The organism is Demequina sediminis (assembly GCF_039545075.1).
GTDB classification, from domain to species: domain Bacteria; phylum Actinomycetota; class Actinomycetes; order Actinomycetales; family Demequinaceae; genus Demequina; species Demequina sediminis.
In genome coordinates, this window is the sequence record NZ_BAABRR010000005.1 from 56,034 (window position 1) to 169,591 (window position 113,558).

The following is a 113,558-nucleotide window of genomic DNA, read 5'->3' on the forward strand; positions in this document are numbered from 1 at the left end:
GAGGCCACCACGATCCACACCAGCAGCGCCGAGAGCGCCACATACCCGGCACGTCGCGCCCACACGATCGCGGACAGGCGGCGCTGCGCCGCCGCCTGCTCTTTGAGGCGCGTCTGGAGGCGCAGCGTGACGTTGCCCAGCTGCTCGGCCGCGGCACCCGCCCCACGAGCCGTGCCCCGCCTCATCGCGCCCATGAATCGCGAGCCCTCGGTGGCGTTCACGTCTGCGGTCGCGCGTGCGCGCGGACGCCGCGCGGTCGAGACCTGCCAGGCCGCGGCCGGGTCCCGAGGCTCATCCGAGGCGGGGGTGGCGCGCGCGGGAGCGTCCTGCGGACGCTCTCCCGTGACCGCGGTGCCCGAGCGAGGCCGCTCCGGCACCGCCGGAGCGGGGCGCGCCGGCATGGCCGGCCTCGCGGGCACAGCCGGCCGTGGAGGCATCGCCGGGCGCGGCGGCCTGCGCGCCTCAGCCATCCGAGTCCTCGGCGGGCGTGGCGGCGGCCTCGCGGGTCGCGAGGCGCTGAAGGATCCAGTCGGCCGCGAGCGTCACGGTCCCCGAGCCCACGGTGAACACCGTGTCGCCCGGGCGCGCCAGGTCGGCTGCGAGCCGCGCGGCCTCCTCGAGGTCGTCCGCGAGCACCAGGGACGATCCCTCCGGCATGGTCGCGTGCGCCGCGATGGACGCGGACGTCACTCCCTCGATGGGGTCCTCCCGATCGCCGTGGACAGGCGCGAGGACCACGGCGGTGTCGGCGACCGACAGCGCGCGACCGAAACCCTCCGCGTGCATCTGCGTGCGAGTGAACAACGCGGGCTGGAACAGCACGACCATGCGTCCCACTCCCCCGTCGCGCGCCGCGCGCAACAGCGCAGCGACCTCGGTGGGATGGTGCGCGTAGTCGTCGATCACCCGCACCCCCGCCGCCTCGCCCCGCAGCTGGTACCTGCGCCCGGTGCCGGCAAAAGAGGCGAAGGATGCGGCCGCCGCCGCGGGATCCGCACCCATCTCGATCGCGGCGAGCCACGCGGCCGTCGCGTTGAGGCGGTTGTGGTGGCCGGGCGACGAGACCATGAGGGGGACCTCGCGTCCCGCGTGAGTCACGGTGGTGCCCCCCACGAGCGCGTCGGCCTCCAGCCCGGACGATGCCGTGGCATAGGTGAGCACGCGCGTTCCCGCCGCGCGGGCACGGTCCGCGAGTCCGCGCACGACGGGATCGTCGACGCACGCGACCACGGTGCGAGACTGCGCGGCGAAGTCGCCGAACGCGCGATGCAGGTTCTCGACCGTGCCGTGATGGTCGAGGTGGTCGGGCTCGATGTTGAGCAGGATCGCGACCTCGGGCGAGTAGCGCAGGAACGAGCCGTCCGACTCGTCGGCCTCGAGCACTGCGATGCCGGCCGAGCCCGCGTAGCCCCCCGCGACGGCACCCTCGATGCCGAACACGCGGGCACCCACCGCGAAGCCAGCGTCGATGCCGCTCGCGTGCAGGGCGTGAGCGACCATCGCCGAGGTGGTGGTCTTGCCGTGCGATCCGGCAACCGCGACGAGCCGCTGCCCCTCGAGGGCCACCACGAGGGCCTCCGAGCGGTGCCACACGGGGATGCCGAGCTCACGCGCGCGCGCCAACTCGACGTTGGTCTCGCGCACCGCGGTGGACACCACGACCGCGGTGGCGCCGTCGACCAGGCTCGCGTCGTGGCCGATCCGCACGTCCATGCCTGCGTCGCGCAGCGCGAGGAAGTACGCGCTCTCGCGCAGGTCGGTGCCGGTGACGGTGTAGCCGCGCGCGGCGATGAGGCGCGCGACGGCGGACATGCCCGAGCCGCCGACCGCGATGAAGTGAATGCGATCGGTCATGCCGCCGCCTCCGCAAGGGCCGCCTCGATGAGATCCGCGAGGCGGGCCGCGCCGTCCGCGATGCCGATCCCGCTGGCCGCGGTCCGCATCGCGCCTGCCGTGTCGGGGTCGAGCAGCATGGACTCGACCTGCAACGTGAGGATCGCGGGAGTGAGGTCCGCGTCCCGCACGAGCGCGGCGGCGCCCGCCTCGACCGCGGCGGCGGCGTTGAGGGCCTGCTCGCCGTTGCCGTGCGGCAAGGGCACATACAGCGCGGGCAGCCCCAGCGCGCCGATCTCGCACACGGTCGCGGCGCCCGACCTGCAGGCGACCGCCCCCGCGGCGGAGAAGGCCTCCGCCATGTCGTGCGCGTACTCCGCCACGGCGTACATCCCCCGATCCGCGGTCGGCAGCGCCGCGCGTGCGCGGTACGCCTCCTCGGTCTTGCCCCTGCCCGTGAGGTGGATGATGTGCACGCCGTGTCCGACGAGCGTGCCCACCGCCTCGGCGAGCGCGGCGTTGAGGCTCGCCGCCCCGAGCGAACCGCCGAAGGCGAGCAGCACCGGGGCATCCGGCGACCAGCCGCGCGCCTCGCGTGCCGCCGCCGCGGCGGCGGCACGGGACGTGGGGTCGGCGAGCGTGCGCGAGAGGTCCTCGATCTCGCGGCGCAGCGGCAGGCCGGTCACGACCGCGCCGCGCAGCGGGGTGCCGGGGAAGGTCACCGCGACGTGCGACGTGAGCCGCGCGCCGAGCTTGTTGGCGATGCCCGGCTTCGCGTTCGCCTCGTGCACGATGATCGGCAGGCCGCGTCGACGCGCGGCGACGTAGACCGGCGTCGAGACATATCCGCCGAAGCCGACCACGGCATCGGCCCTCACCCGATCGATCGCGGCCTCGGCGTCACGGATCGCGCGACGCAGCCGCGCGGGGAAGCGCAGCGCGGCGACGTCGGGGCGGCGCGGAAACGGAACCTTGTCGATCTCGATGAGGTCGAGTCCCGCGCGCGGGACGAGGTCGGCCTCCAGTCCGTCGGCGGTGCCGACCGCCGCGACCGTGTGGCCGCGTGCGACGAGGGCCGATGCGCACGCGAGGAGCGGGTTGACGTGTCCGGCGGTGCCGCCACCGGCGAGCAGCAGGCTAGCCACGGCGGCGTCCTCGCGACAGGACCGCGAGCGAGCGCCGCACCACCGAGGGGCGGGCAGCGAAGGCCTCGGCGGCGCCGGGCTCGTGGCGGGCGTAGGACATGAGGACGCCGACGGCGACGAGCGACATGATGAGCGACGAACCTCCGGAGGAGACGAGGGGAAGCGGCACGCCGGTCACGGGCGCGAGCTCGAGGACCACCGCGATGTTGATGGTCGCCTGGCCGACGATCCATGCGCCGATCGCGGCGCCCGAGATCTGCACGAAGCGATCCGTGGAGCGCGTGACGATGCGCGTGACGGCGATGAGGATCATCGCGAAGGCGGCCAGCACGAGCAGCGTGCCGATCAGCCCGAACTCCTCGCCGATGATCGCGAAGATGTAGTCGTTGTCGGAGGCGGGCAGCCAGCCCCACTTCTCGCGGCTCATGCCGGGGCCGAGGCCCCACAGGCCGCCCGACGCGAGCGCCCACGTGCCGTGCGTCGACTGCCAGCAGGCCTGGATGTCCTCGCACGACCCGCTCGCCCACTGCATGATGCGGGCGATGCGGGTCTCTCCCGAGTTCAGCAGGACCAGGATGCCGACCCCGGCGAACGCGCCGAAGAGACCGAAGAACCGGGCCGGCACCCCCGCGACCCAGAACGCGACCGCGACGAGCAGCAGCATCACCATCGCGGTGCCCATGTCGCGTCCCGCGAGCACGAGCCCCAGCACGCCCAGCGCGACGATCCCGCCGGGCACCATCACGTACTTGAGGTTGGTGAGCCGGTGCCGGAACATGGACAGCACCACGCCGAGGTAGAGCGCGAGGCCCAGCTTGGCGACCTCGGACGGCTGCAGGCTGAATCCCGCGATGCGGATCCACGCGCGGTTGCCTCCCGACGAGAAGCCGGTGGCGAGCACGAGGATCAACAAACCGATCGAGCCGAACAGGGCGAAGGGCGCGACCCGCTTCCAGAACGTGGGCGACACCCGCGAGCCGACCGCGAGGCCAGCGAGGCCGATCACGAGCGCGATGACCTGCGTGATGAAGTGCGAGTAGGCGTTGCCGGAATCCGTCCGGATCGACGTCACCGATGAGCTCGAGAGGACCACCGCGAGGCCCAGCAGGACCAGGATCGTGGTGCCGGCCACCAGCAGGTAGGAGGTCGCCATCGGGGAACGCCAGGCCGTGACGCTGGTCTCGGGCCGTGCCGCCGTCGCCGTCATGTCACCCCCTAGCGGTCCAATGCCTCCACCGCCCTGGTGAACGCCTCTCCTCGGTCCGCGTAGCTGCGGAACTGATCCATCGATGCGCACGCGGGTGACAGGAGCACCGTGTCTCCCGGCTCCGCGAGCCCCCCGGCGGCCTCGACCGCCCGTTGCATCACATCCTCCCCCGGCGCGATGGACACCACGGGTATCTCGGGCGCGTGTCTCGCGAGCGCATCGGCGAGCGGCGCCTGGTCGACCCCGATCAGCACCGCCGCGCGCACGCGCGGACCGATCGCGGACACGAGCGAGGAGAACTCCTGCCCCTTCGCGAGTCCTCCCGCGATCCACACCACCGAGCGTGGAGCGCGACCGCCGAAGGCCGCCTCGACGGCATGCGCGTTGGTCGCCTTCGAGTCGTCGACGTACGCGACGCCGTCGACGTCACGCACCCATGCGGTGCGGTGGGCATCGAGCCGGAATCCGCGGAGCCCGTCGCGCACGGCCTCGGGCGCCACGCCCACCGCGCGGCACAGCGCCGCGGCGGCGAGCGCATTGAGGGCAAGGTAGGGCGGCACGTCCCCCGCCACGAGGTGGTCGAGGTCCTCGACGTGGGCGAGTTCGATCGCCTCGTGGTGGCGCGAATCGAGGAACGCCCTGTCGCACATCACGCCATCGACGATCCCGAGCTGCGACACCGCGGGCGCTCCGAGCGTCACACCGATCGCGCGGGCGCCGTCGATCACGTCGGCCTCCTCGACCATCGACTCAACCAGGCGATCGGCCGCGGGATACACACACGCGACGCGCACGTGCTGATAGACCTTCGCCTTGTCGGCGCGATAGGCCTCGAGGCTGCCGTGCCAGTCGGTGTGGTCGTCGTCGGCGTTGAGGCAGACGGCCGCGTGCGGCGAGATGGTGTGCGCGAAGTGCAGCTGGAGGCTCGCGATCTCGACGGCGACCAGGTCGCACTCCTCGCGCGCCGCGTGAATGACGGGAATCCCCATGTTGCCGCACACGCGCACGTCGAGCCCGCCTGCCGCGGCGATCGCCCCGACCATCTGGGTCGTGGTGGTCTTGCCGTTGGTGCCCGTCACCATGACCCAGGGGATGCCCGGTCGGCGCACACGCCACGCGAACTCCATCTCGGACCAGATCTCGAGACCGGCGGCCTCGCATGCACGCACCGCCTCGGAGTGCGGCGCGAAGCCGGGAGAGGCCATCACGAGGTCGAAGGCCTCGAGCTCGAGCTCGCTCACGTCCAGGTGGTCGGCCGAACCGTTGGCGTCCACGGTCACCGCCGTGCCACCCAGCTCGCGCGTGACCTCGGCCGCGGCGGTGCCTGCGATCCCTGTCCCGAGCACCAGGACCCGCTTGCCCGCGAGCGTCACAGGGAGGCCACCCACTCCGCGTAGAACAGCCCCACGCCGAGACCGGTGAACATCGCGGCGATGATCCAGAAGCGCGTGACGATCGTGACCTCGCCCCACCCCATGAGCTCGAAGTGATGATGCAGTGGCGCCATCTTGAACAGGCGTTTACCGCCCGAGATCTTGAACCACCCGATCTGCAACACGGAGCTCGCGACGACGAGCACGAACAGCCCACCGACCACGACGCCGAGCACCTCGGTGCGCGACAGGATGGTCATGCCCGCGATCGCGCCGCCGAGCGCGAGCGAACCGGTGTCGCCCATGAAGATGCGCGCAGGCGACGCGTTCCACCACAGGAAGCCCAGGCTCGCGCCCGCGATCGCCGCCGCGAGGATCGACAGGTCCCACGGGTCGCGCACCTCGTAGCAGAGCGAGCCAGCCCCCGGCACTCCGCAGCGCTGGTTCACCTGCCAGATGAGGATCAGCACATACGCGCCAAAGAAGATCACCGCGGTTCCCGAGGCAAGACCATCGAGTCCGTCGGTGAGGTTGACCGCGTTTGACCACGCGGTGATGAGAAAGTTCGACCAGATGACGAAGAGGATGAGCGCGATCGTGGGGCCCCAGATCGCGAGATCCAGCTGAGTGTCGCGCAGGAACGAGATCGCGGTCGAGGCCGGCGTGACTCCCCTGGCATCCTCGAACTGCAGCGCGAGGATGCCGAACGAGACACCCACGATCCCCTGGCCCAGGAACTTCCAGCGCGCGCTCAGTCCCAGCGAGCGCTCGCGCGAGATCTTGATCGCGTCGTCGAGGAATCCCACGACGCCCAGTCCCACCATGAGGTAGACCACCAGCAGGGACGATGCGCTGGGCGCGCGTCCCACGATGAGGTTGCCTCCCAGCCAGCCCACCACCGCGGCGACGATGATGATCACGCCGCCCATGGTCGGGGTACCGCGCTTGACGTGGTGGCTCGCGGGGCCGTCTTGACGGATGAACTGGCCGAACTGGCGCCGCGTCAGATAGCGGATGAAGAGCGGCGTCGCGAGCAGCGACAGGAGGACTCCGAGGCCTCCCGCGAACACGACGCCCTTCATGCGGTTCCTCCCACGAGCTGATCGGCGAGCTCCCACAGGCCGGAGCCGTGCGAGGCCTTGACGAGCACGGTGTCCCCCGGCCGCAGCATGCGATCGAGGAGCTCTCGCGCCTCGCCGATTGTAGCGACGAAGGCCGCCTCGTCACCCCACGAACCCTCCCTCACGGCCGCCACATACGCGGGCCGCGCGCCGTCTCCCACGATGATCGTGTGGTCGATGCGCAGGCGCACGACGTCCGTGCCGATCTCCGAGTGGATGGTCGCCGAGGCGTCTCCCAGCTCGCGGATCTCGCCCAGCACGGCGACAGTGCGGCCGCCGTCGGCGACGAGCTTGAGGGCGCGCAGGGCGGCCCTCACGGATTCGATCGACGCGTTGTACGCGTCGTCGATGATCGTGACGCCGTCGGCGCGCTCCGTGAGCGCCATGCGGTGTGCGGACAGCGGTCGCGCCGCCGCGATCGCCTCCCACGCCGCGGCACCGTCGACTCCACACTCGACGGCCACCGCGAAGGCGGCCAGAGCGTTGGTGACGTGGTGCTCGCCCACGAGCGTGAGGGTGCGCCGCGGGAGGTCGCCGATCGCGAACGAGGCACGGCCACGCTCGGTCGTGAGCCCGACGGCGCGGTGGTCGCCGGTCGACACGCCAAAGGTCACCACGCGCTCGGCCAGTCTCGCCATCCCGGCGACCCTGGCATCGTCCGCGTTGAGGACCGCGACGCCGCCGGGCACGAGCCCGCGCACGATCTCGCTCTTGGCCACCGCGACGTCGTCGGGCGAGGCGTACTCGCCCATGTGGGCGGTGCCCACGGTGAGCGCCACCGCGACGTCGAGAGGGGCGATCGAGGTGAGGTACGCGATGTGGCCGAGACCGCTCGCCCCCATCTCGAGCACGAGGTGGCGGGTCGAGGAGTCGGCACGCAGGACCGTGAGCGGCAGGCCGATCTCGTTGTTGAATGAGCCGACCGGCGCGACCACGTCGGGCAACACCTGTGCCAGCAGGTCCTTCGTCGTGGTCTTGCCATTCGAGCCGGTGATCCCGATGACGGTGAGGTCGCCCTCGGTCCGCAGCAGCGCCAGATACGCCCGCGCGAGTGCGCCGAGCGCCGCCGTGACGTCGCCGACGAGCACGTGGGGGCCGTCGACGGGGCGCGACACGAGGCACAACGAGGCCCCGTTGGCGAGCGCCTGCGGCACGAAGTCGTGGCCGTCGGACCGCTCCCCCACGAAGGCGGCGTACAGCCAGCCTGGACGCACGTCGCGCGAGTCCTTGTCGACGCCCTCGACCAAGGTGTCCACGTCGGCGGCGAGCGTCCCGCCCGCCGCATTCGCGACCCATTGAGCCGTGACCGGCCTCACGCGCCGCGCTCCTCGTGGACGGCGGCGAGGGCCTCGAGGAACGCGCCAGCGTCCGTGTAGGGATAGTGCACGCCGTCGATCTCCTGAGTGGTCTCGTGCCCCTTGCCGGTGGCGATGATGGTGTCGAGCGGACCCGCCATCCGCACCGCGGCCTCGACGGCAGCGGAGCGGGGGCTGATCTCGAACACGTCCGTGCGGCCCTCGCGCGTCGCGTCGACGCCCTCGAGGATGCGCGCGCGGATGTGCTCGGGCGGCTCGGTGCGCGGGTTCTCGTCCGTGACGATCACGACGTCGGCATGCGTCGCCGCCGCGCTGCCCAGACCCGGCCGCTTGGAGTCATCCCGGAGCCCGTCGCAGCCGAACACGATGATGATCCTGCCCGGGGTGACCAGGCGCATCGCGTCGAGCACGCTCGCGATGCCGTCGGGCGTATGCGCGTAGTCCACGACCGTCATGGGAGTGGACTCGTCGCGCGCCGTCACGACCTCGGTGCGTCCCGGCACGGGCCGGGCCGATGCCACGCCAGCGATCGCGTCGGCGAGCGGCACCCCCGTGGCGTGGGCCGCCACGATCGCGCCCGCGGCGTTGGAGACGTTGATGAGGCCGGGCAGGCGCACCTCGGCGTCGTGGCGCGAGCCGTCCGGCGCCACGAGCACGAACGTCATCCCGCCGCGGTCCGCGGGTCGCGCGTCGACTGCGGCCCAGTCCGCGCGCGGAGACCCGGGACGGGTCGCGACCGTCTCCACCGGCACCGTGGACTCCCCCACGAGCCGCTGGCCCCACTCGTCGTCGACGAGCACCACCGCGCGATCCGCGAACTCCGGCGTGAAGATGCGCGCCTTCTCCTCGAAGTACTCCTCCATGGTGTGGTGGAAGTCGAGGTGTTCATACGACAGGTTCGTGAACAGCACGGTGCGGAAGCGCGTTCCGGTCACGCGGTCGAGCGCGATCGCCTGCGAGGACGCCTCGGCCACCGCGGCCGTCACGCCCTCTTCCCTCATGCGCGCGAGGAGGCCCTGCAGCATCGGCGCCTCCGTCGTGGTGCGCGATGCCGGGGTGGCGCTGTCGCCGATCCTCATCTCGACCGTTCCCAGCAGGCCCACCGACGCGTGGGTGGTCCGCAGCGCGCCCTCGACCAGGAAGGACGTGGTGGTCTTGCCATTGGTGCCCGTGATGCCGATCAGCGCGACGTCGCGAGAGGGATCTCCGTAGATCTCCGCTGCCGCCAGCGCGGCGGTGCGCCGCGGGTGCGTCGCGACCAGCACGGGCAACCCGGTCGCGCGCGCCTCGGCGGCGCCCGCACGGTCCGTGAGGATCGCGGCCGCACCGCGCTGCGCGGCCTGGGCCGCGAAGCGGGCGCCGTGCGCGTTCTCGCCCGGCAGCGCGCAGAAGAGGTCGCCGGGCTCGACCGCCCGGGAGTCGACCGTCGCGCCCGTCACCGTGACGTCCGCTCCGTGCAGGTCCGCGCCGGCGCGCGCCTCGATGGCGCTCAGCAGGGCGCCTGCGACGCGGCTGGGGCGCATCGCGAAGTCCGGCATTCTCACTCCCAGGTGGTCGGGTACAGCGTGGGCTCCGTCGTCGACGGAGGCACCCGCAGCGACTGCAACGCAAAGGTTGCCACATCCTTGAACACGGGCGCGGCCGTGGTACCACCCCAGATTTCCGTCTGCGGGTCGTACAGGATGACAGACACGACGATACGCGGGTCGTCGGCCGGGGCGATGCCGATGAACGACGCGACGATCGAGCTCAGCTTGCCGTCGGGACCGGTCGCCTGCGCGGTACCCGTCTTGCCCGCGACGCGGTAGCCGTCGATCTTGGCGAGCACTCCGGTGCCGCCTTCCTGGGTGACGTCCTCGAGCATCGTCATCAGCTGCGTGGCCGTCTTCTCGGAGACCACCCGCTCGGGCTCGTCGACCTCGCGCTCGACGAAGGTGCCGTCGTCCTTGCGGAAGCCCTTCACGACGGTCGGCTGCAGGCGCACCCCGCCGTTCGCGATAGTCGCGAAGACCTGCGTCGCCTGAACCGCGGTCACGGAGACGCCCTGGCCGTAGGTCACGGCCCACTTGGTGCGGCCGTCCCAGTCCTCGGCGTCGTGCAGGATGCCGGGCGACTCGGCGAGCAGCCCCACGTCCGTGCGCTTGCCGAAGCCGAAGGCATCGAGGTACTGCCAGCGCTGCTCCGAGCTGAGCAGCTCGCCCACCTGAACCGTGCCCGTGTTCGAGGACTCGGCGAGCACGCCCGTGAGCGTGAGCTTGAGGTCCTCGTGCTCGTGCGAGTCCTGGAACGTCTGGTCGTTGTCGGTCGTGTACCGATACGGCGCGATGAACTCGCTCGTGGGGGTCGCGACGCCCTCCTCGAGGGCGGCGGCCATCGTGATGACCTTGGCGGTCGAGCCCGGCTCGAAGACGGTCGACACGGACTTCGCGCCGCGATTGGCGGCATCGGTCGCGCCGGGATCATTGGGGTCGACGCTGCCGGAGTCCACGAGCGCCAAGATCTCGCCCGTGGTGGTGTCCTCGACCACGACCGTGGCGTGGCTCGCGCCGGTCTGCGCGAGCGCCTCCTCAACACGGCCCTGCACATAGAACTGGATGTCGCGGTCGAGGGTGAGCACCACGTCGTCACCGGGCACCGCGGCGGTCTCCTCGCGCACCCCGGTGGGAATGAGGTAGCCACCCGACCCGTCCCGCTCGTACGTCATGGTGCCGGGAGTCCCCAGCAGCTGCTCCTCGTACGCGGCCTCGACGCCGGTGAGTCCCCACACTCCGGGCGCGTCCTCCTTGCCTCCCATGAATCCCACGACGTTGCCCGCGAGGTTGCCGTTCGGGTACAGGCGCTTCTCGACCGCCTCCGGCTCGATGCCGGGAATCTTCTCCGCCGCGATGAGGTCCCAGGTCTCGGGGGTGATGTCCTTCGCGAGGTAGACGAACGTGCTGTCGCCGACCATCTTCGCGCCCAGCTCCGCCGCGTCGATTCCCAGGATGGGCGCGAGAATCTCTGCCGCACCCGCGGGGCCCTCCGCGAGCACCACGCCGTCCTCCGTGCGGACGAAGTCAGCGATCTTGACCTGGTTGACGCCCACGTTGTAGCGCTGCACCGAGGTCGCGAGCACCGTCCCGTTGCGATCGACGATGTCCGCGCGCGGCACGCTCACCTCTTGAGTGACGAGCCGCTGCGACAGCGCCTCGGAGGACAGCACCGAGGAGCGGACCCCCTGGATGAGGACCAGGCGTCCGGCGAAGACCAGCAGCACCGCGAGCAACACCAGCGAGATGACGCGCTGACGCAGCCGCGGATCCGCGAGGCGCGGAGCGCGGGGAGTGGCCATGCGGTCTACTTCTTTCCGGTCTCGAGGACGATTCCGTCCGATAGTGACACGAAGCCGAGCGCCGTCGCGGGAGCCATGCCGAGCTCCTCGGCGCGGGCGGCAAGGCTCGCGGGGGCCGCGTTGGTCTCGAGGGTCTCGAGGTACGCCGCGCTCTCCTTGTGGAGGGCGGCGATCTCGATCTTGAGGTCGCGGCGCTCGTACGCGCCCTCGGTCATCGAGGTGTTGAGCAGCAGCACGGCCGACAGCGCGCCGATCACGATCGCGACGCACAGCGTGGCGAAGGGCAGCAGCGACCGGCCACGCTCGGGCGCCTGGACGGCGCGCAGGTGAGTGCGGGTCCCCGTCTCGGGGCGCGCGCTCGGCGCGGTGCGGGGGTGCACGGCGGGACGCGGCTGGCGCAGGGGTGCGGCGCTCACGGGTTCCTCCTGAGTCGCTGAGGCGGGGTGGGACGGAGGCGCTCGACCGCGCGGAGGCGGACGGGCTTGGATCGGGGGTTGCGCTCGGCCTCCTCGGCCGAGGCCTTTTCCGCTCCCCGGGTGAGGAGGCGCAGATAGGGAAGGTCCTCGTCCGGCACGACCGGCAGTCCGGGAGGGGCCTGAGACTCGGCGCCGGCGGCGAAGGCGCGCTTGACGATCCTGTCCTCGAGGGAGTGATACGACATGACGACCACGCGGCCCCCCACCCCGATCCCCTCGATCGCCGCGGGAATCGCTCGCTCGAGCACCTCGAGCTCGCGGTTGACCGCGATCCTGAGGCCCTGGAACGTGCGCTTGGCCGGATTGCCTGCCCCCGGCGTACGCGTCGCGGCGGGAATGCACGCGCGCACCAGATCGACGAGCTGCTCCGAGCGCTCGAACGGCTCGGTCTCGCGACGCCGCACAATCGAACGGGCGATCTTGGAGGCGAAGCGCTCCTCGCCGTAGTCGCGCAGGATGCGCGTGAGCTCGCGCTCGTCGGCGTCTCGCAGGAGGTCGGCCGCCGAGACCGGATCGGCCGGGTTCATCCTCATGTCGAGCGGCGCGTCCTGCGCATACGAGAAGCCGCGCTCGGCATCGTCGATCTGCAGCGAACTCACGCCGAGGTCGAGCAGGATGCCGTGGGCCCGGTCGGCGCCGGCGGCCGCGAGCGCACCCTCGATGTCGTCGTACTCCGCGTGGTGCGCCACGAACCTATCGCCGAACCGTGCGAGCCGCGCCGACGCGAGGGCGATCGCCTGCGGGTCGCGGTCGATTCCGACCACGCGCGCCTCGGGGCAGCGCTCGAGGATCGCCTCGGTGTGACCGCCCATGCCGAGGGTGCCGTCGATCGCGACCGAGCCGGGTGCGGCGAGGGCGGGGGCGAGCAGGTCGACACAGCGCTCCAGCATCACCGGCGTGTGCCGCGATGCGGCGTCGCGTTCCTGGTCCATGTGCCCCTCCCCTCCCGTGAGTGATTGCCCGTCCTGCTCGTGCCTCGTGGTCTCCCTCCGAGTTCCTCTGGCGGGGGGAAGTCCGCCAGAGCGATCCGGGAGGAGGCCACGAGGCACGAGCCCCTACATGTCGTCGAAAATCTCTGCGGCGGTCTCCGCGTAGGCGTCCTCGCCCGCCTCGAGGTAGTCCTCCCACTTCTGGGCGTCCCACACCTCGACCCGGGAACCCATGCCGACCACGGCGACCTCGCGCTCGAGCCCCGCGTAACGGCGCAGGGGCTGCGACAAGAGGATCCGTCCCTGCTTGTCGGGGATGTCGTCGCTCGCGTGCCCCAGGAAGCTGCGCAGGTAGTCGCGCGCGGCCTTGTTCTCGAGCGGGGCCCGGCGCAGCCGGTCGTGGATGTGCGCGAACTCGTCGAGCGGGAAGAGGAACACGCAACGGTCGAGTCCTCGCGTCGCGACGAGTCCCGAGGCGAGCCTGCCGCGGAACTTCGCGGGCAGGATCAGGCGGCCCTTGTCGTCGAGACGCGGCGTGAAGGTGCCGAGGAAGACGCCGGTCGGGCCCAGCCCGAGCGTCGCGGTGTCCGACATCGGCCCTCCCCTCCGGCTCCCGGCCTCTCCCGATGTCCCCACTTTACTCCACTTTGCTCCACAAATCTCGGTTCCGGGGCGAAATGTGGCGCAGATATGGATATATCCCCAGGCAAAGACGCGACGATGCGGTGGAGGGATTTGGCCGATCCCGGAGCGTCATGCGTCAACTAGGCTCGGACCAAGGGAAGAGGGGTACCCATGACGATGACCGTCCCGACCACCGAGGAACTCGCGGAGGTGGCCGACCTCGCCCGGCGCGTGCGCGCTCAGCTCGACACGGTCCTGTCCGGACTCGACGACGCAATCGACGCCACGCTCGCGACGGTGCTCGCGGAGGGCCACCTGCTCCTCGAGGACGTGCCGGGGGTCGGCAAGACCACCCTGGCTCGCGCGTTGGGCAGGGCGGTCGACGCGAGCGTGGGACGCATCCAATTCACGCCCGACCTGCTGCCCTCTGACGTCACGGGCGTGAGCATCTACCGCGCGGACGACCACTCCTTCGAGTTCCGCCCCGGACCCGTGTTCGCGAACATCGTGGTCGCGGACGAGATCAACCGCGCGTCGCCGAAGACCCAGGCCGCGCTACTCGAGTCGATGCAGGAGCGCTCCGTGACCGTCGACGGGGCGACGCGGGCGCTGCCCGCCCCCTTCCTCGTGGTGGCCACGCAGAACCCGGTCGACATGGAGGGCACCTACCCGTTGCCCGAGGCGCAGCGTGACCGCTTCATGACACGCATCGCGGTCGGCTATCCGTCGGGTGCCGACGAGCTCGCGATGCTCGAGTCCCACGACGGGCACGACCCCCTCGGAGACGTGGTGCCCGTCACCAGCGCCGCCGCACTCACCCGCGCGATCTCCGTGGTGCGCCGCGTGTACGCTTCCACCGCAGTAAAGCAGTACATCGTCGCGGTGGTGCGTGGCACCCGCGCCAGCGCCGACCTGCGGCTGGGAGCCTCACCTCGCGCCTCGCTTCAGCTGCTCGCCGCGTGCAAGGCACGCGCCGCGATGCTGGGGCGGGACCACGTCCTGCCCGACGACGTCAAGTCGCTCGCCGTCCCCGTCCTCGCGCACCGGGTCATCCCCGCGGCCCAGGCACGGGCGGCGGGACGCAGCGCCGAGCAGATCGTCGCCGACGTCGTGAGCCAGGTCGCCGTCCCGACGGCACGCGAGCCCGAGCCCCTGCGCCGAGGATGACGGCACGCGGCGAGGTCGACGGCCCCCATCACGGGGCCGAGACCACGGTGTCGCCCCGCGGGATCGGCCTGATCGCCGCCGGCGTGGCCCTCCTCGCTGTCGGGATCGGCTTCGCGTCGGCTCCGCTCGTCCTGATCGGCGCGACTGCCCTCGCCGCCGTCGGGGTGTCCGCGGCGTGGATCGCGCTGCACGCTCTCGCGCTGCGGCGCCGGGTCACCGCGGTGACCCGCGAGGTCGTGCCCGGCACCCTCAGCGCGGGAACGGCGGGCGAGGTGACCGTGAGCGTGGGACTGGGCGGCGGGCTCGCTCGTTCCCTGCGGCTGCGCGAGCAGGCGGCCGCGGAACTCACCGGCGGCGACGCGACGCGCGCCGTGATCTCTCGCCGCCCACGCGCGATCGAGTTGCGCTACGCGCTGTCGCCCGTGCGCCGAGGGCGGTGGCTGCTCGGGCCCGCGCTGGCCCGTTCCGCGGATCCGTTCGGACTCGCGTGGAGCGACCGGGCGCTGGGCGAGGCGCGCCAGGTCACGGTCTGGCCCCGGGTCGTCGACCTTGCCGCGAGCGCGGGAGAGCTCATGGGCTCGGCGGATCGCGCCCATGCGGGCGCCCGCACCCCTGCCGCGGACGACGCCTCGCTGCGCGACTACCGCGACGGTGACGACCTCCGACGGGTCCACTGGGCGTCGTCGGCGCGCCGCGGGACCTTGGTCGTGCGCTCCGAGGAGCAACAGGGGCGCACGACCGCGACGGTCCTCCTGGCGCTGCCACCCTCCCGCGGCGCGCTCGAGTGGGCCATCTCCGCCGCCGCGTCGGTCGCGCTGTCCGTCATCGAGGCGGGCCACCCCGTTCGCCTCATCGCCGGCGCACAGGAGAGCGGCACACTGGACGCCTTTGGCCGCGCCGCCGACGGCGCGCGCGTGCGGCTGCTCGACTCGACCGTGGATCTCCAGGCGCCCGCCAGCACCACCGAGTCGGACCGCCTCCTGGTGGCCGGCGCGGCACGGATTGATCCCGGTCACCGCGACGTGGTCGTCGCGGTGATGGAACCGGCGGGGAGCACGGCCGTCACCGCGCTCGCGCGCCTGGGCGAGGGCGGCCGCGCGTGGGCGATGGTGCGCTCCTCGCTCGCCGCGCGCGCGAGGGCGGAACGCACCGTGGAACAGCTCCGTGCCGCCGGGTGGCACGCGATCCACACTCTCGAGCCCGAGCCGATCGAATCCGCGTGGGCACGCCTGCTCGCGGAGGCCGCCGCATGAACGCGCCGTGGCGCCTCATCGCCACCCCGCTCGTGGCCCTCGCGGTGGCGCTCGGCCTGGGCGGGCTCTCGGGCCTCGTGGTGTTCGGGTCGTGGCTGTCCTCGCTTGCGGCTGTGCTCGGTGCCACGGCCGCGATCGTTGTCATTGCGCGTGCAGCGACCGGGCGGCCGTTCCTGCCCACCGTCGTGGGGCTCGTCTGCGGAGCGTGGCTGCTGATGGTTGCCTTCGTGCCCGGCCCCGAGGGTGGTCGCACCTGGATCCCCACCCCCTCGGCGCTCGAGGGCGTTCGCGCGGTCGCGGCGGAGGCCGTGCGCTACGCGGCCGACACCGTCGCTCCCGCCGAGGTCTCCCCCGCGCTCGCCGCCGCGATCACCGCGGGGGCGCTCGCGCTCTTCCTGCTGGTGGACGCCGTCGCGGTCGGCGCGGGATTCGCCGCATCGGCCGGCTTCCTCCTGGTGGTGCCGTGGCTGCCCGCTCTCACGCTCGAGCGCCGCATCCCCACCCTCGCGCTGCTCGGCGCCCTCGCGGCGTGGCTCGGGGTCGTCGCCCTGTCCCGGCGGATCGACGCGGGACCGTGGCGATCCCGTGACCGCGCGGGCGCGCCCGCGGCACCCGCAGCCGCGGCCGCGGTAGCCGCGACGCTGCTGCTCGCGTCGATCACGGCGCCGCTCGCCGTGGGCGGACCCGGCTGGGGTGCCGCCCCCCGCATTGCGCTCCCCGACTCGCTCGGCGGCGCCTCGCGACTCGACCTCGACATCGACCTGCGCGAGTCACTGAACGGTCGCTCGACGTCCCCCGTGCTCAGCTACACCTCGACGGGAGGGCGCGTGGACGTGCTCCGCGCGTACTCCTTCGACACGTTTGACGGCAACCGATGGGACCGCGAGAGCGGCGGAGAGACCGTGCCCGCGACAGGCGTGCTGTGGCCCGAGCCCTTTGACGGCTGGATCGAGGGCGAGTCGAGCTTCCTCACGATCAGCACCACGGACCTCAGCGAGTCCCGCCTGCCCATCCCCGCGGCGCCGCGGTCGATCACCGCGGCGGCAGGCTGGGTCTACGACCGCTCGACGGACGAGGTGGTGTCGGACTCCCCCTCGGGCACACGCGGACTGCAGTACTCGGTGCGGCAATCGACGGACTTCCACTCCGAGGAGGCCCTGCGCGCCGCCGAGGAACTCATCGCGGCGGGAGGCGACGAGGCGGTCCCTGCCCGCTACAGGGAACTACCGGATGGCATCGACGTCGAAGGACTCCGCACGGTGGCGACGGCCTTGACGGCCAGCGCGACGGACCGCTACGAGTCGGCCCTCGCGCTGCAGGAGTACCTGCGCGGGCCGGGCTTCGTGTACGACACGCAGGTCTCGCCGTCGGGCGACGATGCCGTGACGACGTTCCTCGAGACGCGACGGGGATACTGCGTCCAGTTCGCGACGGCGATGACCGTCATGGCGCGCACGCTCGACATCCCCGCGCGACTCGCGGTCGGCTTCCTGGGAGGAAGCGAGAACGTTCCCGGCGAGTACGTGGTGCGCGGGCGCGACGCGCATGCGTGGCCGGAACTGTACTTCCCCGGCCACGGCTGGGTGCGCTTCGAGCCCACGCCCTCCGTGCAGACGGGAGCGCGACCGCCGTACGCCGAGCCGGCGGAGGCTCCCGAGCCCGTCGTTCCCGACGTGCGCGACACCGCACGGCCCACGACCGCGCCCGAACCGGTCCTGCCGACGACCGCGCCCACGGCCTCCCCCACGCCGACCCCCGCTGACGAGGGCGGATTCCCGTGGCTCGCGGTCGGGACAGGTGCGCTCGTCCTCGCGGCGGTCGCGGTCGGGTGGGCGCGACGACGATCCGGCGCCGGACCCGTCCGGGACGCGGAGGACGCGTGGGCGCTTCTGCGCACGAGACTCGGAGCACGCGCGGGAGACGACGCCCTCACTCCCGCCGAGACCGAGCGCGCGATCCTCGACGGCGGGCCCGAGCTAGGCGCCGAGGCTCGCGAGGCGCTCGGCCTGCTGCGCGTGGCGGTCGAGCGTCAGCGGTACGCGCCACGGGGCGAGAATGGCGCCGATGCCCCGCTGCGCGCGTGGGTCGATGTCGTGTCGACGGCGGCGCGCGAGGCGGAGCGGGCAGCCGGGACGCGAAAGTAGGGCGTTCGCCTCAAGGCCGCTCTGCGCGGCGCCCACCTAGAGGTCGCCCTGCACGATGCCCTCTTAGAGGTCGCCCTGCTCGGCGCCCACCTAGAGGTCGCCCTGCTCCCTGCGCTTGTCGAAGCGCTCCTCGACGCGCGACATGAAGCCCTTGTCGCTCTTGCGTCGATGCGTTCCGGAGCCGGAGGCCTTGGCCGCGGGGGCCGAAGCGGACGGTCGGGGCGCGAGCACGGCCCACATGGCGGCAGCGAGCATCACGGCGAAGCCGGCCACGCCCACGATCATCATCTGGGTGACCGCACCGGTGACGACGATCCCGAGACCCGCCACGACACCGATTCCGGCCCACACGTAGAGTCCGCGCGGGCGAGAGCCACGCGCCATCGCGGAACCGAGCTTAGGGTCAGAGCCGAGGTCCCTCTCCAACTGCTCGAGCACGCGCTGCTCGTATTCCGACAGCGGCATCGCGCCCTCCCTTCGGTGCACCGTGTGGTCCAGTCTATCCGCCACGCGGCGGTCGTACCAGACCAGCGTCTAGGGTGAGGCTCATGCCTCGCCTGCGGACCGACCGCGTCGCTCCCGACGTGCCCCGCGATGTCGACTTCGACATCGCCACTGGCGTGGCGTCACTTCGCGACGATCCTGATGGGACAACGTCTCTGTGGGTCAACGGAGTTCCCAGTTCACCGCTGCACCCCGATCCCGAGTTTCTCGCATTCGAGTACATGCGCCACATGTCGGCCATCGTCGACGCGTGGTCCCCGCCGCCGCGCATGCTCGCTCTTCACGTGGGGGCCGCGGCCTGTACGCTCCCCCGCCACCTCGCGCACCGGTTCCCCGACTCCGGGCACATCGCGGTCGATGTCGATGCGACGCTGCCCGAACTCGTGCGCACCTGGTGGGACCTGCCTCGCGCGCCGCGATTGCGGATCAGGGCGCAGGACGGCCTGGAGGTGTTGGCGTCGCGGCGCGACGAGAGCGTCGACCTCATCATCCGCGATGCCTTCGCCGGAGACTCCACCCCCGCTCACCTCACGGACGCCGCATGGTGGAGGCACGCGGCGCGTGTCCTGAGGCCGGGAGGGCTCGTGCTCGCGAATGTGGGGACGCGTCCCGGCGCGCGGGATGCCGAGGAGGACGCGGCGGCCGCCATAGAGGCCTTCGGTGCGACCCTCGCGGTGGCCGAGCATGCGGTGCTCAAGCGGCGCAGGCGAGGGAACGTGGTGCTCGCCGCGGTGCGCGCGGGCTCACTGGACGAGTCCGCGCTGCGGCGTTACGCCGCATCGGCGCCCCTGCCCACCGGCGTGAGCGGCGACTGGCGGGGCTAGGCGGGCTGGGGCATCGTGCCCTCACCCGCCCGGACATGACGAAGGCCGCCGCCCCTCACGGGACGACGGCCTTGTCACGAGAATCAGAGCGGGCGGACGTTCTCCGCCTGCGGACCCTTCGGACCGGAGGTCACGTCGAACTCGACGCGCTGCGCCTCCTCGAGGGAGCGGTAACCATCCGTCTCGATCGCCGAGTAGTGGACGAAGACGTCGGCGCCGCCGCCGTCCTGGGCGATGAACCCATAGCCCTTCTCAGCGTTGAACCACTTCACAGAACCCTGCGCCATGCCTGTATTTCCTTCACTTCTGCGCCCTGGACGGGAAGGCGGAACACCGTGTCCCACCTCGTCGCCGCAATGCCGCGTTCCCAGCCGTGAAGTCAGGTTCTTGCACACTACGTATCTGCAACCGGGTCCAGTGTGGCAGATTTCAGCCGCTCGTAGGGGGATCGCGCCGTTCTTGAGCAAGGAATTTCTCAAATTCGGCCGCAATCTCGTCTGCGGAGGGCAGTCCGCCCTCGAGCGGAAGGCCCTGTCCGCGCGCGTCGTGGAACGCGTCGTACTGGTTCTCGAGCGCGCTGACCAGCGCCTGGACGTCCTCGCTGTCGGAGAGCTGGCGCTCGATTTCGTCGGTCGCGCGCTCGGCGGCCGCATCGAGCGCGCCGGGGTCCAGATCGAGGCCCGACAGGTCCTCGAGTCCCTCGAGGGCGCGCTGCGCCGCCTGGGGGTACGACGACTGTGCGAGATATTGCGGCACGTGCACGGCCACGTTGACGGCAGGCAGCCCCCACTGGCCAAACCTGTACTCGAGCAGGTTCTGGGCCGATGCCGGGACCGTCACCGTGCCGAACATCGACGGCAGGTCGGGCAACAGGTTCTGGTCCGTGCCGTGGATCGTGGCGGTGAGCTCGCGCGTGTGCGGCACCGCCATCGGGATCCCGTGCGATCCCAGCGTGAGCGACACGCCCAGGCGATCGACGATTCCCCGCACCGCCGCGATGTAGCGCTCCCACAGGATGTCGGGCTCGAAGCCGTGGAGCAGGAGGTACGGCGACTCCGCCGCGTCACGCACCAGGTCGAGCGCGAGGTGGGGCTCGTCATACGACGTCCACTGGTTGACGGAGAACGTCATCTCCGGACGGCGCGAGCGGTAGTCGAGCAGCTGGTCGATGTCGAACGTGGCGACGCGGACCGGCTCGCCCATGTCGAGGAGATGCTGGGCCACCAGGGCGCCCGCGCGCCCCGCATCCACGAATCCGCGCAGGGAGTGCACGAGCACCGCCTGCTCCGGTGCGGCATCGGCCCATGCCTGCACGCCCTCGGGTTCCCAACTGAGCAACGGTCTGTCCATGATTCTCCATCCTTCCATTCGCGCCGCGTCGGCGAGTGGCAATCTCGCCGTCCGCGAAACCCCCCGGGCAACCGGTGCTACCGAGCACCCTTGCGGCGCGCGATAATGGGGGACTGTCCTGTTCCGGTCAACGCAGGGCGGGCGGAGGGTATGCCGATGGCACAGGAGCGGGGACTCACGGCGGAGCGCAGCGGGCTTGCGGCCGAGCAAGAGGTGGTCGACGTGCTCTACGCGCGCGTCGACGCGCTACGCGACGAGGCCAGCGGGCGCCTCGCGGCGATCCGCAGGGAGGGGCCGTCGGGTTCGCCGCAGAACCGGTCCGAGCGCGACGCCTTCGCAACCCTGTACGAGGACCGCATCGCGCAACTCGACGCGGTCGAGGACAGGCTGTGCTTCGGCCGCCTCGACCTACGTGACGGCGAGCGCTTCTACGTGGGGCGCATCGGCCTGTCCGATGCGGAACACGCCCCCCTCCTCACGGACTGGCGCGCCCCTGCCGCCCGCGCGTTCTACTCCGCGACGGCGGCCAATCCGGGCGACGTGGTCAACCGACGCCACCTCACCACCCAAGGGCGGCGCGTGGTCGCGGTCGAGGACGACGTCCTCGACGTCGACGCGCTGCGCGAGATGGGCGCCGATTCCGCTCTCGCGGGCGAGGGCGCACTGCTCGCCGCCCTGGGCGCGCGGCGCACGGGACGCATGGGCGACATCGTCGCGACCATCCAGGCGGAGCAGGATGCCGTCATCCGCGCGCCCATGTCGGGGGCCCTGGTCGTCCAGGGCGGGCCGGGTTCAGGAAAGACGGCCGTGGCGCTCCACCGCGCCGCGTTCCTGCTCTACCACCACCGCGAACAGCTCGAGTCGCGCGGCGTGCTGCTCATCGGGCCGTCGCGCACCTTCCTCCGATACATCGACCACGTGCTGCCCTCGCTGGGCGAGACGGGAGCGGTGTCGACGACCCTCGCGGGGCTCATTCCCGGCGTCGAGGCCTCGGCGATCGAGCCGGACGAGTCGGCCGAGATCAAGGGCCGCACGGTGATGGCGGACGTGATCAAGGCGGCCGTCCGCGAGCGCCAGCGCGTCCCGCGGGCCGATCGCGAGATCCGGATCGACGGCCGCACGGTCGAGATTCGCCGGTCCGACATCAAGGACGCGCAGGCCAAGGCGCGGCGCGATGGTCGTCCCCACAACGAGGCGCGCGCGGTGTTTGCCAAGGAGATGATCTCGCGTCTCACCCGTCAGCTCGTCGAGCAACTCGAGGTCTACTCCGACGAGGACCGTCACGAGCTCGAGCGGGACGTGCGCGACGACAAGAACGTGCGCATCGCGATCAACCTGTGCTGGCTGCCCGTGACCGCAGAGCAGCTGCTGCGCGATCTCTTCTCGAAGCCCCACCTGCTTGACTACGCTGCCGCGCGCCTGTCCCCCGACGAGCGCGACCTGCTGTTGCGGCCGCCTCACGCCCCGTTCACGGAGGCCGACGTGCCGCTACTCGACGAGGCAGCGGAGCTGCTCGGCGAGATGCCCGGCGGGCGCGCCCGCCGCTCGGACGAACCCTCGGCCGAGGAGATCCAGTACGCGAAGGACGTGCTCGACACGTTCGGCGCGCAGAGCATGATCAAGGTCGACGCCGAGACGCTCGCGTCACGCATGAAGGGCGGCACCACGCGCCTCTCCGTCGCCGAGCGCGCGTCCCGCGATCGCACGTGGACCTATGGGCACATCGTGGTGGACGAGGCGCAGGAACTCAGCCCCATGGCGTGGAGGATGCTGCTGCGGCGCTGCCCGACCAGGTCGTTCACGATCGTGGGCGACGTGGCGCAGAACACCTCGGTCGCCGGGACGCGGTGGTGGCCCGAGACGATGGATCCGCTGTTCCAGACGTCGTGGGAACTGCGCGAGCTCACCATCTCCTACCGTATTCCGGCCGCGGTCGCCGATGCCGCACAGTCCTACGCGCGCGCGGCGCGACTGCCGGTGAGCGACCTCAGGGCGGCACGCGAGATCGCCGATGCCACGTGCGCGACCCGTACGGACGATCCCGTCGAGACCGCGGCGGCGGTGGCGCGGCGGCACGCCGCGTCGTTCGCGGGCGCCGAGGGCGGCCTGGTGGCCGTGATCGCCCACGAGCGGCACCTGAGTGCGCTGCGTGCGCGGCTGTCAGGCACCGAGGTCGAGGTGTGCACCGCTCGCGAGTCGAAGGGCCTCGAGTTCGATGTCGCCGTGGTGGTCGAGCCCGCCGAGATCGCGGCCCGCCCGGGCGATCTCTACGTGGCCCTCACGCGCCCGACGAAGCGCCTCGACATCGTGCACGCACGTCCGCTTCCCGAGGGCCTGGTGGTCTAGCGGCCGATTCCTCGCGGACCGCGTCCCGCGGTCACGTCCGCTCGCATCCCCCGGCGCCCGCGAGCGCAAGACCCTCGAGATCGCCCGGGCCCCAGTCCGTGAGCCGCAGGTTGGACTCGTGCATGAGCTCGCTCGTGTCGACCACGTGGGCGAGCCCGACGACGTGGGCGAGCTCGTGTGCCACGACCGCGCGCGCAAGGTCCGTGCCCCCAGGCTCGGACAAGAGCCGCTGCATGTCCTCGTCGTCGAGCACCACCACGCCCGCGCGCAGGAAGCGCGCGTCCCCATAGGCACCGGGCACCGCACTCGATCCCCCGAGGCCCGTGACGGTGCCCGCCAGGTCCGGGTTCTGACCCTCGTTCTGGAAGCCCACGACGATCGGCGCGAAGCGCTCGCCGTACCGCTCCTGGATGGGTGCGCGATCGAAGCTCACCGGCTCGTCGGTGCGTCCCTCGTACGCGAAGGACAGGCCCGTGGCCGCGGACACCTGAGCGACGGCCTCATGGATGAGCGGCTCGAAGCCCTCGGGCATGAGCGAGGGCGAGAGCACATAGGCGAGCGGGCGGCACGGGTCGTAGCGCACCGGCCCACCTCCCTCGCCGCCACTCGGAAACAGAAACGCGTGCTCGCCCGTGGTCGTGGGCGCCACCTGCGGAAGGATCCGTTCCGCGGGCCCGCTCGCCACCGGGATGCGCACCGTCACGCCCTCGGCATCGATCACGTTGCGCGGCGTGCCCCAGTGTTCGACGTCCGACCACGTCACGCCGCGCCACCAGGCGCCCGCGGCAAGCAGCATCGCGGCCACCGCGGCGATCCCGAGGATTCTGGCCAGCGATTTCATGGCGACACTCTGCCATGGCTCCACCGGCACGGACGTCACCCCTGACCGCGCGGGCGGAGTTGGAGAAGAACGGGAAGTGCGAGACGATAGCGCCCGTGCGCGCACTGCTACTAGAGAACCTCGCCCCCCAGGCCACCCAGATCCTCGAGGCCGCCGGCATCGCCGTCGAGAACCACGTCGGAGCCATGGATGAAGACGAGCTGATTGCCGAGCTCCAGGGCGTCCAGCTGCTGGGCATCCGCTCGAAGACTCAGCTCACCGAGCGCGTCATGGCGGCGTGTCCCGACCTCATCGCGGTGGGCGCCTTCTCGATCGGCACCAACCAGATCGACCTCGCCGCCGCCGCGCGGCGCGGCATCGCGGCCTTCAACGCGCCCTTCTCCAACACCCGGTCCGTGGTCGAGATGGCGGTGTCCGAGATGATCTCGCTGACGCGCCGCCTGCCCGACCACAACCGCAACCTGCACAACGGCGTGTGGTCGAAGTCGGCCGCCGGCGCCCACGAGATCCGCGGCCGTACGCTCGGAATCGTCGGCTACGGCAACATCGGCTCGCAGCTGTCCGTGATCGCCGAGGCGCTCGGCATGAACGTGATCTTCTACGACAGCGCGGAGAAGCTCGCGCTCGGCAACGCTACGCGCATGTCCAGCCTCGAGGCGCTGCTCGCGCAGGCGGACATCGTCACCCTGCACGTGGACGGACGGAGCGGCAACTCCGGCTTCTTCGGGCGCGAGCAGTTCGCGGCCATGAAGCAGGGCGCGCTGTTCCTCAACCTTTCGCGTGGCTTCATCGTCGACCTCGAGGCGCTCAAGGCGGGCCTCGAAAACGGCAGCATCGGCGGCGCGGCCGTCGACGTCTTCCCCGACGAGCCCAAGAAGACGGGCGACCCCTTCTCCTCGCCGCTGCAGAACATGCCCAATGTCATCCTCACCCCGCACATCGGCGGATCGACCGAGGAGGCCCAGCGCGACATCGGCATCTTTGTCGCGACCCGCCTGCGCGACTACGTGTTCCACGCGTCGACCTCGCTGAGCGTCAACCTGCCCAACCTGTCCCTCGACCAGGTCCAGGGCTCGCACCGCGTGGCTCACCTTCACGAGAACATCCCCGGCGTGCTGGCCGCGGTCAACCAGGTCTTCGCCGCCCACAATGTCAACATCGACGCGCAGCTGCTGGGCACGCGCGGAGAGCTGGGCTACGTGGTGACGGACGTCGCCGCGGGCATTGACGACGACGCCGTCGCGGCACTGTCGAGCATGCCAGGCACGGTCCGCCTGCGGGTGCTCTCATAGACGTGCCCGACTCCCCCGCCGCGGCATCGTTCGCGGACCTCGGGCTGCCGGGCGCCATGGTGGACGCGCTGCGCCGCCACGGCATCGAGCGTGCGTTTCCGATTCAGGCGGCCACCATCGCCGATGCCCTGGCCGGGCGAGACGTGCTGGGCAAGGCCCGCACGGGATCGGGAAAGACGCTCGGCTTCGGGCTGCCCGCGATCGTCAGGCTCGCGGACGGCGAACGTCCGACGCCCCGACGCCCCCGCGCCGTGGTGCTCGTGCCCACGAGGGAACTGGGCATGCAGGTGTCCGATGCGCTCGAGCCCTACGCGCACGCGATGCACGTGTCCCTCAAGCTCGTGGCCGGCGGGCTGTCGATGTCCAAGCAGGTTCAGGCGCTGGACCGTGGCGTTCACCTGGTGATCGCGACGCCGGGGCGGCTCGCGGACCTCGTGCGCAGAAAACACGCGGATCTCAGTAGGACCGAGCTGGTCATCATCGACGAGGCCGACCACATGGCGGACATGGGCTTCATGGACGAGATCACGCAGATCCTGGCGCGCGTGCCGCGCGGCGGTCAGCGGCTGTTGTTCTCGGCGACGCTCGACGGCGACGTGGACCGCCTCGTGTCGACCTACATGAACGACCCCGTGCTGCACGACGTCACCGGTGGGGAACCCGCGCACGCATCGATGCGCCACGTGGGTCTCAACGTGCCGCCGCACCTCAAGTACCGGATCGCGACGCGCATCGCCGCCCGCGAGGGGCGCACGATCGTCTTCGTGCGTACCAAGCTCGCGACCGAGCGCATCGCGCAGGACATGCGCGCCGAGGGCGTGCTGGCGGTCGCGCTTCACGGCGACCGCTCGCAGGTCGAGCGCAATCATGCGATCGCGGCCTTCCGTGCGGGCGACGTGCCCGTCTTGGTCGCGACCGATGTCGCGGCGCGCGGCATCCACGTCGATCATGTCGACCTGGTCCTCCAGCTGGACCCGCCGACCGATCCCAAGGACTACACGCACCGCTCCGGCCGCACGGCGCGCGCGGGCGACGAGGGCCTCGTGGTCACGCTCGTGCTGCCCCACCAGCGCCGCACGACCGACCGCATGCTCGAACGCGCGGGGGTCGACGTGATGTTCCGCAAGGTGCGCGGAGACGATGCCGAGTCGCTCGCGCTCGTCGACGGCCTCACCGGGGCGCGCGCCCCCTCGGGAGTTCCCGTCGAGGAGCCCCGGCCGCAGCGCACCGAGCGACGAGGGCGCTACGACCGTCCCGGCCGCTCGGGGGGTGCGGGCGGTGCGGGCCGCTCCGGTGGTTCCGGGCGTTCGGGAGGTTCGGGGCGCGGCGGCAGTTCCGGTCGCTCGGGTGGTTCCGGTCGCTCGGGTGGAGCGGGGCGTCCCGCGCGACCCGAGGGTCGAGGCGCTCCGCCCCGTTCGACTCGCGGATGGCGCGACGACGACCGCTAACGCGGCGGGGACCCGACAGGGTTTCTTCCGAACCGCAATGCGCGACTACTCGCCTCGCGCGTCCTCTTCGCGGAGGCGAGCAATCGCGGACTCGAAGTCCTCGAGGGTGTCGAAGGCCTGGTAGACGCTGGCGAAGCGCAGGTACGCGATCTCGTCGAGCTCGCGCAGCGGGGGCAGGATCGCGAGACCGATGTCGAGGGCGTTGATCTCGGCCTGGCCGTTGGCGCGAATCGCCTCCTCGACCTTCTGCGCCAACACCGCGAGGTCATCGTCGCTCACGGGGCGACCCTGGCAGGCCTTCCGCACCCCCGAGACGATCTTGTCCCGGCTAAAGGGCTCGGTCACACCGTTTCGCTTGACCACCGCGAGGCTGGCCGTCTCGACGGTCGTGAAGCGCTTGCCGCATGCCGGGCACTCGCGGCGCCGGCGAATCGACGAGCCATCATCGGCAGTGCGCGAGTCGACCACGCGGGAATCGGCGTTCCTACAGAACGGGCAGTGCATGTGGACACTCTGCCACGAGAGCGCGTGTGTCATGAACCGCCCCCGTCTCTCGCCGTGTCAGCGATGGCACGGACGCCCGGCGAGTGAGGGTCGGGACTCCGGTCAGCCAGCGACGGGCAGGAAGATCTGCTCGCCCGCGTCCACCGCGGTCGAGGACATCGCGTTGAGATGCTGGATCTCGGTCAGCGTGTCGCGGACATCGTGCCCGGCGGGGGTACGGGCCGCGGCGATCGACCACAGGGTCTCCCCCGACCCGACCGTGTAGGAGTCCACCGCCGCCTCGGAGCCGCCCGCTCCACCACCGTGCCCACCCGTGCCGTCGGAGGCGAAGGCCTGCGGGCCGATGACCGCCGCGCCGATCAGGAGCGAAACGACGGCAAGGAAGCGTCCGGTGCGGGCGCGCCTGGCCTTGGCCACCGGGTTCTGCGGTGCGTAGATGCTCATCAGTGCCTCCTTCGTTCGAACGTATGTTCTATCGAACGTATGTTCTAGTTCTAGCAGTCCCGGCCGACACTGGCAAGACTCGCTCGAACATATGTTTGATTTGACGCTCGGCTTGCCCTAACGTCGTGAGACAAGAGGACCACCAGGGTCTGACAGCGACGATCGCGGGAGGCGCTTATGGCACACGACGAGGCGGGCCGACTCGGCTCGACCGCCCCGGAGGGCGCGACGATCCACGAGCTGCGTGACCCCGAGACGGGTCTCACGACCCGCCAGCGCGCGGTGGTCGACTTCATTCGCGCCACGGTTCTCGACCGGGGCTATCCCCCATCGATGCGAGAGATCGGCGAGGCCGTGGGTCTCACGTCGACCTCATCGGTCAAGCACCAGCTCACGGCCCTCGAGGCCAAGGGGGTGCTGAGGCGAGACCCGCATCGTCCCCGCGCGATCGAGGTCGTGCTCCCCGGCGAGCCCGCGGCGACCCCCGAGGCCCTGCCGCAGGACGACGAGGGCTCCGCCATGGCGAGCGCCACGCCGCTCGCGCCGGCGGACGACGACTCGACGCGGGTCCCGCTCGTCGGCCGCATCGCGGCGGGCGGGCCGATCCTCGCGGATCAGGCGGTCGAGGACACGTTCACGCTGCCGCGTCGACTCACCGGTGACGGCGAGCTCTTCATGTTGCAGGTGTCCGGCGACTCGATGATCGATGCGGCGATCTGCGACGGCGACTGGGTCGTGGTGCGCCGCCAGAACGATGCCGAGAACGGCGACATCGTCGCGGCGCTGCTCGACGACGAGGCGACCGTGAAGACCTTCCGCCACCGCGACGGCCGGGTGTGGCTCATGCCGCACAACCCCGCGTACACCCCGATCGACGGCACCCACGCCAGCATCATGGGCAAGGTGGTCTCGGTGCTGAGGCGCGTGTAGTAGCCCGCGACCTCCCGCTAGGACTCGGCGAGCCTGCGCAACGCGCCCAGCGCGGTGTCGCGATCCGTGGTGGGCCACAGGTCGGGCATCGAGCGGCGCAGGAAGCCGCCGTACCCTGCCGTCGCGAGTCGGGGATCCAACACGGCGACCACGCCGCGGTCACTGGTCGAGCGAATGAGCCTGCCCGCGCCCTGAGCGAGGAGCAGCGCCGCGTGCGTGGCCGAGACCGCCATGAAGCCGTTGCCTCCCGCCGCGGCGACGGCCTCGGTGCGCGCCTGCGAGATCGGCTCGTCGGGCCGCGGGAACGGGATGCGGTCGATCACGACCAGGCTCGCGGTGCGACCAGGCACGTCGATGCCCTGCCACAGCGACGTCGATCCGAACAGGCACGTCGCCTCGTCCTCCGCGAAGCGCTTGACCAGGGTCGGGAGTTGGTCGTCGAGCTGATAGAGGATCGGCACGTCGAGGCGCTCGCGCATCGCCTCCGCCGCCGCCTGCGCCGCGCGGTGGGACGAGAACAGCCCCAGGGTGCGGCCGCCCGCGGCCTCGATCAGGGCCGCGAGCTCGTCGAGCGCCTCGGGGCCGATTCCCCCCATGCCCGGCTTGGGAAGGTGACGCGCGACGTACAGGATGCCCTGCCGCGGGTAGTCGAACGGGCTGCCCGCGTCGAGGGTCGCGGGCGAGTCGACGCCGAGGTGGCGCGAGATCGCCGTGAAGTCGCCGCCGAGCGCGAGTGTCGCCGAGGTCATGACGGAGGCCTTCTCGTCGAGCAGCTTGGTCCGAATGAGCCCCGCGACATCGAGCGGCGCCGCGACGATCCTCTCGGCGAGGCGCGAGTCGTAGTCGCCGTCACGCGGGGCGAGCCACACCACGTAGCGACCGTGCTCTCCCTGGAGCTCCCCGCACACGTCCACGACCTCGGACAACGCCGCGCTGGCCACCTTGCCCGCGGCCCCCGCCTGCTCGGCGTGCTTCTGCACCTCGCTCACGCAGCGGCGCGCGGCGGCGCGCACCTCCTCCACGGCCACCGCGAGCGGCTCGGGCAGCCCTTGGCGGAGACGGCCGGCTTCGCAGTCCCCCAGCGCGCCGTCGAGGTGCCGTGCGGCCCGATCCAGGTCCTCGGTCACGACTCCACAGCGGCGCACGGCACGCGCCGCGCGGTCGACGGCAGCCACGGTGAGCTCGTGGGTCGCCGAGGAGGTGATGCGCTGGACGAGCTCGTGAGCCTCGTCGACGATGAGCACCGCATGCTCACCCAGCATGTCGTGACTTGTCGCCTGCACGCCCAGCACGGCGTGGTTGGTGACCACGACGTGCGCGTGGGCCGCCGTGTCCCTCGCGCGCTGAGAGAAGCACTCCGCGACCGCGGGACACTTGGACTCGAGGCACTCGCGTCCGCTCACGGACACCTGCGACCACGCACGGCCACTCACACCGGGCACGAGGTCGTCGCGATCGCCCGTGTCGGTCGTGTCGGCCCACTCGTTGAGGCGCACGACCTCGCGGCCCAGTTCGCTCGTAGGGCCGAGCGGCAGCATGTCATCGTCTGGCTCGGGGTAGCCGCCCCCCATCTTGTGGACGCACAGGTAGTTCGCCCGGCCCTTGAACAGCGCGATGCGCACCGGCTCACCGAGCACGGGCTCGAGCGCGGCGGCGACGAGCGGCAGGTCCTTCGTGAAGATCTGACGCTGCAAGGCCAGGGTCGCCGTCGACACGATCACGCGGCCGCCGGTGCGCACCGCATGAGCCACGGCGGGCACCAGGTAGCCCAGGGACTTGCCCGTTCCCGTGCCCGCCTGAACCAGCGCATGCTCGGACGCGGCCAGGGCATCGGCGACCGCGTGCGCCATCGCGACCTGTCCCTCGCGCGGGTGACCGCCGATCGCCCCCACGGCGCGCGCGAGCAACGCGTCCGTGTCCGCCCCAGACGTCCCCTCGGCATCGGCCACGGTGCCCGAGGCGGTCACAGCGCGTCGGACGGTACCGCGGCGTCCTCAAGACGGGCCGCGAGCCCGGGATCCACGAGCGCCGTGAGATGCGTGCCCTCGGGCACGTGGGCCTGGTCGATCACCTCGCCGTGACGGTGCACCTCACTCACGAGGTCACCGCGCGTGTAGGGCACCACGAGGTCGACCGCCACCGATGGACGCGGCAACTCGCGGCCAATGAGCTCGAGCAGCTCCTCGATGCCCTCGCCCGTGAGCGCCGACACCTCGATCGTGGTCTCGCGCCTGCCGCGCAGCCGCATGAGCGTCTCGGGATCGGCGATGTCCGCCTTGTTGAGCACCAGCACCTCGGCCACCTCGGCGGCGCCCGGCACGTCAGCGAGGACCTCGCGCACCGCGCGAATCTGACCCTCCGGATCGGGATGCGAGGCGTCGACCACGTGCAGCATGAGGTCGGCATGCGCGACCTCCTCGAGCGTCGAGGCGAACGCGGCGACCAGCTGGTGAGGCAGATCGCGCACGAACCCGACCGTGTCGGACACCGTGAACTCGCGCCCGTCTGGCGTCTGCGAGCGACGCACCGTGGGGTCGAGGGTCGCGAACAGCGCGTTCTCGACCAGCACACCCGCGCCGGTGATGCGGTTGAGGATCGAGGACTTGCCCGCGTTCGTGTATCCCACGATCGCGACGTTGGGCAGTCCCAGCCGCTTCTCGCGACGCACGGCGCGCGCGGGTTCCATCGCCTTGATCTCGCGGCGCAACTGCGCCATGCGCGTGTGGATGCGCCGACGATCGAGCTCGATCTTGGTCTCACCCGGTCCGCGCGAACCCATGCCAGCGCCCGCTCCGCCCACCTGGCCGCCGGCCTGGCGCGACATCGACTCGCCCCAGCCGCGCAGTCGCGGCAGGAGGTACTCGAGCTGCGCGAGCTCGACCTGCGCCTTGCCCTCCTTGGACTTGGCGTGCTGAGCGAAAATGTCGAGGATGAGCGCCGTGCGGTCGATCACCTTGACCTTGACCACGTCCTCGAGCGCGCGACGCTGGCTCGGGGCGAGGTCGTCATTGACGATCACGGTGTCCGCGCCCACCGCCGCCACGATGTCGCGCACCTCGTGCGCCTTGCCCTTGCCGATGTAGGTGGCCGGGTCGGGGTGGGGGCGGCGCTGGAGCACGCCGTCGAGCACCTCGGATCCGGCGGTCTCCGCGAGCGCGGCAAGCTCGCGCATCGAGATTTCGGCGTCCTCGGCGGTGCCGTGCGACCACTGGCCCACGAGCACCACGCGCTCGAGGCGCAACTGCCTGTACTCGACCTCGGTGATGTCCTCGAGCTCGGTCGACAGGTTCGCGACGCGGCGTAGGGCCGCGCGCTCCTCGCGATCGAACTGGTCGCCGTCGTAATCCGTCGCGAGCGTGCCGCCCTCTGCCACGGCGGTGCCCGCGCGCGACAAGACCCGGTCGATCACGGCATCGGCGCGGTGATCCTCGAGGTGGTCGCCGTCTTCTCTCACTGATTCACTCATACGTGACCATTGTCGCACCCCCCTGAGACACCGCGGGGCGCCTGGGGACGATGCCGGACCCACGCGGCCGCACGGGGCACCGGCGCCGCGAGCGACAGACACGAAGGGGACACGCGCCCGGCGGTACGCTCGGGGCCGTGAGCGACCACTACTTCAGCGCCCAGCCCGCGTCCGCGGACGAGCGACGACGGGTGACGGTCCGCCTCGCCGGCCTCGACCTCGAGCTTGAGACCGCCGCGGGCACGTTCTCGGCCGGCCACCTCGACCTGGGCACCCAGGTGTTGCTACGCAGCGTGCCCGACCCGACGGGTCACGTGCTCGATCTCGGATGCGGCTGGGGACCGATCGCAATCGAGGCCGCGCTGCGCGGCGCGTCGCGGGTCACGGCCGTCGACGTCAACGAGCGTGCGCTCGACCTCACGCGTCGCAACGCGGACCGCGTACGCGCGGCGCACCGCCTCGCACCGATCGACGCGGTGACCGCGGATCGTGTCGACCCGGACACCCGGTTCGACACGATCTGGTCGAATCCACCGATCCGCATCGGTAAGGACGCGCTCCACGCGCTCCTCGCTACGTGGCTGCCGCGGCTTGCCCCCGGCGGCGTGGCCTATCTCGTGGTACAGCGCAACCTGGGCGCGGACTCGCTCGCGACCTGGATCGCCGCCCAGGGATGGGGAGAGGTCGACCGCGCGGCCAGCGCCAAGGGCTTCAGGGTGGTGCGCGTCACGGCACGCTGACGGCGCCCTGTGCGACCAGCACCGCGGGACCCTCGAGGATCGTCGTCGCCCCCGTGATGCGCACCGTGACCATCCCGCCGGGGACCTCGACGTCCCACACGTCGGGCGCACCCTGACCGGCCCACGTCCTCATCGCGAGCGCGACGGCACAGGCGCCCGTCCCGCAGGACCGGGTCTCGCCCGAGCCGCGCTCGTGCACCCTCATCCTCACCCTGCCGCGGGTCTCCGCGCCAGCATCGTCGAAGCCGAGGGCGACGGCGAACTCGACGTTCGACCCGTGCTCGGGAACGGGATGCACCTGCGGAGCGACCGTGAGGTCGAGCGCCTCAAGCTCCTCGAGCGACCCCAGCGCGACCACATGATGCGGATTGCCCATGTCGACCGAGAGCGCGGGCCGCACGGGGTCCATCCCGCGCGCGGCCACCTCGGAGTCGAAGCCGGCCGACGCGTCGCCCACGCGGTACACGCCCATGCCGACCGCGTAGCGCCCGTCGCCGAGTGCGCGCACCGCGCGCGGTCCACCCCTGGTCGCGAAGTCGAGCCCCTCCGCAAGGTCCACGCCCGCCTCGCTCTCGAGGAAGGCCGCGAACACGCGCGCGCCGTTGCCGCACATCTCCGACGTGGTGCCGTCGGCGTTCCAGTAGTCCATGAACCACATGTCGGGGTCCACGCCCTCGCCCGCGGCCACCGCCCCGGCGCGCACCGCACGTATCACGCCGTCCGCGCCGATCCCTGCGCGCCTATCGCACAGGAAGCGCACGAGCGCGGGCGTGAGGTCGAGGCTTCCCGCGGGGTCGTGGATCAGGACGAAGTCGTTCTCCGTGCCGTGACCCTTGGTGAAGGCGATCATCATGCCCCCAGAGTAGTCAGGGGCCGGCGAGGGCGGCATCGGCCTGCTCCACCACGGCCGATGCCTGGGTCGCCGCGCGCGCGACGTCGCCGCGATCCCGGGGGGCGTCGATCCAGCGCACACGCGGGTCGGGGCGGAACCACTGGTGCTGCTTGCGGGCCAGCCGCCGCGTGTGCTGGGCGATGAGCGCGCGCGTCTGCGCCGCGTCGATCTCGCCGTCGAGGTGACGCAAGGTCTCCGCGTAGCCCACCGCACGCCGTGCCGTCACCCCGTCCCGCAGGCCGGCACGGTCCAGGCGGCGAACCTCGTCGACCAGTCCGCTCTCCCACATCGTCTCCACGCGGTCGTCGATGCGCGGATCGAGGGCGTCGTACGGGAGCTCGAGCGCGATCGTCACGGCCGGAGCGTGGTACTCGTGGCGTGGAAGGACGCTGCGCGTCGATCCCGTCAGCTCGATGATCTCGAGCGCTCGCACCAGCCGCTTGACATTCGCAGCGGGAATCCGCGCGGCCGCCTCGGCGTCGAGCGCGGCGAGCTCGCGGTGAAGGATCCCCGGCCCCTCGGTCTGTGCGCGGAGCTCGAGGCGCGCGCGCAGGTCGGGATCGGTCCCGGGGAACTCGAAGCGGTCCAGCAGCGCGCGCAGGTACAGCCCCGATCCGCCCACGACGATCGCACGACGCCCTCGCTCGTGGATCGCCGCGATATCGGCCCTCGCGCCGTCCTGGAACCGCGCGACCGAGGCGTCCTCGTGGACGTCGATGGTGTCGAGCTGATGATGTGGGATGCCGCGCCTGTCCCCCGGCGCGAGCTTCGCGGTGCCGATGTCCATGCCGCGATAGAACTGCATCGAGTCGGCGTTGACGATCTCCGCGTCGAGGCGTTCCGCGAGGTCGAGGCTCACGGCGGACTTGCCCGTCGCGGTGGCGCCGACGATCGCGATGATCGCCGGGCCGGCGGACGGGCTCACGCGCGCCGCAGCGCGGGCATGCCGAGACCGACGGGGCCCGCCGGGGCGCTCCCGGTGCCGCACGAGTCGCCGCCGTGGTCGTGCTCTCCGCCCTGCGCCGACTCCCACGCGTCTCCCGCGCGGGTGCGGCGCACCGCGTACGGACCGCCCTCGAGCGCCGAATCGGCCAGCAGGTGGTGCGGAGCGCCGTGCGTCACCGCGACCGTGACCATGTCACCCGGGCGCGGCGCCGCCTCGCCCTCCGGCACGGAGAAGTGCACGAGCCTGTTGCCCGGCTCGCGGCCACTCAGGCGCGCGGATCCCTGGTCCTTGCGGCCGGCGGAGTCGAGCACGAGCAGCTCGACCGTGCGTCCCACCATCGCGAGCGAGTCCTCGAGCGTGATCCGCTCCTGCAGCGCGAGGAGGCGCTCGAAGCGCTCCTGGACCACGGCCTTGGGCAGCGGCTCGAGGTCGTAGGCAGGCGTGCCCGGTCGCGGGGAGTACTGGAACGTGAACGCGGACGTGAAGCGGGCGGCCTCGACCACCCGCAGCGTCTCGGCAAAGTCCTCCTCGGTCTCGCCGGGAAAGCCCACGATGATGTCGGTCGTCAGGGCCGCATCGGGCATCGCGGCGCGCACGCGCTCGATGATCCCCAGGAACTTCTCGGAGCGGTAGGAGCGCCGCATCGCGCGCAGGATGCGATCCGAGCCAGACTGCAACGGCATGTGCAGGCTGGGCATCACGGTCGGGGTCTCGGCCATCGCCGCGATGACGTCGTCCGTGAACGCCGCCGGATGCGGCGACGTGAAGCGCACGCGCTCGAGCCCGTCGATCGCCCCGCACGCCCGCAGCAGCTTCGCGAAGGCGCCGCGGTCGCCGAACTCCACACCGTACGAGTTGACGTTCTGGCCCAGCAGGGTGACCTCGACGGTGCCCTGGGACACCAGGGCCTCGACCTCGGCGAGGATCTCGCCCGGGCGTCGGTCCCTCTCCTTGCCCCGCAGGGACGGCACGATGCAGAACGTGCAGGTGTTGTTGCAGCCCACCGAGATCGACACCCAGCCCGACGCGATCGCGTCGCGCCGCGACGGCAGCGTCGACGGGAACACCTTGAGGGACTCCTCGATCTCGACCTGGGCGGCGGCGTTGTGGCGCGCCCGCTCGAGCAACACGGGCAGCACGTCGATGTTGTGGGTGCCGAACACGACATCCACATACGGCGCCCGGGCGACGATGTCCCCACGGTCCTTCTGCGCGAGGCACCCGCCCACGGCGATCTGCATGCCGGGACGCTCGGCCTTGACGGAGGCGAGCTGGCCGAGGTTGCCGTAGAGCTTGTTGGCGGCGTTCTCGCGCACGGCGCACGTGTTGATGACGACGACGTCCGCGACGTCGGCCCCCGCGGGCGCGGCACGATAGCCCGCGCCCTCGAGCAGTCCCGCCATATGCTCCGAGTCGTGGACGTTCATCTGGCATCCCAGCGTCCTGACGAGGTACGTGGGTGCGAGGGTGGTGTCAGTCATGTCTATCCGGCGACGGCGTCCGCGCGAAGCTCGCGAATGACGGTCACCTTGATCTCTCCGGGGAACGTGAAGTCCGTGCTGATGTGCTCGGCAATTGTACGCGCCAACGCGTGCGTGCCCGCGTCGTCGATCTCGTCGGGCTCCACGATCACCCTGACCTCGCGTCCCGCGGCCATGGCAAGCACGCGCGTGACGCCGTGGTGGTTGAGGACGAGTCGCTCAAGGTGCTCCATGCGCGTGACGTACGCGTCGAGGTCCTCGCGCCGTGCGCCCGGTCGCGCCGCGGAGATCGCGTCGGCGACCTGAACGATCACGGCCTCGAGGGATTCCGGCGCGACCTCATCGTGGTGGGCAGCGATCGCGTTGACCACCGCGCCATCCTCGCCGTGTTCCGCGGCGAAGCGTGCCCCCAGCGCGGCATGGGTGCCCGACTGCTCGTGCGTGAACGCCTTGCCGAGGTCATGGAGCAGCGCTCCCCTCCGAGCGACCTCGACATCCGCTCCGAGCACCGCCGCGATGTCCGCCGCCACCTGTGACGTCTCCACGAGGTGGGCGAGCACGTTCTGCCCATACGAGGTCCGCAGCCGCAGGCGACCGAGGACGTCCACGATCTCGGAGGCGACGCCCGACACCCCCGACTCCGACAGCGCGTCGAGCCCAGCCGCCCGGTGACGCTGCGACGCGCCGGCCACCGCGCGCGCGTAGGCCGCCTCGACGCGTTGCGGCTGAATCCGGCCGTCCACGACCAAGGCGGCCAACGTCACCTCGGCGAGCTCGCGGCGCTCGGGATCAAAGCACGACAACTGCACGGCGTTGACCCCCTCCTCGACAATCAGGTTCACGCCGGTGAGGGCCTCGAACGCGCGGATGTTGCGCCCCTCGCGGCCGATGATGCGTCCCTTCATCTCCTCACTCGGGAGGTTGATCCACAGCGTCGAGTGCTCGGCGGACGTCGCAGCCGCCTGTCGCTGCATGGCCTCGACCAGGATCTCGCGCGCACGCGCGTCGGCCGCGGCCTGGGTGCGGCGCTCGATGCGGCGCAGCTCGACCTCGGCGTCGGCCCGTGCCTTCGCGATGAGGGACTCGGCGAGCTCCGCACGCGCCTCTTCGGGAGTGGTGCGCGCGACGGCGGCGAGGGCGCGCTCACGCTCGTCCTCGAGACGTGCCCGGTCCGCAGCAACGCGCCTCTCGTCGCGCACGACGACCGCCGCGCGCTCCTCGAGTCCGCGTGCGTACTGCTGCGCGTGGCGGTGATCAGCCGACAGCTCCTTCTCACGCTGAAGGGTCTGCTCCTCGCGGCGCTTCGCCTCGGCGAGCCGCACCTGGATGTCCTGGCGAATGGACTCTGCCTCGCGACGCGCCGCGGAGCGCTCGGCCTCCGCCTCGCGACGAGCGAAGACGACGAGTAGCAAGGCGATGAGGCTCGCACCGAGCAACAAGAGGATGATCAACGACTGGTCCACCCACTGCTCCTTCGCTCGCCATGGGGGCGACCGTCAGGCCCCACCTGCCTCACTATCGGCATTGCGCAAGTCTTTCACGAGTGCGAAGGCCAAGGAACTGGGGTAGCCCTTGCGACCCAGCATCGCGACGACCCGCCGCGTGCGAACCTCGACCGGATGCTGCGCAAGCTGATCCCACCGCTTGCGCGCGAGCGCGTGCGCGCGCTTCCGCTCGTCGTCGTCGTCGACCTGGCCCAACGCGGTCTCGATGTCGTCATCCTCGAAGCCCTTGCGCGCCAGTTCCTGTCGGATCGCGCGGCGCGCCTGCCCACGCTCCGCGTGGCGGGTGCGCACGATCGTCGAGGCCAGCTCGGTGTCGTCGAGCAGGCCCACCTCGAGGTAGCGCGCGACAATGACGTCGGCGAGATCGGGATCGACGCCGCGCGTGACGAGGCCCTCCCTCAACTGGGCAGCGGAGCGTGCCGAGTGCGTGAGGAGCCTCAGGGCGATCTCGCGTGCGCGCTCGGCGAGTTCCTCAGGACTGGCGACGTCAGGTGCGGCAGCGTCGGGAGTGGACGCTCCGCGCGTCGCGTCCTCCCTCGCGGCCCCGACGGCGCGCGTGCGCGAGCGACGCCCCGGGCTACCGGTGCGCCGCCCGCCGCGAGGCCGCGTGCTGTCAACCATGGACTAGAAGTCGGTCTTGGCCTTCTTGCCCGCCGCGACAGGAGCGCTTGAGGCTGCCTCCGCCTTGGCGGCGGCCTCCGCGGCCTCGGCCGCCTCCGCGATTGCGGCGAGTCCGACGCCCAGCTTGACCTTGACCTTGTGCTCGATCTCGTCGGCCAGCTGCGGGTTGTCCTTGAGGAAGTTGCGGGCGTTCTCCTTGCCCTGACCCAGCTGATCGCCCTCGTACGTGTACCACGCGCCGGACTTCTTCACGAAGCCGTGCTCGACGCCAAGGTCGATGATGCCGCCCTCGCGCGAGATGCCGTGGCCGTACAGGATGTCGAACTCCGCCTGCTTGAACGGCGGGGCCATCTTGTTCTTCACGACCTTGACGCGGGTCCGGTTGCCGACGGGCTCCGTGCCCTCCTTGAGGGTCTCGATGCGGCGCACGTCGAGACGCACCGAGGCGTAGAACTTGAGTGCCTTGCCTCCCGTGGTGGTCTCGGGGCTGCCGAAGAAGACGCCGATCTTCTCGCGCAGCTGGTTGATGAAGATCGCGGTCGTGCCCGTGGTGTTGAGCGCACCCGTGATCTTGCGCAGCGCCTGCGACATGAGGCGCGCCTGGAGGCCCACGTGGCTGTCGCCCATCTCGCCCTCGATCTCCGCCTTGGGTACGAGCGCCGCGACGGAGTCGATGACGAGGATGTCGATGCCTCCCGAGCGCACCAGGATGTCCGCGATCTCGAGCGCCTGCTCACCCGTGTCCGGCTGGGACACGATGAGGTTGTCGATGTCGACGCCCAACTTGCGGGCGTACTCGGGGTCGAGGGCGTGCTCCGCGTCGATGAAGGCCGCGGTGCCGCCCGCCTTCTGCATGTTCGCAACCGCGTGGAGCGCCACGGTGGTCTTACCTGAGGACTCCGGACCGTAGATCTCGACGATGCGCCCGCGCGGCAGTCCGCCGATGCCCAGGGCGATGTCGAGCGCGAGCGAACTGGTCGGGATCGCCTCGACGGGGACGACCGTCTTCTCGCCCATCCGCATCGCGGAACCCTTGCCGAACTGGCGGTCGATCTGTCCGAGTGCCGCCTCGAGTGCCTTGGAACGGTCCGCTGCTTGTGCCATGTCGCTTGCCTTTCGATCGGTGGCATCGCTGCCGTCTGTCCTGAACGACGCTACGCCGACCCTCCGACATCGAGGCCTGGCGAGGCGTGGGCCGGGGATGGCCGCTGCCGCGTGACGTCCTGGGGACCACAGTAATCGAACGCGTGTTCGAACGCGCGCGACACGCCGCGTCGACACGCCGCGTCGACACAGTGCGCCGGCCAGCGGCGGCGCACAGGTCAGCGGCGGGGCACAAGTCAGCGGCGGGGCACAAGTCAGCGCCGGAGTGGAACGTCAGCGCCGGGGAGGCGGGACGTTGCGGCGCGCGTCGCCCCCGTCGCGCTCGGCGAGCGGGACGCTCATCTGTTCGCACCACGCGTGCCACACGTCGCGGGGCGCCCGCCCCGCCTCAAGGGCCTGCACCGGCGTGAGGGAGTCGAGACCGGTCAGAGCAAGCTCGCGCGCGAGCGTGCGCGAATAGGCCTCACCAAAGACCGCGTCGGCCAACCCCCAGAATTCGCTGAGGCGCACGCCTCTAGCGGGTGCGCATCGAGCTCAGCAGCTCGGGAACGGTGTCGGGGATAGACGGCATCACGGGCACCGACTCGAGGGACTCGGCGGCGGCGAAGCGGTCCGACACCTCGCGGAGGATGCTCGACATCGGCATGTCGAGGGCCTCGCAGATCGACGCGAGCAACTCGGAGGATGCTTCCTTCTGTCCGCGCTCGACCTCCGACAGGTAGCCCAGCGACACGCGGGCTCCCGACGAAATATCGCGCAACGTGCGGCCCTGCGTGAGGCGCGCGTCGCGAAGCACTTCGCCGATCTCGTTGCGGAGCACAGGCATGCGGCCTCCCCTCATCATCGTGCGGCCCTTGTCCATGTCTGACACAACGCACCATACCCCACGCTTGTTCCGCGTCTGAGAACTCAAGGTTACGGCTGCGTCACGGAGCCGCGGAGGGCGGCGTCGAGCAGGTCGAGCGCGCCCGCGACGGAGGCGGTGCGCACGGCCGCGCGGTCGCCGTCGATGTCGAGCCGGAGCGTGTGCACGCCCCGCGGCCCCTCGACGGCAATCCACACGCGCCCGGGCGGCGCGCCGTCGTGGGGCTCCGGCCCGGCCGCACCGGTGGTGGCGACCGCGAACGATGCCCCGGTGGCGTCGCGCGCCCCGCGCGCCATGGCCGTGGCGACCTCCGCGGAAACGATGCCTGCCGTCGCGATGAGGTCGGGATCGACACCGAGCAACGCCGCCTTCATGGCCGGCGTGTAGGCGACGATGCCGCCGCGTATGGCCGCCGAGGCTCCCGGCGCCCCGATGAGCGCGGCACACACCGCGCCGCCCGTGAGCGACTCCGCGGTCGCGACCGTCGCGTGCTGCGCGAGCAGCGCGCGCACAATCTCGTCAGGCCGCGGCACGGCCGCCCGCCCGCTCCATGCGTGCCGCGCGCACGATCTTCACCGTGTAGTCGACCCCCGTGACGAGCGCGAGGGCCGTGGCCGCGAGCAGCGCCCACCAGGCGGCGATGTCTACCCAGGCGGGAGTGCCGGGCAAGAGGTACAGCCAGATCGCGAGAAGCTGCAGCGTCGTCTTGGCCTTGCCTCCCCGCGACGCGGCGATCACCGTGTTCCCCGCCACCACGAGACGTCCCACGGTGACCCACAGCTCGCGCACCGCGATGATCACCACGGGCCACCACGGCACGGAGTCGATTGCGACCAGCATTGCGAGTGCGCCCAGCACCAAGGCCTTGTCCGCGATCGGATCGGCGAGCTTGCCGAACGCGCTCACGACGCCCCATCGCCGCGCCAGGTACCCGTCGAGATAGTCGGTGGCCGCGGCCACCATGAACACCGCGACCGCCCACCATCGCAGGGCGCCCTCGTCTCCCCCGTCGGCGGCGAGCAGCACGACGAACACCGGGACGGCGACAAGGCGCGCGACGGTGAGCGCGTTGGGCACGGCGGAGGTCACGCCCTCACCCTAATGCGCGCGGGCGCCCCTGCCGCGCCCGCCGCGGTGCGCCGGCGCGCATCGGCGACGCGCGATACTGGGGACATGCCCACCCGCCCTCCCGGCCACGCCCGTCCCCGCGCGACGACACTCTCCGTCGCCGGCGCCGCGCTCTTGGCGGCGGCGGCAGGGATCGCGCTCGGGGTGGCCGGCGCCGGCCAGCTGTCGACCTCTCAGACGGCCGCCGCCGAGCCCCCTGCGGCATCGTCCCCCGACTCCGCCGCACCCTCACCGGCCGTTACGGCCGAACCGACCGCGAGCCCGTCCCCCACTCCAGCCGAGCCCGAGCCCGTCTCCTTCACCCTGGTGGCGGGAGGCGACGTCCTCACCCACACGCCGGTGAATGCGTCCGCGCGCGTCGATGGGGGCTACGACTACACGGCACTGATGTCCGGGGTGCGCCCGTACATCGAGGGCGCCGACCTCGCGCTGTGCCACCTTGAGGTGCCGATCGCCCCGGAAGGCACCGAACCCTCGGGCTATCCGATCTTCGCCGCCCCCGCCGAGCTTGCGCGCGACCTCAAGGAGGTGGGCTGGGACGGCTGCTCGACCGCCTCCAACCACAGCGTCGACAAGGGACCCTCCGGCGTCGAGTCGACGCTCGACGTGCTCGACGCCAACCGGCTTCAGCACACCGGGACGGCCCGCAGCGCGGACGAGGCCACGCGGACCAGCCTGTACTCCGTGCGCGCGGGCGACCGCACGGTGCGTGTCGCCCATGTCTCGTTCAGCTACGGCACCAACGGCATGCCCGTGACGAATCCGTGGGAGGTCAATCTCTTCGACGCCGAGGCCTCCGACGCGACGCCGATCATCGAGGCGGCGGAGCGGGCGCGCGCCGACGGAGCCGACGTGGTCGTGGCCTCCGTGCACTGCTGTGTCGAGTACCGCACCGAGCCCACCGACGCCCAGCGCGCGCTCGCCGAGCGGATCGCGGAATCCGGTGCCGTCGACCTCTATGTCGGCCACCACGCGCACGTCCCGCAGCCCATCGAGTTGCTCGACGGTGGTCCCGCAGGCGAGGGCATGTGGACCGCATTCGGGCTCGGGAACTTCCTGTCGAACCAGGACTCACGCTGTTGCGTAGCCGAGACATCGAACGGCCTGCTGCTCACGGCCACATTCACGGTGGGGGCCGATGGCCGGGTCGCCGTGGGCGCCGAATGGACCGCGATCACGGTAGACACGGGCGACGGACACAGGATGCACGCCCTCGCGGAGATCGCGGACGGCGCGGGGTCGCTTGGCGCGGCGGAGGTGGCCGACCGACGCGGCCGCGTGGGCGCGGCGGCCGGATCCGCGGCGCCGGAGCGGACGGAACCCGCGACACGGCTCGCGGACCAGATGTACCCACGGCTGGCGATTGCCGCGTCCTGACGGCGGGCGGATCCGCAGCGGGACGTCGCCGCGGGCGTCTCTACGCGAGCGGCTCGTGGGTCGTCATGGCCTCGTCTCGCTCCTGCGGACGCGGGTCGATGAGGCTCTCTCCCACGTGCGGGTGGGTCGCGAGCACGGTGGCCGCGGGCTGCGCGACGCCGAACAGCCATCCCTGCCCGTAGCGCCATCCGCAGCGCGACAGGAACTGTGCCTGGGCCTCGGTCTCGATGCCCTCCGCGATGGTCGCGAGGCCAAGTTCGCGGGCCAGCGCGCCCAGGGCGCGCGACACCTTGGCGCCCGCGGGGTCCTCGGGGATGCCCGCCACGAAGGACATGTCGAGCTTGACTCCGGAGACCGGCAGGTTGCGCAGGTACGACAGGGGCGACACGCCGGTGCCGAAGTCGTCGAGCAGGATCGGCACCCCGGCGTTGCGAAGTTCCGTGAGCTCGTGGCGGATGCGGGTGTTGGGCGCAACCAGCGATGCCTCGGTGAGCTCGACCACGATCCGCTGCGGGCTGAGGTGGTGGCGGCCGATCGCGGACAGCACGCGGTCCGCAAACTCGGAGTCACCCAACTGGTCGGCGGACACGTTGAGCGACACCCACGTGCTGTCGGACGGCCCGCGTTCGAGGAAGGTCGCCGCCTGTTCGACGAGCGCCGCGCCGAGCGTGACGGACAATCCACGATCGTCGATGAGCGGAAGAAAAGCGCCGGGCAGCAGCAGTCCACGCGTGGGGTGCTGCCAGCGCACGAGCGCCTCATAGCCGACGACCGTACGCGTGGCAAGCTCGAGGATCGGCTGATAGTGGAGGACCAAGTCGCCGTTCTCGATCGCGCGGGCGAGCTCCGCGGCGAGCGCCGTCTGGTGATCGGCGGTGGTCCGCATCGAGGGCTCGAAGACCTCGGTGCGGCTCTTGCCAGCGGCCTTCGCGCGGTACATCGCTGCGTCGGCTGCGCTCAACAGCGCGGCTCCCCCTCCGGTCACCGTCTCGTCGTCCGCCATCGCGATGCCGAGAGAGGCCCCGAGCTGCACCTGGTGGCGCTTGACCGCGAGCGGACGTCGCAGCCCGTCGTGGATCGCCGCGGCGATGTCGAAGAGCGCCTTGGAGCAGTCGGGATCCTCGACGGCGATCACGAACTCGTCGCCGCCGATGCGCGCGACGGTGCCGCGGCTGCCCGTCGCCGAGCGAAGGATCCCGGCCACGTGCACGAGCGCCGAGTCTCCCGTCGCGTGGCCGAAGCGATCGTTGAGTCCCTTGAAGCCGTCGAGGTCGACCGCGATCACGCCGACGCGTGACTCGGCGTCGGGCTTGGCGACCAGCGTGGTCAGCACCTCGTGAAGAAGGTTGCGGTTGGCCAGCCCGGTGAGGGGGTCGTGCATCGCGCGGTGCGCAAGCAGCTCGGAATGCATGCGGTCGTCCGTCGTGTCGCGCAACTGGACCACGTAGTGGTCGGGTGCGCCGCCGGCGAATCGCACGAGTCCGACGTCGAGGACGGCCCACACCACGTTGCCGTCGCCGCGCACGTAGCGCTTCTCCAGCGAGAAGTGGTTCTGGTGACCGTCGTAGAGCCGCTGCAACTGATCGCGCTCGGCCTGCAGGTCCTGGGGGTGCGACAGCGAACTGAAGGGCGTGCCGCGCAGCGCCGCGACGGTGGACCCCATCATCTGCGCGAACGCCCGGTTGACCTCGGTGAGTCGCCACTCGAGGTCGACGAGCGCCATGCCGGTCGGCGCATTCTCCATCGCGCGCCGGAACCGCGCGTCCGAACGGCTGAGCGCCTCGGCCGCCTCGCGCAACCCCGTCGTGTCCATGACGGTGATGACGATCATCGCGCCGTCCGGCCCGTCCTCGACCACGCGCGTGCGAACGTGCAGCCAGCGAATGTCCTCGGCCCCGCGCCGGCCGGGAACGCCGATCACGCGCGGACGGCCGTCCTCGGTGCTCGCGAAGGCCTCGGCAGGCAGCAGCGGTCGCAGGTGCGCGTCGACGGCCCTGACGGGCAGCCGCGACAGCGAGACTCCGTAGGCACCGGTGGCGGACACCCCGAGGATCGTGCCCGCGAGGTCGGACATCATCGCCACCTCGCCCGAGGGCTTCGCGATGATCACGCCGTCCCGCGCGGAGGTCATGACCGCCTCGAACTGGCGGCGCAGGTCCCGCTCCTGCGCGAGCGCCTCGTCGCGCTGCGCGCGGATGCGCGCCGACCTCCAGAAGAAGTAGAAGGCGCACAGCGCGAGAAGGACCAGCAACGCGCCCACCCCGGCGACGAACGCCGGCTGCGCGAAGAGGTCTACGAGTCCACCCATTCCCCGTCCTCAGCGTCGTCGTATGCGGTGGAGCCCACCGTAGCGCCCGACTCGCCTCTGAGGACAGCGAGAGTGGACGCAAGCTCGTCTGGTGTGACCAATACGTCACGAGCCTTCGAGCCCTGGGACGGACCGACGATCTCCCTCGTCTCGAGGAGGTCCATGAGCCGTCCCGCCTTCGCGAAGCCCATCTTGAGCTTGCGCTGCAGCATCGAGGTGGACCCGAGCTGGGTCGTGATGACGAGTTCGGCGGCGGCCAACAGGTCATCGAGGTCGTCGCCGATGTCCTCGGCCACCGCGGCCGACGTCGACCCCGCCTGCACCACATCGTCGCGGTACTCGGGGTCGGCCTGCCGCTTGGCGTGCTCGACGGCCGCGTGGATCTCGGTCTCCGACACCCACGAGCCCTGGACGCGCATCGGCTTCGACTCCCCCATGGGAAGAAACAGCGCGTCACCCTGGCCGATCAGCTTCTCCGCTCCCGGCATGTCGAGCACGACGCGGCTGTCGGCGAGCGACGAGGTCGCGAACGCGAGGCGCGACGGCACGTTCGCCTTGATCGTGCCCGTGACGATGTCGACCGAGGGCCGCTGAGTCGCGAGCACGAGGTGAATGCCGGCCGCGCGCGCGAGCTGCGTGATGCGCTGGATGGACTCCTCGACGTCGCGCGGCGCGACCATCATGAGGTCCGCAAGCTCGTCCACGATGACCAGCAGATAGGGATACGTGTGAATCTTGCGCTCGGAGCCAGGCAGCGGCTTGACCTTGCCGGCACGCACGGCCTTGTTGAAGTCGTCGATGTGCTTGTACCCGAACAGCGCGAGGTCGTCATAGCGCATGTCCATCTCCTTCACCACCCACTCGAGGGCCTGCGCGGCCTTCTTGGGGTCGGTGATGATGGGCGTGATGAGGTGCGGGATGCCCTCGTAGATCGTGAGCTCGACGCGCTTGGGATCCACGAGCACCATGCGCACCTCGGCGGGCGTGGCGCGCATAAGCACCGAGGTGATCATCGAGTTGACGAACGAGGACTTTCCGGCTCCCGTGGCACCCGCGACCAGCAGGTGCGGCATCTTGGCGAGGTTGGCCATGACGTAGCCGCCCTCGACGTCCTTGCCGATGCCGATCGCCATCGGGTGGTCGTTGCGGGTCGCGACGGGCGAGCGCAGCACGTCTCCCAGCGCGACCGTCTCGCGGTCCACATTGGGAATCTCGATGCCGATCGCGGACTTGCCGGGAATGGGAGACAGGATGCGCACATCCGCGCTCGCCACGGCGTACGCGATGTTCTTGCTGAGCTGCGTGATCTTCTCGACCTTGACGCCAGAACCCAGCTCGACCTCGTAGCGCGTGACCGTGGGGCCACGCGTGAAGCCCGTGACCTCGGCATCCACCCCGAACTGCTCGAGCACGCTCGTGAGCGCCGCGACCACGCGGTCGTTGGCGGCGGACCGCTCCTTGTGCGGGGCGCCCTTGACCAGGTAGTCGAGCGAGGGGAGGACGTACGGCGTCGAGTTCTCGAGCGTGCCCTGCTCCCCCGCGGGGACGATGCTCGTGGTGGGGGGAGCGTGGCGCTCACCCGTCACCTCGATGAGTTGCGTCGGGGCGTCGGCCAGGGCGTCGGGCGTGAGAGGCACGGGCTCCTCGGCGGCATAGGGCGACAGGGGGGCCGTCGCCTGAGCGGCACGTCCGCCGTCGGGGTCGATGATGTCATCGAAGTCGGTGCGCTCGACGGTCGCGGCGGTCGCGAAGGCCTCGTCCGCCTCGTACGCGTCGAGGCCATCGGGATCGCCGGGCTGCTCGCCGTGAATTGCGCGGTCGAAGAGGCGGCGGGCCCGGCTCTTGCGCGCGCGCGGCTCGGGCGCGCCGGGACGCTCGAGGGTGCGGTGCTCGGGAAGATCCAGCACCTCGGTCTCACCGGTCTCGACGCCGTCGCCGTGACGCACCTTGCGGGCGACCTCAGCGACCCACTCGGCCGCCTCTCGCATCGAGACGCCGGCGACGATCAACACGGACAACAGCGCGAGCAGGACCAGCACGACGACCGCGAGGGGCGCCGTGACGAGCGATGCCAGCGGCGTGCCCACGAGGAAGCCCAGGAGACCACCCGCCTCGCGCACGCCCTCCCATCCCTCGACGGGGCTCGGCTGGCCCTTCGCGATGTGGATGATGCCGTCGACCATGATCGCGAGCATGAGCGCGCCGAGCGTGATCCGGTGGTTGGTGCTCTCCTCCTGAGGCGCGCGCATGAGGCGTACCGCGATGACGAGCAGGACGATCGGCAGCCCGTACGCGAGCACCCCGAAGGTTCCGGCAACCACGGCATGGATCGCGGTGCCCGCCCAGCTCGACAGCTCGAACCACTCGCGCGCGGCGATGAGGATCGCGAGGATCACCAGGACGATCGCGAGGCCGTCGCGACGCACCGCGGGCGGCACGTCACGCGCGCCGTGACCGATCGAGCGCACCGCGGAGCCGAGCGCGGCGGCGCTACCCCTGCCCACCGCGCGCGCGCCGCGCAGGACGGCGGGCGGCTGCTTCTTCACGGGAGCCTTGCCGCGTGCGCCCGACGCGCGCGCGCCTGACGGGCGCGCGGCCTGGGAGGACCGGGGCGCGGGACGGGTCTGTCGCGTCTGAGCCATGGCACATCACGCTAGCGCCAGGGCGGGACCGGGCGAGGTTGCCACCCCGCGCGGCCCCGGCATCGTCCCGCTGCGGGGCGCCAGGCGTCAGGCCTCGACGACCACCGGGATGATCATCGGGCGGCGGCGGAGCTTGGTGCCCACGAACCGTCCCAGGACGCGGCGCGCCACCTGCTGGAGCTGGTGGGTGTCCGTCGAACCGCCCTTCGCCGCGTCCTCGATCGCCCTCTTGATGTCGGGCAGGATCGCGTCGAACACCGAGTCGTCCTCGGCGAGGCCGCGCGCATGCACCTCCGGGCCGCTCACGACGCGGCCGTTGGTCGAGTCGACCACGGCGATGATTGTGACGAAGCCCTCCTCCGCGAGGATGCGGCGGTCCTTGAGCTCGGTGTCGGTGATCTCGCCCACCGACGATCCGTCGACGTAGACGTTGTGCACCTCGACCGCGCCCACGACGGTCGCGACGCCGTCCTTGAGGTCCACGACGGTGCCGTTCTCCGCGAACATCACGCGCTCGTGCGGCACGCCCGTCTTGATCGCGAGATTGCCGTTCGCGAGCAGGTGGCGCACCTCGCCGTGGATCGGCATGACGTTGCGCGGGCGCAGGATGTTGTAGCAGTACAGCAGCTCGCCCGCACTCGCGTGGCCCGAGACGTGCACGCGCGCGCTGCCCTGGTGCACCACGGTCGCGCCCAGGCGCATGAGCCCGTTGATGACGCGGTACACGGCGTTCTCGTTGCCGGGGATGAGGGACGATGCGAGGATCACCAGGTCGCCCTCGCCCACCGTGACCTTGTGGTCGCCGGTGGCCATTCGGCTCAGCGCCGCCATCGGCTCGCCCTGGGATCCGGTCGACATGTAGACCACCTGGTGGCCCGGCATGTCGTCCGCCTTCTTCGGGTCGACGAGGATGCCGTCAGGCACGCGCAGGAAGCCCATGTCCGCGGCGATGCCCATGTTGCGCACCATCGACCGGCCCACGAAGGCCACCTTGCGGCCGTGCGCCTGCGCAGCGTCGATCACCTGCTGGACGCGGTGCACGTGGCTCGCGAAGGACGCCACCACGATGCGGCCCGTCGCCTGCGCGAACTGGCGGTCGAGCACGGGGCCGATCTCCACCTCGGAGGTGGTGAATCCGGGCACCTCGGCATTGGTCGAGTCGACCATGAACAGGTCGACGCCCTCGGCACCCATGCGCGCGAAGGCGCGCAGGTCGGTGATGCGGCCGTCGAGCGGCAGCTGGTCCATCTTGAAGTCGCCGGTGTTGAGCACGGTGCCTGCGGGGGTGCGCACGAAGACCGCGAGGGCATCCGGAATCGAGTGGTTGACGGCGACGAACTCGAGGTCGAATTTCCCGAGCACCTCGCGCTGGCCCTCCTTGACGGCGAGCGTGACGGGCGTGATGCGGTGCTCCTTGAGCTTGGCCTCGATGAAGGCGAGCGTCAGTTGGGAGCCCAGGATCGGGATGTCCCTGCGCATGCGCAGCAGGTACGGAACGGCACCGATGTGGTCCTCGTGGCCGTGCGTGAGGACGATCGCCTCGACATCGTCGAGCCGGTCCTCGATGTACCCGAAGTCGGGAAGGATGAGGTCGACGCCGGGCTGGTGGTCTTCAGGGAAGAGCACGCCACAGTCGATGATGAGCAGCCGTCCGTCGATCTCGAGGACGTGCATGTTGCGCCCCACCTCGCCCAGGCCGCCGAGCGGCACCACGCGCAGCGTGCCGGGTTCGAGGGCGGGAGGGGGAAGCAGGTCGGGGTTGAAGGTCATGTGGTCTCCGTCAGGGGTGAATGCCGGCGGCGGTGAGCCGCGCCACCAGGGCGTCGTGCTCGGGGGCCGTCAGGGGAAGCAGCGGCAGGCGCATCGCGCGGCCGGGGATGACGCCGAGCCAGTGCACGGCGGACTTCGCGTTGGTGGCGCCGGGGCCGTCGAAGATCGCGGCATGGATGGGCAGGAGCGACTCGTGAAGGCGCTCGGCCTCGGCCGTGTCGCCCGCGTCGTGCGCGGCGATCATCGCGGCGATCTGGCGTCCCGCGACGTGGGAGGACACGGACACCACTCCCACCACACCCGCGCGCAGGAAGTCGAGCGTGAGCGGGTCGTCGCCCGAGTACCAGGCCAGGCCGGTGCGCTCGATGCGCGCCTTCGCGGTCTCAACGCCTCCGGTCGCGTCCTTGACCGCCACCACGCGGCCCAGCGCGGCAAGGGCGTCGTACGACTCATCCGAGATCGCCAGCGCGGTGCGACCGGGGATGTCGTAGATCATGACGGGCAGGTCGGTGGCACCCACGATCGCACGGAAGTGCGCCACCACCCCCGCCTGCGAGGGCTTCGAGTAGTACGGCGTCAGAGCGAGGATGCCGTCCGCGCCCGCCTCGGCGCCCTGCTCCGCCATGCGCACGGCGTGGGCGGTGTCGTTGGAGCCGGCGCCCGTGAGGAGCGTGACGTCGGGGCCCACCGCCTCGCGCACCGCACGGAGCAGGTCAACCTTCTCGGGGGCGTGGGTCGTGGGCGCCTCGCCGGTGGTGCCAGACAACACGAGGCCATCGGAGCCGTGAGCCACCAGGAATCGCGCGAGGGACTGTGCGGCCTCGAGGTCGAGCGCCCCGCCCTCGTGCATCGGCGTGACCATCGCGGTCAGCACCGTGCCGAACGGTCGCGAGGAAGATGTCATGGGAGTCAACTTACCGCGCCCACACCCCACACCTCGGTCACGTCGCCTCCGCTACGGCACGCGTTCGCCCCTCGTCGCGACCGTGAGCAGGACCGCACAATCGGACAGCGCCTCGAGACTGTGGCGTTCTCGCGGGATCCGCAGGTAGTCGCCCTGGTCCAGGTCCACCGCGCGGTCCAGCGCGACCACGCGTACCGCACCGCGCAACACGAGCAGCGTGGCCTCCCCCGGGCTCTCGTGATCGCCCAGGCGGTGACCCTGCGCGAGGGCGATCACCGTCTGACGCAGGTCGCTGTCGCGGTCCCCCATGAGCGTCGTGGCGTGACGCCCGCTCGAGGCTCCACGAGCGACCTCGAGTTCTCCGTCGACCAACGCGTCCAGCCTCGTGACGTCCATGCGTACCCCTTTCCCCCGCCCATTCAACGCCCTCGGCTGGATCGGCGCGCGGCGACCGCGGCATCGTCCCTCCCCGCGTACCCTTGAGCGGTGTGAGCGACATCCCCACTCCGTACGAAGATCTGCTGCGCGACGTGCTGGCCACCGGGACGCCCAAGGGCGACCGCACCGGCACAGGAACGTTGTCGGTCTTCGGCCGTCAGATCCGCTTCGACCTCGCCCAAGGCTTCCCGCTCATCACCACCAAGCGCGTGCACGTGCGCTCAATCGTGGGCGAGCTGCTGTGGTTCCTGCGGGGCGAGACCAATGTGCGGTGGCTCCAGGAGCGCGGGATCACGATCTGGGACGAGTGGGCCGACGCGGACGGCGAGCTGGGCCCCGTCTATGGCTACCAGTGGCGTTCGTGGCCGACGCCCGGTGGTGGTCACGTCGACCAGATCTCCGAGGTGATCGAGCAGATCCGCACCAACCCCGACTCGCGTCGGCTGCTGGTGTCCGCGTGGAATCCCGCCGACATCCCTGACATGGCGCTCGCGCCGTGCCACGCGATGTTCCAGTTCTACGTCGCCGACGGCAAGCTCAGCTGCCAGCTCTACCAGCGCAGCGCGGACCTGTTCCTGGGCGTCCCGTTCAACATCGCGTCGTATGCGCTGCTCACCCACATGATCGCGGCGCAGACGGGCCTCGCGGTCGGCGACTTCGTGTGGACCGGCGGCGACTGCCACCTCTACACCAACCACCTCGAGCAGGTGGAGCTGCAGCTGTCGCGCGAGCCGTACCCGTACCCGACGCTGCGGCTCGCCGCGAGGGACTCGGTCTTCGACTACGACATCGACGACGTGTCGTTCGAGGACTATCGCCATCACCCGGGCATCAAGGCTCCGGTCGCGGTCTAGCCGGTGGCTGTCAAGGCAATCTGGGCGCAGGCGCGCGACGCCGCCGGCCGCCCCGTCATCGGTCGCGGCGGGACGATGCCGTGGCACCTTCCCGCCGACCTCGCCCACTTCCGCGAGGCCACCCGCGGCGGCGCGGTGATCATGGGCAGGCGGACGTGGGAGTCCCTGCCGCCGCGCTTCCGTCCGCTGCCGGGCCGCGTCAACGTGGTCGTCACGTCGGGAGAGGCACCGGAGGGCGCCCAGCGGGCGGCGTCCCTTCCCCAGGCCCTCGAGCTGGTGGCCGCGTTGTCCCCCGGGACGGACGCGTGGGTCATCGGGGGCGCTCGGCTGTTCGTGGAGGCGCTCGCGGTGGCGGAGGAGCTCGAGGTCACCGAGATCGACATCGAGGTCGAGGGCGACACGTTCGCACCGGAGGTGACGGCCGGGTCGTGGGCCGCTTCGGCCGGACCGTGGTCGGCGACGGATGACGGGCCGCGCCATCGCTTCGTGACGTACCGACGCCGGCCGTGAGGGCGGGGCCACCTGCCGACTCGGTGGCCCACGGGGAGCGTGCCAGGATGAACCGCATGACCTGGACCGTGCCCGCGCGCATCGAGACCGAGCGCCTGGCCGTGCGCCGCTACGTGCCCGAGGACGCCGCGGCGATGTCGACGGTGATCCCCGCGAACCGCGAGCACCTCGCCCGCTTCCTGCCGTGGGCGGTGGCCGAGCCCGTGAGCACGTCCGAGCGCGCGGCCACCGTGGCGCGCTTCATCGCCGAGCACGAGCAGGGTGCCGACTTCCCCATGGGCATGTTCGACCGCGCGACGGGCGACTACGTGGGCGGCAGCGGCTTTCACACGCGTCGAGGGCCAGGCGTCCTCGAGATCGGGTATTGGATCCGCGCGGACCGTGAGGGTGAGGGGCTCGTCACCGAGGCGGTTGTCGCGCTCACGCGGGTCGCGCTCGCGTATGCGAAGGCCGCGTCGGTGGAGATCCATCACGTGCCCGGTAACGTGCGCTCAGCCGCCGTGCCGCGGCGCGCAGGCTTCACCGCGCGCGGGCTTGCCGCGCCGCTCGGGGACGAGCCCGCCATGGAGCGGTGGACCATCGATGCCGCGGCGCTGCGGCGCGAGCCCCTCGCCTCGGCCCCTCCGCCACTCCTGTTCGACGACGCGGGCACCGCGCTGGCGTGGCCGGCGTGAGTCTCGACACGGCGCGCCAGCACGCGTTGTCGGTGTCGCTTGCGACCGGCGCGTACGGGCTCAGCTTTGGCGCGCTCTCCGTCGCGGCCGGACTCGACGTGTGGCAGACCCTCGCGCTCTCGCTGCTGGTGTTCTCGGGCGGTTCTCAGTTCGCCTTCGTGGGTGTGCTGGGGGCGGGCGGCGGTCCGTGGGCGGCCGTGGCCACCTCGACGTTCGTCGGGATCCGCAACGGCTTCTACGGCGTGGGTCTTGCCCCCGTCCTGAGGCCGATGCGCGGGTGGCGACGCGCGTGGGCGGCGCAGGTGACCATCGACGAGTCGACCGCGGTCGCGCTCGCGCAGCCCCACGACGACCTCGAGGCACGGCGCACGGGCTTCTGGTGGACGGGCGTGGGCGTGTTCCTCGCCTGGAATGCGATCACGGTGGTGGGGGCGCTGCTCGGATCGCGCCTGGGCGACCCCGCCGACTGGGGACTGGACGCCGCCGCGGCCGCGGCCTTCCTCGCCCTCGTGTGGCCGCGTCTCGCGTCGCGCCGCGCGCAGGCGGTCGCGGGCGCGTCCGCGGTGGTCGCCCTCGCATTGACTCCGGTCGCGCCGGCCGGTGTTCCCGTGCTGGCCGCCGCCGCGGTCGCGATCGTCGCCGGGTGGGGGCATCCGCGTCCCGAGGAGGTGCCGGAGTGAGCGCCTACGTGTGGACGTGGATCGCGATCGCCGCCGCGGGCCTCGCGGCATGGGCGACCAAGCTCGCTGGCCATACGGTGCCGGAGGCGTGGCTCGACAATCCCCGCGTGCACAGGGTCGCCGCCTTCGTGACGGTCGCACTCCTGTCCGCGCTCGTGGCGGTGCAGACCTTCGGCTCGGGACGAGGGCTGACCGTCGATGCGCGCGTCGCCGCTCTCGCCGTGGCAGCAGTCCTGCTGTGGAGGCGTGCGCCGTTCATCGTCGTGGTCGCGGTAGCCGCGCTCGTCGCTGCGGGTCTGCGCGCGCTCGGTTGGGGCTGACTCCTACGACACGTGGTTCAGCACGAAGGCCACCAGGAATCCGGTGGCGGCGCTGAGTCCGGTGGCCCAGTGGTCCTCTTCGAATGCCTGGGGAATCATCGCGTTGCACACCATCGCGAGCAGCGCCCCCGCGGCTACGGACACGATGATGGCGAGCATGGCTATCGAGACGCCGGCGAGTGCCCCGGCGCCCACGACACCCGTGACCACGGCGATCGTGGCCACAGCGCCCCACAGCGCGAGGATGCTGCGGGGCGACCGACCCGCGCGGCGCATCGCGACGCTTCCCGCGCGGCCCTCGGAAATGTTGCTCAGCGCGATCGCCACGACGACTGCCCATGGGATGGTGCCGCCGAATTTCACCGATAGGCCGATGGCGACCGCCTCCGGAATTCCATCAAGCAGTGCGCCGACTGCGAAGGCGCCGCCAGCCCCAGGAGCGTCTCCGCCGCGCCGCGACGTGATGTTGCGCGAGGCGCGCTCGCGCCGGGCCCTGCGCGCGGCGACGCGGGCCACCAGTCGGTCTCCCGCCACATAGATGACGGATCCCCCCGCAAACCCGACCACAACCGGTCACACGCCGCCCGCCTCGCTGGCCTCGACCACAGGCTCGAGCGCGAGCGTCGCGAGCATGACGCCCGCACCGAACGCCATGACACTCGCGACGGCGCGTCGAGACACGTCCCAGCTCACCGCAATCACCGCGCCGATGAGCAGCGTCCCGATGCCGAGCCCCGCCGCCACCACCGTGGCGATCGCGTCCATGCATCCACGCTCGTGCTGTACGCCTAGTCTTGACCGCATGATCCACGCCGATGTCTCCGCCCGTCCCGCCGTCCCCGGAGACGAGGAGGCGATCGCGCAGATCCAGTTGGCCTCGTGGCGGGCGAGCCTGGGGGCCGCAATCGAGGATCTGGCCGCGGATCAGATGCGGGCCCAGTGGTCCACGGCGATCGCCCAACCGCCGAGCCGCGAACACCGGGTCTTTGTTGCGTGCGACGGTCCCCACGTCGTCGGCTTCGCTGCACTCACGCCCACGGAGATCCTGGCGCTCGAGGTGGCACCCGATCACCGTAGGGTCGGCCACGGGTCACGGCTGCTCGCCGCGTGCATCGACACGATCCGGGCTCAGGGCCGCAGCGAGGTCAGGGCGTGGACGCTCGAGGCTGACGACGCGCGGCGCACCTTCCTTTCCTCTGCGGGCCTGGCGGAGGGCGGCGTCCGCCGGACCCTCGAGGGGCCCGCGGGTGACCTCGTCGAGGTCATGTACCGCGCTTCCCTCGCTTAGCGCGCACTCCGGAAGAGGTCGGCGGCGTAACGCAGCGCCTTGCGCGCCTGGGCCTTGTCCTTGACCGCCTCGTAGGCGAAGGCGAGGTGGAACCACGCGACCCAGTCCTCGGGCGCAAGGTCGACCTCGCGGCGTGCGAGCTCATAGACATCGGTGGCGGCCTCCTCGGTGAGGCGGCCGCTCGGCGTGCGCTCGCCGTCGTGCAGGGGGAGCCGACCCTCCGCCTCGAGGCGCGTCGCCATCCTCTGCACCACCATCCCCAGGCGCCACTCCGCGATCAGGTACCACACGGCGATCACGGGAAGCACCAGGAAGAGTGCGCCCAGGGCCTTGGCCACGAGGGAATCGTCGCGCAGCAGCACGACCGCGCGCCCGGCGACGAGCGCGACGTAGATGCCGAGCAGCGCCGTCACCGCGGTCGCGGCAAGGAGCGCCGGGCGGCGCATGAGACTCACAGCGACATGTACCCGTCGAGACCCACGGTGAGGCCGGGGTGGCGGGCGACCTCTCGCACGCCCAGCAGGACTCCGGGCATGAAGCTGATGCGGTCGAAGCTGTCCGTGCGGATCGAGAGTTGCTCGCCGGGGTTGCCGAGCAGGATCTCCTCGTGCGCCACGAGTCCGCGGAGGCGGACAGCGTGCACGTGGACTCCGTCGATGACGGCACCGCGCGCACCGTCGGGGTCGTGAGTCGTGGCATCGGGCGAGGGAGCCACCCCCGCCTCCGCTCGCGCGGCGGCGATGGCGCGGGCGGTGTGGAGAGCGGTGCCCGAGGGGGCGTCGACCTTGTCGGGGTGGTGAAGCTCAATCACCTCGACCGATTCGAAGTAGCGGGCGGCAGCAGCGGCGAAGCGCATGGACAGCACCGCGCCCAGCGCGAAGTTGGGCGCGATGAGCACGCCGAGCTCGGGGCGCTCACGAAGATGCTCGTCGACTCGGAGGAGCGCCTCCTGGGTCCATCCTGTGGTGCCGACCACCGCATGGATACCCGCGTCGATCAGCGCGTGGACGTTTGCCTCGGTGACGTCGGGCACGGTGAAGTCGACGGCCACGGTGGCGCCGGCGCGGGCGGCCTCGGCGATGTCGTCACCATGGTCGAGTGCAGCTACGACCTCGAGACCCTCGGCCCCCGACACCGCATTCACGACGTGTGTTCCCATGCGCCCCGCGGCGCCCAGCACTGCGACAGAAATCATGGCCACCAGCCTAGGCGGTGCCACGGTGGCGTTCGCGCGTGTGGGGGTATCTGGGTGGGGGGTGAGGGTGCGCGGGTACGACGCGCGGCGACACGACGTGCGCGAGTACGGCGTGCGCGGGCGGCGTGGGGTGGCGGCGCGTGGTCATGCGGCAAGTACTCACGCGACGCGTGGGGGCCTGGCGTGGTCATGCTGCCTGCGGTGGTGCTTGGGGTGGGTGGATCTCGAGTGCGTGTTTGCCTCCCTGGATGGGGGTGCGGGTGGGGTCGACCGATGCTGGTGGGATGAACCACACTTCGGTGGCCGACGTGCGGACGGTCCAGCCGTCGTCGTGGAGTCGATGGTGGCAGCGGGTACACAGCATGAGTCCGTCGCTCAGGTTGGTTTCGCCGTGGTCGCGGTCCCATTCGTTGACATGGTGCGCGTCGCACCACGCGGCCGGGGCGTGACAGAACGCACATCCCCCATCGCGTTCGATCAGTGCGAGGCGTTGCGCAGGCGTGAAGAACCGCACCGCACGTCCCAAATCCATGGGTAGCGAGTCGCCGCCGCACACCATCGGCAGGATCTGGGCATCCACCGCCATCAGCCTCAACTGCTTCGCGGTCAGGGGTGTCGCCATCGAGTCGCAGTCCCCGACCCCCAGCCCGGTCCGTAGTGCCTCTTCCGACACGCGCACCACCACGGTCGTCGATGCCGCCGTGCCGGGTTGGGTGCAGCGCAGCCCATGCCTGGCCAAGTCCGCCAGGGCGTCAACACGCATCCAACCGGCCTCCCGCGGATCACGCGACGTGTCGCCCGCATCGCGCTTGTGGGCAAAGCCTGCCCGTACCCGAGCATCCAGGAACGCGATCAACGGCGCCGCGCAGACGGGATCGAGGAGCCCGTTGACCGCGACCATGCCGTCCACGGTTTCCTTGAAATGCAGAAAGCGGGCCTCGTGGACGCGTTGTTCACGCTCGAGCGTGTGGTCCACATCCCACGAGGCAAGAACCTGGCGACCGGCGTGACGCAGATCCTCCAGCGACGCCTTCTTCGCCTTCACGACCAGCGCCTGCTCCACCTCGGCGCGTTCACCGTCACGTCCCTCACCGGAGCACTGGGCAATCACCTCACTCACCAGTGCCGCCTTCGCCGCCGACACCTCACCCGCTGCGAACGCGTCAGCCACGACTGGACGATGTGAAGAGCCAGGATCGAGCATCGTCCCGGCAGCGATCAAATCCCTGGCGCTACCCCGCGTACCGCCGGTCGCCGCCGCCACCATCGCCACCGCATTACGAAACCCCTGCCTGCGCGCCAACCCACCCCCCAGCTCAGGAGAAGACCTCCGCGCCACCTCCCCCGCCACCATCGCGACCGGCACCTCCACCACACGAGCCAGACGCGCCACCGTGCCCTGCAGAGACACCACCTCCGCATCCGACAACGCGCCCAACTCCCGCCCCTCAAACACCCGCAACTGCGCGACCACACCAGCCACCACATCGGCCACATCGGCGGCCACGGCAGCGAGGGAAAGTTCCATAAGAACAGTCAACACACAGGGTCAGACAATCACGACAAAAGGGGCACGCCTCCAGGCGAAGAAAAACTAATACCAGGCATCTCGCCCGGTGACCGCCTCAGACTCAGGCCGGCCCGACCCGCACCGACACCCGCTCACGCGTCGCGAGGTCCGCCGCCAGCGCGCGCACCTGATCGGCGGTCACGGCGTGCACCTGCTCGAGCATCTCGGAGATCGACCACAGGTCGCCGAAGACGAGTTCGGCCTTACCCAGCCGCGACATCCGCGAGTACGAGTCCTCGAGCCGCAGCACCATCGATCCGGCGATCTGACCCTTGGCGCGCTCGAGTTCGCCGTCGGTCACGCCCTCCGCCATCCGCTCGAGCTCGCTCGCCATCAGCCGCGAGACCTCGTCGGCCTTCGCCGGCGCGCAAGCCGCGTAGATGCCGAACACCCCCGTCTCCGTGCTCGGCGCCCCGAACGAGTACACCGAGTACGTGAGACCCCGCTTCTCGCGAATCTCCTGAAACAGCCGCGAGGACATGCCGCCTCCCAGGATCGCGTTGTAGACCGCGAGCACGCTACGGCGCTCGTCGGTCGCGGAGAATCCCCGCGTTCCGATCAGCACGTGTGCCTGCTCGAGCTCGGTGCGCGCGATCCTGACCTCGGGCGTGAGCGTCGCTTCGACCCGCGCGTGACGGTCCCTGCGGCCCACCGGCGCCACGCCGTCGGCGAGGTCCCAACCGCCCGCCGCCAGGGCATCGGCCACCCACGCGCACACGGCATCGTGGTCGACTCCCCCGGCGGCCGTCACGATCAGTCCCGCCGGCGTGTAGTGCGTGCGGTAGTGCGCGTCGACCGCGTCGCGGCTCACCGCACGGATGATCTCCGGCGTGCCCCCGATCGGCCGGCCGAGCACGTGTCCGCCCAGCACCGCCTCGGTGAAGCGTTCGTGGATGACGTCGCCGGGGTCGTCCTCGTTCATCGCGAGCTCCTCGAGGATCACCCCGCGCTCCATGTCGAAGTCCGCCTGATCGAGCCGCGCCGAGGTCACCATGTCGAGCACGACGTCGATCGCCATCGGCAGATCCGTGTCGATGACCCTGGCGTAGTAGCAGGTGTACTCCTTGCCGGTGAGCGCGTTCGACTCGCCGCCGACGCGATCGAAGGCCTCCGCGATGTCGAGCGCACTGCGGCGCGCCGTGCCCTTGAAGAGCAGGTGCTCAAGGAAGTGGGTGGATCCGGCGTGCTCGGGGGCCTCGTCGCGCGAGCCCACCCCGATCCAGGCGCCAAAGGTCGCGGACCGCATGCCGGGGATCTGCTCCGTGAGGACGCGCACCCCGCCCGGAAGAACCGAGCGGCGAATGAGCGCACCGTGGTCCTGTTCGATCGAGAGGTCGGCGCCGATCGCGCCCGCGTGCACGAGGGGAAGCATGTGAGGCATGAGGGCGAGCCTAGTCGGGCCGGGCGACAGGACGATGCCGTGGCCGAGCGGGCGTCGCGCCCCGAGACGCCGCAGGGGCGGCCGGGTTGCCCCGGCCGCCCCTGCGGACGTCACTGCTGAGTGAGGATCAGGCCTCGTCGGTCTCGTCCGACTCGACGGACTCGGCGCCCGCCTCCTCGACGACGCCGAGCGACAGCTTGCCGCGCGGGTCGACCTCGGTGATCTCGACCTGGATCTTCTGGCCGATTCCGAGCACGTCCTCGACGTTCTCGACGCGCTTGCCGCCCACGAGCTTGCGGATCTGCGAGATGTGCAGCAGACCGTCCTTGCCGGGCGACAGCGAGACGAACGCGCCGAACGCGACCGTCTTGACCACGGTGCCGACAAAGCGCTCGCCGACCTCGGGGACGTGCGGGTTGGCGATCGCGTTGATCGCCGCGCGCGCGGCCTCCGCCGACGGGCCGTCGACGGCGCCGATGAACACGGTGCCGTCGTCCTCGATCGAGATGTCGGCACCCGTGTCGTCCTGGATCTGGTTGATCATCTTGCCCTTGGGGCCAATGACCTCACCGATCTTGTCGACGGGCACGCGCACCGTGATGATGCGGGGCGCGAACGGGCTCATCTCGTCGGGCTCGGAGATCGCCTGCTCCATCACGGAGAGGATGTGGACGCGGGCGTCGTAGGCCTGCTTGAGCGCGCCGGCCAGGACCGAGGCAGGGATGCCGTCGAGCTTGGTGTCGAGCTGGATCGCGGTCACGAACTCGGAGGTACCGGCGACCTTGAAGTCCATGTCGCCGAAGGCGTCCTCCGCACCGAGGATGTCGGTGAGCGCCGCGTAGCGGGTCTCACCGTCAACGGTGTCGGACACGAGGCCCATCGCGATGCCTGCGACGGGGGCCTTGAGGGGCACGCCGGCGTTGAGCAACGACAGGGTCGAAGCGCACACGGAGCCCATCGACGTCGAGCCGTTCGAGCCGAGCGCCTCGGACACCTGACGGATCGCGTAGGGGAACTCCTCGCGCGACGGCAGCACCGGCACCAGGGCACGCTCGGCGAGCGCACCGTGGCCGATCTCGCGGCGCTTGGGGCTACCCACGCGACCGGTCTCGCCCGTGCTGAACGGCGGGAAGTTGTAGTGGTGCATGTAGCGCTTCTTCGTCTCGGGGTTAAACGAGTCGATCTGCTGCTCCATCTTGAGCATGTTCAGCGTGGTGACACCCATGATCTGGGTCTCGCCGCGCTCGAACAGCGCCGAACCGTGCACGCGGGGCACGACGGCGACCTCGGCCGACAGCGGACGGATGTCCGCGAGGCCACGGCCGTCGATGCGCACGCCGTCCTTGAGGATGCGCTGGCGCACGGCCTTCTTGGTGAGCGAACGCACCGCGGCGCTGATCTCACCCTCGCGGCCGGCGAACTGCGCGTCGAGCTGCTCGTGCGCGGACGCCTTGATCTCGTCCAGGCGCGACTCGCGCTCCTGCTTGTCGGCGATCGTGAGCGCCTCGACGAGCGCGCCCTCGACGGCACCGGCCGTCGCCGCGTAAACGTCGTCCTGGTAGTCGAGGAAGCGCGGGTACTCCCGCACCTCCTTGGCGGCCTTGCCCGCGAGCTCGATCTGCGCCTCGCACAGCGCGCGCAGGAACGGCTTCGCGGCCTCGAGGCCCTCGGCCACGACGGCCTCGGTCGGCGCCTGGGCGCCCTCGGAGATGAGCGCGAACGCGTCATCGGTGGCCTCGGCCTCGACCATCATGATCGCGACGTCGTCACCGGCAATGCGGCCGGCCACGACCATGTCGAAGACCGCGCGGTCCTTCTGCGAGTACTTGGGGAATGCGACCCACTGGCCGTCGATGAGCGCGATGCGCACACCGGCGATGGGGCCGGAGAACGGCAGGCCCGACAGCTGCGTCGACGCCGAGGCGGCGTTGATCGCAAGCGTGTCGTAAGCGTCGTCGGGGTTGATCGACAGGACGGTGATGACCACCTGGACCTCGTTGCGCAGGCCGGACACGAAGGTCGGGCGCAGTGGACGGTCGATCAGGCGGCAGGTGAGGATCGCGTCGGTCGAGGGGCGACCCTCGCGACGGAAGAACGAGCCGGGGATCTTGCCCGCGGCGTACGAGCGCTCCTCGACGTCCACCGTCAGGGGGAAGAAGTCGAAGCCCTCGCGGGGGTGCTTGCCCGCCGTGGTGGCGGACAGCAGCATCGTGTCGTTGTCGAGGTAGGCCGCGACGGTGCCGGCGGCCTGCTGGGCCAGGCGGCCCGTCTCGAAGCGGACGGTACGGGTGCCGAATCGACCGTTGTCGATCGTGGCTTCGGCGAACTGGATTTCAGGACCCTCCATAGGGTGCTCCTTGCGTTCGAGCAGGCCAGGCAAGGATCAGGACCGAGTCCCTCACTGATCGTCAGTCGAAATGCTCAGAATCTCCCCGCCTCGCGGGGGATTCTGCCCATCACCACCGAGGATCAGCGTCCGCTGGCCTGCCAGGTTGTATCGGGTGGCTCCGGGAGACCGGGCCGCAACAATCGTAGCAGTCGGGGCGGACGATGCCCGGGTCGGGACACGCGGGCGGCCTCCGTCGCCCTCGGCCCGGGTACGCGAAAGCCCGGCCGCTGCGACCCTTGCGGGGAGCGGCCGGGCTGACGCCTGGCGGGGCTGCGACTAGCGGCGCAGGCCCAGACGCTCGATGAGCGAGCGGTAGCGCTCGATGTCGACGCGCTGCAGGTAGTTGAGCAGGTTGCGGCGACGACCGACGAGCAGGAGCAGGCCACGACGCGTGTGGTGGTCGTGCTTGTGCTCCTTGAGGTGCTCGGTGAGGTCCTTGATGCGCTGCGTGAGCATCGCGATCTGAACCTCGGGGGAACCGGTGTCGCCCTCGCTGGTTGCGTACTCGGCCATGATGGACTTCTTCACTGCTGCGTCGAGCGCCACTGTGTTCTCTCTTTCGGTCGTTGCGCGGAGCACCCGGGCCTGTTCACCGGGGCACTGGAAACCGCGGCCGTTCTTACGGCGACGGTCAAGCATACCGGACGGGCGCGCTCCCCCGCGACCGGGCGGTCGGCGGCGAGTGAGGGACGATGCCGCGGCTAGGTCTCGCGTCGCGGCGGCTGTTCCTCGCCGGGCCTGCGCACGGGAATCTGCGTCGACGTCACGGGACGGCCGCGGCCGAACAGCGGATCTCCCGCGTGGGCACCCTCATCGCGCGCGGGTCCGCCGATACCCGACTGCGGGATCGGGCCGGTGGGCCCGATCTCGGGGGGCATCAGCCCGCGCCCCTTGCCTCCTTCGCGGAGGCGTCGCTCGACGTAGGTCGCGAGTCGCGACACCGTGAGGTTGATAAGGATGTACACGCTCGCGCCCACGAAAAACAGCGGAATGACGTACGTGTCACCGAAGTAGTCGCGGTTGGTCTTGATGACCCGCAGCAGCTCCGGGTAGGCGACGATGTAGCCGAGCGAGGTGTCCTTGAGCAGCACGACCACCTGGCTCACGAGAGCGGGGAGCATGATGCGGACCGCCTGCGGCAGCTCGATGAGCAGCGTGGTGCGCATGGTCGACAGCCCGATGCTCAGCCCCGCCTCGCGCTGACCGCGAGGCAGGGCGGCGAGCCCCGCGCGCAGCACCTCCGCGACCACGGCGGCGTTGTAGACCACGAGCCCGAACACGACCGACCAGAACACGTCCCAGCCGAACGCGAACTTCGCGAGGGCCATGAGCATCAACACGGGCAGTCCGCGCGCGAGCTCGGTGGTGACGGCCGCGCTGCCCGTGAGGAGGCGCAGCCGCGCACCCCGCCTGAGAATCGCCACCGCGCCGCCGAGTGCGAACGCGAGGGGCGCGGCGACGGCCGCCGCGTGAAGCGTCGCGAGCAGCCCCTTGCCGAGCGAGCCCCACACGTCGCCCGCCGTCTGACCCTTGGGGGGATCCCACAGCACCGCCCAGCGCTCGTCGAAGACCCCGCGCTGGTAGAACGCGTACGCCCCGTACGCGAGGGCCCCGGCGAGCAGCAGCGAGAACACCACGTTGAGAATCCGGTCGAGGCGCTTGGCGCGCGGCCCGGGGGCGTCGTACAGCACCGATCCGCTCATCGCGCGAACGCCACCCTTCGCTCGACCTGTCCCGCGATGAGACCCAGCGGGATCGTGATCACCAGGTACAGCAGCGCGACGCCAAAGAACACGAACAGCGCATCCGTCGGATAGCGCGTCATGAGGCGCAGCTGCACCGCGACCAACTCGGTGAACGCGAAGCCTGCGGCCACCGAGGTGTTCTTGGTGAGCGCGATGAGCACGGAGATCAGCGGCGGAATCGCGGTCCGCCACGCCTGCGGCAGCACCACTTGGGTGAGCGTCTGGCCGAACGTGAGTCCGATGCTGCGCGCGGCCTCAGCCTGACCCAGTCCCACCGAGTTGACTCCCGACCGCAGCGCCTCGCACACGAAGGCGCTGGTGTACAGCGTCAGGGCGACCACCGCGGTGCGGAACCCGAGGTCGAGGACGATGCCCAGGCTGGGGGCGACGAAGACCCAGAAGAAGAACATCAACGTGAGCGGGGTATTGCGCACGATCTCGACGTACACCGTTCCCACGCTGCGCAGCGGGCCCACGGGCGACACGCGCATCGTCGCCAAAATTGTTCCCCACACGAACGAGAGTGCACCGGACGCGGCGGCCAGGGACAGCGTCGCGAGGAAGCCACCCCAGATGAAGCCGAACTCGTCGATGAAGACCTGCATGCTCTCCTCCGCACATGCCGTGCGGCCCCTCGCTCGAGGGACCGCACGGCGATGGCGTTACTCGATCTCGTACCGGTCGACCGTGGGAACCTCCGGCTCGGGCAGGACGGTGCCTGCGGTGGCGTTCCAGGCCTCGAGCCAGCGTCCGTCCTCGAAGATCTCCTCGAGGACGTCGTTGATCCACATGCGGAACTCGGTGTCCTCCCGTGCGAGGCCGATCCCATAGGGCTCCTCGGTGAACGGCTCGCCGACCACCATGAACTCGCCGTCGGACTCCGCGACGTAGCCCGCGAGGATCACGTTGTCCGTGGTGACCACGTCGACCTGCCCGTTGCGCAGCGGCTCGAGGCAGTCGGTGTAGGCGCCAAAGAGCTGCAGGTTGGCGTCCGGGTAGTTGGTGGCGATGTTCTCCGCGGGCGTCGAGCCCTCGACCGAGCACACGTTCTTGCCCGCGAGGTCATCCGGCCCCGTGATGTCGGTCGTGTCGGACATCACCATGAGTGCCTGGCCCGCGTTGTAGTACGGGCCGGCGAAGGACACGAGTTCCTTGCGGTCGTCGTTGATCGTGTAGGTCGCGACCACCAGATCGACGGTGCCGTCCTGAATGAACGGCTCCCGGTTGGCCGAGACGGTCTCGACCCACTCGATCGAGCCCTCGTCGATCCCGAGCTCGGAGGCGAGGATCTTGCCGATCTCGACGTCGAAGCCCTCGGGAGCACCGCTGGGTGCGAGCAGACCGAACAGCGGCTGATCGAACTTGGTGCCGATCGTGATCGACCCGGCGTCAGCGAGCGCCGCCATGGTCGATCCCTCGGCGAACTCGCCCATCTCACCGCCGCCGGCAGTGCCGGACTCCTCCGGCTCTCCCTCGCCCGACGAGCACGCCGCGAGCGCAAGCGCCGCGGCCACTCCGAATGCGGCCGTGGCCGCCCTCCTCCGCATCATCATGTCCTTCTCCTCTCCCCGGCCTTGTGGGCCCTGGCTTCGGTGCGGGTGGTCAGTGCGTGAGGATCTTCGACAGGAAGTCCTTCGCGCGCGCCGACGTGGGCGCGGTGAAGAACGTCTCCGGATCCGCCTCCTCTTGAATCTCGCCGTCCGCCATGAAGACCACGCGGTTGGCCGCGCGGCGGGCAAAGCCCATCTCATGAGTGACGACGATCATGGTCATTCCCTCGTGCGCGAGGTCCGTCATGACGTCGAGGACCTCGTTGATCATCTCGGGGTCCAGCGCACTTGTGGGCTCGTCGAAGAGCATCACCTTGGGCGACATCGCGAGAGAGCGCGCGATCGCGACGCGCTGTTGCTGACCGCCTGACAGTTGAGCGGGAAACTTGTCCGCCTGGTTCGCGACGCCCACGCGCTCGAGGAGCGCCATCGCCTCGGCGCGCGCCTGCGCCTTCGGCGTGCCCTTGACCTTGATCGGCCCCAGCGTGACGTTGTCGAGGATGGTCTTGTGGGCGAAGAGGTTGAAGGCCTGGAAAACCATGCCGACGTCAGCACGCAGATGAGCGAGCGCCTTTCCCTCCTGCGGGAGCGGCCTGCCATCGACCGTGATGGTGCCGGAGTCGATCGTCTCGAGCCTGTTGATCGCGCGACACAGCGTCGACTTCCCCGACCCCGACGGCCCGATCACGACGATCACCTCGCCGCGATCGACCCGCAGGTCGATGTCGCGGAGCACGTGGAGGTCCCCGAAGTGCTTGTTGACCTTCTCCAGCACCACGAGCGCGTCGTTTGCGGCAGGCATCTTTCGACCATAGCCCGCAAATCGGACGCTGTCGCGGTCGTGACCCTTTCGGGACCCAAACTTAATGGCCTGGTAACACTCCGCCGCGGCGCCTCAGTCGCGCAGCCCGAGCCGCTCCCTGGACCAGTCGACGTCCTCGCCAAGCGCGGCAATGAGCGCCTCGAGCGACCCGAAGTCCAGCATGGGCCTGCGCCATTCGACCAGGTCGAGCGCGACCTCGGCGTCGTAGAGATCGAGCCCCGTCGCGTCGATCACGTACGCCTCGATGCGGAGGTCCGTGCCTCCCACCGTGTAGTTCATGCCGAGGCTCACGGCGGCGGGCAGGCGCACGTCCGCGAGGCGTCCGGCGTTCGCATTGCCGCGCGCATCGAGGACCGTGAGCCACGCCGCGTACACGCCGTGGCGAGGAATCATGCCGGCCGTGTGGTCGAGGTTCGCGGTCGGGAAGCCGATCTCCCTGCCGAGCGCATCCCCGTGGATGACGGTGCCGCGCAGCCGGTGCTCGCGCCCGAGCACCTCGGTCGCGGCGGGCAGGTCGCCCTCGTCGAGCAGCTCGCGCACCCACGTCGACGACCACCGGCGTCCCGACTCCGAAAGCGCGCACGCGTCGTCGATGATCTCCACCTCGAAGCCGAGCTCGGCCCCCAGGCCGCGCATCGTCTCGACGTCTCCCGCGTTGCCGCGTCCGAACTTGGTGTCCCGGCCCACCACGACGCTCGTCGCGCGCATGCCTGACACCAGGTAGTCGCGCACGAACTCCTCGGGTGTCTGGCGCGCGAAGTCGAGCGTGTAGCGCACCACCAGGACGCCGTCGAGGCCGGTCGCGGCAAGACGCTCGAGCCGGTCGTCGAGACCCGTGATGAGTTCGGGGGTGTGCGCGGGGTCGTGCACCGCCTTGGGGTGCGGATCGAAGGTCATGGCGAGCGCGACGTGCCCGCGGGCGCGCGCGTCCTCGACCATCGCACCGAGCACCGCCTGGTGACCGCGGTGGACCCCGTCGAAGTTGCCGAGCGTGACGACGGCGGGACCCAGATCGGGGATCTCCGCGAGCGAACGCCACACCTGCATGTCGGTCATTGTGCCGCACCGTCGGGAGCGGACGATGCCGCGGCCGGCTCGAAGACGACCGTGGGCTTCGCGCGCGGCCCCTTGGGTTCGATCACCGCGATCGCGCGCGGCCCGTGCGCGATCGCGACGGTCGGGCCGTCGACGATCGCGTCGATGAACTGCCCGTAACCGAGCGCCCGTGCGTCGTCGTCGGAGACCTCGAGCACCGGCAGGGTCGCGGCGGCGGCCTCGGCAAGGCTCACACGAGGCAGCGTCTCCCCCGCCTCGACCAGCGCGCCCAACTCCTCGAGCGTGCGGGCCCGCGACAGGTCGAGCCCGCCCACGCGCGTGCGGCGCAGGGCCGTGAGGTGTCCCCCGACGCCGAGCCCCGCGCCCAGGTCGCGCGCGAGGGCGCGCACATACGTGCCCGACGACACGTCGACGCGCACGTCGACGTCGACCACCCCTCCCGCGCGACGCACGTCGACCACCTCGAAGCGTGACACCGTCACCGGCCGCTCGGGGAGCTCGACCTCCTCGCCGCCGCGCACGCGCGCGTACGCGCGCTTGCCGTCGATCTTGATCGCGCTCACCGCGCTCGGACGCTGCAGGATGTCGCCGGTGAGGGCCGCGACGCCCCGCGCCAGGGCATCGTCCGTCACCACCGAGGCATCGGCGCGCGAGGTGACCTCGCCCTCCGCGTCATCCGTGACGGTCGCCTCGCCCAGGCGAATGGTCGCGTCGTAGGACTTGTCGTGGCCCACGATGTACGTGAGCAGGCGCGTCGCACGCCCGATCCCCACCACGAGAACCCCCGTGGCCATGGGATCGAGCGTGCCGGCGTGGCCCACCTTGGACGTCTGCGCGAGCCGGCGCACGCGCGCGACCACGTCATGCGACGTCCAGCCCTGAGGCTTGTCGATGACGACGATTCCGGGCGCGGGCTCGGGGCCCCGCCGTCCCACGGCGCTAGACCTGGTCCTCGTCGTCGTGACGGTAGGGATCGGCCTCGCCCGCGTACTGCGCGTTCTCACGCATGCGCATCAGCTCCTGATCCCTCACGTGCGCCTCGTGAAGCGCACGGTCCAGCGACGCCGCCGTCTCAGGAACCGCGTCGAGATGGAACTCGAGCGTCGGGGTGAGACGGATGCCGAGCTGGGACCCCACGAGGGAGCGCAGGCGGCCCTTGGCCGACTGCAGCGCCCTCGCGGTGTCCTCGCGCTCCTCGTCCCCGCCCAGCACCGTGTAGAACACGGATGCCTGCTGGAGGTCGCCCGTCACCCGCACATCGGTGACGGTGATGAACCCCAGCCGGGGATCCTTGATCTCGGTCTCAAGCGCGCGGGCAACGATCTTCTTGATCGTGCCCGCGAGCTTGAGCGCCCGTGCGCTGTCTGCCATTAGGACCTCGGAATCTCGACCGTCTCGAACGTCTCGATGATGTCGCCCACCTGGATGTCGTTGAACTTACCGAGTCCGATACCGCACTCGAAGCCTTCCTTGACCTCCGTGGCGTCGTCCTTGAAACGACGCAGCGTGTCGATGGTCGGCTCACCGATGACGACACCGTTGCGCACCACCTTCGCCTTAGCGTTGCGGCGGATGACACCGGTGCGCACGAGGCAGCCCGCGATGTTGCCGAACTTGGACGAGCGGAAGATCTCCATGATCTCCGCGCCGCCGACCTGGCGCTCCTCGAACTCCGGCTTGAGCATGCCCTTGAGCGAGGACTCGACGTCCTCGAGCACCCGGTAGATGACCGAGTAGAAGCGCATGTCCACGCCCTCGCGGTCGGCGAGTTCCTGGACCCGCTCGGCCGGACGGACGTTGAAGCCCAGGATGATCGCGTTGTCGACCGTCGCGAGGTTGACGTCGTTCTGCGTGACGGCACCCACTCCACGGTGGATGATGCGCAGGTCGACCTCCTTGCCCACGTCGATCTGGAGCAGCGCGTCCTCGAGCGCCTCGACGGCACCGGAGACGTCACCCTTGATGATGAGGTTGAGCGTCTCGACCTTGCCGTCCTCGAGGGCCTGGTTGAAGTCCTCGAGCGAGATGCGCTTGCGACGCTTGGCGAGCTGAGCGGCACGCTCCGCGGCCTCGCGCTTCTCGGCGATCTGACGGGCCGTGCGGTCGTCGTCCGCCACCAGGAAGGTGTCGCCCGCGCGGGGCACGGACGTGAGGCCGATCACCAGGACCGGACGCGCCGGCAGCGCCTCCTTGACCTGGTTGTCGTGCTCGTCGAACATCGCACGCACGCGGCCGTGGGCCGTGCCCGCGACGATCGCGTCGCCCACGCGCAGCGTTCCGGAGTTGACCAGCACGGTCGCCACGGCGCCGCGACCCTTGTCGAGGTGAGCCTCGACGGCCACGCCGCGCGCGTCCTTGTTGGGGTTCGCACGCAGGTCGAGTCCGGCATCGGCGGTGAGCAGGACGGCCTCGAGGAGGTCGTCAATGCCCTTGCCCTGCAGCGCGGAGACGTCGACGAACATCGTGTCGCCTCCGTACTCCTCGGCCACGAGGTTGTACTCGGTGAGCTGCTGGCGGATCTTGGCGGGGTTGGCCCCCTCCTTGTCCACCTTGTTCACCGCGACCACGATCGGCACGTTGGCGGCCTGCGCGTGGTTGAGGGCCTCGATGGTCTGGGGCATCACGCCATCGTCCGCCGCGACCACGAGGATCGCGATGTCGGTGACCTTGGCACCACGGGCACGCATGGCGGTGAACGCCTCGTGACCGGGCGTGTCGATGAACGTGATGGCACGGTCGACGCCCTCGTGGACGTGACGCACCTGGTACGCACCGATGTGCTGGGTGATGCCGCCGGCCTCGCCAGAGATGACGTCCGACTTGCGGATCGCATCGAGCAGGCGGGTCTTTCCGTGGTCGACGTGACCCATGACGGTGACGACCGGCGGGCGGGCCTCGAGCTCCTCATCGGTCTCGGCCGCAAGCTCGGCCTCGATGTCGATGTTGAAGTCCTCGAGCAGCTCGCGGTCCTCCTCCTCGGGGGACACGATCTGGATCTGGTAACCCAGCTCGGCACCCAACGCGGAGAACGTGTCCTCGTCGAGGGACTGCGTCGCGGTCGCCATCTCGCCCAGGTGGAACAGGACGGTGACGAGCGACGCGGGGTTGACGTCGATCTTCTCGGCGAAGTCGCTCAGGGTCGCGCCTCGGCGCAGGCGAATGAGCGTCGAGCCATCACCCCGGGGGATGTTGACGCCGCCGATCGCGGGCGCCTGCTGCTGCTCGTATTCCTGCCGCTTCGCACGCTTGGACTTGCGTCCGCGCACGGGCTTGCCACCCTGGCGACCGAACGCACCCGCGGTGCCTCCACCGCGACCGCGACCACCGGCGGCGGGACGGCTACCGGGAGCGCCGCCGAAGCCTCCGGGGCCACCCGGACGGCCGGGAGCGCCGCCGGGACCGGCCGCGGGGCGCGGGCCGAAGCCCCGACCCGGGGTACCGGACGGGGCACCCGGACGGGCGCCACCAGGGGCGCCGGGACGGCCAGGAGCACCCGCTCCGGCGGCGCCGCCGGGGCGCGGTCCGGGACGGGGAGCCTGGAACGGGTTGTTGCCACCCGGACGCGGGCGCGGACGGGGTCCGGCCGCGCGGTCGCTGAATGGGTTGTTGCCCGCGGGTCGCGGGCGGGGGCGCGGCATGTCGCTGGGCGACGGGGCGCCGGGACGCGCCGCTCCCGGCTTGGCGGCCGAGGAGTCGGCGGCCGATGCCGCGGGAGACTCCTGCGCGGCCGGTGCGGCGTCCGCGGAAGCCGCCGACGCGCTCGAGGCGGGCGCGGGGCGGGGGGTCGAGGCCGGCTTCACCGCGGCGGGCGCGGGTGCCGGCTCGGGGGCGGGCTCCGGCTCCGCGGGGGCGGAGGGGGCCGGCTTGGGGCCGGGCTTGGGCGCGCCGGGGCGCGCGGCAGCCGACTTGGCCGCGGGAGCGGCCGATGCTACGGGGGCCGCGGCGGTCGGTGCCGGGAAGGCCTCCTTGGCCTTGCGGACGACCGGGGCCTCCAGGGTGGAGGACGGACCCTTCACGTACTCGCCAAGCTGGTTCAGCTTGGCGATCAGGTCCTTGCTCGAGACTCCGAGCTCCTTCGCGATCTCATGGACGCGGGGCTTTGCCACTTCTCTCCTGTCTCGGCTCGCCCAAGACAGGGTCGAGCCATCGTTACGGCTGGGTGCTCATCGTGAGGTGCTCATCGGATGGCCATGGGCTTTCATCCCGTCTGATTCGATGGGTGGACGCGATCCACGCTAGCCGACCTTGAGGCCGGTGACATCAAGCTCCGCGACGCGCAGCGCGCGGGCGAAGGCCTTCCGTCTCAGCGCCTGTGCGAGGCACTGCGGGTCGGGGTGCAACCAGGCTCCCCGTCCCGGCAGGCTGCGACGCTCGTCGACGACCGCGTGGCCGTCCACGCACGCCACGCGCACAAGGACCGACCGAGACCCCCGACCCCTGCAGCCGACGCACGTCCGCGTGGGCTCCTGGGGAGCGCTCGCGGGGGCGCCGACGTCACGAGACGGTTCTCTCGGCTGCACCAGTCTAGCGGGTCCCGGTCAACGGCCGGAACCGGCGCGCCCTGGCACGTCCGGCTGCTCGTCCGAGCGGATGTCGATGCGCCACCCCGTCAGGCGTGCCGCGAGGCGGGCATTCTGGCCCTCCTTGCCGATCGCGAGCGACAGGTGGAAGTCGGGAACGACGACGCGAGCGGCGCGTGCCTCCTCGTCCACCACGGTCACCGAGACCACGCGCGACGGCGACAGCGCATTGCCCACGAACGTCGCGGGGTCCTCGTGCCAGTCGATGATGTCGATCTTCTCGCCGCGCAGTTCGCTCATCACGGAACGCACGCGCGAACCCATGGGGCCGATGCACGCACCCTTGGCGTTCACGCCAGGGACGGTCGCGCGGACGGCGACCTTCGTGCGGTGGCCCGCCTCGCGGGCGAGGCTCATGATCTCGACAGTGCCGTCTGCAATCTCGGGGACCTCGAGCTCGAAGAGCTTGCGCACGAGGCCGGGGTGCGTGCGCGACAGCGTGATCGACGGACCCTTCTGGCCGCGCGAGATGTCGAGGACGAAGCCCTTGATGCGCTCACCGTGGACGTAAACCTCGGTGGGCACCTGCTCGTGCGGGGGCAGGATCGCCTCGACGTCACCAAGGTCGACGTGGACGTTGCGGGGGTCGGAGGACTGCTGGATCACGCCGGACACGAGCTGTCCCTCGCGTCCCGCGTACTCGCCGAGCACGGCATCGTCCCCCGCCTGACGCAGGCGCTGGAAGATCACCTGCCGCGCGGTCGAGGTCGCGATGCGACCGAAGTCCGCCGGCGTGTGATCGAACTCGGGCAGATCCGTGGGCTCCTGGTCGGGCTCGACGTCCTCGCGCGCGAAGATCGTCACCTTGCCCGACGTGCGATCGAGGTGCGCCCGCGCGTGCCGATAGGCACCCGGGGTCTTGTGATAGGCCGAGAGCAGCGCCTGCTCGATCGCGTCCACGAGCACGTCGAGACGGATGTCCTTCTCGCGCTCGAGGCCGCGCAGGGCCTGCATGTCGATGTCCATGGTTCTACTCTTCTCCCAGCCTCTTCAACTCGACGACGATCCGTCCACTGCGGATCTGACCGAGCTCCAGCCGGCGCTCCTCGCCCTCGACGTCGATCACGACGGCGTCACCGTCAAGGTCGCGCAGGCGGCCCGTGACGGTGCCCTCGTCGAGGCGCAGTTCCACCAGCCGCGTGCGCGCGCGCAGGAAGTGCCTGCGCTCGGTGAGCGGCCGGTCGGTGCCAGGCGTCGACACCTCGAGCACGTAGGGCGTCGAGGGGACATCAGCCTCGTCGAGGGCGGCGCCGATGAGCCGGGCCGCCTCCGCGATCCGGTCGAGGTCCGCGCTGCCGGTCTCGGTTTCGGGCAGGTCCACCGTGACGAAGACGCGCGAGCGCTTGCCCGCGGCGGTCACGTCGACGGCCTCGACGACGAGTCCAGCAGCCTGTGCGGCCGGTGCGGCGAGCTCCGTGATGCGGCTCGAGATGTCCATGGCATCGCCTCCCACGCGCGGCACGCGCTCCGTTCCTGAAATTCGGTCGGTCACATTGTAGGGCCCTGTCGGGGGCGTGTCATGATGTGCCGCATGACCGCCGCCGCCTCCCGGATCGCGCGCACCGCACTCCGACCGGCGGCCGCGATAGTCGCGGCGCTCGTCGCGACCGGCGCGGTCACCGGATGCTCGTGGCGCGCGGAGACTCCCCCGATCGAGCGGCGCACTCCCACTCCCGAGGTCGCGATGCGGGACGCGGCCGCGGTGCGCGAACAGGCGGTACTCGACGCCGCGGGGTCCGGTCTGCTCAAGGAGTCCACCGCACGCACCGCGGCGGCGCACCTTGAGGCACTCGGCGGCGTGTACGTCGCGACGCCGTCTCCGTCACCCGAGTGGAGCGCGACGGCCTCAGAGCCGGTGCCGCAGCACGCCCTCGAGGACGCCGTCAAGGCGGCGATCGAGGGCGCGCTCGATGCCGCGTCCACCGCCGCGGCGTCCGACCCGTCGCTCACGGCGCTGCTGCGCTCGATTGCGCTCTCGCATGCCGTCGCGCTCGACGCGCCTGCCGCGGCGGGAGAGGCACCCGCCGCGCGCCCCATGCCGGGCACGTCCACGGACTCGCTGGTTCCCGCGGAGGGCACCGCAGTGCCTGCCGCGACCCTCGCGGCGCTCGCGGTGGATCACGACCGCGCGGCCTTTGCGCTTGAGGTGGGTGCCGCGCGCGCCGAGGAGGACGAGCGACTCGCTGCCCTCGAACTCGCCGCGCTGCACCGGGCCAGGGCGGCCGACCTCATCGCCCTCGACGGCGTCGACGACGCGCGCGCCGAGCTCTACGCGGTGTCACCCGACTCCGTGGCGAGCCCAGCGTCACGCGCCGCGCTGGCGTTGGCGATCGAAATCGACCTCGCCGAGCGCTACGCGCGGCTTCTGGGAGACGCGACCGCCGACGATGCAGACTGGATCCTCAACGCCTCGTACGACGCCTACGTGCGCGCGGCGTCGCTGCCCGGGTTCGCGGCGACGGATGTCCCCGCGCTGCCAGGGCTCGAGCTCGCGGACTGACCTCGCGGGTTCCTTCGCGGCTCCGCCACACGCGCTCGGCCTCGCGGCTCCGCCACACGCGCTCGGCCTCGCGGCTCCGCCACACAAATTTGCGGCTGCGCCACACGGCCCTCGGCGTGTCGGCGGCGTGTCGCACTCGTGAAGGGTCTGAGGGGACGATGCCGCGCCTCGTTGTGTGGCGGAGCCGCGGGGTAGCGAGCGTGTGGCGGAGCCGATGGGGGAACCGGGGTAGCGAGCGTGTGGCGGAGCCGCGGGGTAGCGAGCGTGTGGCGGAGCCGCCCCCGCCTACTGGACCAGCGCCTCCCTGACGCGCGCCACCACGGTCTCGACGGCATCGTCCACGCGCACCGGCTCGCTCGTTCCGCCGGCCCGCGTCTTGAGCTCGACCTCGCCGTCGGCGAGGCCGCGACCCACGACCAGGATGAACGGCGCGCCGATCAGCTCCGCGTCCTTGAACTTGACGCCGGGAGAGACCTTGGGGCGGTCGTCGTAGCAGACCTCGATGCCGTTGCTCTCGAGGGCCGCGGCGAGGGAGTCGGCGGCGTCGAACACCGCCTGGTCCCTGCCCGTGGCGACGAGGTGCACCTGATACGGCGCGACACCGATCGGCCACTTCAGGCCCAGCTCGTCGTGGTTGTTCTCCGCGAGCAGCGCGAGGCAGCGCGTCACGCCGATCCCGTACGAGCCCATCGTGACGACCTGCTGCTTGCCGTTCTCGTCGAGCACCCGCAGGTCGAGAGCCTCCGCGTACTTGCGACCGAGCTGGAAGATGTGGCCGATCTCGACGCCGCGGGCCAACTCGAGCGGCCCCGAGCCGTCGGGGGCGGGGTCGCCCGCACGGACCTCGGCGGCCTCGATCGTCCCGTCGCCGACGAAGTCACGCCCCGCGGTGAGGTCGAAGACGTGGCGTCCCGGCTCGTTCGCGCCCGTGATCCACCGGGTTCCAGGGACGATGCGCGGGTCGAGCAGGTACGGGATGGCAGTGTCGCCCTCGTCGCCCCTCGCGACGCCCTCGGCGCGCGCCTGGGGACCCAGCGCGCCCGGACCGATGTAGCCCTTCACGAGCTGCGGGTGCCGCGCGAAGTCCTCCTCGGTGGCTGCCTCGACGCCGTACGGAGCGAGAGCGGCCTCGAGCCGCGTCATGTCCGCCTCTCGGTCGCCGGGGATGCCCACCACGAGCAGGCTGCGCTCCCCCGCGGGTGCCGTCAGCGCCACGACGACGTTCTTGAGGGTGTCGGCCGCCGTCCACGCACGGTCCGCGCGCGGATGGGCGGCGTTCGCGTGGTCGACGAGCGTCGCGATCGTGGGCGTGTCGGGAGTGTCCTCGACGTGCGCGGCCGGTGCGTCCGCCCAGTCGAGCGACGCCGGCACGGGCGTGGTGACCGCCTCGACGTTCGCGGCGTAGCCGCCGGGCGACCGCACGTAGGTGTCCTCGCCGATCGCGGTGGGCGACAGGAACTCCTCCGACTTGGAGCCACCCATCGCTCCCGACGTGGCCGTGACGATCACGTACTCGAGTCCCAGCCGGTCGAAGATGCGGATGTATGCCTCGCGCTGGGCCGCATAGGAGGCGTCGAGGCCCTCGTCGGTCACGTCGAAGGAATACGAGTCCTTCATGATGAACTCGCGTCCGCGCAGCAGGCCGGCCCGGGGCCTGGCCTCGTCGCGGTACTTGGTCTGGATCTGGTAGATCGTCAGCGGTAGGTCCTTGTACGACGAGTACAGGTCCTTGACGAGCAGCGTGAACATCTCCTCGTGCGTGGGCGCGAGCAGGTAGTCGCCACCCTTGCGGTCCACGAGGCGGAAGATGCCCTGTCCGTACTCCGTCCAGCGGCCCGTGGCCTCGTAAGGCTCCTTGGGCAACAGCGCGGGAAAGTGCACCTCCTGGCCGCCCGCTGCGTTCATCTCTTCGCGGACGACCGCCTCGACCTTGGCGAGCACACGCAGGCCGAGCGGGAGCCACGAGTAGATGCCGGGGGCGGCACGCCGGATGTATCCGGCGCGCACCAGGAGCTTGTGCGACGCGACCTCGGCGTCGGCGGGGTCCTCACGCAGCGTGCGGAGGAAGAGCGTGGACATGCGCAGCATGGGCACAAGGGTATCGGGCGGGCGACGGGACGATGCGCGGTTCGGGACCGCGTATCGTCCCGTCGGTCGCGGGTGAGCTAGCCGTTCAGCGCGTAGAGCTCCGCGCGGTAGAGGAAGGCCCCGACCGCGTCACGGCGCGCGAGGTCCTCGGGACGGAACGCGACGCCGGCCGGGGTCGTCCACCCCCGCACGATTCCGAGGTCCTGGGCCAAGTCGATCGCCTCGGCATGCTCCGAGAAGTGCGGCGAGGACGCGTCGGCCGAGACGTCGATGGACTCGATCTGCGCGGGAAGAGCCGCCACCGACGCGGGCGCCGTGGTCGGCACGCCCGCCGATGCCGCCGTGGCTGCCCCCGTGGCAAGCAGCGCGCCGGCGCATGCGAGTGCGACCGGCCGAGCAAGCGACATGAATGAGGGCATCGCTTCTCCCAGGATGAAGACACGCCTCGGGGCGGTGGGTCACGTTCGAGGCGAGACTATCCGCTGGACTACCTGGGGCGACAGTGCCGCGAAGGCGCAATCCTGCACCAAGTAACCTATTCCACATCCGATTGAGTCGGCGTGGGACATCGGCCTAGAACATCACCGTCGCGAACTGTCCCACGCGCCGGAAGCCCACCGCCTCGTACGCGCGAATCGCGACCGGGTTGAAGTCGTTGACGTAGAGGCTCACGGTGGGAGCGAGCGACCCGCGAACGGCGTCCACGACCGCGCCGAGGCCCGCACGCGCGAGGCCCCTGCCGCGCACCGTCGGGTGCACCCACACCCCCTGGAGCTGCGCGACTCCCCCGCCCAGCGCACCGACCTCGGCCTTGAACACGACCTGGCGCTCGCCGTCCACCTCGCCGAACTGCACGAAGGACCGTCCCGCGCGCACGAGCGACCGCAGCCGCTCCTCGTAGCCGGCGCGGCCGTGACGCATCGGGTCGTAGCCCACCTCGCCAATGAACATGTGGACGCACGCGGGCAGCAGCCGGTCGTAATCGTCGAGTGTCGCACGGCGCACCGCCGCAAGCTCCAGTCCCGCGGCGCCGATTCCCGCGACCCGCACGGGCTCGGAGTCGATTGCCATCGACACCTGGCGTGCGCGCACCTCGCGCGCCGGCCCCCACCACGGCTCGACGCGGCCCCACAGGTCGAGCGTGGTCTGCGCGGGTCCCACGAGCGCGGCCGGCCTCGTCAGCCTCGCCACCGCCGCCGCGGCGACGTCCGCGCGCAGCGACTCGGCATCGTCCGATTCCTCGCCAGGCAACACCGCCGCCAGATTGGCGCCGTTCCACACGAGGCCCGCGAGGGCCGAATGCAGGCCCACGCGGCGCCGCACGGCCCACATCGCGGCGGGCATGACCCCGGACGCGCGGGCGATGTCGAGGTGCATCGCGGGCACCACGTTGGCCACCGGATCCGCGGCCGCGATCTCGATCGCGGCCGCCAGGTCACGCCGCTGCAGGGGCGCCAGCGTGTGCTGCGCGCGCCTCAGCAGCGAGTCGGTCATGACGCCGCGATCACCTGCGGGCTCGCGCCGTCGACCGGCTCCATCGTCTCGGCGAGCTTCATCGCCTCCTCGATGAGCGTCTCCACGATGTCCTTCTCGGGAACGGTCTTGATGACCTCACCCTTGACGAAGATCTGACCCTTGCCGTTGCCCGAGGCCACGCCAAGGTCCGCCTCGCGCGCCTCGCCCGGCCCGTTGACCACGCAACCCATGACCGCGACGCGCAGCGGCACCTCCATGCCCTCGAGTCCCGCGGTGACCTTCTCCGCGAGCTCGTAGACGTCCACCTGAGCGCGCCCGCACGACGGGCACGACACGATCTCGAGCTTGCGGGGGCGCAGGTTGAGCGACTGGAGGATCTGGATGCCCACCTTCACCTCCTCGACGGGAGGGGCGGAGAGGGACACGCGGATCGTGTCGCCGATGCCCTGGCTGAGGAGCGCACCGAACGCGGTGGCGGACTTGATGGTGCCCTGGAAGGCGGGGCCGGCCTCGGTCACTCCCAGGTGCAGCGGCCAGTCGCCGCGCTCCGACAGCATCTCGTAGGCGCGCACCATCACGACGGGGTCGTTGTGCTTGACCGAGATCTTGAAGTCGTGGAAGCCGTGCTCCTCGAACAGGCTCGCCTCCCACACCGCGGACTCGACGAGTGCCTCGGGGGTCGCCTTGCCGTACTTGGCGAGCAGCCGCGGGTCGAGCGAGCCGGCGTTGACGCCGATGCGGATCGACGTGCCGTGGTCCTTCGCGGCCTGCGCGATCTCCTTGACCTGGTCGTCGAACTTCTTGATGTTGCCCGGGTTGACGCGCACCGCGGCGCAGCCGGCCTCGATCGCGGCGAACACGTACTTGGGCTGGAAGTGGATGTCGGCGATCACGGGGATGTTGGACTTGCGCGCAATCGCCTCGAGCGCGTCGGCGTCGTCCTGCGTGGGACACGCGACGCGAACGATGTCGCAGCCCGACGCGGTGAGCTCCGCGATCTGCTGGAGCGTCGCGTTGACGTCGTGCGTCTTGGTGGTGCACATCGACTGCACGCTGATGGGCGCGTCTCCGCCCACGTACACGTCGCCCACCTTGATCTTGCGGGTCTTGCGTCGCGGGGACAGCACGGGCGCCGGCAGCGCGGGCATCCCCAATCCGATAGTCGTCACGGGTTCAGTATCTCCCAAGGTTGGTCGAGGTTGTCCGTCACACCACGGTCACGGGGGCGACGATGTCCGCATAGATGAGAATGACGCCCATGACGAGCAGGAGCGCGAAAACGCCGTACGCGAGGGGCATCATGCGGGCCACGTCGACCGGTGCGGGACGCGGCAACCCGCGCACCTTTGCGTAGCCGTTCTTGATCCCCTGCCACAGCGCGGAGGCGACGTGTCCGCCGTCGAGCGGCACGAGCGGAATCATGTTAAAGGCGAAGAGTGCGAGGTTGAGGCCTCCCAACAGCATGAGCATGTCGGCGACCTTCTCGGTGAGCCCGTAGCCGTCGACCTCCGCCGCCGAGATCTCGCCGGTGACGCGCGCCACGCCCACGATTCCCATGATCGACTCCTGCGAGCGCTCCTCGAGGCCCACGGCCGCACGGGCGACGTGATAGACGTGCTGGGGAAGCTCGACAATCACCTCGGCGGTGCGGCCCAGGACGTAGCCGGTCCACTCGACGCCCGCGCCGATGCCCTGGCGCTGCGTCTCGGCGGTGGGCGACACACCCAGGTAGCCGGCGGTCTCCGTCACCGGAGCGCCCGCGGCGTCCACGATCGGTGCGCCATTCTCGTCGTACGTCGCCCGCTCGCGCGGCACGGGTGTGACCGGCACCTCGACGGTGCCGCCCTCGCGCTCGACCGTGAGCAGCAGTTCCTCGCCCGGGCTCGCGGCGATCACGCCGGTGAGCTCGTCCCACGTCGACACCGGAGTGCCGTCGACCGCGGTCACCGTGTCGCCAGGCTCGAGACCCGCGAGCGAGGCGGGTGAGGCGGGATCGCCCGGCGCGCAGTCGATCGCGCCCGCCGCGGGCACGCACGCGGTCACGTTCGCGACCGTCAGGGTCGGGTGGCCCGGCGTGCCGACGAAGGAGAACACACCGGTGAAGAGCACGACGGCGATGATGAGGTTCACGACCGGTCCGCCGAGCATCACGATCGCCTTGCGCCACCAGGTGAGGCGGTAGAACGCGCGGTGGTCCTCCCCCGGCAGGATCTCATCCACCGACGCGGCACGCGTGTCCGCGATGAGGCGCGCGATGCGCCCGTTGCCGCGGACGGGCTTGACCGCGGCCTCGGGCGGGATCATCCCCACCAGCCGCACGTAGCCGCCCAAGGGGATGGCCTTGACGCCGTACTCGGTCTCCTTGCCGCGCCGCGACCACACGGTGGGCCCAAAGCCCACGAAGTACTCGCTCACGCGCACGCCGAACTTCTTCGCGGGGACCATGTGGCCCACCTCGTGGAGGGCGATCGAGATCAGCAGCCCCACGAGCAGCACGATCCATCCCACTACCTCAGCCATGTCTCCTACCCTCTCGCCGCCGCGATCGCGCGCGCCGCGCGTTCGCGTGCCCACGACTCCGCATGGTCGACCTCGTCGAGCGTCACCTCCGCCGGCGCGTCGTACGCCTCGACAACGCTCCGGACCGTGTCCACGATCCCGAGGAAGGGAAGATCGCCGTCGACGAAGGCCCTCACGCACTCCTCGTTGGCGGCGTTGTACACCGCGGGGTGCAGCGCGGAGGCCGCCACCGCGTCCCTCATGAGGCGAATCGCGGGGAAGGCGTCCTCGTCGAGCGGCTCGAAGGTCCACGCCTGTGCGTGGGTCCAGTCGAGTCGCGGAGCGACGTCCGGAAGGCGGTCGGGCCAGCTGAGCCCCAGCGCAATCGGCAGGCGCATGTCGGGCGGCGACGCCTGCGCGATGGTCGCGCCGTCGACGAACTCGACCATCGAGTGCACGATCGACTGCGGATGCACCACGACGTCGATCCTGTCCATCGGGATGTCGAAGAGGAGGTGTGCCTCGGCGACCTCGAGCGCCTTGTTCACCATCGACGCGGAGTTGATCGTCACGACGGGGCCCATGTCCCAGTTCGGATGAGCGAGGGCATCGGCCGGGGAGACCGCCGCGAGCGAGGCGCGAGATCGGCCGCGGAAGGCGCCTCCCGAGGCGGTCACCACGAGGCATCGCACCTCGCTGTGGGCGCCCGAGCGCAGTGACTGAGCGAGTGCCGAATGCTCCGAGTCGACGGGCACGATCTGATCCTCGCGCTGCCTGGCCGCGAGCACGAGGGCTCCGCCGGCCACGAGCGACTCCTTATTGGCGAGCGCGAGCGTCGAGCCCGACTCGAGAGCCGCGAGCGTGGGCCGCAGGCCCACGGATCCCGTCATCCCGTTGAGCACGACGTCTGCTCCCCTGCGCGCGGCCTCGACCACGGCATCGGCGCCACCGGCGACCTCGACCCCGGGCAGTGCGGCGGCAATCTCCGCGACCGCTGACTCGCGCGCGACGGCCAGGTAGGAGGGACGATGCTCCCGCGCCTGGGCGATGATGGCCGCCGGGTCGGCTCCGCCCGCGGCGAGGGCGACCACGTCGAACGCGTCGTGGTGGCGCGCGATGACGTCGAGCGCCTGAGTCCCGATGGACCCGGTCGACCCGAGCAGCGCGACGGTGCGGGTCATCCCTCGGAGACGCCGAGCAGGATGTCGACCATGCGCGCGAGGAACGCGTCGACCGTGCCCTCGTCGTACGCGCGAGCACCGCGCGCGGCGCGGAACGTCGAGGCGCGCACCTCGTCGGCGGTCAGCGGCGCGCCCCGGTCGAAGAAGGCGGTCACGCGCGCGAGGAACTCGTCGACATCGCTCGCGCGGTAGCCGCGCCCGAGCCGTGCGGGGTGAGCGAACCGCTCTCCCGCCGGCCGGCGCAGTCGCGGATAGAGCGTCTGAGCGCGCTGGGCGAGGTCCTGCATCCACGCGTCCTGTCCGTTGCGGCGCACGAAGGCCTCGCGCTGGCGGCCCACGAAGGCCACCTCGAGGCGATCCAGCGCCGCGTCGACGGCCGTGGTCTCGTAGCCGCCGTGCTTGAGGTCGAACGCGGTCCGGCGGACGTCGAGGGGCTCGAGCTCCGTCGGGGCCTGACCGGGCCGCTCGTAGACCGACCTCGCGGTGTCGAAGAACGCCTCGACCTGCGCGGGGTGATAGCCGAGACGCAGGGCATTCACCTTGGGGAACAGGACGGTCATCATCTCTCCTTGATCGCCAGCTGGCCGCATGCGCCGTCGATATCGCTGCCTCGAGTATCCCTGATGGTGGTCGGAATTCCGTGCATCCTGAGGATGCGAACGAACTCCTGCTCGACCTTGGGGTCCGAGGCGGTCCACTTCGAGCCGGGGGTGGGGTTGAGCGGAATCGGGTTGACGTGCACCCAGCCGTCGCCGCGTGCCGTGAGCTTCTGGGCGAGCAGCTCAGCGCGGTGCGCGTGGTCGTTGATGTCCCTGATGAGCGCGTACTCGATGCTCACGCGGCGGCCCGTCGCGTCGAAATAGCGTCGCGCGGCGTCGAGCGCCTCATCGACCTTCCACCGCGCGTTGATGGGCACGAGCGTGTCGCGGAGCTCATCGTCGGGGGCGTGCAGGCTGAGCGCAAGCGTGACGGGGATGCCCTCGCTCGCGAGGCGATCGATGCCGGTGACGAGGCCCACGGTCGACACGGTGACGTGGCGCGCCGACAACCCGAAGCCCTCGGGCGCGGGGCTCGTCAGCGCGCGCACGGCGGTGATCACGGCCGCGTAGTTGGCCAACGGCTCGCCCATCCCCATGAACACCACGTTCGACAGCCGCACGGGGTCGCCGCCCAACTCCCCGTCGCGCGCGGCACGCGCGGCGAGCCGCACCTGCTCGACGATCTCCGCGGCGGACAGGTTGCGCGTGAGCCCCATCTGTCCCGTCGCGCAGAACGGGCAGGCCATGCCGCAGCCTGCCTGGCTCGTCACGCACAGCGTGGCACGCTCGGGGTACTTCATCAGCACGGACTCGACCTTGGCGTGATCGATGAGGTTCCACAGCGTCTTCACCGTCTCGCCGTCGTCCGCCGTGAGCGACGTGACCTTGGTGAGCAGGGGCGGGAACAGCTCCGCGACCAGATCCTCGCGCGCGGAGGCGGGAAGGTCGGTCATGTCCTCGGCGTCGACCGTGAGGTGGTCGTAGTAGTGCGTCGCGAGCTGCTTGGCCCTGAACTTGGGCTGGCCGAGCTGCTGCAGCGCATCGACGCGCTCGACGGCGTCGAGGTCCGCGAAGTGGCGCGGCGGCTTGCCGCGCCGGGGCGCAAGCATGGGAAGAGTGGGATGCGAGGTCATGAGGTCCCCAGAAGTAGAGCGAAGATGAGATAGGCGACCGCCGCGGCGGGCAGCATCGAGTCGAGGCGGTCCAGCACGCCGCCGTGGCCAGGGATCGCGCTCGACATGTCCTTCACAGAGATGTCGCGCTTGAGCGCCGACTCCGCGAGGTCGCCAAGCACTGCGGCGACGACAGCGCCGAGTCCCACCGCCGTGCCGATCCACCAGCGGCCGTCGAGGAGGGCGAAGGCCGCGACCGTCGCTGCCGCGACGCCGAACGCCGCGCCGCCGATCGCGCCCTCCCACGTCTTCTTGGGACTCACGCGCGGCGCGAGCTTGCGCCGCCCGAAGAGCATGCCCGTGAAGAGCGCCATGGTGTCGTTGAGAATCACGGCGAGGATCAGGATCACGACGCGCTTCCAGCCCTCGTCCGCGAGCTCGAGGAGAAGCATGAACGATGCCAGGAACGGGATCCAGGTGAGAGTGAGGATGCCCACGAGAGAGTCCGCGAGGGTGTTCTCGATGCGGTCGTCGACGATCCTCCACGCGACCACGCCCGCGCTGGCGACGAGCAACGCGACGACGAGCCCCTCTCCCCCGCCGTACCAGGTGGCCACTCCCATGCCGACCGTGGCCATGATGACGGGGGCGATCGACACGTGCATGCCGTGCCGCGCGAGCGCGGCGCGCCACTCGATCACGGCCGCGATGCAGAACGCATAGATGGTCACCGCGAAGACCAGCGGGTTCCACCAGGCCGCGACGAGCGCGCCGATGGCCAGGACGATGCCGACGGCGGACGCGAGCCACAGGTTGCGCCCCGCGCGGCGCGGGGTCGCGACGGGCATCGCACCCGAGAGGGGGACCGCCACGTCGACCGGGTCCACGACATCGTCCTCGCCCGCGCGACGCGTCACCAGCGCGGACTCCGCGGCGGCCACGGCTTCGGACACCTCGGGGGCCGCGTAGGCCACCGGCGCGGTCGCGGCGGGATGCTCGATCGCGGCGTCGGCCGGACCGGGAAGCTCACGATCGCCCTCGGGGTGGCCCGCGGGCCACGGCGATGCGTCGCGCACGCCCGGCTCGGCGCCGCTCACGGGCACGAACGTCGCGCCGGGCGTCGGGGCCGGCTCCGGCCCGGTCGAGGTGTCGAGGTCCGCGTCGCGGCGACGCCCCCACCTCATGAGACGCCCTGTCGCGCGGTCGCGTCAGGCATCAGACTGCGAGGAGCTCGCTCTCCTTGTGCGCAAGGAGCGCGTCGATCGCGTCGACGTGCTTCTTGGTCAGGGCGTCGAGCTCCTTCTCCGCGCGCGAACCCTCGTCCTCGCCGAACTCGCCGTCCTTGACGCCAGCATCGATGAGGTCCTTGGCCTTGCGGCGCATGTTGCGTACCGTGACCTTGGCCTCCTCGGCCTTGGTGCGGGCGAGCTTCACGTAGTCGCGGCGGCGCTCCTCCGTAAGCTGCGGAAGGATGATGCGCAGCACCTGGCCGTCGTCGGACGGGTTCACCCCCAGGTCCGAGTTCCGCAGCGCGGTCTCGATCTCCTTCTTGGCGCTCGCGTCGTACGGCGCGATGACGACGGAGCGGGCCTCGGTGACGTTGATTGCGGCGAGCTGCTGCAACGGCGTCGGGGCACCGTAGTAGTCGACGGCGATGTTCGCGAACATCGCTGCAGACGCCTGGCCCGTGCGGATGCCGGCGAAGTTGTCCTTGGCCACCGCGACGGCCTTGTCCATGTTCTCCTCGGCCTCGAGGAGGATCATCTCAGTCACGCTTGTCTCCTTCTGAGGTGCGGCGTCAGGCCGTCACCAGGGTTCCGATTGTCTCACCGAGCAGGGCACGGGTCACATTTCCAGGCTCGTCGAGTCCGAAGACGCGCATGGGCATGCGGTTCTCCATCGCGAGAGAGAAGGCCGCGGCGTCCATCACCGCGAGCTGTCGCTGCAGCGCCTCGGTGTACGTGACGCTCTCGAGGCGCTCCGCCGAGGGGTCCTTGCGCGGGTCAGCGGTGTAGACCGCGTCGACGCCGTTCTTGCCCATGAGGACCTCGGAGCAGCGCGTCTCGAGGGCGCGCTGGAGCGAGACGGTGTCCGTCGAGAAGTAGGGCATGCCCGCTCCTGCGCCGAAGATGACGACGCGGCCCTTCTCCATGTGGCGGATCGCGCGCAGCGGGATGTACGCCTCGGCAACCTGTCCCATCGAGATCGCGGTCTGCACGCGCGTCGCCACGCCCGCCTGCTCCAGGAAGTCCTGCAGCGCGAGAGCGTTCATGACCGTGCCGAGCATGCCCATGTAGTCAGCGCGCGCCCGCTCCATGCCGCTCTGGCTCAGCTCCGCTCCCCGGAAAAAGTTGCCGCCGCCCACGACGATCGCGACCTGCACGCCCTCGCGGACGGCATCGGCGATCTCGCCCGCGACGCGGCGCACCACTCCAGGGTCAAGACCAATCTGTCCCCCGCCGAACATCTCGCCGGAGAGCTTGAGAAGCACGCGGCGCGCCGCCGGGGCCTCCCTGCCCGGGATCAGATCGCTGGTCTCGGACACGGATGGACCTCCTGACGGCGCGCCGCGCCTTGCTCGATATGGGTCGGTGGGGTTGAGGCTTAGGCTCCCACACGGAAGCGGGCGAAGGAAACAACCTCGCCGCCCGCGTTCTCGACAACCTTGCCGACCGTGGTCTTCGGGTCCTTCGCGAAGGCCTGCTCGACCAGCACGTTCTCCTTGAAGAAGCCCGTGAGGCGACCCTCGACGATCTTCGGAAGCGCGGCCTCGGGCTTGCCCTCACCCTTCGCGGTCTCCTCGGCGACGCGGCGCTCGTTGGCGACGGTCTCCTCGGGGACGTCCTCGCGCACCAGGAAGGTGGGCGAGTACGCGGCGATGTGCATCGCGATGTCGCGTGCGACCTCGCCCGCCTTGGCGTCCGTACCCACCAGGACGCCCACCTGCGCGGGAAGGTCCTTGTTGGTGCGGTGGAGGTACTCGGTCACGACCGGGGCCTCGACGCGGGCCACGCGGCGCAGGACGATCTTCTCGCCCAGCACGCCCGCGTTCTCGTCGATGACGTCCTTGACGGTCTTGCCGTCGAGGGGGGCCGCGAGGGCCTCCTCGGCGTTCGCGGCACCCGCCGCGACAACCGCCGCGAGGACCTGCTCCGCAAGGGTGATGAACTTCTCGTTCTTCGCCACGAAGTCGGTCTCGGAGTTGAGCTCGATGAGCGTGCCCACCTGAGCGCCGTCGGCGCCCTCGATCGAGGTGATGACCAGGCCCTCGGAGGCCGAGCGGCCCTCGCGCTTGGTCACGCCCTTGAGTCCCTTGACACGCAGGATGTCGACGGCCTTGTCCAGGTCGCCGTCCGCCTCATCGAGGGCCTTCTTGACGTCGAGCATGCCGGCGCCGGTGCGCTCGCGGAGCGCCTGAATGTCGGCAACGGTGTAGTTCGCCATGTGATGCGTCCTTACTTCTCGTCGGTGGCGGCCTCGGGCGCCTCGGCGACCTCGGCGGCGGGGGTGGTCTCGGCAGCCTCGACCTCGGCGGCCGGGGCCTCCTCGGCGGGTGCCTCAACCGCGGCGGGCGCCTCGGTGGCGGCCTCGGCGGCGGGTGCCTCGTCGGCCTTGGCGCCGTCGAGCAGCTCCTGCTCCCACTCGGCGAGGGGCTCCTCGCCCGCGGGGGCCTCGGCGCCGGCGGAGGCGCCGGCGTGGCGCAGGCGGATGCCCTCGGCCACGGCGTCGGCGATCACGCGGGTGAGCAGGCCCACCGAGCGGATCGCGTCGTCGTTGCCCGGGATGCCGTACGAGACGGAGTCGGGGTCGCAGTTCGAGTCGAGGATGCCGACGACGGGGATGCCGAGCTTGCGCGCCTCATCGACCGCGAGGTGCTCCTTGTTGGTGTCGACGATCCACACGACGGAGGGAACCTTCGCCATGTCGCGGATGCCGCCCAGCGTCTTGTCGAGCTTCTCCTTCTCGCGGCGCATGCCGAGGAGCTCCTTCTTGGTGCGTCCCGAACCGGCGACGTCGTCGAAGTCGATGAGCTCGAGCTCCTTGAGGCGCGAGACGCGCTTGCTCACGGTCTGGAAGTTGGTGAGCATGCCGCCCAGCCAACGCTCGTTGACGTAGGGCATGCCCACGCGCTTGGCCTGCTCGGCGACCTGCTCCTGCGCCTGGCGCTTGGTGCCCACGAAGAGCACGGTGCCGCCGTGCGCGACGGTGTCGCGGACGAACTCGTACGCGGCGTCGATCTTCGACAGCGACTGCTGGAGATCGATGATGTAGATGCCGTTGCGCTCGGTGAAGATAAAGCGCTTCATCTTGGGGTTCCAGCGGCTGGTCTGGTGTCCAAAGTGGACACCCGAGTCGAGCAGCTGGCGCATGGTCACGACGGCCATGGCTGGTCCTGTTCCGGACGCGCGCACGCGCGGTCCTTGAGTTGTCGGGCGCACGCGCCCGTGTTCGGTTGACGATGCGTGCCAGGCGGCTCACATCCCTGGCGCCATCGCGGTCGGGCACCGATTGCTCGGACCTCGCCCTCCCGGCGCTTCCCCCATGGGAAGCGAATGACGCGCGACGTCATCCGGGCATGCCGGATGCGGGACTTAGCGTACCCGAGCGGGGGCCGCGGAGCGAATCGGCCGATGTCCCCGGCCCCGACGCCCGGAGTGGCTCTCCACGAGGCGCGGCGGCGTGCTGGCCCGATTGGCCCGGCGACGCGCACGCTCGAGCCATGACACCGCTCTCCCGCCGCGCGGCTCTTGCCCTGGCCCTCGCGGGGACGATGCTCGCGTGGGCGGTCGCGTCGCCTCACCCGAGCGCGGCATCGGCCCCTCCCTCACCGGGCCTCCTCGCCCCGCCCGTCAGCCCCGTCCATGCGCTCGCGCTGTTCGATCCTCCCCCGGCGCCGTGGGCGGCGGGCCATCGCGGGATCGACCTCGCCGCGGCGCCCGGAGGGGAGGTGCGCGCGCCTGCCGACGGCGTGGTCGCCTTCGCCGGTCGCGTGGTGGACAGGGGCGTGCTCACGATCGACCACGGTGCGGGGGTCGTGACGTCGTTCGAGCCCGTGATGGCGGCGGTCACGGTGGGCACTCGCGTGGCGCGCGGAGACGTGGTCGCGACGCTCGGTCCGGAGCAGGGACATTGCGCACCCACGCCGTGCCTGCACTGGGGCGTGCGGGTCGACGGCGAATACGCGGACCCGCTCGACCTGCTCGCGGGGTTCGGGCCGGTGGCCCTGCTCCCGCTGGCGGATCAGACGAAGGCGCCCGTGCGCACGAGCGACTCCCTCAGCTTCTTCACTGCCCCGGAGTGAATCTGTGACACGCGCGACTCGGTCACCCCCAGGATCTCGCCGATCTGCGCGAGGGTCAGGCTCTCGTAGTAGTAGAGGCGCAGCACCTCCTGCTCGCGGTCCCGCACACCCTGGACGGCGGCGGCCAGCAGGGCCGAGGCCTCGCGCGCCTCGAGCCTGGCCGAGGCGAGGGCAAACGCGGGTGAGCCGAGCGTAGGGATGGGCTGCGTGTCGGGCTCGCTCGGCATGCCGTCGAGCGCGGCGACGTGGGACAACGCGACCTGCGCGCGCACCGTGCGGACCTCGGCGGTCGCCCATCCGATATGCGCGGCGACGTCCTCGTCCGACACCGGACGCATGAGCTGCTGCTCGAGCTCGCGGGTCGCCTGCTCGAGGGCGCGTGCCTTGGACCGCACCGACCTCGGCACCCAGTCCGCCGCGCGCAGCTCGTCGATGATCGCACCACGGATGCGGGTTCCCGCATAGGTCTCGAACTTGTAGCCGCGGCTCGGCTCGAACTTCTCGACCGCGTCGATGAGGCCGAACATGCCGTACGACACGAGGTCCGCGAGCTCAACCGTGTCCGGCAGCTTCGCGATCACCCGCGTCGCGACCTGGGACACCAGCGGCGCGTAATGCGTGATGAGCGCGTCGCGCGCCGCGGCCCTCGCCGCGCCGCCCGCCGCGAGATCTGACCACCAGGCGGAGGTGTCGACACCACGGACGCCGACGGCGCCCTCGGGTTCGACTTCGGACAACATCGCGTTGAGCTCGGACATGGGCGTCTCCCTCTAGGCGCGCGGGTGGGCGAGGTGGTAGGCGGCGCGAAGCCGCTCGGCGGACACGTGGGTATAGCGCTGGGTAGTGGCGAGGCTCGCGTGACCCAGCACCTCTTGGACGCTGCGCAGGTCCGATCCGCCGGTGAGCAGGTGCGTGGCCGCGGTGTGGCGCAGAGCGTGCGGTGCGACCTCGTCGACCCCTGCGAGACCGCACAACTCGTGGACGGCGGCGCGCACCTGGCGCTGGTCCGCCCGCTGGCCGCGCCGGCCGAGGAACAGGGCCCCGTCCGTCGCCGGACCGAGCAGCTGAGGCCTGCCCCTGTCGATCCACGCCGACAGCGCGTGGGCCGCCGGGATGCCGAACGGCACCACGCGCTCCTTGTCGCCCTTGCCGGTGACGCGAACCAGGCGGCCATCGAGGTCGAGGTCGCGCAGGTCGACTCCGGCGAGCTCGCCCACCCGCATCCCCGTGGCGTACAGCATCTCCACCGCGGCCCAGTCGCGCAGGTGCAGCGGGTCGCCATCGTCAGCGCGGGTCCGCGCCACGTCGAGCAGCGTCACGACATCCGCGTGGGACAGCACCGTTGGCAACACCGAGGCGGGCCGGGCGGACGCGAGCCGGAGCGCGGGGTTGGGCAAGATGCGCTCGGTGTCGGCCGCCCACGCGTAGAAGGCACGGGCGGCGGCTCCGCGCCGCGCGAGCGTCGTGCGGCTGAGGCCGTCGCCGTCCATGGCCGCGAGCCAATTACGCAGCGCTCCCAGGGTGCACGTGCGCAGGCTCGCGTCGGTGTCGATGGCGGCGTCGATGGGTGCATCAACGGCGGCGTCGGCGCCACCCCGGTGAGTGGCGAGGTGAGCCACGAGGTGAGTCAGGTCTCCCCGGTACGCGCGCACTGTATTGCCCGAGAGCCCGCGCTCGTGGCGCAGGAACCTCTCGAAGGCGCCGAGCAGTTCGCTCGCGGCGGCGTCCGTGGTGGCCATGGCGAAACCATGGCACCGTCACACTTGTCAAATCAATACCTTCAGTCACATTTGTCACATCACCCCCATCAATCACCCATAGTTTGTGGGGTAATGTCCGCTTTATCAGGCTCCTTCCTGGGCTTGGGTGGGCGGCGCCAGCGGCCATCGACCCTTTCGACGAGCCCCCTCGCATGCAGCCCGCCGAGCGCTCCCATGGCCTCCCGCGCCGTCAGCCCCGCAGCCACCGCAACCCGGTCCGTGGTCGAGCCGCGCGAGCTCAGCGCGCCGTACGCCTGGCGTTCCGCCTGCGTCGCGAACTCCTCGCCTCCTTGGTCGGCGCCGGGATCGTCGTCGGTCACGACGTCGCCCGCGGGCAGCGCCAGTTCCAAGGCCTCGTCGCCCGTGGTCACGAGCACGGCCTCGCCCTCCCTCACGAGGACGTGGCAGCCTCGCGACGCCGCGGAGGTCACCGGCCCCGGCACGGCGCCCACCGGCCGCGCGAGCCGCACCGCGTGGCGCGCCGTGCTCAGCGCACCCGACCGGGCCGCCGCCTCGACCACCACCGTGGCGCAGGCCGTCGCGATGAGTCGGTTTCGGCTGAGGAAGCGGGCCCGGTGGGGCGCGAAGCCCGGCGGCTGCTCGCTCACGATCGCGCCGTCCTCGAGGATGCGCTCGAGCAACTCCGTGTTGCCACGCGGGTAGAGCTGGTCCACGCCGCCGGCGAGCACGCCGACGGTGCCCCCTCCCGCCGCGAGCGCGCCCCGGTGCGCCGCCGCGTCGATCCCGTACGCGCCCCCGCTCACGACCCACACGCCGCGATCCGCCGCCGCGGAGGCCATCTCCGACGCCACGTGGTCGCCATACGTGGTCGAGGCGCGCGAGCCCACGATCGCGATCGAGCGACCGAAGGCCTCGTCGACACTCGCGGGACCACGCACCCACAGCACCAGGGGCTCGTCCGGCCCGAGTCGCGCGAATGCGCGCGGCCACTCGGAGTCGGCGGATGTGAGAATGCGGGCGCCGACCCGGCCGGCACGCTCACGCAACGCGTCGGGCTCGGCGGCTCCGAGGCGCGGAGCCCAGCGCTCGACGAACCCCATGACCTTAGCGGCGGTCGCGGGGTCGAGCGCGAGGTCCCACGTGGCGCCGTGGGGATCCCGCGCGGCGCGACGCACCCATGCGAGCGCCTCGACCGAGCCGAGCGCCTCCCTCAGACCCGCCGCGACGCGGTCTCCCGGCTCGGCGATCGCGCTCCAGACGATCTTCGCGTCCACGACGTCGAGGGCCTCTCCCGCGCCGGTCACGAGCGCACCCCCTGACGCAGCACGAGCGCCTGGCCCACGTGCGTCGCGTCGGGAGAGCTCGCTCCCTCGAGATCCGCGAGCGTCCACGCGACGCGCAAGGCGCGGTCGAAACCGCGCGCGGTCAGCGTGCCGCGGTCGACCGCATGCCACAGGCCCGCACACGCCGACCTCGAGGTCGCCTTGCGCAGCCACGGCCCCGTCGCCTCGACCGAGAGGCGCCAGCCGTGTGGCCCAAGCCTCTCCGCGGCGGCGTCCCGCGCACGCGCGACCCGCGCCGCGACCGCGCCCGAGCTCTCGCCGGGGACGTCGGCGCGCGCGGCCGGCCCCACCGTCACCTGGATGTCGATGCGATCCAGGAGCGGGCCCGAGAGTCGGTCGAGGTAGCGGCGCCGTGCATCGGGCTTGCAGCGACAGAACTCGCCCGTGCCGACGAACCGCCCGCACGGGCACGGGTTCGCGGCGAGCACGAGTTGGAAGCGTGCCGGATAGCGAGTGACGCCGTACGCGCGGTGCAACACGATCTCGCCGCGCTCGAGCGGCTGGCGCAGCGTTTCGAGGACGCGCGTGGGGAACTCGGGAGCCTCGTCGAGGAACAGCACCCCGGCGTGCGCGAGCGAGACCGCGCCCGGGCGCGCCAGGCCCGACCCTCCCCCGACGATCGACGCGGCGGACGCCGTGTGATGCGGCGCCTCGAAAGGGGGCCGCCGTACCAGGCCCTCCGCGGGATCGAACACACCCGCCAGGGAGTGCACGCTCGTCACCGCGATGGCCTCCTCCTCGCCGAGGTCCGGCAAGACGCCCGGAAGCCGCTCCGCGAGCATCGTCTTGCCCGCGCCGGGAGGACCCACCATCAGCAGGTGATGGCCGCCCGCTGCGGCCACCTCGAGCGCGACCCTGGCCTCGGCCTGCCCCCTCACGTCGGCAAGGTCGGGGACGGCCCGCCGCGGCCCGGTGAGGGCGGGAGGCCGGACCGTCTCGAGGGACTCGGCGTGGGCATCGGCGCCCAGGTCGCTGAGCACCGTCGCCAGCGCGGGCGCCGCGCTGACCCTGGCAGCGGCCACCAATCCCGCCTCGCCGGCATTGCCGGCTGGCACCACGACGCGGGTCCACCCCGCGGCGCACGCCGCCGCCACCGCCGGCAAGACTCCCCTCACCGGCCGCACACGTCCGTCCAGCCCGAGCTCACCCAGGAGCACCATGTCCCTCGCGCGCGCCGCGTCGATGGCGCGGGCCGCCGCGAGGACGGCGACCGCGATCGCGAGATCGGTCGCGGGCCCCGACTTCGGCAGCGACGCGGGCGACAGGTTGACCGTGATGCGATGCCGGGGCCACTCAACGCCGGAGGACGCGACCGCCGCCCGCACCCGCTCCTTGGCCTCGGCGAGCGACGCGTCGGGCAAGCCGACGATCGTGAACGCGGGCAGCCCGTGTGCGACGTGAGCCTCGACCTCGATGACGTGGCCGACCAGACCCGTGAGCACCACGGAGCGGCACCGGCCGATCATCCGACGCCACGCACGTGCTCGAGGATGGGCGCTCCCGACCTTGGCAGCGTCACCGCGACCACGTCGATCCGGATCGACCCGAAGCTCTCCCCCTGCGCCGCGAGCCACTGACCCGCGAGCACGCGCAGGCGCCTCATCTTGTGCGGCGTCACCGCCGCGAGCGCCCCGCCGAAGGCGTCCGAGCGACGCGTCTTCACCTCGACGAAGACCACCTCGCCGCCCTCGCGCGCCACGATGTCCAGTTCACCGACCGGGCACCGCCAGTTGCGATCGAGCACCTCCCAGCCCGCGGCGGACAGCGACCGCGCCGCGAGGTCCTCCCCGTACCTGCCCACCACGTCCTTGACCGCCATGCGCCACCTCCCCCTTCACGGTGGACGATGCGCGAGCACGACGGGAGGGAGGCGTCACGGCGGGGGGATGGTCCGCGCGGCGGCCGGGGCTGGGGGCATCGGCGCGACCACCCCGGCGGCCCGGTCGCCACCACCTCGGGACATGCCGAGGGGCGCGGAGGGTGACCCCTCCGCGCCCCTTGCCACGCGGTTGTCCTACACGCGCGCGGGCACCACCTGGTCGTCGTCGGCGCGACCGGTATCCCCCGCATCGTCCCCGCTCACGGATGCCGGACCGCCCGCCCCGACCTCCGCGGCCTCGGGGGCCACGTCGAGCGTGGTGCGCAGCGGCTCCTCCTTGACGAACAGGAGCAGAACCAGCGACAGCAGCGCAAGAGGAACGATGAGCAGGAAGACGGGAGCGAGCGCGTCGTTGTACGAGCCCACGATCACGTCCTGGATCTCTTGCGGGAGGTCGCGCACCGCGGCCGGCGTGAGCGAGTTCGCGTCGCTCAGGCTGGCGCCGCCACCCGGCGCGCGCTCCGCGAGCAGGGCGATGAGCCGATTCGTGAAGATCGACCCGACCACCGCGGCGCCCAGCGAGGCGCCGATCTGCCGGAAGTAGTTGTTGGCGGCCGTCGCCGTGCCCACCATGCGCAGCGGGAAGGTGTTCTGCACGATCAGCACGAGCACCTGCATCTGCAGGCCCAGTCCCAAGCCGAAGACCGCGAGGTACGCGCACGTCACCCACACGGGCTGCGTCGCGGACATCGTCGACAGCAGGAACATCGCGGCGGCGATCACCACGGAGCCCGCGATCGGATACCAGCGGTAGCGGCCGGTGCGGCTCACCGCGCGGCCGACGACGATCGACGTGGGCAGCATCGCGCCCATCATCGGGATCATCAGCAGACCGGCCGAGGTGGCATCGACCTGCGCGACCATCTGGAGGTAGGTGGGCATGTACGCGAGCGTGCCGAACATCGCGATGCCCATGAGCAGGCCCGCGGCGGTGGTGAGAGTGAAGTTGCGCTCGGCGAAGAGGTGCAGCGGCATGATCGGCTCGGCGGCGCGACGCTCGACGGCGACGAAGGCCACGGCCGCGATCACGGTCAACACGATCAGGCCGATGATGACGGGCGAGTCCCACGCGTACTGCCCTCCGCCCCACGACGTGAACAGCACGAGCGCGGCCGAGGCGATCGCGATGAGCATCATGCCCGCGATGTCGAGGCGCGGCCGCTCGCGGCGCTCGGCGTTCGGGTGGAGGAACAGGATCGCGCTGAGGATCGCGACGGCGCCCAGCGGGATGTTGATCCACATGCACCAGCGCCAGCCGATCGACTCGGTGAACCAACCACCCAGCAGCGGGCCGATCACCGACGCGAGGGCGAACACGCCGCCCATGACGCCCATGTAGCGGCCGCGCTCCCTCGCGGGCACGATGTCCGCGATGATCGCCTGCGACAGGATCATCAGTCCACCGCCGCCGAGGCCCTGGATGGCGCGGCCCACGATGAGCTCGGTCATGCCTTGAGCAAGACCGCCCACCACCGAGCCGGCCATGAACAACGCGATCGCGCCGATGAACAGCGACTTGCGGCCGATCAGGTCGCCCAGCTTGCCGTACACCGGCATCATGATGGTCGCCGCGAGGATGTACGCGGTGGTCACCCACAGCATGTGGTCGACCCCGTCGAGCTCGCCCACGATCGTGGGGAGCGCGGTCGAGAAGATGGTCTGGTCAAGGGCGGACAGCAGCATGGCCGTCATGAGCCCCACGAAGACCAGCAGGATCGACCTGCGGTCGGTGGCGGGCGCCTGGGCGGCGCCCGCGGTCGCGGTGGTGGGCATGGTCTCTCTTTCGGGTGGGGACTCGGCGCGGATCACGCGTCGGGGGTGACGATGCGTCGGATCTTGTCGATCGCGGCGCGGATGAGGGTCTCGGCGTGCGCCGCATCGCCGGGGTGGGCGAGCCACTGGCGGCTGATCACGGGAAAGGCACCCATGACGATGCTCACGACGAGGTGGGTCTGGTCGCTCGCCTCGTCCTCGGTGAGCTCGGGGTGCTGGACCGCGAGGCGCCGGCGCACGATCGCGGCGGTGGCCTGCCGTTTGTCCGCGAGGCGCATGAGGCGTAGCGACTGCAGGGCGGGCTCACGCTCGAAGAGCAGGCGGCGCATCGCGAAGACCTCGGGGTCGGACTCGGTCGCGAAGAAGGCGCGCGCCATGATGATCATGAGGTCCTCGACGATCGGGCCGCGCGCGTGGACGAACTCGTCGACCGCCTCGCTCGACGGCGTCGAGGGCGCGGGGCCGAGCAGCGCGCCCTCCTTCGTGCCGAAGTAGTTGAAATAGGTCCGCGGCGAGACATCGCTCGCCTCGCAGATCATGTCGACCGTCACCACGTCGACGCCGTGCTCGAGAGCGAGCTCAAGCGCGGCGCGCTCGACGCGACGCGTCCTGCGGACGCGGTTGCGCTCCCTCAGTCCCGGGGCGGCCTCCCCGGTGGACGATGCTCGGGGCGCAGGCGATGCGATGTGCATGATCTGTATTTTTGCAGTCTCTGCACTTTTGCGTCAAGTGCAGGATTGCGGGGTGTGGAGGGGCCAGGCGACGCCCCGCTTCCCGCCCCCACGCCCGCACCCACGTGCACACGTCACACATCTGGAGACACGTGCGTCCAGAGACGAGCACGGATCTCGAGACACCGGCCGTCAGATGTGTGACTTACGCACGGGCGCACGGGCGCACGGGCGCGTGGGGGCGCTCCGGCGCACCTGGACACAGGCGGGCACAGCCGGGCGGGGGCAGGACCCCCAGACCCCCGACTCAGCGGCCGCGGAGCTGGCGGATGTCGGGGAGGTCGTCGTCGCGCGCGAGTTCCTCGATGTTCACGTCCTTGAACGTCACCACCCGCACGTTGCGCACCAGACGCGCGCTGCGGTAGACATCCCAGACCCAGGCGTCGGCCATCGTGACCTCGAAGTAGATGTCCCCGCCCGAGGCCTTCACCTGCAGATCCACCTTGTTGCACAGGTAGAAGCGGCGCTCGGTCTCCACGACGTACTGGAACAGGCCCACGACGTCCCTGTACTCGCGGTACAGCGCGAGTTCGGCTTCGGTCTCGTAGTTCTCAAGGTCTTCGTGGCTCACCCGACCATTGTGGACGCAACGCGCCGCAGTTCGCGAACGCCATGCGCGAACACCCACGCGAAGACACGCGCGCGTCAACCGGTCGGGAGCCGCCAGGACACCCGGTGGAGCGGCGAAGGCCCCAGCGCGCGCAGCGCATCGAGATGCACCGCCGCGCCGTAGCCCTTGTTGCCGTCCCATCCGTACGCGGGATGGTCCGCGTGCGCGGCCGCCATGAGCGCGTCGCGCTCGACCTTGGCGAGCACGGAGGCCGCCGCGATCGACGCGCATGCCCTGTCCCCCTTGACCACCATCGTCACCGGCGGTGCGTCCCACGCGTCGGACTCGACAGCGAAGAGATCCGCAGGGGGCGGGGTGAGCCAGTCGTGGGTGCCGTCGAGCAGCACGGCATCCACGGCGACCGGGATCGCGTCGAGCGCGCGCCGCGCCGCGAGTCGCAGCGCGGCGATGATGCCGACCTCATCGATCTCGGCCGCCGCAGCGTGTCCCACCGCGCGTGCCACGCCAAAGGCCTGCAGCGGGGCGATGAGCGCCTCGCGCCGCGCGGCCGAGAGCAGCTTGGAGTCCGTGAGCCCGTCGGGCCAGGTCTCGCACGGCGCGACCACCGCGACGCCCACGCTCACCGGTCCGGCGAGAGCGCCGCGTCCGACCTCGTCGATCCCCGCGACGGTGCGCGCGCCGGCGTCCCACAGGGCGCGCTCGTGGACGAGCGAGACGGTCACGTCAGTCGGCGGTGGACGCGGCCTCGTCGCCGAACGGGTTGCCCACGCCGGCGAAGCGATCGAGCGGCCACACGACGGCGAACGTGGTGCCCACAATGTTATCGACGGGCACCGTGCCGCCGCCGGGGTCGCCCATGTGCGCGCGCGAATCTGCGCTGTCGTCACGGTTGTCGCCCATGACCCAGATGTACCCCTCGGGCACCTCGACGCGGAACTCGACGCCGCACGGGCGCGCGCCCGGAGCGATGTAGTCCTCGGTGAGCAGCTCACCGTTGACGGCGACCTGAGCGTCCGCCGCGGTGCATTCGACCACGTCGCCCGGCAGGCCGATCACGCGCTTGACCAGGTGCTCTCCCGCGTCCTCCGGTAGCAAACCGGTCCACGTGAGCAGGTCCTTGGCGACGCGCTCGAGGCCCGTGTCATCGGCACCCGGCTCGCCCAGCCACTGCGCGGGGTCCTTGAAGACCACGACGTCGCCGCGGCGCAGCGGGAGCGGGTCGGGACGCCACTTGGTGACGAGGATCCGGTCGCCCTTGATGAGCGCGGGCTCCATCGACGGCGACGGGATGAAGAAGGACTGGAAGAAGAAGGTCTTGATGACCAACGACAGCAGCAACGCGCTGACGACCACGAGGACGAATTCCTTCGTCCATCCCCAGGCGCGACGGCCGGCAGACGGCTTCCCGTCTGCCGGCGCGTCGCTGCTGGTCGCGATGGCTAGTTCTCGCGCTTCTCGCGGATGCGAGCGGCCTTGCCGCGCAGTCCGCGCAGGTAGTACAGCTTCGCGCGGCGGACATCGCCGCGACGCTCAAGCTCGATCTTCTCGATCGTGGGGGCGTGCACCGGGAACAGACGCTCCACTCCCACGCCGAACGAGATCTTGCGGACCGTGAAGGTCTCGCCGATTCCCTGACCCTGACGGGCGATCACGATGCCCTGGAACACCTGGACACGCGAGCGGTTGCCCTCGATGACCTTGACGTGGACCTTGACGGTGTCACCGGCACGGAAGGCCGGGATGTCGTCGCGGAGCTGGCCCGCGACAACGTGGTCGAGCTTCTGCATGACTGTCTCTCCTCGCACATGCCACAGGCCACGCACGGTATCCGCCTGACGGCGATCGATGGTGACGGCGTGTCACGGAAAGCGCCGAGACCCCCTGTGGCAGGTCGCGGCACCGTACGCACCGAGGGACTATTCTGCCACACCGTGTCCGGACGATGCGCGGGCTGGCGGAGAGCTCCGCGTCAGTCCGCGACGGTCGCGTCGGGAGGAAGCAGGTCGGGACGTCGCTCGCGGGTCCGTTCGAGCTGCTGATCGCGCCGCCACTGTGCGATGCGCGCGTGGTGACCGCTCAGCAGCACGTCGGGCACCTCAAGCCCTCGCCACTGCGCGGGACGCGTGTACGACGGGTACTCGAGCAACCCGTCGGAGTGCGACTCTTCGACGATCGACTGCGCGTTGCCCATGAAGCCGGGAATGAGCCGCGTGATCGCCTCGATCATGGCGAAGGCGGCCACCTCTCCTCCATTGAGCACGTAGTCGCCCAGGCTTGCCTCGATGACGCGGTAGCCCGCGTCCGCGTAGTGCTGGGCCACGCGTGCGTCGATTCCCTCGTAGCGACCGCACGCGAACACGAGCTGCGACGCCTCGGCGAGGTCTGCCGCGAGCGCCTGCGTGAAGGGCACCCCGGCCGGGCTGGGGATGACGAGCACTCCGGAAGGTCGCAGGACGTCGTCGATGGCCTTTCCCCAGACATCGGCCTTCATGACCATCCCCGCGCCGCCGCCGAACGGGGCGTCGTCGACCGTGCGGTGCACGTCCGGGCTGCCATCGGCCTTGAAGGCCGCGTAGTCGCGAAGGTCGTGCACGTGGGTCTCGACCAGGGCGGCCTCGCGCGCCTTGCCCAGCAGGGACACGTCGAGCACGCCGAAGAACTCGGGGAAGATCGTGACGACGTCGATGCGCATCTTCACGCGGACGTCTCCCCGGTCGACTCGGGCTCCTCGCCCGCGAGCAGGCCATAGGGCGGGGTCACGACCACGCGACCCGCCTCGACGTCGACCTCGGGCACGAAGTCCTCGACGAACGGAATCATCGCGCGGTGCCCACCCGGCTGGCGGACCACCAAGAGGTCGTGCGCGGGCATCGTCATGAGGTCGACCACCTCGCCCACCTCCTCCCCGTCGGGCCGCACCACGGCCAACCCCACGAGCTGGTGGACGTACCACGCGTCGTCCTCGTCCGACTCTGCGCCGTCGATCGTGAGCTCGACCCCGCGAGCCGCATCCGCCTCCTCGCGCGAGCGGATCTCCGCGAAGTGGACGTACCAGCGCCCGGCCTGCACGCGAACCTTGTCGACCGTCAGCGGCCCTGCGGACGCCGGCTCGGTGTCGAACACCTCGCCCGGAACGAGGCGGTCGGCAGGGATGTCGGTGCGAAGTTCAACCGACACCTCCCCCTTGAGCCCATGGGCGCGGCCGATGCGTGCGACGGTCAATCTCATGACACCAGGGTACGGTCACCGCGCCGCCTTCCCTCGCGCGCGATAGCGTGGAGTCACCGTCTACCTGGGGAGAGGACATGGCCGACACGACCACCCGCCCGCCAGGCGTGACCTTCGCGGTGATCCTCACGTGGGTCGCGGCCGCGGTCGACCTCATCGGTGGCGGAGCGCTCCTGTGGCTCAGCCTCAATCTCGCAGGGACCGACCTCGGTGTCGAGGAATCCTCGCTGCGTGGCTACGGCATCGCTCTCGCAGCGATCGGGCTGCTGACCGCGGCCTTCGCGCTCGGTCTCGCCGCGGGGTCCCAGCTCTCGCGCGTCCTCATCATGGTGCTCATGGCCGCGCGGATCGGCGGTGCGGTCTATGCGCACGAGGCCATCGGCGAGATTGTCCGATGGCAGGCGATCGGCCAGGGCATCGGCGCCCTGCTGATCATCCTCATGCTCGCGACACCGCGGGCGTTCACGTACTTCCGCTCGACCTGACCGCGGCCGTCGCCGCGCGTGGGGAGGCCCTCATGTCCACCACATCCTCCGATCGTCCAGGCTCCGTCACGCTCGTCGCCGCGCTGACGTGGATCGCCGCGATCCTCGACCTCATCGCAGGGGCCGCACTCGTGTGGCTGTCGTTCAACCTCGACACGATCGATTCGACCCTGAGCGAGGCTGACGTCCGCTGGTATGGCGTGGGCACGCTCGTCATCGGGGTGCTCACGGCTGCGGTCGCCGCCGGCCTCGCGATGGGATCTCAGGGCGCACGCGTGCTCGTGATCCTCGCGATGGTCGTCCGCCTCGCGGCCGCCGCGTACGCGCTGCTCGCCCTCGGCGGCGTGATCTCGTGGCACGGCATCGTCGGAGTGCTCATCTCCCTCACCGTCATCGCTCTGCTCTCGACGAGGCGGGGGTCGGACTTCTTCCGCGGCTATCGCGGATAGGGCGGTCCCACGGGGACCCGCCAACGCAACGAGGCCCACCCCGTCAGGGATGGGCCTCGTTGACGAGGGTCGTCCTCGCCCTACGCGACATCCACGATGTTGACGCGGACGTCCTCGCGCGAGATGGCCTCGACCACGGTGCGGATCGCGGTCGCGGTGCGGCCGCGACGGCCGATCACCCGCGGCAGGTCGTCGGGGTGCACCACCACGTTGATGGTGGTGCCACGACGCCCGGAGCGCTCGGTCACGCGAACGTCGTCCGGGTTGCGGACGATGCTGCGCACCAGGAACTCGAGAGCGTCGAGGACCATCGTTACTTCTCCTCCGCGGCGGGGGCCTCGGCGTCATCGGCAGCGCCCTCGGCGGGAGCCTCGTCGGCGGCCTCAGCCTCGGCGGCGGCAGCAGCGTCAGCCTCCTCCTTGGCCTTTGCGGCGTCGGCCTCGGCCTTGGCGGCCTCCTTCTTCGCGGCGGCGTCAGCCTTGGCCTTCTCGGCGGCGTCCGCGAGGGCCTTGACGGCGGCCTCGGGGTCCTCCTTGCCGGCGGCGAACTTGACGGTGCTCACGCCCTTCTCACCCTTGAAGGTGGCCCAGTCGCCGGTGAGCTTGAGGAGAGCGGTGACCTGCTCGGTGGGCTGCGCGCCCACGGAGAGCCAGTACTGCGCGCGGTCCGAGTTGATCTCGATGACCGAGGGCTCCTCGGTGGGGTGGTACTTGCCGATCTCCTCGATCGCACGGCCGTCGCGCTTGGTGCGCGAGTCCATGACGACAACGCGGTAGAACGGGGCGCGCTTCTTGCCGAAGCGCTTGAGGCGAATCTTCACAGCCATGGCTGTCTCCTTGTATTCGGTGTGAGCCGGCGCGCGGTCGCCCGGGAGTGGGCGTCGCTCGCTGACAAGACGAATTGGCGTGCGCACACGGCGCGGCGCCAGCGACCCATTGTGCCAGACGCGCGAGGATGCCGCCTACCGCACGCTGGGCCATCCGGGGGACGACTGCGCATCGAAGGTGCCGTCGTGGCGCTCCCCCGTGACCACCATCACCTCGAGACCGCGCTCAAGGGCGCGACCCACGACGGCGGGTCCGCCGCCCGCGATCGCCGTGGCCCACGCGTCGGCATCGGCCAGATCCGTCCCCGCGACTGACACCTGCAGGTAGTGACGGGCGACCTCGCCCGTGACGGGGTCCCAGATGTGGTCGACCACCTGCGCGCCTCCCGACGTGGCGACCGCCGTGAACGCGCCGCCGAGCTCGATGACGTCGATCACGGCCGTCCCCGTGGGATCGCCCGACACCCTGGGGTTTGCGATGCCGATCCGCCGGGTGCGCCCGCCCGCGACGAGCACGTCACCCGAGGCGCCCACCATCCAGTCCCGCGCGCGGGCCGCGCGCAGGTGCCGGGACGCGCGCGCGACGGCCCAGCCCTTGACCAGTCCGGTCGGGTCGATCACCCCGTCCTTGCGGCGCGCATCGAAGCCGCCACCGGTGGCCTCGCGGTACCACTCGCAGGCCTCGAGCACCTCGCGCAGTTCGGCCGGCGCCTCGTCGAGCGTGAGCTCGCCCCTGAGGTGGTGACTCAGGTACGAGTCGTCCTTCCACAGCGAGAACAGTTCGTCCGCCCACACGAGCGCCGCGTGGAAGGCCGCGATCGCCGGCTCCGCCTCGGCGGGGTCCGCGCCCTCGAGCTCGATCACGAACGGCATCGCCATCGCGTGCACCGTAGTGCGCAGCGGGGCCTGGGTCACAGCCCGGCCTCCGCGAACGCCGCCTCGAGCGACTCGATGAACGCGGGCGATGTGAAGGAGGCACCGCTGACCGCCTCGACGTCCCAGGTCTGCGCCTCAAGCACGCGCGTGCGCAGTTCGGGGATGGCGGTGGCGTTGATCGCGACGGACTCCGCGGCGCTCGTGCCTGCCACGACGGCCTGCACGTCGGTGACCACCCCATCGACCACCGTGATGCGGGCCTGGTAGGCGCCGCGGGCGTTGGTGATGGCCGGGCCGCCAAACGTCTGGCTCGCGGGAGACGATGCTTCCGGCGAGGACGACTCGCCGGCGTCCGGCGTCGCGCTTGGGGTGGGTTCGGCAAGGTCGAGCGCGGGCAACTCGTCGGGAGCCGCCACCCATCCTGCTCCCAGAATGCTCGCGCACCCACCCGCCACGATCACCGCGCGTGACCCTCGCATCGTCACTTCCCGCCCTTCGTCGTCATGGCGCGCCTCACCAGGCAAACCTCTCGCGATGAATCGCGTCGTCGGGGACGCCCGCCGCGCGCGCGTCCGCCACCACCGCGTCCGCCCAGTCCACCGGTCCACACACGTACACGTCGTGGCCCGCGACGTCGGGAACCAGTCCCGCGAGGCTCTCCCCAGCCGCCGTTCCCCACCCGGTGCCGCGGGCACCTTCGAGGAGGATCAGCCCGGCGCCCCGGCGCTCCGCGAGCTCCTCGACCTCCGCCACCAGGGGCGCCTCGGCGCGCGAGCGCACGCGCCAGATGAGGGCGCACGGCCCCTCAGCGGTATCGAGCATCGCGCGCAGCGGCGTGATCCCGATTCCCGCGGCGACGAAGACCGCGCCGGGCGCGGTGCGCGTGACGTCGGAGAACACACCCAGCGGGCCCTCGGCGATGACGCGCGTGCCGACCGCCACCCGCGCGAGCGCCGCGGAGCCGTCGCCGGACGGCTTGACCGTGATCCGCAACGAGTCGGGTTCGGGCGCCCGCGAGAGCGAGAAGGGGTGCGCCTCGCGCCACCGCTGCGCGTCGAGGAATCGCCACAACAGGAACTGACCCGGCCGCGCGCCCAGGCGGTCAAGGTCGCGCCCCGTCATGACGATGCTCGTCGAGCCGTCGTCGTGAGGCGTGACCTGCGCGACGCGCAGGCCGTGGCGGCGCGACAGCACGAGCGGCCGCACCACGCGGAACACGACGAACGACCCGACCGCGAGCGCGTAAAGCACGGCCCAGAACCACCACGCGGCGCCGCCGTCGCGGAAGGTCGAGCCCTCGAGGAACTGATGCGGCACCACCGCAAGGATCGCGAGGTAGACCATCAGGTGGACCGCGTGCCAGCGCTCGTACCGCCACCGCGACCTCACCGCGACCAGCGACGTCACCACGACGATCGAGAAGAGCGCGAAGCCCGACTGGGCCGCGACCATGAACCAACCCAGGTCCCAGAAGGCGGCAGTCTGGGCGAAGATCGAGCGGCCGTCGTAACGCGCGCTCGCGATCATCATGATCGCGACGTGGATCACCATCAGGATGAACGCCACCTTGCCCAGGCGTGTGTGGGTGGCGGCCGCGCTATCGTGACCGAGCACACGCTCCACGACGGGCGCGCGCGAGATCAGGGTGATCTGTGCCAAGACCAGCACCGCCGCGACGATTCCCGCGACGCGGCCCACGCCGTAGAAGGCATCCAGCGGTTGGGCGACCAGCAGGCCCCCCGAGGCGATGAAGAGCGCGACGCCCACGGCGGACACGAGGTAGACGGAGGCCTCGAGGCCGTCCCTCCACCACGACCGCCGCACGGCCGCGCGGGCATAGGCATCGACGGTGCTCACGTGACCTCCGGGGGATCGGTGCTGCTGAGCCAACGCTCGCGGGGTCATCTCGTGTTCCCCGTTCGCGTTCGCATCGTACGCGCTACCAGGAGAAGCCCTCCGAATGGCGCCGCTCGGCCGGCACCCCGGCGCGCGCGGCATCGTCCATGAGCGCTCCCACCCAGCCCGTGGGTCCACACGCGAAGACGTCCGCACCCGCGAGTCCGGGAACCACGTGCCCCAGTCGCACTGGGGCGGCCTGCGGGGCCCAGCCGTCGCCGCGCGGGCCCACGAGCACGTGAAGCGCGGCTCCCTTGGCGGCGGCGAGCGAGCGGAGCTCGTCGAGGTGAGGCACGTCCCGCTCCGCGTGAGCGCGCACGATCACCGTGCATTCGCCGGGGCGGAGGTCCGAGTCCTCGAGCAACGCGAGCACGGGCGTGATCCCGATCCCCGCGCCCGCGAGCACCAGGTGGTTGCCCCTGCGGTGCGCGTCGGTGAAGAGGCCGAACGGCCCCTCGACCATGACCCGGGTGTCAGGGCGCAGTCCCGCGAGGGCGGCTGATCCGTCCCCAAGCGGCTTGACGGTGATCCTCATCCAGTCCTCCCGCGGCGCCCGTGACAGCGAGTACGGGTGGGCCTGTCCCCACACGCCCGGCGCAAGGAAGCGAAAGAGGAAGAACTGCCCGCCCCGAGCGCGCAGACGGCCCAGCCGATGCCCCGTCATCGCGATCGCGGTGGAGCCGTCCGCGAGCACGCCCGTCGCGGCGACCCGCACGCGGTGCCTGCGCATCCGCACCAACGGCCGCGCGACCCGAAATACGAGTAGCCCACCCACCGCGACCGTCCACAGCGCGGCCCAGTACCACCACGCGAAGCCGCCCGCCATGAAGGTCGAGCCGTCGGTCAGCTGGTGAGGAATCGACAGCCCCACCGCGAGGTACGCGAAGACGTGAACGGCGTGCCACGACTCGTAGGCCCACCGCCGCCTCACCGCCGCATACGAGGTCACGACGACGGCGATGAGCAACACGGCGCCGATCCACGCGAGCGTCATGGGACCGCCGTGAGCGACGGCGAGTTCCCACGCCTGAGTGAGCACGCCGATCCGCGCGACCAGGGCGTACCCGGCGACGAGCAGCGCGACGTGGGCGATCATCACCAGGAAGCCGAGCCGACCCAGCGTGCCATGCAGCCTCGCGGCGCGGTCGTGGCCCAGGGTGCGTTCGACGACGGGGATGCGGGCGATGAGCACCAGCTGGACCATGATCAGGGTCGACGCGACGATTCCCGCGAGGCGGCCGCCGGAGATGAGCACTCCGGACGGACTCGTGACGTCGAGCGTGCCGGAGGCCAGCGCGAGCGCGATCGCCCCCGTGCCCGCGAGCCACGCCGCGGCCTCGACGGCATCGCGCCTGCGGTCCTGCGTCACGCCGCGCGCGCGACGCGCGCTGATCCGCGACCACTCATCGAGGCGAGGGCCACTCCCCTGCACGGGCGTCGCGAGGCTCATGCGAGGCCCGCCGCCTGCATCGCGCTCAACACCGCATCCTCGACCGCCGCCGAGGTATAACTCGCGCCCGAGATGTAGCCGACATCCGTGTGCTGCGCCTCGAGGATCGCCGCCTCGAGTTCCGGCATCGCCTGCTCATTGATGCGCTGAGAATGCGGATCCGACTCGCCCGACTCGAGCCACGTGATGGCCGTGATCACGCCCGACTCGACCGTGATCTGGGCCTGGAAGTCGCCGTAGCGGCTGCTCACCACCTCGCCCGCATAGGTCGCGGCGGTGGAGGCGTCGGTCGCCGCTTCCGTGGACGGCGTCGCGGTGGACGTGGGGGAGGGCGTGGCGGTAGATGTGGCCGATGCCGGGGTCGACGCGGCGCCCGAGGTTGAGGCAGCCGCGGGTTCCGTGGCCCACGCGCCCGTCAGGGCCGTGGCGGGACTGGCCACCGACGTGGTGCCCTCCGTCCACAACCCCGAGCCCACGAGGGCCCCGGTCGACACGAGGGAGGCCGCGAGGCCGGAGACGAGGATGCCGGAGGAGCGCTTCATGGCTCTCATCCCACCGGCCCGTGCTCGGACGATGCTCGGGCCGTGCTGAGAGTTTGTCGAGAGCGGTGCTACACGACCGCGCTTCTACACGACAGCGCCGCGCAGCACCACGTGCCGCGGCGACGCGAGCACGGAGATGTCCGCGCGAGGGTCCTCCGCGTACACGACGAGGTCGGCGGGGTCGCCCTCCTCGAGCACCGGCACGCCGAGGAAGGCACGCGCGCGCCACGAGGCCATCGCGACCACGTCGCCGGCGGGGACGCCCGCCGCGACCATCAGCGCCGCCTCGGCCGGCAGCGCGCCGTGGCCGATCGTCCCGCCGGCATCGGTGCCAACCAGCAGCGACACCCCGGCCTCGTGCAGGGCCGCCACGTGCGCGAACCGGCGCTCGTGCATCGTCCTCATGCGGGCCGCGTATCCCGGGAAGCGCCCCTCCCCCTGAGCCGCGTATCCCTCGAAGTTCGCGACCTGCAGCAGGGTGGGCACCACGGGGATGCCGCGCGCCGCCGCCTCCGCCATATGGTCGGCCGTCATCCCGGTGCCGTGCTCGATGCAGTCGATCCCCGCGTCGAGGAGCGCGTCGATCGACTCCGTGGCGAACGTGTGCGCCGTGACGCGCGCGCCCGCCTCGTGCGCGGCGGCGATCCCCTCCGCGAGGACACCGGCGGGCCACAGCGGCGTGAGATCCCCGGCGTCGCGGTCGATCCAGTCGGCGATGATCTTGACCCAGCCGTCGCCCGCGCGCGCCTCCTCGGCCATCACGGCGGGCAGGTCGGCCACCTCGATCTCGCGCGCGTAGTGGCGCAGGTAACGCTTGGGGCGCGCGATGAAGCGCGCCGCGCGGATCAGCCGGGGGGCGGTGTCGACCGCGTCGAGAAAGCGCGTGTCAGACGGCGAGCCGGCATCGCGGATGAGCAGCGTGCCCGCGTCGCGGTCCACGAGTGCCTGCTTGAGGGCGAGGTCGGCGTCGACCGCACCCCCGCTATCGAGGCCCACGTGACAGTGAACGTCGACCAGGCCGGGCACGACCACACCGTCGAGCGTGCGCTCGACGCACGGCGGCTCGGCGTAGGTGATCCGGCCGTCGACCACCCAGGCGCCGTCACGGACGTCGTCCTCACCCGCGAGGACGGGGCCGCTCAGCCGCAGCGCCACGTCAGCGCCCGAGGTACTTGCCCAGGTCGGCGCCCAGCTTCGAGGTGTCGACCTCCTGGGGCGGCTGCGCGCCCAGGCCGAAGGCTGAGCCCGGCGCAGGCGCGGCCGGGGTGCGGTTGCGGGCCGCCGCCTCCTGCTGCGCGCGCAGCGCGGGGTTGCCCGACTTTCCCTTGACCTTGCGCTGTGGCGCCTGCTTGCCCTTCGACTTCTTGCCGCCCGGCATGCCGCCGAACGCCCCGGGCCCGCCGCCCATCCCGGGCAGCTGCGGCATGCCGCCGCCACGGGCCATCGCGCGCATCATCTTCTGCGCGTCCTCGAACCGCTTGACGAGCGAGTTGATCTGCGCGACGGTCGTCCCTGAACCCGCCGCGATGCGCGAGCGACGCGAGCCGTTGAGAAGCTTGGGGTTGTCGCGCTCGGCGGGCGTCATCGACTGGATGATCGCCTCGGTGCGCGTGAGCTCGCGCTCGTCGAAGTTCTCGATCTGGTCACGCAGCTGGCCCATGCCGGGCAGCATCGTGAGCATCTTCTTCATCGAGCCCATGTTCTTGAGCTGCTGCATCTGGCTGAGGAAATCCGCGAGCGTGAAGTCCTCGCCCTGCGAGACCTTCTGCGCCATGCGCTCGGCCTCGGCCTGGTCGAACGTGCGCTCGGCCTGCTCGATGAGCGTGAGGATGTCGCCCATGTCGAGGATGCGCGACGCCATGCGGTCCGGGTGGAAGACCTCGAAGTCCTCGAGCTTCTCTCCGGTCGACGCGAACATGATCGGGCGGCCCGTGACCTCGGCGACCGACAGCGCCGCACCACCGCGGGCGTCGCCGTCGAGCTTGGTCAGCACCACGCCGGTGAAGTCGACGCCCTGCTGGAACGCGGTCGCCGTGGTGACGGCGTCCTGGCCGATCATCGCGTCGATGACGAAGAGGACCTCGTCGGGCTCGACGGCCTTGCGGATGTCCGCGGCCTGACTCATGAGCTCCTGGTCGATGCCCAGGCGGCCCGCGGTATCGACGATCACGACCGAGTGCTGACGCTGCTCGGCCTCCTTGAGGCCCTTCTTCGCGACCTTGACGGGGTTGCCGCGCGGGCGCTCGTCCTCGCGGGTGACGCCGGGCTCGGGGGCGAACACCGGGACTCCCGCGCGCTCGCCCACGACACGCAACTGCGTCACGGCGTTGGGGCGCTGCAGGTCGGCGGCGACCAGCAGCGGGGTGTGGCCCTGCTGCTTGAGGTGATGAGCGAGCTTGCCCGCGAGGGTCGTCTTTCCGGCACCCTGCAGACCCGCGAGCATGATGACCGTCGGGCCGGTCTTCGCGAACCGCAGGGTCCGAGCCTCGCCGCCCAGGATCGCGACGAGCTCCTCGTTGACGATCTTCACGACCTGCTGGCCGGGGTTGAGCGCGCCCGACACCTCGGCTCCCAGCGCGCGCTCGCGGATGTTGCTCGTGAACGTGCGGACCACGGGCACCGCGACGTCGGCGTCGAGCAGCGCGCGGCGGATCTCGCGGATGGTGCCGTCGATGTCCGCCTCGGTCAGGCGGCCCTTGCCCCGCAGGTTGCGGAAGGTCTCTGTCAGGCGATCGGAGAGGTTGGCGAACACGAATATCCCTTCACAGCGTGCCTTCCAGCCTACCGTCCCGCGCGCCTGCTCTCGGAGGCCAGCGCCGCGCGGGCCCGCACGGTCAGCGTCTCGACCAGTTGGGCGCGCCACGCGGTCCACGCCTTGGGGCCGGCCGCCTTCGCGTCCGCCTCCGTCAGGGCGCGCAGCACCTCGAGCATCTCCGCGCGACCCTCGACCGCCGCCAGCAGGTCGGCGACCGTCGCAGGATCCTCGGGATCGCGGGTGGTGGCGAACTCCGCGAGGGTGAGGTGCTCGCGCACCAGGAGCTCGAGGTCGTGGGCGGTCTCGCGAGACAGGCCGATGCGCGCGGCGAGTCTCGGAATGAGCGCAGCCCCGTCGATCGAGTGGTCCGTCGCGCCCGGTCGCTTGCCGATGTCGTGGAACAGCAGGGCGAGGAGCAGCAGGTCGGCGCGGGGGGTGCCGCGGCGATGCTTGCCCGCGATGACCACCGCCTCGATCATGTGGCGGTCCACGGTGTACTGGTGGACCGGGCTGCGCTGCGGCCGGTTGCGCACGCCCTCCCATTCGGGCAGCCATCGCACCACGAGCCCCTCGAGGTCGACCGCCTCCCACACCTGCACGAGGTGCGCGCTCGCGCGCAGCAGGTCGCGCAGCGCGGTGCGTGCCTCCTCGGGCCAGGGCACGGGCAGGTCGGGACAGCGCCGCAGTGTCTCGAGGACGGTCGGCGTGAACGTCAGCCCCGTGGTCGCGGCGGCCGCGGCGGCGCGCAACGGGAGCACGGCATCGTCCTCTGCCCGGTACGCGGGCGCGAGGGCGAGCTCGCCGTCCACGTCGATCAGCCCCGTTGCGACGGGGACGTGGCGCGGTGCGGCGGCGCGACGGCGCGCGAGGAATGCGCGCGAGCCCACGCCCGACCGCTCGAGCGAGCGCCGCGCGCCACGCTCGGTGGTGTCGAGTGCGAACGCGATGGTGCGGCCCGCCTCCGCGATGGCCGCCAGTAGGTCGTCGGGGTCGGTGTAGCCGAGCCGTTGCGCCACCTCGGGGGCGAGGTGGCGGCCCAGGACGTTGACCGCGCGACCCGACTCGAGGTGAAGCGCGTCGCGCACGTCCATGAGGAACGCGCCGGCGTCGTCGACCGCGCCGTGCGGACGGTCCGTGAGCCACGTCGCGCTGAGCGCGGTGAGGCTCGTGAAGTCGCGCAGGCCGCCGCGGGCCTCCTTGAGGTGCGGCTCGATGAGGTAAGCGAGCTCGCCGTGCCGCTCGGCGCGCGCGCGGGACGCGGCGAGCAGGTCGGGCAGCCGCTTGCGGGCCGCCGCACGCCAGTCCTGGTAGATATGCGTGCGCGCGGTCTGCACGAGGTGCTCGTCGCCGGCCACGGGGTGCAGGTCGAGGAGTCCGGCGGCCGCGGCGAGATCCTTCGACGCCACCTGGCGACACTCGGTGAGGGTGCGCGTCGAGTAGTCGAGCTCGAGGCCCGCGTCCCAGATGGGGTACCAGAGCCGCTGCGCGAGCTCCGCGACGGCCTCCTTGGTGTGCGTGGTCCCGTCGTGCAGGATCACCAGGTCGAGGTCGGACGCAGGGCCAGCGTCGCCGCGGCCCACGGATCCCACCGCGCCGAACGCGATGCCCTCGCGCAGGCCGTCGGCGACCTCGTCCCAGTGCTCCTTGAGGTGGGCGAACACGAAGTCGGCCATGGCCTGCCTGCGTTCGCGGCCGCTCAGCCCGCTCGCGGCCAGTTGCTCGGCGTGTGCCCTCCTCAGACGCTTGAGGTCCCGCACCCCACGGGGGTGCGGGACCTCAGCGCGGGAGCCTTCACGGCTCTCCATCTGTCGTACGTCGTCCCTTCTTAGAGGGCGTCCGCGCCGTGCTCGCCGGTGCGGACTCGGGCCACGTCGTCCACGGGGACAACCCAGACCTTGCCGTCACCGATCTTGCCGGTCTGAGCGGCCGAGACGATCGCCTCGGTCACGACTCCGGCATCGGCGTCGTCGACCAGCACCTCGAGCCGGGTCTTGGGGACCAGGTCGACGGTGTACTCGGCGCCACGGTAGACCTCGGTGTGGCCCTTCTGGCGGCCGTAGCCGGCGGCCTCGGAGACGGTGACCCCCTTGACGCCCGCTGCCTCGAGGGCCGCACGGACCTCGTCGACGCGGTGGGGCTGGATGATCGCGGTGACCAACTTCATGGTTACTTCGCCTCCTCGTAAGCGGTCTCGCCGTGCTCGGCGAGGTCGATTCCCGACACCTCGACATCTTCGCTCACGCGAAGACCGCCGACTGCCTTGATCGCGAGGCCGATGAGGTAGGTCACCACGAAGGAGAACACCACGGCCACGAGAGCAACAACCGTCTGCGTGACGAGCTGCGTCATGCCTCCACCGTAGAACAGACCGTTCATCGGCGAGAGCTCCTCGCCTGCGCCTGCCCAGGTGGTGCCCTCGTCGAGGTTCGCGAAGAGGCCGATGAGGATGGTTCCCACGAGGCCACCGACGAGGTGGACGCCCACGACGTCAAGCGAGTCGTCGTAGCCGAACTTGTACTTCAGGCCGACGGCGAGCGCACAAAGCACACCGGCGACGAAGCCGATCGCGAGGGCGCCCCACGTGTCGACCGAGGCGGCCGCGGGGGTGATCGCCACCAGACCGGCGACCACACCGGAGGCGGCACCCAGCGAGGTGGGCTTGCCGTCGCGGATGCGCTCGACCAGGAGCCAGCCCAGCACGGCGACCGCGGGGGCCACGACCGTGTTGAGGAACGCGCGACCGGCGGTCGCGTCAGCGGCAAACTCCGAGCCGGCGTTGAAGCCGAACCAGCCGAACCACAGGAGCGCGGCACCGAGCATCACGAACGGCAGGTTGTGCGGCTTGAACGGCTCCTTGCCGAAGCCCTTGCGGGTGCCGAGCAGGAGGGCGAGCGCCAGGGCGGCCGCACCGGCGTTGATGTGAACGACGGTTCCACCGGCGAAGTCGATGGGCGAGGAACCCGTGAGCGGGCTGTCCCATCCGAGGATGCCGCCGCCCCAGACCGCGTGAGCGACGGGGAAGTAGACGATGGTGACCCAGATGGCCACGAAGGCGCTCCAGGCGCCGAACTTCATGCGGTCGGCAACCGAACCGGAGATCAGGGCCACCGTGATGATCGCGAAGGTGGCCTGGAAGCCCGCCATCACGAGGAACGGAACACCCGAACCGGCGGCGAGCGACGAGTCGTCCGCGATGCCGTTGAGACCGATGAAGTCGGCCGGGTTGCCGATGTAGTCACCGCTGCCGAAGGTGAGGCCGTAGCCATAGAGCACCCAGATGACAGCGACGATGGCGATGCTGATGAAGCTCATCATCATCATGTTGAGCACGGACTTCGCGCGAACCATGCCTCCATAGAAGAACGCCAAACCGGGCGTCATGAGGAGGACAAGAGCGGTCGCAACGATCATCCACGCGGTGTTGCCGGAGTCCAGCGTGAATTCCATTGTTTCTCTCCCTCCGCCAGCCGCTCGGCCAGCAGTAGTGTCAGACTCTCGGACTCCTGTTTCCCCCGCACGACCTCCATGTTTCCGAACGGTTACATCCGGCTCGCCCACGTAAAAGGTGCGTTGCGCAGGCTCGTGCGCGGGAACGATGCAGGGCGTCCGGGCGTCACTGGCCGAGCAGCGAGTCCACGAATCCCTCGGGGTCGAAGGGCGCCAGATCGTCGGCGCCCTCGCCGAGGCCGACGAACTTCACCGGCACGCCCAGCTCGCGCTGCACCGCGAGCACGATTCCGCCCTTCGCGGTGCCGTCGAGCTTGGTGAGGACGATTCCCGTGAGTGGCGCCACCTGACCGAACACCCTGGCCTGCGTGAGGCCGTTCTGACCGGTGGTCGCGTCGAGCACGAGCAGCACCTCCGAGGGCGGGCTCACCTTGGACACGACGCGCACGATCTTGCCGAGCTCGTCCATGAGCCCCTGCTTGTTCTGCAGGCGGCCGGCGGTGTCGACCAGCAGCACCTCCGCGGACTCGGCCCGCGCACGGTCGGCCGCCTCATACGCGACGGAGGCGGGATCGGCGCCGTCGACGTGCGCACGCACGACCGGCACGCCGACGCGCGCGCCCCAGGTCTCGAGCTGATCGGCCGCCGCGGCACGGAACGTGTCCGCCGCGCCGAGCACCACGGTGCGGTCCTGGGCCACCAGCACGCGAGCGATCTTGCCCACCGTGGTGGTCTTGCCCACGCCGTTGACCCCCACGACGATCGCCGTGTGGAGCGCGCCGTCGCCCGCCGCGCCCAGCGCGAGCGAGCGGTCCAGCGTCGGATCGACCACGTCGAGCAGCGCCGCCCTCAGCACGGCGCGCGGATCGGCATCGGGAGTGGCCTTGAGGCGCGCGCGAAGATCCGTGAGCAGGGCGTCGGTGGCGCCTGCACCGACGTCGGCGAGCAGCAGCGTCTCCTCGAGCTCGTCCCAGTCGTCCTGGGACAGCGATCCGCGCCGGAAGATCGCGAGCAGCGACTCACCGAGACCGGTGCCGAGCCTGCGCCGCAGCCTGCCGAAGCGGTGGTCGACCGCCTCGGGTGCCTCGACGGCGGTCTCGCGCGCCGGGGCCTCCCCCTCGGAAGGCGCCTCGGGCGCGGGGGCGACCGCGGCATCGTCCCCCTGCGAGGGGCGCGGGGGTGCCGTGCGGGGCGGCGCGGGGCGCGGCGGCGCCTGACGCGCCTTGCCCACCACCGCGGCGGCGACGCCGCCGATCACGACGAGGCCCGCGATGAGGGCTACGACAAGGTCACTGTCACCAGGAATCCATGAGACGTCCACGGGAACAGTCTGTCAGGTTGTGGCGCGGAGTCAGCGGCGCGTGGTCTCGAGCTCGCGCGTCTCGGGGCGACCCAGCTTGCCCACGACGTCCAGGGTGGGCTGCGGACGCTCGACCTCGTCGAAGAGGTGCTCGCGCGGCGAACGCAGCTCCTCCTCACCCAGGAGCATGCGGACCACGCGCCTACCGCGACCCTCGGCGGCGAATGCCGCGACAAAGACCATCGCGGCGATGATCCCCGCGACCACAAGGGTTCCCATCATGGCGCTGAACACTGGCGACTCCTCCCGACCCGGCGGCACGCACCGGACAACTCCTACATTTGGGGCTCTCGGCCCCGTTGCTCTCAACGTCTCGCGGGCGCGG

The 113,558-nt window shown here is 71.0% G+C and carries 114 protein-coding genes (1 of these 114 only partly in view); 20 read left to right on the forward strand and 94 right to left on the reverse strand.

Annotated features, from left to right (window positions below; genetic code table 11):
- The 12 genes from ABEA62_RS05815 to mraZ form a co-directional block, all read right to left on the reverse strand.
- A protein-coding gene (locus ABEA62_RS05815) for a cell division protein FtsQ/DivIB (RefSeq protein WP_345379062.1) crosses the window boundary here: on the reverse strand, positions 1-401 show its 5' portion. It extends 613 nt beyond the left edge of the window; 401 of the gene's 1,014 nt are visible here — the first part of the coding sequence; the start codon lies at positions 399-401; its stop codon lies off the left edge, out of view.
- Positions 402-462: 61 nt separating this feature from the next.
- Positions 463-1,854 (reverse strand): UDP-N-acetylmuramate--L-alanine ligase, encoded by a 1,392-nt coding sequence (gene murC, locus ABEA62_RS05820; RefSeq protein ID WP_345379064.1) that lies wholly within the window; start codon positions 1,852-1,854, stop codon positions 463-465.
- A complete protein-coding gene (locus ABEA62_RS05825; RefSeq protein WP_286216325.1) occupies positions 1,851-2,978 on the reverse strand; it encodes a UDP-N-acetylglucosamine--N-acetylmuramyl-(pentapeptide) pyrophosphoryl-undecaprenol N-acetylglucosamine transferase in 1,128 nt (375 codons plus the stop codon). The genes murC and ABEA62_RS05825 overlap by 4 nt, the downstream gene beginning before the upstream one ends.
- Positions 2,971-4,185: an FtsW/RodA/SpoVE family cell cycle protein gene (locus tag ABEA62_RS05830; RefSeq protein WP_286216327.1), complete on the reverse strand. Its 1,215-nt coding sequence runs from the start codon at positions 4,183-4,185 to the stop codon at positions 2,971-2,973. The genes ABEA62_RS05825 and ABEA62_RS05830 overlap by 8 nt, the downstream gene beginning before the upstream one ends.
- 8 nt (positions 4,186-4,193) lie before the next feature.
- A complete protein-coding gene (gene murD, locus ABEA62_RS05835) occupies positions 4,194-5,573 on the reverse strand; it encodes a UDP-N-acetylmuramoyl-L-alanine--D-glutamate ligase (RefSeq protein WP_345379068.1) in 1,380 nt (459 codons plus the stop codon).
- Positions 5,555-6,640 (reverse strand): phospho-N-acetylmuramoyl-pentapeptide-transferase, encoded by a 1,086-nt coding sequence (gene mraY / locus ABEA62_RS05840; protein WP_286216328.1) that lies wholly within the window; start codon positions 6,638-6,640, stop codon positions 5,555-5,557. Before mraY ends, murD begins: the two co-directional genes overlap by 19 nt.
- The gene (locus tag ABEA62_RS05845; protein ID WP_286216330.1) at positions 6,637-7,995 is read right to left on the reverse strand and encodes a UDP-N-acetylmuramoyl-tripeptide--D-alanyl-D-alanine ligase; all 1,359 of its coding nucleotides are present in this window, start codon (positions 7,993-7,995) and stop codon (positions 6,637-6,639) included. Before ABEA62_RS05845 ends, mraY begins: the two co-directional genes overlap by 4 nt.
- Complete coding sequence (locus ABEA62_RS05850) at positions 7,992-9,533, reverse strand: UDP-N-acetylmuramoyl-L-alanyl-D-glutamate--2,6-diaminopimelate ligase (RefSeq protein ID WP_286216331.1); 1,542 nt, start codon at positions 9,531-9,533, stop codon at positions 7,992-7,994. Before ABEA62_RS05850 ends, ABEA62_RS05845 begins: the two co-directional genes overlap by 4 nt.
- A 2-nt stretch (positions 9,534-9,535) precedes the next feature.
- Complete coding sequence (locus tag ABEA62_RS05855) at positions 9,536-11,326, reverse strand: peptidoglycan D,D-transpeptidase FtsI family protein (RefSeq protein ID WP_286216332.1); 1,791 nt, start codon at positions 11,324-11,326, stop codon at positions 9,536-9,538.
- A gap of 5 nt (positions 11,327-11,331) precedes the next feature.
- Positions 11,332-11,742, reverse strand: a complete 411-nt coding sequence (ftsL, locus tag ABEA62_RS05860) for a cell division protein FtsL (RefSeq protein WP_286216334.1) — start codon at positions 11,740-11,742, stop codon at positions 11,332-11,334.
- Positions 11,739-12,734 carry a 16S rRNA (cytosine(1402)-N(4))-methyltransferase RsmH gene (rsmH, locus tag ABEA62_RS05865; RefSeq protein ID WP_286216335.1) on the reverse strand — a complete coding sequence of 332 codons (996 nt, stop codon included), beginning with the start codon at positions 12,732-12,734 and terminating at the stop codon, positions 11,739-11,741. The genes ftsL and rsmH overlap by 4 nt, the downstream gene beginning before the upstream one ends.
- Before the next feature lie 123 nt (positions 12,735-12,857).
- Complete coding sequence (gene mraZ, locus ABEA62_RS05870; RefSeq protein ID WP_286216336.1) at positions 12,858-13,325, reverse strand: division/cell wall cluster transcriptional repressor MraZ; 468 nt, start codon at positions 13,323-13,325, stop codon at positions 12,858-12,860.
- Positions 13,326-13,526: 201 nt separating this feature from the next.
- On the opposite strand from mraZ, the gene ABEA62_RS05875 reads away from it, so the two are divergent.
- The 3 genes from ABEA62_RS05875 to ABEA62_RS05885 are packed head-to-tail and all read left to right on the forward strand — an operon-like array spanning position 13,527 to position 17,919.
- The gene (locus tag ABEA62_RS05875) at positions 13,527-14,522 is read left to right on the forward strand and encodes an AAA family ATPase (RefSeq protein WP_286216337.1); all 996 of its coding nucleotides are present in this window, start codon (positions 13,527-13,529) and stop codon (positions 14,520-14,522) included.
- Positions 14,519-15,775, forward strand: coding sequence for a DUF58 domain-containing protein (locus ABEA62_RS05880; protein ID WP_286216338.1), 1,257 nt, complete (start codon positions 14,519-14,521; stop codon positions 15,773-15,775). The genes ABEA62_RS05875 and ABEA62_RS05880 overlap by 4 nt, the downstream gene beginning before the upstream one ends.
- Entirely contained in the window at positions 15,772-17,919 is a 2,148-nt protein-coding gene (locus ABEA62_RS05885) for a transglutaminaseTgpA domain-containing protein (protein ID WP_345379070.1), read from the forward strand. Before ABEA62_RS05880 ends, ABEA62_RS05885 begins: the two co-directional genes overlap by 4 nt.
- A 90-nt stretch (positions 17,920-18,009) precedes the next feature.
- Here the strand turns inward: ABEA62_RS05885 and ABEA62_RS05890 are convergent, their stop codons facing one another.
- A complete protein-coding gene (locus tag ABEA62_RS05890) occupies positions 18,010-18,384 on the reverse strand; it encodes a DUF3040 domain-containing protein (RefSeq protein ID WP_286216340.1) in 375 nt (124 codons plus the stop codon).
- Positions 18,385-18,467: 83 nt separating this feature from the next.
- Here ABEA62_RS05890 and ABEA62_RS05895 point away from each other — a divergent pair, with 83 nt between their 5' ends.
- Positions 18,468-19,247 (forward strand): spermidine synthase, encoded by a 780-nt coding sequence (locus ABEA62_RS05895; protein WP_286216341.1) that lies wholly within the window; start codon positions 18,468-18,470, stop codon positions 19,245-19,247.
- Positions 19,248-19,330: 83 nt separating this feature from the next.
- Here ABEA62_RS05895 and ABEA62_RS05900 read toward each other — a convergent pair whose 3' ends face one another.
- Together ABEA62_RS05900 and ABEA62_RS05905 are read right to left on the reverse strand one after the other, a co-directional pair.
- Positions 19,331-19,534, reverse strand: a complete 204-nt coding sequence (locus ABEA62_RS05900; RefSeq protein ID WP_286216342.1) for a cold-shock protein — start codon at positions 19,532-19,534, stop codon at positions 19,331-19,333.
- A 142-nt stretch (positions 19,535-19,676) separates the two neighbouring features.
- Positions 19,677-20,597 (reverse strand): PAC2 family protein, encoded by a 921-nt coding sequence (locus ABEA62_RS05905; RefSeq protein WP_286216343.1) that lies wholly within the window; start codon positions 20,595-20,597, stop codon positions 19,677-19,679.
- Positions 20,598-20,753: 156 nt separating this feature from the next.
- Here ABEA62_RS05905 and ABEA62_RS05910 point away from each other — a divergent pair, with 156 nt between their 5' ends.
- Complete coding sequence (locus ABEA62_RS05910; protein ID WP_345379072.1) at positions 20,754-22,943, forward strand: HelD family protein; 2,190 nt, start codon at positions 20,754-20,756, stop codon at positions 22,941-22,943.
- A gap of 31 nt (positions 22,944-22,974) precedes the next feature.
- Here the strand turns inward: ABEA62_RS05910 and ABEA62_RS05915 are convergent, their stop codons facing one another.
- Positions 22,975-23,784, reverse strand: coding sequence for a matrixin family metalloprotease (locus ABEA62_RS05915; RefSeq protein WP_286216345.1), 810 nt, complete (start codon positions 23,782-23,784; stop codon positions 22,975-22,977).
- An 86-nt stretch (positions 23,785-23,870) separates the two neighbouring features.
- On the opposite strand from ABEA62_RS05915, the gene serA reads away from it, so the two are divergent.
- Positions 23,871-25,076, forward strand: a complete 1,206-nt coding sequence (gene serA / locus ABEA62_RS05920) for a phosphoglycerate dehydrogenase (RefSeq protein ID WP_345379202.1) — start codon at positions 23,871-23,873, stop codon at positions 25,074-25,076.
- A 2-nt stretch (positions 25,077-25,078) separates the two neighbouring features.
- Complete coding sequence (locus ABEA62_RS05925) at positions 25,079-26,524, forward strand: DEAD/DEAH box helicase (protein WP_345379075.1); 1,446 nt, start codon at positions 25,079-25,081, stop codon at positions 26,522-26,524.
- Between the two features lie 45 nt (positions 26,525-26,569).
- On the opposite strand, the gene nrdR is transcribed toward ABEA62_RS05925, so the two are convergent.
- Both nrdR and ABEA62_RS05935 read right to left on the reverse strand, forming a co-directional pair.
- Positions 26,570-27,028: a transcriptional regulator NrdR gene (gene nrdR / locus ABEA62_RS05930; RefSeq protein ID WP_286216690.1), complete on the reverse strand. Its 459-nt coding sequence runs from the start codon at positions 27,026-27,028 to the stop codon at positions 26,570-26,572.
- 102 nt (positions 27,029-27,130) lie between these two features.
- Complete coding sequence (locus ABEA62_RS05935; RefSeq protein WP_286216349.1) at positions 27,131-27,472, reverse strand: LysM peptidoglycan-binding domain-containing protein; 342 nt, start codon at positions 27,470-27,472, stop codon at positions 27,131-27,133.
- Positions 27,473-27,649: 177 nt separating this feature from the next.
- Here ABEA62_RS05935 and lexA point away from each other — a divergent pair, with 177 nt between their 5' ends.
- On the forward strand, positions 27,650-28,402 hold the full coding sequence (gene lexA, locus ABEA62_RS05940) for a transcriptional repressor LexA (protein ID WP_286216350.1): 753 nt from the start codon (positions 27,650-27,652) through the stop codon (positions 28,400-28,402).
- 17 nt (positions 28,403-28,419) lie between these two features.
- On the opposite strand, the gene ABEA62_RS05945 is transcribed toward lexA, so the two are convergent.
- Positions 28,420-30,369 carry an ATP-dependent DNA helicase gene (locus ABEA62_RS05945; protein ID WP_345379078.1) on the reverse strand — a complete coding sequence of 650 codons (1,950 nt, stop codon included), beginning with the start codon at positions 30,367-30,369 and terminating at the stop codon, positions 28,420-28,422.
- Positions 30,366-31,868, reverse strand: a complete 1,503-nt coding sequence (hflX, locus tag ABEA62_RS05950; protein WP_286216352.1) for a GTPase HflX — start codon at positions 31,866-31,868, stop codon at positions 30,366-30,368. Before hflX ends, ABEA62_RS05945 begins: the two co-directional genes overlap by 4 nt.
- Before the next feature lie 137 nt (positions 31,869-32,005).
- Here hflX and ABEA62_RS05955 point away from each other — a divergent pair, with 137 nt between their 5' ends.
- Positions 32,006-32,608: a class I SAM-dependent methyltransferase gene (locus tag ABEA62_RS05955; protein ID WP_286216353.1), complete on the forward strand. Its 603-nt coding sequence runs from the start codon at positions 32,006-32,008 to the stop codon at positions 32,606-32,608.
- Here the strand turns inward: ABEA62_RS05955 and dapF are convergent.
- From dapF to pgsA, 10 genes are all read right to left on the reverse strand, one after another.
- Positions 32,595-33,461, reverse strand: a complete 867-nt coding sequence (gene dapF, locus ABEA62_RS05960; protein WP_286216691.1) for a diaminopimelate epimerase — start codon at positions 33,459-33,461, stop codon at positions 32,595-32,597. The genes ABEA62_RS05955 and dapF overlap by 14 nt on opposite strands.
- 13 nt (positions 33,462-33,474) lie before the next feature.
- On the reverse strand, positions 33,475-34,425 hold the full coding sequence (miaA, locus tag ABEA62_RS05965) for a tRNA (adenosine(37)-N6)-dimethylallyltransferase MiaA (protein WP_345379083.1): 951 nt from the start codon (positions 34,423-34,425) through the stop codon (positions 33,475-33,477).
- Positions 34,422-35,927 carry a tRNA (N6-isopentenyl adenosine(37)-C2)-methylthiotransferase MiaB gene (gene miaB, locus ABEA62_RS05970; RefSeq protein WP_286216355.1) on the reverse strand — a complete coding sequence of 502 codons (1,506 nt, stop codon included), beginning with the start codon at positions 35,925-35,927 and terminating at the stop codon, positions 34,422-34,424. The genes miaA and miaB overlap by 4 nt, the downstream gene beginning before the upstream one ends.
- Positions 35,928-35,929: 2 nt before the next feature.
- Positions 35,930-37,390: a ribonuclease Y gene (rny, locus tag ABEA62_RS05975; protein WP_345379085.1), complete on the reverse strand. Its 1,461-nt coding sequence runs from the start codon at positions 37,388-37,390 to the stop codon at positions 35,930-35,932.
- A 33-nt stretch (positions 37,391-37,423) separates the two neighbouring features.
- A complete protein-coding gene (locus ABEA62_RS05980) occupies positions 37,424-38,053 on the reverse strand; it encodes a regulatory protein RecX (RefSeq protein WP_345379087.1) in 630 nt (209 codons plus the stop codon).
- Positions 38,054-38,056: 3 nt separating this feature from the next.
- Complete coding sequence (gene recA / locus ABEA62_RS05985) at positions 38,057-39,157, reverse strand: recombinase RecA (protein ID WP_286216359.1); 1,101 nt, start codon at positions 39,155-39,157, stop codon at positions 38,057-38,059.
- A 273-nt stretch (positions 39,158-39,430) separates the two neighbouring features.
- On the reverse strand, positions 39,431-39,667 hold the full coding sequence (locus ABEA62_RS05990) for a DUF3046 domain-containing protein (RefSeq protein ID WP_286216362.1): 237 nt from the start codon (positions 39,665-39,667) through the stop codon (positions 39,431-39,433).
- Between the two features lie 4 nt (positions 39,668-39,671).
- Positions 39,672-39,983: a helix-turn-helix domain-containing protein gene (locus ABEA62_RS05995; RefSeq protein ID WP_286216364.1), complete on the reverse strand. Its 312-nt coding sequence runs from the start codon at positions 39,981-39,983 to the stop codon at positions 39,672-39,674.
- Positions 39,984-40,072: 89 nt separating this feature from the next.
- The gene (locus ABEA62_RS06000; RefSeq protein WP_286216365.1) at positions 40,073-40,555 is read right to left on the reverse strand and encodes a CinA family protein; all 483 of its coding nucleotides are present in this window, start codon (positions 40,553-40,555) and stop codon (positions 40,073-40,075) included.
- Positions 40,542-41,111 (reverse strand): CDP-diacylglycerol--glycerol-3-phosphate 3-phosphatidyltransferase, encoded by a 570-nt coding sequence (pgsA, locus tag ABEA62_RS06005; protein ID WP_286216366.1) that lies wholly within the window; start codon positions 41,109-41,111, stop codon positions 40,542-40,544. The genes ABEA62_RS06000 and pgsA overlap by 14 nt, the downstream gene beginning before the upstream one ends.
- 84 nt (positions 41,112-41,195) lie before the next feature.
- Between pgsA and ABEA62_RS06010 the strand changes: the two genes are divergently transcribed.
- A complete protein-coding gene (locus ABEA62_RS06010) occupies positions 41,196-42,527 on the forward strand; it encodes a CapA family protein (protein ID WP_286216367.1) in 1,332 nt (443 codons plus the stop codon).
- Positions 42,528-42,567: 40 nt separating this feature from the next.
- Here the strand turns inward: ABEA62_RS06010 and ABEA62_RS06015 are convergent, their stop codons facing one another.
- From ABEA62_RS06015 to ABEA62_RS06035, 5 genes are all read right to left on the reverse strand, one after another.
- Positions 42,568-44,835, reverse strand: a complete 2,268-nt coding sequence (locus tag ABEA62_RS06015; RefSeq protein WP_345379091.1) for a putative bifunctional diguanylate cyclase/phosphodiesterase — start codon at positions 44,833-44,835, stop codon at positions 42,568-42,570.
- Entirely contained in the window at positions 44,820-47,477 is a 2,658-nt protein-coding gene (locus ABEA62_RS06020) for an FtsK/SpoIIIE family DNA translocase (protein WP_345379093.1), read from the reverse strand. Before ABEA62_RS06020 ends, ABEA62_RS06015 begins: the two co-directional genes overlap by 16 nt.
- A gap of 87 nt (positions 47,478-47,564) precedes the next feature.
- A complete protein-coding gene (locus ABEA62_RS06025) occupies positions 47,565-49,247 on the reverse strand; it encodes a ribonuclease J (RefSeq protein ID WP_286216371.1) in 1,683 nt (560 codons plus the stop codon).
- A 10-nt stretch (positions 49,248-49,257) separates the two neighbouring features.
- Positions 49,258-50,151, reverse strand: coding sequence for a 4-hydroxy-tetrahydrodipicolinate synthase (dapA, locus tag ABEA62_RS06030; RefSeq protein WP_286216374.1), 894 nt, complete (start codon positions 50,149-50,151; stop codon positions 49,258-49,260).
- 51 nt (positions 50,152-50,202) lie between these two features.
- On the reverse strand, positions 50,203-50,547 hold the full coding sequence (locus ABEA62_RS06035) for a cupin domain-containing protein (RefSeq protein ID WP_345379096.1): 345 nt from the start codon (positions 50,545-50,547) through the stop codon (positions 50,203-50,205).
- Positions 50,548-50,630: 83 nt separating this feature from the next.
- On the opposite strand from ABEA62_RS06035, the gene ABEA62_RS06040 reads away from it, so the two are divergent.
- Genes ABEA62_RS06040 through ABEA62_RS06060 form a run of 5 tightly spaced genes read left to right on the forward strand, consistent with a single transcriptional unit; the run spans position 50,631 to position 53,627 of the window.
- A complete protein-coding gene (locus tag ABEA62_RS06040; protein ID WP_286216376.1) occupies positions 50,631-51,443 on the forward strand; it encodes a thymidylate synthase in 813 nt (270 codons plus the stop codon).
- A gap of 3 nt (positions 51,444-51,446) precedes the next feature.
- Complete coding sequence (locus tag ABEA62_RS06045) at positions 51,447-51,953, forward strand: dihydrofolate reductase (RefSeq protein WP_286216377.1); 507 nt, start codon at positions 51,447-51,449, stop codon at positions 51,951-51,953.
- A gap of 56 nt (positions 51,954-52,009) precedes the next feature.
- Positions 52,010-52,627, forward strand: a complete 618-nt coding sequence (locus ABEA62_RS06050; protein ID WP_345379099.1) for a GNAT family N-acetyltransferase — start codon at positions 52,010-52,012, stop codon at positions 52,625-52,627.
- Positions 52,624-53,307, forward strand: coding sequence for an AzlC family ABC transporter permease (locus ABEA62_RS06055; protein WP_286216379.1), 684 nt, complete (start codon positions 52,624-52,626; stop codon positions 53,305-53,307). Before ABEA62_RS06050 ends, ABEA62_RS06055 begins: the two co-directional genes overlap by 4 nt.
- Entirely contained in the window at positions 53,304-53,627 is a 324-nt protein-coding gene (locus ABEA62_RS06060) for an AzlD domain-containing protein (RefSeq protein WP_286216380.1), read from the forward strand. Before ABEA62_RS06055 ends, ABEA62_RS06060 begins: the two co-directional genes overlap by 4 nt.
- Positions 53,628-53,630: 3 nt before the next feature.
- On the opposite strand, the gene ABEA62_RS06065 is transcribed toward ABEA62_RS06060, so the two are convergent.
- Positions 53,631-54,161 carry a ZIP family metal transporter gene (locus ABEA62_RS06065; protein ID WP_345379103.1) on the reverse strand — a complete coding sequence of 177 codons (531 nt, stop codon included), beginning with the start codon at positions 54,159-54,161 and terminating at the stop codon, positions 53,631-53,633.
- Between the two features lie 39 nt (positions 54,162-54,200).
- Positions 54,201-54,392: a hypothetical protein gene (locus ABEA62_RS06070; RefSeq protein ID WP_286216382.1), complete on the reverse strand. Its 192-nt coding sequence runs from the start codon at positions 54,390-54,392 to the stop codon at positions 54,201-54,203.
- 37 nt (positions 54,393-54,429) lie between these two features.
- Here ABEA62_RS06070 and ABEA62_RS06075 point away from each other — a divergent pair, with 37 nt between their 5' ends.
- Positions 54,430-54,915 (forward strand): GNAT family N-acetyltransferase, encoded by a 486-nt coding sequence (locus ABEA62_RS06075; protein WP_286216384.1) that lies wholly within the window; start codon positions 54,430-54,432, stop codon positions 54,913-54,915.
- Here ABEA62_RS06075 and ABEA62_RS06080 read toward each other — a convergent pair.
- The 17 genes from ABEA62_RS06080 to ABEA62_RS06160 all read right to left on the reverse strand — a co-directional run bounded on the left by ABEA62_RS06080 (position 54,912) and on the right by ABEA62_RS06160 (position 72,642).
- A complete protein-coding gene (locus ABEA62_RS06080) occupies positions 54,912-55,370 on the reverse strand; it encodes a hypothetical protein (RefSeq protein ID WP_425557983.1) in 459 nt (152 codons plus the stop codon). The genes ABEA62_RS06075 and ABEA62_RS06080 overlap by 4 nt on opposite strands.
- Positions 55,367-56,110 (reverse strand): 4-hydroxy-tetrahydrodipicolinate reductase, encoded by a 744-nt coding sequence (gene dapB, locus ABEA62_RS06085; RefSeq protein ID WP_425557984.1) that lies wholly within the window; start codon positions 56,108-56,110, stop codon positions 55,367-55,369. Before dapB ends, ABEA62_RS06080 begins: the two co-directional genes overlap by 4 nt.
- Before the next feature lie 187 nt (positions 56,111-56,297).
- Positions 56,298-57,638, reverse strand: a complete 1,341-nt coding sequence (locus ABEA62_RS06090) for a DUF222 domain-containing protein (RefSeq protein WP_345379106.1) — start codon at positions 57,636-57,638, stop codon at positions 56,298-56,300.
- A gap of 103 nt (positions 57,639-57,741) precedes the next feature.
- Positions 57,742-59,061, reverse strand: a complete 1,320-nt coding sequence (locus ABEA62_RS06095) for a M16 family metallopeptidase (protein ID WP_286216388.1) — start codon at positions 59,059-59,061, stop codon at positions 57,742-57,744.
- 127 nt (positions 59,062-59,188) lie between these two features.
- On the reverse strand, positions 59,189-61,408 hold the full coding sequence (locus ABEA62_RS06100; RefSeq protein ID WP_345379110.1) for a polyribonucleotide nucleotidyltransferase: 2,220 nt from the start codon (positions 61,406-61,408) through the stop codon (positions 59,189-59,191).
- Between the two features lie 318 nt (positions 61,409-61,726).
- Complete coding sequence (rpsO, locus tag ABEA62_RS06105; protein WP_286216390.1) at positions 61,727-61,996, reverse strand: 30S ribosomal protein S15; 270 nt, start codon at positions 61,994-61,996, stop codon at positions 61,727-61,729.
- Between the two features lie 155 nt (positions 61,997-62,151).
- Complete coding sequence (locus tag ABEA62_RS06110) at positions 62,152-63,153, reverse strand: amino acid ABC transporter permease (RefSeq protein WP_345379113.1); 1,002 nt, start codon at positions 63,151-63,153, stop codon at positions 62,152-62,154.
- On the reverse strand, positions 63,150-63,800 hold the full coding sequence (locus ABEA62_RS06115) for an amino acid ABC transporter permease (protein WP_286216393.1): 651 nt from the start codon (positions 63,798-63,800) through the stop codon (positions 63,150-63,152). Before ABEA62_RS06115 ends, ABEA62_RS06110 begins: the two co-directional genes overlap by 4 nt.
- Positions 63,801-63,857: 57 nt before the next feature.
- Positions 63,858-64,745, reverse strand: coding sequence for a glutamate ABC transporter substrate-binding protein (locus ABEA62_RS06120; RefSeq protein WP_425557986.1), 888 nt, complete (start codon positions 64,743-64,745; stop codon positions 63,858-63,860).
- Between the two features lie 52 nt (positions 64,746-64,797).
- Entirely contained in the window at positions 64,798-65,547 is a 750-nt protein-coding gene (locus ABEA62_RS06125) for an amino acid ABC transporter ATP-binding protein (protein WP_286216395.1), read from the reverse strand.
- Between the two features lie 93 nt (positions 65,548-65,640).
- Positions 65,641-66,615, reverse strand: a complete 975-nt coding sequence (locus ABEA62_RS06130) for a bifunctional riboflavin kinase/FAD synthetase (protein ID WP_286216695.1) — start codon at positions 66,613-66,615, stop codon at positions 65,641-65,643.
- Positions 66,616-66,620: 5 nt separating this feature from the next.
- Positions 66,621-67,559, reverse strand: a complete 939-nt coding sequence (truB, locus tag ABEA62_RS06135; RefSeq protein WP_286216396.1) for a tRNA pseudouridine(55) synthase TruB — start codon at positions 67,557-67,559, stop codon at positions 66,621-66,623.
- Between the two features lie 4 nt (positions 67,560-67,563).
- On the reverse strand, positions 67,564-67,995 hold the full coding sequence (gene rbfA, locus ABEA62_RS06140; protein WP_286216398.1) for a 30S ribosome-binding factor RbfA: 432 nt from the start codon (positions 67,993-67,995) through the stop codon (positions 67,564-67,566).
- Positions 67,995-70,730, reverse strand: coding sequence for a translation initiation factor IF-2 (gene infB, locus ABEA62_RS06145; RefSeq protein ID WP_345379118.1), 2,736 nt, complete (start codon positions 70,728-70,730; stop codon positions 67,995-67,997). The genes rbfA and infB overlap by 1 nt, the downstream gene beginning before the upstream one ends.
- 129 nt (positions 70,731-70,859) lie before the next feature.
- Entirely contained in the window at positions 70,860-71,144 is a 285-nt protein-coding gene (locus ABEA62_RS06150; protein WP_286216399.1) for a YlxR family protein, read from the reverse strand.
- Positions 71,145-71,162: 18 nt separating this feature from the next.
- Complete coding sequence (gene nusA / locus ABEA62_RS06155; protein ID WP_286216400.1) at positions 71,163-72,170, reverse strand: transcription termination factor NusA; 1,008 nt, start codon at positions 72,168-72,170, stop codon at positions 71,163-71,165.
- Positions 72,171-72,174: 4 nt separating this feature from the next.
- Positions 72,175-72,642 carry a ribosome maturation factor RimP gene (locus ABEA62_RS06160; RefSeq protein WP_286216401.1) on the reverse strand — a complete coding sequence of 156 codons (468 nt, stop codon included), beginning with the start codon at positions 72,640-72,642 and terminating at the stop codon, positions 72,175-72,177.
- A 93-nt stretch (positions 72,643-72,735) separates the two neighbouring features.
- Here ABEA62_RS06160 and ABEA62_RS06165 point away from each other — a divergent pair, with 93 nt between their 5' ends.
- Entirely contained in the window at positions 72,736-73,704 is a 969-nt protein-coding gene (locus tag ABEA62_RS06165; protein ID WP_286216402.1) for a DUF4439 domain-containing protein, read from the forward strand.
- A 285-nt stretch (positions 73,705-73,989) separates the two neighbouring features.
- On the opposite strand, the gene ABEA62_RS06170 is transcribed toward ABEA62_RS06165, so the two are convergent.
- The 13 genes from ABEA62_RS06170 to rpsB form a co-directional block, all read right to left on the reverse strand.
- A complete protein-coding gene (locus ABEA62_RS06170) occupies positions 73,990-75,783 on the reverse strand; it encodes a proline--tRNA ligase (protein WP_345379206.1) in 1,794 nt (597 codons plus the stop codon).
- Positions 75,784-75,869: 86 nt separating this feature from the next.
- Positions 75,870-76,211 carry a hypothetical protein gene (locus ABEA62_RS06175; RefSeq protein ID WP_286216404.1) on the reverse strand — a complete coding sequence of 114 codons (342 nt, stop codon included), beginning with the start codon at positions 76,209-76,211 and terminating at the stop codon, positions 75,870-75,872.
- 154 nt (positions 76,212-76,365) lie between these two features.
- Positions 76,366-77,286, reverse strand: a complete 921-nt coding sequence (locus tag ABEA62_RS06180; RefSeq protein ID WP_286216406.1) for a GNAT family N-acetyltransferase — start codon at positions 77,284-77,286, stop codon at positions 76,366-76,368.
- Positions 77,283-78,437 (reverse strand): flavodoxin-dependent (E)-4-hydroxy-3-methylbut-2-enyl-diphosphate synthase, encoded by a 1,155-nt coding sequence (gene ispG, locus ABEA62_RS06185; RefSeq protein WP_286216408.1) that lies wholly within the window; start codon positions 78,435-78,437, stop codon positions 77,283-77,285. Before ispG ends, ABEA62_RS06180 begins: the two co-directional genes overlap by 4 nt.
- A gap of 37 nt (positions 78,438-78,474) precedes the next feature.
- Entirely contained in the window at positions 78,475-79,788 is a 1,314-nt protein-coding gene (locus ABEA62_RS06190) for a M50 family metallopeptidase (RefSeq protein ID WP_286216409.1), read from the reverse strand.
- Between the two features lie 5 nt (positions 79,789-79,793).
- Positions 79,794-80,948 (reverse strand): 1-deoxy-D-xylulose-5-phosphate reductoisomerase, encoded by a 1,155-nt coding sequence (dxr, locus tag ABEA62_RS06195; RefSeq protein WP_286216411.1) that lies wholly within the window; start codon positions 80,946-80,948, stop codon positions 79,794-79,796.
- A complete protein-coding gene (locus tag ABEA62_RS06200) occupies positions 80,945-81,508 on the reverse strand; it encodes a DivIVA domain-containing protein (RefSeq protein ID WP_286216412.1) in 564 nt (187 codons plus the stop codon). The genes dxr and ABEA62_RS06200 overlap by 4 nt, the downstream gene beginning before the upstream one ends.
- Complete coding sequence (gene rlmN / locus ABEA62_RS06205) at positions 81,508-82,620, reverse strand: dual-specificity RNA methyltransferase RlmN (RefSeq protein WP_486304398.1); 1,113 nt, start codon at positions 82,618-82,620, stop codon at positions 81,508-81,510. The genes ABEA62_RS06200 and rlmN overlap by 1 nt, the downstream gene beginning before the upstream one ends.
- Complete coding sequence (locus tag ABEA62_RS06210; RefSeq protein WP_286216414.1) at positions 82,617-83,783, reverse strand: phosphatidate cytidylyltransferase; 1,167 nt, start codon at positions 83,781-83,783, stop codon at positions 82,617-82,619. The genes rlmN and ABEA62_RS06210 overlap by 4 nt, the downstream gene beginning before the upstream one ends.
- 31 nt (positions 83,784-83,814) lie before the next feature.
- Positions 83,815-84,372, reverse strand: coding sequence for a ribosome recycling factor (gene frr, locus ABEA62_RS06215; RefSeq protein WP_286216415.1), 558 nt, complete (start codon positions 84,370-84,372; stop codon positions 83,815-83,817).
- Between the two features lie 25 nt (positions 84,373-84,397).
- Positions 84,398-85,144 carry a UMP kinase gene (gene pyrH / locus ABEA62_RS06220; protein WP_286216416.1) on the reverse strand — a complete coding sequence of 249 codons (747 nt, stop codon included), beginning with the start codon at positions 85,142-85,144 and terminating at the stop codon, positions 84,398-84,400.
- A 59-nt stretch (positions 85,145-85,203) separates the two neighbouring features.
- On the reverse strand, positions 85,204-86,043 hold the full coding sequence (gene tsf / locus ABEA62_RS06225; protein ID WP_345379126.1) for a translation elongation factor Ts: 840 nt from the start codon (positions 86,041-86,043) through the stop codon (positions 85,204-85,206).
- Between the two features lie 11 nt (positions 86,044-86,054).
- Positions 86,055-86,984: a 30S ribosomal protein S2 gene (gene rpsB, locus ABEA62_RS06230; RefSeq protein WP_286216417.1), complete on the reverse strand. Its 930-nt coding sequence runs from the start codon at positions 86,982-86,984 to the stop codon at positions 86,055-86,057.
- Between the two features lie 335 nt (positions 86,985-87,319).
- Here rpsB and ABEA62_RS06235 point away from each other — a divergent pair, with 335 nt between their 5' ends.
- Positions 87,320-87,901 carry a M23 family metallopeptidase gene (locus tag ABEA62_RS06235; protein ID WP_345379128.1) on the forward strand — a complete coding sequence of 194 codons (582 nt, stop codon included), beginning with the start codon at positions 87,320-87,322 and terminating at the stop codon, positions 87,899-87,901.
- Here ABEA62_RS06235 and ABEA62_RS06240 read toward each other — a convergent pair.
- From ABEA62_RS06240 to rimM, 13 genes are all read right to left on the reverse strand, one after another.
- The gene (locus ABEA62_RS06240) at positions 87,841-88,659 is read right to left on the reverse strand and encodes a FliA/WhiG family RNA polymerase sigma factor (protein WP_286216419.1); all 819 of its coding nucleotides are present in this window, start codon (positions 88,657-88,659) and stop codon (positions 87,841-87,843) included. The two genes, ABEA62_RS06235 and ABEA62_RS06240, sit on opposite strands and share 61 nt — an antisense overlap.
- 12 nt (positions 88,660-88,671) lie before the next feature.
- Complete coding sequence (locus tag ABEA62_RS06245) at positions 88,672-89,640, reverse strand: tyrosine-type recombinase/integrase (RefSeq protein ID WP_286216422.1); 969 nt, start codon at positions 89,638-89,640, stop codon at positions 88,672-88,674.
- Positions 89,641-89,708: 68 nt separating this feature from the next.
- The gene (gene dprA, locus ABEA62_RS06250; RefSeq protein WP_286216423.1) at positions 89,709-90,926 is read right to left on the reverse strand and encodes a DNA-processing protein DprA; all 1,218 of its coding nucleotides are present in this window, start codon (positions 90,924-90,926) and stop codon (positions 89,709-89,711) included.
- Complete coding sequence (locus ABEA62_RS06255) at positions 90,923-92,431, reverse strand: YifB family Mg chelatase-like AAA ATPase (RefSeq protein WP_286216424.1); 1,509 nt, start codon at positions 92,429-92,431, stop codon at positions 90,923-90,925. Before ABEA62_RS06255 ends, dprA begins: the two co-directional genes overlap by 4 nt.
- On the reverse strand, positions 92,428-92,784 hold the full coding sequence (locus ABEA62_RS06260; RefSeq protein WP_345379133.1) for a YraN family protein: 357 nt from the start codon (positions 92,782-92,784) through the stop codon (positions 92,428-92,430). The genes ABEA62_RS06255 and ABEA62_RS06260 overlap by 4 nt, the downstream gene beginning before the upstream one ends.
- A gap of 195 nt (positions 92,785-92,979) precedes the next feature.
- The gene (locus ABEA62_RS06265; RefSeq protein WP_345379135.1) at positions 92,980-94,617 is read right to left on the reverse strand and encodes an MDR family MFS transporter; all 1,638 of its coding nucleotides are present in this window, start codon (positions 94,615-94,617) and stop codon (positions 92,980-92,982) included.
- A 32-nt stretch (positions 94,618-94,649) separates the two neighbouring features.
- Positions 94,650-95,309 carry a TetR/AcrR family transcriptional regulator gene (locus ABEA62_RS06270; RefSeq protein WP_286216425.1) on the reverse strand — a complete coding sequence of 220 codons (660 nt, stop codon included), beginning with the start codon at positions 95,307-95,309 and terminating at the stop codon, positions 94,650-94,652.
- Between the two features lie 286 nt (positions 95,310-95,595).
- On the reverse strand, positions 95,596-95,919 hold the full coding sequence (locus ABEA62_RS06275; RefSeq protein ID WP_062460556.1) for a DUF2469 domain-containing protein: 324 nt from the start codon (positions 95,917-95,919) through the stop codon (positions 95,596-95,598).
- Positions 95,920-95,993: 74 nt separating this feature from the next.
- Positions 95,994-96,641, reverse strand: a complete 648-nt coding sequence (locus tag ABEA62_RS06280) for a ribonuclease HII (RefSeq protein WP_286216426.1) — start codon at positions 96,639-96,641, stop codon at positions 95,994-95,996.
- Position 96,642: 1 nt separating this feature from the next.
- Positions 96,643-97,272, reverse strand: coding sequence for a signal peptidase I (gene lepB, locus ABEA62_RS06285; protein WP_286216429.1), 630 nt, complete (start codon positions 97,270-97,272; stop codon positions 96,643-96,645).
- Positions 97,273-97,358: 86 nt separating this feature from the next.
- Positions 97,359-97,706 (reverse strand): 50S ribosomal protein L19, encoded by a 348-nt coding sequence (gene rplS / locus ABEA62_RS06290; protein WP_286216431.1) that lies wholly within the window; start codon positions 97,704-97,706, stop codon positions 97,359-97,361.
- A gap of 182 nt (positions 97,707-97,888) precedes the next feature.
- Positions 97,889-98,611: a tRNA (guanosine(37)-N1)-methyltransferase TrmD gene (gene trmD, locus ABEA62_RS06295; RefSeq protein WP_286216697.1), complete on the reverse strand. Its 723-nt coding sequence runs from the start codon at positions 98,609-98,611 to the stop codon at positions 97,889-97,891.
- 2 nt (positions 98,612-98,613) lie between these two features.
- Positions 98,614-99,147 carry a ribosome maturation factor RimM gene (rimM, locus tag ABEA62_RS06300; RefSeq protein ID WP_345379140.1) on the reverse strand — a complete coding sequence of 178 codons (534 nt, stop codon included), beginning with the start codon at positions 99,145-99,147 and terminating at the stop codon, positions 98,614-98,616.
- A gap of 77 nt (positions 99,148-99,224) precedes the next feature.
- Between rimM and ABEA62_RS06305 the strand changes: the two genes are divergently transcribed.
- Both ABEA62_RS06305 and ABEA62_RS06310 read left to right on the forward strand, forming a co-directional pair.
- Positions 99,225-99,632, forward strand: a complete 408-nt coding sequence (locus ABEA62_RS06305) for a hypothetical protein (protein WP_286216434.1) — start codon at positions 99,225-99,227, stop codon at positions 99,630-99,632.
- 32 nt (positions 99,633-99,664) lie between these two features.
- Positions 99,665-100,081, forward strand: a complete 417-nt coding sequence (locus ABEA62_RS06310) for a hypothetical protein (RefSeq protein ID WP_286216436.1) — start codon at positions 99,665-99,667, stop codon at positions 100,079-100,081.
- Positions 100,082-100,161: 80 nt separating this feature from the next.
- On the opposite strand, the gene ABEA62_RS06315 is transcribed toward ABEA62_RS06310, so the two are convergent.
- The 14 genes from ABEA62_RS06315 to ABEA62_RS06380 all read right to left on the reverse strand — a co-directional run bounded on the left by ABEA62_RS06315 (position 100,162) and on the right by ABEA62_RS06380 (position 113,455).
- Positions 100,162-100,392 (reverse strand): KH domain-containing protein, encoded by a 231-nt coding sequence (locus tag ABEA62_RS06315; protein WP_286216439.1) that lies wholly within the window; start codon positions 100,390-100,392, stop codon positions 100,162-100,164.
- A gap of 2 nt (positions 100,393-100,394) precedes the next feature.
- Entirely contained in the window at positions 100,395-100,907 is a 513-nt protein-coding gene (gene rpsP / locus ABEA62_RS06320) for a 30S ribosomal protein S16 (protein WP_286216441.1), read from the reverse strand.
- Between the two features lie 135 nt (positions 100,908-101,042).
- Positions 101,043-101,822, reverse strand: coding sequence for an FAD:protein FMN transferase (locus tag ABEA62_RS06325; protein ID WP_286216442.1), 780 nt, complete (start codon positions 101,820-101,822; stop codon positions 101,043-101,045).
- Positions 101,819-102,199: an FMN-binding protein gene (locus ABEA62_RS06330; protein WP_286216443.1), complete on the reverse strand. Its 381-nt coding sequence runs from the start codon at positions 102,197-102,199 to the stop codon at positions 101,819-101,821. Before ABEA62_RS06330 ends, ABEA62_RS06325 begins: the two co-directional genes overlap by 4 nt.
- A 97-nt stretch (positions 102,200-102,296) precedes the next feature.
- A complete protein-coding gene (locus tag ABEA62_RS06335) occupies positions 102,297-103,640 on the reverse strand; it encodes a ferredoxin reductase family protein (protein WP_345379145.1) in 1,344 nt (447 codons plus the stop codon).
- 82 nt (positions 103,641-103,722) lie between these two features.
- A complete protein-coding gene (locus ABEA62_RS06340) occupies positions 103,723-105,129 on the reverse strand; it encodes a ferredoxin reductase family protein (RefSeq protein WP_286216447.1) in 1,407 nt (468 codons plus the stop codon).
- Positions 105,126-105,671, reverse strand: coding sequence for an FMN-binding protein (locus ABEA62_RS06345; RefSeq protein WP_286216448.1), 546 nt, complete (start codon positions 105,669-105,671; stop codon positions 105,126-105,128). The genes ABEA62_RS06340 and ABEA62_RS06345 overlap by 4 nt, the downstream gene beginning before the upstream one ends.
- Positions 105,672-105,755: 84 nt before the next feature.
- Positions 105,756-106,826, reverse strand: a complete 1,071-nt coding sequence (locus ABEA62_RS06350; protein ID WP_345379149.1) for an amidohydrolase family protein — start codon at positions 106,824-106,826, stop codon at positions 105,756-105,758.
- Between the two features lies 1 nt (position 106,827).
- The gene (gene ffh, locus ABEA62_RS06355) at positions 106,828-108,423 is read right to left on the reverse strand and encodes a signal recognition particle protein (RefSeq protein WP_286216449.1); all 1,596 of its coding nucleotides are present in this window, start codon (positions 108,421-108,423) and stop codon (positions 106,828-106,830) included.
- A 29-nt stretch (positions 108,424-108,452) separates the two neighbouring features.
- Positions 108,453-110,099 (reverse strand): [protein-PII] uridylyltransferase family protein, encoded by a 1,647-nt coding sequence (locus tag ABEA62_RS06360; protein WP_345379152.1) that lies wholly within the window; start codon positions 110,097-110,099, stop codon positions 108,453-108,455.
- A 152-nt stretch (positions 110,100-110,251) separates the two neighbouring features.
- Entirely contained in the window at positions 110,252-110,590 is a 339-nt protein-coding gene (locus tag ABEA62_RS06365) for a P-II family nitrogen regulator (RefSeq protein ID WP_286216451.1), read from the reverse strand.
- Between the two features lie 2 nt (positions 110,591-110,592).
- A complete protein-coding gene (locus ABEA62_RS06370; protein WP_286216452.1) occupies positions 110,593-111,873 on the reverse strand; it encodes an ammonium transporter in 1,281 nt (426 codons plus the stop codon).
- 166 nt (positions 111,874-112,039) lie between these two features.
- A complete protein-coding gene (gene ftsY, locus ABEA62_RS06375; RefSeq protein WP_345379155.1) occupies positions 112,040-113,194 on the reverse strand; it encodes a signal recognition particle-docking protein FtsY in 1,155 nt (384 codons plus the stop codon).
- A 30-nt stretch (positions 113,195-113,224) separates the two neighbouring features.
- Positions 113,225-113,455 (reverse strand): hypothetical protein, encoded by a 231-nt coding sequence (locus tag ABEA62_RS06380; RefSeq protein WP_345379157.1) that lies wholly within the window; start codon positions 113,453-113,455, stop codon positions 113,225-113,227.
- Positions 113,456-113,558 lie beyond the last annotated feature (103 nt).

Coding starts and splice junctions, on each gene's coding strand:
- murC (WP_345379064.1), bottom strand. CDS start 1,854: ATGACCGATCGCATTCACTTCATCGCGGTCGGCGGCTCGGGCATGTCC.
- ABEA62_RS05830 (WP_286216327.1), bottom strand. CDS start 4,185: ATGACGGCGACGGCGGCACGGCCCGAGACCAGCGTCACGGCCTGGCGT.
- mraY (WP_286216328.1), bottom strand. CDS start 6,640: ATGAAGGGCGTCGTGTTCGCGGGAGGCCTCGGAGTCCTCCTGTCGCTG.
- ABEA62_RS05850 (WP_286216331.1), bottom strand. CDS start 9,533: ATGCCGGACTTCGCGATGCGCCCCAGCCGCGTCGCAGGCGCCCTGCTG.
- ABEA62_RS05855 (WP_286216332.1), bottom strand. CDS start 11,326: ATGGCCACTCCCCGCGCTCCGCGCCTCGCGGATCCGCGGCTGCGTCAG.
- rsmH (WP_286216335.1), bottom strand. CDS start 12,734: ATGGACCAGGAACGCGACGCCGCATCGCGGCACACGCCGGTGATGCTG.
- mraZ (WP_286216336.1), bottom strand. CDS start 13,325: ATGTCGGACACCGCGACGCTCGGGCTGGGCCCGACCGGCGTCTTCCTC.
- ABEA62_RS05875 (WP_286216337.1), top strand. CDS start 13,527: ATGACGATGACCGTCCCGACCACCGAGGAACTCGCGGAGGTGGCCGAC.
- ABEA62_RS05880 (WP_286216338.1), top strand. CDS start 14,519: ATGACGGCACGCGGCGAGGTCGACGGCCCCCATCACGGGGCCGAGACC.
- ABEA62_RS05885 (WP_345379070.1), top strand. CDS start 15,772: ATGAACGCGCCGTGGCGCCTCATCGCCACCCCGCTCGTGGCCCTCGCG.
- ABEA62_RS05890 (WP_286216340.1), bottom strand. CDS start 18,384: ATGCCGCTGTCGGAATACGAGCAGCGCGTGCTCGAGCAGTTGGAGAGG.
- ABEA62_RS05895 (WP_286216341.1), top strand. CDS start 18,468: ATGCCTCGCCTGCGGACCGACCGCGTCGCTCCCGACGTGCCCCGCGAT.
- ABEA62_RS05900 (WP_286216342.1), bottom strand. CDS start 19,534: ATGGCGCAGGGTTCTGTGAAGTGGTTCAACGCTGAGAAGGGCTATGGG.
- ABEA62_RS05905 (WP_286216343.1), bottom strand. CDS start 20,597: ATGGACAGACCGTTGCTCAGTTGGGAACCCGAGGGCGTGCAGGCATGG.
- ABEA62_RS05910 (WP_345379072.1), top strand. CDS start 20,754: ATGGCACAGGAGCGGGGACTCACGGCGGAGCGCAGCGGGCTTGCGGCC.
- ABEA62_RS05915 (WP_286216345.1), bottom strand. CDS start 23,784: ATGAAATCGCTGGCCAGAATCCTCGGGATCGCCGCGGTGGCCGCGATG.
- nrdR (WP_286216690.1), bottom strand. CDS start 27,028: ATGCACTGCCCGTTCTGTAGGAACGCCGATTCCCGCGTGGTCGACTCG.
- ABEA62_RS05935 (WP_286216349.1), bottom strand. CDS start 27,472: ATGAGCATCTACGCACCGCAGAACCCGGTGGCCAAGGCCAGGCGCGCC.
- lexA (WP_286216350.1), top strand. CDS start 27,650: ATGGCACACGACGAGGCGGGCCGACTCGGCTCGACCGCCCCGGAGGGC.
- hflX (WP_286216352.1), bottom strand. CDS start 31,868: ATGAGTGAATCAGTGAGAGAAGACGGCGACCACCTCGAGGATCACCGC.
- dapF (WP_286216691.1), bottom strand. CDS start 33,461: ATGATGATCGCCTTCACCAAGGGTCACGGCACGGAGAACGACTTCGTC.
- miaB (WP_286216355.1), bottom strand. CDS start 35,927: ATGACTGACACCACCCTCGCACCCACGTACCTCGTCAGGACGCTGGGA.
- ABEA62_RS05980 (WP_345379087.1), bottom strand. CDS start 38,053: ATGGTTGACAGCACGCGGCCTCGCGGCGGGCGGCGCACCGGTAGCCCG.
- recA (WP_286216359.1), bottom strand. CDS start 39,157: ATGGCACAAGCAGCGGACCGTTCCAAGGCACTCGAGGCGGCACTCGGA.
- ABEA62_RS05995 (WP_286216364.1), bottom strand. CDS start 39,983: ATGCCTGTGCTCCGCAACGAGATCGGCGAAGTGCTTCGCGACGCGCGC.
- ABEA62_RS06010 (WP_286216367.1), top strand. CDS start 41,196: ATGCCCACCCGCCCTCCCGGCCACGCCCGTCCCCGCGCGACGACACTC.
- ABEA62_RS06015 (WP_345379091.1), bottom strand. CDS start 44,835: ATGGGTGGACTCGTAGACCTCTTCGCGCAGCCGGCGTTCGTCGCCGGG.
- ABEA62_RS06020 (WP_345379093.1), bottom strand. CDS start 47,477: ATGGCTCAGACGCGACAGACCCGTCCCGCGCCCCGGTCCTCCCAGGCC.
- ABEA62_RS06025 (WP_286216371.1), bottom strand. CDS start 49,247: ATGACCTTCAACCCCGACCTGCTTCCCCCTCCCGCCCTCGAACCCGGC.
- dapA (WP_286216374.1), bottom strand. CDS start 50,151: ATGACATCTTCCTCGCGACCGTTCGGCACGGTGCTGACCGCGATGGTC.
- ABEA62_RS06035 (WP_345379096.1), bottom strand. CDS start 50,547: ATGGACGTCACGAGGCTGGACGCGTTGGTCGACGGAGAACTCGAGGTC.
- ABEA62_RS06050 (WP_345379099.1), top strand. CDS start 52,010: ATGACCTGGACCGTGCCCGCGCGCATCGAGACCGAGCGCCTGGCCGTG.
- ABEA62_RS06070 (WP_286216382.1), bottom strand. CDS start 54,392: ATGGACGCGATCGCCACGGTGGTGGCGGCGGGGCTCGGCATCGGGACG.
- ABEA62_RS06075 (WP_286216384.1), top strand. CDS start 54,430: ATGATCCACGCCGATGTCTCCGCCCGTCCCGCCGTCCCCGGAGACGAG.
- dapB (WP_425557984.1), bottom strand. CDS start 56,110: ATGATTTCTGTCGCAGTGCTGGGCGCCGCGGGGCGCATGGGAACACAC.
- ABEA62_RS06090 (WP_345379106.1), bottom strand. CDS start 57,638: ATGGAACTTTCCCTCGCTGCCGTGGCCGCCGATGTGGCCGATGTGGTG.
- ABEA62_RS06095 (WP_286216388.1), bottom strand. CDS start 59,061: ATGCCTCACATGCTTCCCCTCGTGCACGCGGGCGCGATCGGCGCCGAC.
- ABEA62_RS06100 (WP_345379110.1), bottom strand. CDS start 61,408: ATGGAGGGTCCTGAAATCCAGTTCGCCGAAGCCACGATCGACAACGGT.
- ABEA62_RS06110 (WP_345379113.1), bottom strand. CDS start 63,153: ATGAGCGGATCGGTGCTGTACGACGCCCCCGGGCCGCGCGCCAAGCGC.
- ABEA62_RS06115 (WP_286216393.1), bottom strand. CDS start 63,800: ATGCAGGTCTTCATCGACGAGTTCGGCTTCATCTGGGGTGGCTTCCTC.
- ABEA62_RS06120 (WP_425557986.1), bottom strand. CDS start 64,745: ATGATGCGGAGGAGGGCGGCCACGGCCGCATTCGGAGTGGCCGCGGCG.
- ABEA62_RS06125 (WP_286216395.1), bottom strand. CDS start 65,547: ATGCCTGCCGCAAACGACGCGCTCGTGGTGCTGGAGAAGGTCAACAAG.
- ABEA62_RS06130 (WP_286216695.1), bottom strand. CDS start 66,615: ATGCAGGTGTGGCGTTCGCTCGCGGAGATCCCCGATCTGGGTCCCGCC.
- rbfA (WP_286216398.1), bottom strand. CDS start 67,995: ATGGCAGACAGCGCACGGGCGCTCAAGCTCGCGGGCACGATCAAGAAG.
- nusA (WP_286216400.1), bottom strand. CDS start 72,170: ATGGACATCGACATGCAGGCCCTGCGCGGCCTCGAGCGCGAGAAGGAC.
- ABEA62_RS06160 (WP_286216401.1), bottom strand. CDS start 72,642: ATGGACATCTCGAGCCGCATCACGGAGCTCGCCGCACCGGCCGCACAG.
- ABEA62_RS06165 (WP_286216402.1), top strand. CDS start 72,736: ATGACCGCCGCCGCCTCCCGGATCGCGCGCACCGCACTCCGACCGGCG.
- ABEA62_RS06170 (WP_345379206.1), bottom strand. CDS start 75,783: ATGTCCACGCTCTTCCTCCGCACGCTGCGTGAGGACCCCGCCGACGCC.
- ABEA62_RS06175 (WP_286216404.1), bottom strand. CDS start 76,211: ATGCCCTCATTCATGTCGCTTGCTCGGCCGGTCGCACTCGCATGCGCC.
- ABEA62_RS06180 (WP_286216406.1), bottom strand. CDS start 77,286: ATGACCGACTCGCTGCTGAGGCGCGCGCAGCACACGCTGGCGCCCCTG.
- ABEA62_RS06190 (WP_286216409.1), bottom strand. CDS start 79,788: ATGGCTGAGGTAGTGGGATGGATCGTGCTGCTCGTGGGGCTGCTGATC.
- dxr (WP_286216411.1), bottom strand. CDS start 80,948: ATGACCCGCACCGTCGCGCTGCTCGGGTCGACCGGGTCCATCGGGACT.
- ABEA62_RS06200 (WP_286216412.1), bottom strand. CDS start 81,508: ATGACCGTCCTGTTCCCCAAGGTGAATGCCCTGCGTCTCGGCTATCAC.
- rlmN (WP_486304398.1), bottom strand. CDS start 82,620: ATGACCTCGCATCCCACTCTTCCCATGCTTGCGCCCCGGCGCGGCAAG.
- ABEA62_RS06210 (WP_286216414.1), bottom strand. CDS start 83,783: ATGAGGTGGGGGCGTCGCCGCGACGCGGACCTCGACACCTCGACCGGG.
- tsf (WP_345379126.1), bottom strand. CDS start 86,043: ATGGCGAACTACACCGTTGCCGACATTCAGGCGCTCCGCGAGCGCACC.
- rpsB (WP_286216417.1), bottom strand. CDS start 86,984: ATGGCCGTCGTGACCATGCGCCAGCTGCTCGACTCGGGTGTCCACTTT.
- ABEA62_RS06235 (WP_345379128.1), top strand. CDS start 87,320: ATGACACCGCTCTCCCGCCGCGCGGCTCTTGCCCTGGCCCTCGCGGGG.
- ABEA62_RS06240 (WP_286216419.1), bottom strand. CDS start 88,659: ATGTCCGAGCTCAACGCGATGTTGTCCGAAGTCGAACCCGAGGGCGCC.
- ABEA62_RS06245 (WP_286216422.1), bottom strand. CDS start 89,640: ATGGCCACCACGGACGCCGCCGCGAGCGAACTGCTCGGCGCCTTCGAG.
- ABEA62_RS06255 (WP_286216424.1), bottom strand. CDS start 92,431: ATGATCGGCCGGTGCCGCTCCGTGGTGCTCACGGGTCTGGTCGGCCAC.
- ABEA62_RS06260 (WP_345379133.1), bottom strand. CDS start 92,784: ATGGCGGTCAAGGACGTGGTGGGCAGGTACGGGGAGGACCTCGCGGCG.
- ABEA62_RS06265 (WP_345379135.1), bottom strand. CDS start 94,617: ATGCCCACCACCGCGACCGCGGGCGCCGCCCAGGCGCCCGCCACCGAC.
- ABEA62_RS06270 (WP_286216425.1), bottom strand. CDS start 95,309: ATGCACATCGCATCGCCTGCGCCCCGAGCATCGTCCACCGGGGAGGCC.
- rplS (WP_286216431.1), bottom strand. CDS start 97,706: ATGCAGAAGCTCGACCACGTTGTCGCGGGCCAGCTCCGCGACGACATC.
- trmD (WP_286216697.1), bottom strand. CDS start 98,611: ATGCGCATCGACGTCGTCACGATCTTCCCCGAGTTCTTCGGCGTGCTC.
- rimM (WP_345379140.1), bottom strand. CDS start 99,147: ATGAGATTGACCGTCGCACGCATCGGCCGCGCCCATGGGCTCAAGGGG.
- ABEA62_RS06305 (WP_286216434.1), top strand. CDS start 99,225: ATGGCCGACACGACCACCCGCCCGCCAGGCGTGACCTTCGCGGTGATC.
- ABEA62_RS06310 (WP_286216436.1), top strand. CDS start 99,665: ATGTCCACCACATCCTCCGATCGTCCAGGCTCCGTCACGCTCGTCGCC.
- ABEA62_RS06315 (WP_286216439.1), bottom strand. CDS start 100,392: ATGGTCCTCGACGCTCTCGAGTTCCTGGTGCGCAGCATCGTCCGCAAC.
- rpsP (WP_286216441.1), bottom strand. CDS start 100,907: ATGGCTGTGAAGATTCGCCTCAAGCGCTTCGGCAAGAAGCGCGCCCCG.
- ABEA62_RS06340 (WP_286216447.1), bottom strand. CDS start 105,129: ATGAGCCTCGCGACGCCCGTGCAGGGGAGTGGCCCTCGCCTCGATGAG.
- ABEA62_RS06345 (WP_286216448.1), bottom strand. CDS start 105,671: ATGAAGCGCTCCTCCGGCATCCTCGTCTCCGGCCTCGCGGCCTCCCTC.
- ABEA62_RS06360 (WP_345379152.1), bottom strand. CDS start 110,099: ATGGCCGACTTCGTGTTCGCCCACCTCAAGGAGCACTGGGACGAGGTC.
- ABEA62_RS06365 (WP_286216451.1), bottom strand. CDS start 110,590: ATGAAGTTGGTCACCGCGATCATCCAGCCCCACCGCGTCGACGAGGTC.
- ABEA62_RS06370 (WP_286216452.1), bottom strand. CDS start 111,873: ATGGAATTCACGCTGGACTCCGGCAACACCGCGTGGATGATCGTTGCG.
- ABEA62_RS06380 (WP_345379157.1), bottom strand. CDS start 113,455: ATGATGGGAACCCTTGTGGTCGCGGGGATCATCGCCGCGATGGTCTTT.